The sequence below is a fragment of the Nocardioides sp. CPCC 206347 genome, assembly GCF_048654605.1.
Lineage (GTDB): Bacteria > Actinomycetota > Actinomycetes > Propionibacteriales > Nocardioidaceae > Nocardioides.
Window position 1 is genome coordinate 169618 of sequence record NZ_JBMCYZ010000006.1, and the last position, 113160, is coordinate 282777.

Genomic DNA, 113160 nt, shown 5'->3' on the forward strand with positions numbered 1-113160 from the left:
GCACGATCGGGTTGCCGACCTGTGCGGGCACGGCGGTCTCGGCGCGCTCCACGAACGGGTTCCACTCGCCGTAGCGGGCGGTGTCGGTCATGACGTCCCACACCACGGCGAGGGGGGCGTCGATCTCGATCTCTGCTGCGGGGTCCATGGCGCCATGGTGGCGGAGCCGTCAAGCCCCGGCCTTGACTCGGACAACGTATGTCGTAGTAAACTACGACAAATATTGTCTAGGTTTGGAGGACGGAATGAAGGTCGTGATCTTCGGCGCCGGCTTGATCGGCAGCCAGCTCCAGGTGCATCTCGCGGGCGCCGGTCATGACGCGGTCGCGCTCGGTCGTGAGGCAGGGATCGACACCACCACGGGCCAGGGGATCGGCGAGGCCGTCGCCGGCGCCGATGTCGTGGTCGACCTGACGAACTCGCCGTCCTGGGCCGACGACGACGTGCTGGCGTTCTTCCGCGACTCGACGCGTCACCTGCTCGCAGCGGAGGCCGAGGCCGGCGTCGGGCACCACGTGATCTTGTCGATCGTGGGCGCCGACCGGCTCACCGAGGCCGGCTACATGCGGGCCAAGCTCGCCCAGGAGGCGGGCGTCCGGGAAGGCACGGTGCCGTACACGATCGTGCGGTCCACCCAGTTCTTCGAGTTCATCGACGGCATTGCCGAAGCGGCCGTCCAGGGCGACGTGGTCCGGGCGACGCCGGGGCGCCTGCAGCCCATCGCATCGAGCGACGTCGTCGTCCGGCTGGCCGAGATCGTGACGGGAGCGCCGGTCAACGGGACCGTCGAGATCGCCGGACCGGAGGCGCTGGGCATCGACGAGCTGGTGCGGCGCCGCTTCTCGTCGACCGGTGACGCCCGGGCGGTGGTCAGCGACCCCGAGGCGGGCTACTTCGGCGCGTTGCTGGACGACGCAGCCCTCACGCCGACCCCGGGCGCGGATGCCTGGATCGCCCCGACGACGCTGGACCGGTGGCTTGCGGACCACGCCTGATCCGTCACGCGTCGCCTGCGAGGATGGTCCTGCCGTCGCCGATCGACGGCCCATGACGACAGGACCGTCCTCGAGGGGGTGACGACGTGAAGCTCTCCGCCGGTGTGGAGTGGGCGCTGCACTGCTGCGTCGTCCTCAGCCAGGCCGAACATCCCGTGCCCAGCTCGCGGCTCGCCGCGCTGCACGGTGTGTCGAAGACCTATCTCGCCAAGCACCTGCAGGCGCTCGCGCGCGCCGGGATCGCGCAGCCCACTGAGGGTCGTGACGGCGGCTACGTGCTGCTGCGTCCGGCGTCGGACATCACGCTGCTCGACGTCGTCCAGGCCATCGATGGTGACGAGCCGGCGTTCCGCTGCACCGAGATCCGCCAGCAGGGCGAGCTCGCCCTCCCGCCCGAGGAGTGCCGCACTGCCTGTGGGGTCGCGAAGGCGATGGCCACGGCGGAACGCGCCTGGCGGACGTCCCTGTCGGGGACGACCATCGCCGACCTGGCGGCGACCATCGACACCTCGGGTCTCCAGCAGGTCCTGCAGGCCTGACCTCGACCAGGCCGGGTGCATGCGGAGCGGCCCTGCGGGTAGTGCTCGAGAGTGAGGGGCGCTCAATGAGGCTGCGGACTGTTTCGTGCCAGCAGCCAGGCTGGCGCAGGACCAGGCACGGGCGTGGGTTCCGTTACCTGGATGCGCAGGGCGAGCCACTCCCAGCGGCAGACGTCGAACGGATCCGGGACCTCGTCATCCCGCCGGCGTGGACGGACGTCTGGATCTGTCCGCACCCGCGAGGCCATCTGCAGGCGGTCGGGACCGACGAGGCCGGCCGTCGTCAGTACCTCTATCACCCGAGCTGGCGCGAGCAACGCGACCTGGAGAAGTTCGAGCGGGTGCGCACCCTGGCCGTGACGTTGCCCGGACTGCGCCGGAAGCTCCGCCACCAGCTGGTCGCGCCACCGGGCGACGACGAGGTCGAGCGCCGCAGGATCCTGGCAGTCGGCGTGCGCTTGATCGACCTGGGTTGCTTCCGTCCGGGGTCCGACGGGTCGGCGGAGGAGTTCGGCAGCCACGGGCTCACCACCCTGGAACGACGTCACCTTCGTCGCGAGAAGGACCGTCTCGTGTTCCGCTTCGTGGGCAAGGCCGGCATCGACCACGAGGTGACCGTCGACGACGGCACCGTCATCACCGCACTGGACGCGGCGAGCAGGCGACCGGCCGGTGCCCGCCTCCTGGCGTCGAAGGTCGGCTCGCGGTGGCAGCCGGTCGCCGCCGACGAGCTGAACGAGCACATCCGCACGCTGACCGGCCTCGACGTGACTGCGAAGGACTTCCGTACGTGGCACGCGACGGTCGCCGCGGCCGTCGTACTCGCCCAGGAACCGCACCCCGGTTCGAGGACGGCGCGAGCCCGGCGGGTGCGCGAGGCCGTGGTGGCAGCCTCGGAATTGTTGGGGAACACGCCGACGGTTGCCCGGTCGGCGTACGTCGACCCCCGGGTCATCGACCTCTTCGACTCGGGGACCGTGCTGGACCCGGTCCCGGGCGGACCCGACGCGCTCGACCGTGCGGTTGCCCGGCTCCTTGACGATCACGCGTGACCGTGAGCCTGTGGGTTGGTTGGTGAACCCTGCGTAACTTGTTGCGTGCGGGGGAGTTGGGGGTTCGCATCCAGGTGGCCACCCCGGCCGCTCGGGCGGCGATGGAGGACTTGGATGTCTCGACGTATCTGGCTGGGCTCGATCACCTCGACGGCCGCGATCGGTCTTGTTGCGGCCATGACGTCGGGAGCCCTCGCGGCGTCCCCGGCGCAGGGTGTCGCGGTGCTCGAGGAGCCGGTGGCCACCCACACGGTGACGCTGGACCTGACGGGTGACACGTGGGTGAGCAACATCGGCCAGACCGCGAGCCAGGCGACGTCGCCGGAGCTGCGGGTGGGCTCGGCCAACCTGGGGATCACCAAGGCGCGTTCCTACCTCGACTTCGACTACTCGGCACTCGCTGACATCCCCGCGGACGCGGTGGTGCAGAGCGCGGCCCTGACACTGTCCAACTTCGAGACCGGGTCCTGTGCAGGATCGGCGATCAAGGTGTCGCGGGTCACCGGCCTGTGGACGGTCCCGGGCCTGACGTGGACCAAGCAGCCCACGGTCACCACGACGGGCGCCGCGACCTCGGTGAAGTCCTACGGCGCGACCGGCTGCCCCACGGAGGGTGTTGTCGCGTTCGACGCCACCGCGATCGTGAACTCGTGGCTGAGCGGCGGGGCCCAGCGCGGCGTCCAGGTCGCAGCGGTCCAGGAGGGCGCGAAGACCGGTTTCCGCAAGTACCGCTCCGCGGAGAACGGTGTCGCCACCAAGGCGGCGACGATCACCGTCACCTACAACTCCTACCCGGCCACGCCGGAGGAGCTGGCCATCGAGCCCGAGTCCGAGGTGGTCGGCCTCGTGCCCTCGCTGGCCCCCACGTTCTCCGCCGAGCTCTCTGACCCCGAGGGCGACGCGGTGCACGCCCTGTTCGAGGTCCGCAAGGGCAACAACGTCCTGGCGCCCCTGGTCTGGAGCGGCGCGAGTGAACCGGTCGCCTCGGGCGAGACGGCCAGCGCCACCATGCCTGCGGGCGTGCTGCTCGACGGCACCATCTACACCGTGCTGGTCCACGCCCACGACGGCACGTTGAAGAGCAAGGCCAAGATCTACAAGGTCTTCAAGGTCGACGTGACCGCCCCCGAGGTCACGATCACCTCCGACACGCTCACCAACGGGCAGTGGACCAACCCGACCCCGGCGTCGGCCAAGGTCACCCTCAACGGCTCCGCCGACACGGCCGGCTTCTACCTCACCGTGGACGGCCAGGAGGCCCCTGCTGTCGGTGCGAACGCTTCGGGTGACTACGCCACGACCATCACGCCCACCGCCGGTTGGCACACGTTCGAGGTCACGCCGGTCGACAAGGCCGGCAACCTGGGCGCGACCGTGACGTTCAGCTACGGCACCGGTGCACCGACCTTCACGGCGCCGTCGGTGTGGGAGAGCTCGACCGCGGACTTCGCCGTGTCGGTCGACGCCCCGGCCGGCGCCACGGGTGCCACCCTGCAGTGGCGGGTCTGGGGCCAGGGAGCCTGGCAGACGGCCACCAAGGTCGACAAGGGCGAGGCAGCCTGGGACGGCGCCGTCACCACCGACGGTGGCCGTGCCACCACGGGCCTGCTCACCTGGCACGCCGCGCTCGAGGCGCCCGCAACCCGCCCCCTGGCGCTCCAGGTCCGCGCCTGCTTCACCTACGCTGCCGGGCCCTCCTGCACCGCTGAGCGGTTCGTCGTCCTCGACGAAGAGGACTGACCCTCAGCCGACACGGACCGAGGAAACGCAGAACCGCCCCGAGGATCGATCCCGATCCTCGGGGCGGTCTTGCTTGCCCGGACTGCTTGTGCGCAGACGGTCAGCGGTAGTTGGTGAACTGGACCGCGAAGTCGAGGTCCTGCGACTTCACGAGCGCCTGCACGGCCTGCAGGTCGTCGCGCTTCTTGGACGAGATGCGGAGCTCGTCGCCCTGGATCTGGGCCTTGACGCCCTTGGGGCCCTCGTCGCGGATCAGCTTCGAGATCTTCTTGGCGTCCTCGGAGGTGATGCCCTCCTTGAGCACGATGTCGATCTTCGACTGCTGTCCCGACTGGCGCGGCTCGGAGGCGTCGAGGATCTTCAGCGACTGGTCACGCTTGATCAGCTTGTCCTGGAAGACGCTGAGGACGGCGCTGGCGCGGTCGTCGGCGGACGCGGTGATCTCGATCGCCTGGTCGCCCTTCCACTCGATGGTCGCGCCGGTGCCCTTGAAGTCGAACCGGGTCGCGATCTCGCGGGCGGCCTGCCCGAGGGCGTTGTCGACCTCCTGGCGGTCGATCTTGCTGACGATGTCGAAGGAGGAATCGGCCATGGTGGTCACCTGCGCTGACTGTCGGAAGGGGATGGTGCGGTTTTCTGTGGAACGCCGTGCTGCGCTATTGTTTCTCGTCGTTGCCGACCATCCAACACAGGGCTGTTCCATAGGCGTGGAACGGGGTCGGGGACAAGCCAGGCAGATTGCCCGAGTGGCCAAAGGGAGCTGACTGTAAATCAGCCGGCAACGCCTACGTAGGTTCGAATCCTGCATCTGCCACGGCAACAGAACGAAGCCCGGCCTCCTGAGAAGGGGGCCGGGTTTCGGCGTTTCCGGGATGGTCCGAACGGGTCATGTGCGATGGCGGATCCGGGGTTAGCGTGGCTCGCGGGGAGGGGTCCCACACGACCCTGGAGTGATCATGCCCGTGCTTGCCCCTTCCTTGCCGACCTCGGGATCGCGTCGATTGCCGCTCGTCGCCGGCGCACTGACCCTGTTGTTGCTTGCGTTCGGCCTGACCGGCGCGACGGCGACGTCCGGTACGACGGGCGTGGCGATCACGCCGTTGGCGCCGGTCAAGGTCATCACGGGTGCTGCGTCGGTGCAGCCCGGCAAGACGTATGTGTTCGTAGCGAGCGGTGGTACGACGACGGTGCCGACCAATGCGTTGGTGGTGGAGCTGGCGATCACGGTGAAGGGCACGAAGGCGGGGACGTTGTCGTTCGCTCCGTTGGGTGAGCCGGGCAATGGTTCGCCGACGGCGGTGGCGTGGGCTGCGGGTGGTTCGAGTGCCGGGACGGTGCGGGTCAACGTCGGCAACTCGAACAAGGTCGTGGTGACGAACTCGAGCCTGGCTGTGGCGACGGTGGGGGTGAAGATCACCGGGTACTCCACCCTGGTGTCCGCTGCCGGGATCAGCGGCGTGGGTGGCGGGAACGGTCAGGTGCTGACCAACAACGGGGACGGCACCGTTGCCTGGAAGGCGCTGCCGGCTCCGCCGGTGGTGCCCGTCGTGATGCACGCGAGCATCAGCGACCTTGCAGTGGTGAAGTCCGGTGGGGTGACGGCCACGATGAACTTCCCCGGCGACTACCAGGTCACGTTCCCGCGGAATCTCGCCGGGTGCTCGATCACCGGCTCGACCGGCGCCTACCTCTCCGGGGGCGTGGCGCTGACGGGTGTCGTCTCCGTGAGCTTCAGCAACACCCACATCGCCTATGTCCAGATCCACAGGGGGTCCGACGGCAGCTTCGTCGGCAGCAACTTCCACCTGACCGCGATCTGCTGAGACGTGCGGCGCACCCTCCTGTCGAAACCGTCCTCCTGCGGGCGGCCGGTGGTCTAGCCTGCGTCGCGGGGAGGGTTCCTCGCGACCCTTGGAGTGACCTGTGTCCGTACGTTCTCGTTCCATGCCAACTGCCGGTCCGCGCCGGGTGCCCTTGATCGTCGGTGCACTGACATTGCTGTTGCTCGCCTTCGGCCTGACCGGCGCGACGGCGACGTCCGGTACGACGGGTGTGGCGATCACGCCGTTGACGCCGACGAAGCTGGTCACGACTGCGGCGTCGGTCGCGGCGGGCAAGACGTATGTCTTCGTGGCGAGCGGTGGTACGTCGACGGTGCCCACCAACGCCCTGGTCGTCGAGCTGGCGGTCACCGCGAAGGGCACGAAGGCGGGCACCTTGTCGTTCGCTCCGCTCGGGGAGCCGGGCAACGGGTCGCCCACGACGGTGTCGTGGGCTGCTGGCGGGTCAGGTGCCGGGACGGTGAAGGTCAACGTCGGCAACTCGAACAAGGTCGTCGTGACGAACTCGAGCCTTGCCGCGGTCACGCTGGGCGTGAAGATCACCGGTTACTCGACGTTGGTCTCCGCTGCCGGGATCAGTGGCGTGGGTGGCGGTGACGGTCAGGTGCTGACCAACCAGGGCAACGGCACCGTGGCCTGGGAGGCAGTTCCCGAACCCGAGCCCGTGGTCGTGCCCGTCGTGCACAAGGTCCACGTCAAGAGCACCGGTGTCGTCGACCTCGGCACGGCGACCGCCTCGAGGCTGAGCGCCGGCCTCTACGTCCTCACCGGCATCGCGGACATCCGCAGCTGCGCGATCACCGGGTCTCCCGGAGCGATCAGTGGCGACGTGATCGTGCCGAACGCCTTGGTGTCCATCACCGTCGCCCCCAACCTTCCCCAGGCGACCGTGCAGGTGCGGCTGCCGTCCAACGCACCGGTCGACAGCGCGTTCTTCCTGACGCTGGTCTGCTGACGCTGGTTCGCCGGTCTGCTCCCTGTCACGCGTCGGGCTCCCGCGGTGTCTCGTGGGTGTTCGGGCGCCACACCGGCGCCCTTGGCAGGGAGCAGACCTGACCCGGCTGCGGCGGGGTGAGTACGGCGCCCTCGTCGGCGACCTGCTCTTCATGGCCGCATGCCTGTTCGTGGCGTGGGGTCGGTTCGGTCCCGAGCAGTGGGGCTGGTGAGCCGGAAAAGCGGTCGGGGTTTCGTCGTACCCGATGCTTGACTGGAGCCATGAGTCGCGAACTGGTCCACCCGCCCAAGGCCCGTCCGGGGGACCGGATCGCCGTCCTGTCGCCGTCGTTCGCAGCGGCTGGCGCCTTTCCGGAGATCCACGAGCAGGCGATGGTCCGGCTCGCTGAGGTGACCGGCCTGGTGCCGGTGGAGTTCCCGACCACCCGTCAGGTCGGCGCGAGTCCCGAGGCGCGGGCGGCCGACATCAATGCGGCCTTCGCGGACCCGACGATCCGGGCCATCCATGCGGTGGTCGGCGGGTTCGACCAGATCACGGTGATCCCGCACCTCGACGCCGGTCTCGCGCGCGCCGACCCGAAGCCGTTCCTCGGGTACAGCGACAACACCCACCTCCACCAGTGGCTGTGGGCCGCGGGGATCGCCAGCTTCTACGGCGGATCCACCCAGGTCCACCTGGGCCCCGGGCCTGCCGTCGACGACATCCACGCAGCCGCGCTCCGTGCCGCACTGCTGACCGGCGAACGGATCGAGCTCACCCGCCCGGACTGGTCGCAGGACATCGGCTTGGGGTGGGACGACCCCCTCGCATTGAGCGAGTACGGCGACCGGGAGCCCAGCGAGCCGTGGGAGTGGTTCGGGCCGCAGCGTGTCGTGACCGGCCCGACCTGGGGTGGTTGCTTCGAGGTGCTCCCGCAGCTGTTCACCGCCGGGCGGTTCCGCTCCGGGCCCGAGGAGCTCGACGGCGGCGTACTCCTGCTGGAAGCCTCCGAGGAGCTGCTCCCCGCCCGTGAGGTGGGCTGGATCGTGCGGGCGCTGGGGGAGCGCGGCGTGCTCGCCGCGGTCGATGCGGTGCTGGTGGCCCGCCCACCGGTCTCGGACTTCGTCGTCCAGCCCGCGCCCGAGGAGCGCGTCCAGCTACGGGCCGCGCAACGCGATGCGGTCGTCGCCGAGGTGGCCCGCTACAACCCGGACGCGGTCGTGTGCGTCGGCGTCCCGTTCGGGCACACGCGGCCGCAGTGGATCGTGCCGCACGGCGGCGAGGTGACCGTCGACGGCGTCGAGCAGCGGGTCTGGGCCGACTACGCCTGAGAGGCTCAGGCGGGGAAGGTCACGACGTGGCCGACCACGCCGACCCGGACCCGGTCCCCGGCCAGCGGCACGGAGTCGGCCGGCGTCCGCGCTGCGACGTGCTCGCCGGACTCGAGGCGGACCCGGATGGTCGCGTCGTGGCCGAAGAAGCTGACGTCGAGCACCTCGCCCGGGGTGCCGTCGCCGTCGGCGGGCCGGATCTGCAGCTGCTCGGACCGGACCGCGAACTGCGCTGCACCGCCCGACCCGACGGGGGACTGCGTGGACACGGTGCCGAGTGCGCAATGGCCGGTGCCGGACGCGTCGACGTGGCCGGGCAGCAGGGACGCGTGGCCGATGAAGGACGCGACGCGGGGATCGGCGGGCTCGAGGTAGACCGTCGTGGGCGCCGCGACCTGGAGGAACTGGCCGTCCACCATCACGGCGACCTGGTCAGCGAGCGACAATGCCTCGCCCTGGTCGTGGGTGACCAGGACGGCGGCAGCATCCGCGGCCCGCAGGGCGCGGACGACGGCCCGGCCGGTCTCTTCGCGCAACGACGCGTCGAGGGAGGAGAACGGTTCGTCGAGCAGGACCAGCTTCGGGCGCGGCGCCAGGGCGCGGGCCAGTGCCACCCGCTGCTGTTGACCGCCCGAGAGCTCGTGCGGGAACCGGCCGGCGAGCTCGGGCGCCAGCTCCACCAGCTCGAGAGCCTCGGCGACGCGACCGTGGGCGTCGCGCCGCTCGGCGCGGGGGAGGCCGAAGGCGACGTTGCGTGCGACGGTCAGGTGCGGGAACAGTGCGCCTTCCTGCGGCACGTAGCCGAGTCCGCGCTGGCGGGCGGGCACGACGCGGCGACCGCCGACCACCTCGGTGCCGGCGACGGTGATGCTGCCGCCGGAGGGCCGGACGAAGCCGGCGACGGCACGCAGCAGGGTGGTCTTGCCGCAGCCCGACGACCCGAGGATCGAGGTCACTCCGCCGGGCACGACGAGGTCGAGGCCGTGCAGGACGGGGGCGCCGCCGTACCCCGCTTCGAGGCCGCGGATCTCCAGGGCCGCGCTCATCGGGGTGGTCACGAACGGCTCCTCATGCTCAGCCGGGCCAGCAGCCAGGTGGACGGAACGGAGAGCAGGATCAAGGCCAGCGCGTACGGCGCCGCGGCACCGTAGGCGATCGAGGAGGCATCGGACCAGAACTCGGTGGCGAGCGTATCGGTGCCGATCGGGGCGAGCAGCAGGGTGGCCGTGAGTTCGGTGGAGACGGCCAGCGCGACGAGTGCCGCAGCCGCCGCCAGGCCGGGTACGACGAGGGGCAGCGTGACGCGGCGCGCGACCTCCGGCCCGGTGCAGCCCAGGCTGCGCCCGACCTCCTCGATGCCGGGGGGCACCAGTTCGAAGGTGGCCCGGACGCTGACCACGGCACGGGGCAGGAACAGGATCAGGTAACCGATCAGCAGCAGCCCGAGGGTCTGGTAGACCGACGGGACCACGCGGATCGACACGGTCACCAGCGCCAGCGCGATCACGATGCCGGGCATCGCGCTCGCGGTGTAGACGCTGCGTTCGATGCTGGTGGTCAGCAGGCTGCGGTGCCGCACGGCGAGCCACACGACCGGGATGGCCGCGGCGGTCGCGAGGGCACCGCCGAGGACGGCGAGCATCAGCGTCGACCAGAGGGCGCCGGTCAGCTCACTCATGTCGACACCGGCGGAGGTGCCGCGCGCCAGCCAGCGGGCGAGGCTGCCCAGCGGGACGCCGAGGGCCCACACGGCCAGCAGGGCGAGCGAGCCGACGACCCACGGCTTGTGCCGGCCGAGACGGATCGGGGCGAACTGGCGGTTGGTGCCGGACCCGACGCGCGCCCGCGAACCCCGGCCGCGCAGGAGCAGCTCGATGCCGAGCAGGAGCAGGCAGAAGACCACGAGGACCAGGGCCAGCAGGGTGGCTTCCGGCCCGTTGAAGACCGTGGCGTACTGCTGGAGGATCGCGGTCGTCAGGGTCGGGTAGTTGAGCAGCTGCAGGGCGCCGTACTCGGCCAGCAGGTGCAGGCCCACGAGGAGCGAACCGCCCAGCACGGCCGGGCTGATCGCCGGCAGGGTGACCCGGAAGAAGACCTGCCAAGGCCCCTTGCCGAGCGCGGTGGCGACCTCCTCGACGGCGGGGTCGAGGCGGCGCAGCGCGGCGACGGTCGGGAGGTAGACGAGCGGGAAGTACGACAGCGTCACGACCATCACCGCGCCCGGGAAGGACTGCACGTCGTGGGTCAGCGAGACCCAGCCGTAGCCGTTGACGAACGCCGGGACCGCCAGGGGCGCGCAGAGCAGGCCGTGCCACCACACCCGCGCCGGTACGTCGGTGCGCTCGACCACCCACGCCCCGGCAACGCCGACCACGACGCTCGTGAACACGCCCGCCACCAGCAGGCGCGTGGTGTTCCAGAGCAGCTCGCCGATCCGGGGCCGCCACAGGAAGTTCGTGGCCTCGTCGCGGCCGAGCTCGGCGGTGGTCCACAGGACGTACCCGAGCGGCACCAGGGTCAGCGCCGCGATCAGGAGTCCGACGACGAGGAGGGGCAAGGCAGGCGCAGCAACCCCCCGCGGCCTGCCGGCCACGGGGGGTCGCTGGGCCTGGTCCGTGCTCAGAAGAATCCGACCTCGGTCATGAGCGCGAAGGTGGCCTTCGCGTCGAGGTCGGAGACATTGATCTCCGGCGGCTGGAGCTCACTGAACGGCTTGGCCACGCCCTCGAGCTGCACGGCCGGGTTGAGCGGGTACTCCAGCGCATAGCTGTCGGCGAGCACCTGCTGGCCCTTCTCGTTCACCAGGAACTCGATGAACTGCTCGGCCTCGTCCTTCATGTCGCTGGACTTCAGGACGCCCGCACCGGAGACGCTCACGAACGCGCCGGGGTCCTGCTTGGTGAAGTAGTACTGCTCGCTGTTGTCGGAGACGTCGCCGTTCTCCTTGTGGTCGCGCTCCCAGTAGTAGTGGTAGACGATGCCGACCTCGATCTCACCGGAGTCGACGGCCTCCAGCACGAGGTTGTTGCCGTCGTAGACCTTGCCGTTCTCCTTGATGCCCTCGAGCCACGCCTTCGTGGCCTCCGCACCCTCGAGCTCGAGGACCGCGGCGACGATCGCCTGGAAGTCGGCGCCGGTCGGGGAGAAGGACAGGCGGCCCTTCCACTCGGGCTTCGCCAGGTCGAGGAGCGAGGCCGGGAGGTCGGACGGCTGGACCTTGTCGGTGTTGTAGACGAGCACCGTCGAGCGCGCCACGAAACCGGTCCACAGGCCGCTGCGGGGGCGGTACTGCGCGGGGATCGGCGCCACCAGGTCGGCGGGCAGCTTCTCGAACAGGCCGGCTGCCTCGACCTGCGACATGGCGGGGGAGTTCTCGGTGAGGAACACGTCGGCCGGCGACGCGTCGCCCTCCTGGACGAGCTGGTTGGAGAGCTCGAGGTCCTTGCCGTTGCGGAGCTCGACCTCGATGCCGGTCTCCTTCGTGAACGCCGGGGCCAGCTCCTTGAGCAGCGGCTCGTGCTGGGCGTTGTAGATGACCAGCTTGGGCTCGTCGTCGTCACCGCTGCAGGCAGCGAGCATCGGAGCGACGAGCGTGACGGCGGCGAGGCCGAGACCGGCGCGCAGCAGGCGGTTCTTCATCGGGATTCCTGTCGTTCGGTTCGATGGGGAGCGTAGTGAGAGCGCCGGGCGGCCAGCGCGGTGGCCCGGTTCACCAGGTGCCACGTGAGGACGCCGGCGGCGAGGGAGACCAGCAGTCCGGCGAGCGGCCAGCGGTGCTCCAGGTGGGGGTAGATCTGCCAGTGGGTGAGGTAGACGTAGAGCGAGGCGCTGGCGATCGTTCCGGTCAGGCCGACCAGGACCCGTGGCCACGGCACCGTCGCCACCCACACCAGCAGGAGCACGCCGCCGGCGATCATCAGGTCGCGGGCGACGTCACCGGTGAGGTCGAAGGCGCCCGCCAGCAGCAGGGTGGTGACGAGGAGTCGCTGGGGCGCATTCCGGGCGACCGACGCCGCCCACCCGCCGAGGAAGAGCCACGCGACGAAGGTCGAGGAGTGGATCACGTCGCCGTCGTACGACGACACGGTGGCCCAGAAGCGCGGGAGGAGCGCCAGGGCGGTGAGACCGGCGGCGAGTGCGAAGCGGTGCCGGCGCTCGAGCGCCATCACGCGCGGGATCGCCATCAGCAGTCCGGCACCGACCGCGAAGAGCACGATGACTTCGATGAACCAGTAGTGCCAGGCCGGCTCGGACCACGTCCGGGTGCCGAGCACGTCGTTGAGCAGGAACACGCTGCGCCACGGGTATTCGCCCGTCACCAGCGACACCGCGCCGATCCACAGGACAGCCGGTACGACGACCCGGCTGGTGGCGCGGAACACCCGGCGCACCCGGTCGCGCGGACTCTCGTCGGCGAGGTGGAAGCGGGCGAAGTTGGCGCCGGCGACGGCGAGGAGCACGTGGGCACCGCCGTAGAGCAGCCACAGGTTCGTGTGGGTGCCGACGATGAAGACGATGGCGGCGGCACGCAGCGCGATCGTCGTGTCGATGCGTGCCCAGCCCCGGCGCCGCGGGTGGTCGGCGTTGCCCAGCAGGGTGGCGAGGTCCTCGATGGAGCGACGCGGCCAGTCGGCAGGCAGTCGGCCGATCCGTCGCTCGAGACGGAGCGAGAGCTCGACGTAGGACAGGGAGTCGCCGCCGAGGCCGACGAAGGAGTCGTCGGGCCCGACCGGGCCGGCTCCGAGGATCCGCTCGTAGAGGCGGGCGATCGAGGTGGCGGCCGTGCCCTGGTCGACGACCTCGGGCACCTCGAGGCGGGCGACGGCCTGCTGGTCGACCTTGCCGTTCGGCAACCGGGGCAGGTCGTCGACCGGTACGACGCGGATCGCGTGGCCGGGCAACCGGGTGTCGGCGGCCGTCGCTGCGCGCACCTCGTCGAGGGTGAGGGCGTCGGACGGACCGGGCACCGCCACCACCAGTCCGGAGCCGTCGGCGGCTTCCGCGCAGGCCACGTCGTGGCCGCCGAGGCACAGCAGGGTCTGCACCCGGTCCAGGTCGATGCGTTCGCCGAACACCTTCGCGAAGCGTGAGCGACGCCCGACGATCTGGACGAGCCCGTCGGTGATCCGGGCGAGGTCGCCGGTGTGCAGCTCCTGGCTGCCCTGGCCCAGTGCCAGGTCGGCCGGGGACTCGGCGTAGCCCATCATCACGTTCGGACCGGAGTAGACGAGCTCGCCGACGCCGGGCTCGGTGCCGTCCACCGGATCGATCCGGAAGGCGCCGCCGGGAACCGCGACGCCGACCGCCGCCGGATGGGTCAGGTTGAGGGCCGGCGGCAGGTAGGCCATCCGTGCGGTCGCCTCGGTCTGGCCGTACATGACGAACAGGTCCCAGCCCTCGATGCGGCCCTGCTCGGCCAGTGCGGTGACCCGCTCGGGCGCCATCCGGCCGCCGGCCTGGGTGACCTGCCGCAGTGCCGGGAGCTCGGGCCAGCCGGCCGCGCCGAGCAGGTCGAAGGTGTACGGGACGCCGGCGAACGACGTCACGCCGCGGTCGCGGGCATCGGCCCACAGGCCCGGGTCGGTGACCGACCTGTCGTCGAGCATCAGGGATGCCCCGACCGCGAGGTGGCTGTGCAGGACCGACAGGCCGTAGCAGTAGTCGAGCGGCAGCGTGGTGACCGCGACGTCGTCGCTGCGCAGGCCGAGGTACGACGCGATGGCGGTCGCGTTGGCGTCGAGGTTGGCCTGCGACAGGCGCACGAGCTTGGGTGACCCGGTCGAGCCGGACGTGCTGAGCAGCAGGCGCAGGTCGGGGTGGAGGGCGGGCGCCGGAGCGCCTGTCGGACGCCACTCGCGGTCGTCGTACTCGATGGAGGAGGTGTAGGCCCGGGCGAGGCCGTCGTTGTGCGTCAGCAGGGTGGCGTGCCCGCCGGACAGCGAGGCCAGCCAGGCCACGACGAAGTCGACCGTGGGGGCCGGGCTCAACCGGACGAGCTGGCGGGTCGGGCCGGCCAGGGCGTCGAGCCCGGTGCGGGCCGCCGCGACGCGGCGAGCCAGGGTGGCGTAGCTGATGCTGCCGTCCGCCGTGTGCAGGGCGGGACGGTCGCCATGGCGCGCGAGGTCGACGGCGAACCCGGTCGCGAGGACCGGGTGCTCGACCTGTGTGACTGCGGTGCCTTCCCCCACCCGTGAAGGGTAAGGCAAGGTTGGCCTCAGTTGGGTATGCCTGTCCTCACATGGGACTGAGCAGGAAGACCGGGATCACCCGGTCGGTCCACTCGGTGTACTTCGCGTAGTTGGGCCAGACCGTCAGCATGTGGGCCCATGCCTTGTCCTTCTCGGCGTCGGTCAGCTCGCGCCAGGTACAGGTGTACTGGCGGCGCCGGTAGGCGACCTCGACCGTGTCCGCCGCGCGGAGGTTGTGTGTCCACACCGGCGCCTTGGGTGCGCCGAAGTGCGAACCGGCGATCAGCCAGCCGCCCCGCCAGGGCACGCAGAGCAGGGGTGTCGACCGCGGGATGCCCGACTTGCGGCCCACGACGGTCAGCATCAGGTTCGGCAGCCCGGCGATGTCCAGCAGGCTCAGGCGCCCGCGGGTGAGCCGCTGGAGGTGGGAGTCGGTCCAGGTGACCTGTGGCAGCAGCTTCGGCATCCACGTCTGGGAGCCGATCTTGATCGCGACTGGAGTGAGGATTCCCATGGCCGCAGCCTAGGACGCTCGGCGTGGGTACGCCGAAGGGGCGCCCTCCGGAGGGAGGACGCCCCTTGCGAGGTGCGGCAGGGTCAGCCGATCTGGAGGACCCGGGTGCCGCCGGCGAACTTGTCGTGCCAGCCCTGGTGGTTGGGCTGGTCGCTGTTGAGCGTCACCGCGATGAAGATCATCGCCGCGATCGGAGCGGCCCAGCCGAGGAAGAACCAGCCGATGAACGGGATGATGCTGAGGATGCCGAGCGCGGAGTAGGCGTTGCGCTTGGCCGCCTGCTCCATCGTCGGGTTGCTCACGCCGTCGGGGCCGTAGGTGCGCAGCTTCAGGAGCATCTTGCCGACGGTCTGGCCACGGTTCGACTCCAGCAGGGAGAAGTAGCCGAGGTAGAGAGCGGCCTGCAGGACGGCCGTCAGCGTGTAGAAGATGAAGTACTCGCCGAAGGACGTGCTGAAGCCCGAGTAGATGATCGCGCTCAGGATGAAGTAGATCGGCACGAAGACCACACCGAGGATCACGTGGTCGATCAGCCGGGCCAGGAAGCGGTTGAGGAGCTCGGCAGGACGGGGAACGCCGGCCGGGGCACCGAACTGCGGGGCACCGCCATATCCACCACCAGGCGGCGGCGGGGCTCCGGGGCCTCCCGGAGGAGGCGGCGGCTGGTTGTAGGACATGGGTCCTCCTTCAGTCAGGTGGTGCGCGACCGCACCGGGGAATGTCAGCAATCTAGGGCAAATCAGGCCTCCCGAGCAGGGGCACGCGCGTTCTTGCCCTGTTGTCGGCCCGTTCAACCCACCGTCCGACAATCGCCGCCCCGCCGACAACCGTCGTGGCTACCGTCCGATCGTGATCACGCGCGGGCTCCTGGGTGGGGTGCTGGTACTCCTCGGTGGCCTCGTCACCGCCACCCTTCCTCCGAGCACCCCCGTCCTCGATGTGGGTCCGCTCGACGTGCTGCGCGGCCTGGAGATCGGTCGGATGGCCGGCCTGGTGGTCGTTCTCGCCGGCCTCGGCCTACTGGCCAATGCCTGGCTGCGCCTGTGTCGCACGGTCGCCGTCGGAGACAGGGACACCGTCGATCCGGCCGAAGGCGTGGCCCTCGTCCGGTTCGCCACGGCCGCCTGGTGTGCCCCGCTGGTGCTGGCGCCGCCGCTGTTCTCGCGGGACGGCTGGTCGTACGCCGCCCAGGGCATGCTCGCGAGGGTCGGACTGTCGCCGTACGACTGGGGACCCGGCGCGCTCGCTCCCGCCGACTTCATCCCGTGGCCCTGGATCACCGGACCGCCGATCGTGCAGGCGGTCGACCCGCTGTGGTGGGACACCGCGACGCCGTACGGGCCGGTGCCGGTCTTCTTCGGCGCGCTGGCAGCCGGCACCACGGGCAACCCGTGGATGCTGGTGATCGCACACCGCTGCATCGCCCTGGTCGGCCTCGCGCTGCTGGCGTGGGCCGTTCCCCGCCTCGCCGGCTGGACCGGGGCCAACCCTGCGGTGGCCTCGGCGCTCGTCCTGGTCTCGCCGTTGATGATGGCCAACGGTGTCGCCGGTCTGCACAACGACCTGCTCATGGTCGGCCTGATGGCCGCTGCGCTGGTCATCGCCGTCGAACGCGGCTGGGTCTGGGGAGCGATGCTCGCCGGGGTCGCGGCTGGTGTGAAGGTGCCGGGCGGCCTGGTGGCCGTCGGCATCGTGATCGTCTCCCTCCCGGCGGGAGCAGCCCTGCTGCCCCGGGTACGACGCCTCGCGGCCGTTGCCGCGGTGTCCGTCGGAATGCTCGTGGGACTGGGCCTGGTCACCGGGCTCGGGACCGGCTGGGTACGGGCCCTCACCGTCCCCGGCGAGGTCAACACCCCCCTCTCGGCGACCACCCTGGTGGGTGGCGTCCTGGACTGGGGTGCGCTTCATCTGGGTCTGGGGACGGACCCGGCGTTGTTCCGCGACCTGGTGCGGGCCGTGGGCCTGCTGGTCGCGCTCGGTGTCGGTGCCTGGATGGTGCTGCGCGGGCGGACCGGTTCGCGAGCCGCGGCCCTCGGTGCCGTCGCGATGACGACGGCGGCCTTCGTGCTGCTGTCGCCGGTGGTGCACCTCTGGTACTTCCTGATGCTGCCGCCGTTCCTTGCGACCCAGCGCCTGCCCCGGCACGCGATGGGCGCCCTGGTGGCGGTGTCGCTGCTGCTCGGACTGGTCGCGCCGCTCGACTCGTCACTGCACGGCGCCTACTACGCGATCGTGATCGGAGCGATGACCGTCGCGCTGTTGATGCCGGTGCTGCTGCTGACCCGCGTCGCGCGGGAGCGACTGGCCCGGATCGTGGCGCCCCTGGCGCCCGCCGTCCGCCCGGATCAGCCGGCGGCCAGCGCCGGGTAGTCGGTGTAGCCCTGGGCGCCACCGCCGTAGAAGGTGGCTCCGTCGGGTTCGTTGAGCTCGGCGCCGATCCGGAACCGCTCGGGCAGGTCGGGGTTGGCGATGAAGGGCCGACCGAACGCGGCAGCGTCGATCAGCCCGGCGCCGAGCAGCCGCTCGGCCTTGTCGGTCGTGTAGTTCCCGGCGCCGACGATGACCCCGCTGAACACGGCGCGCAGCTGCTTGCGGAACTCGTCGTCGATCACCGGGCCGCCGGCCCAGTCCGGCTCGGAGAGGTGCAGGAAGGCGAGGTTGCGGCGCGAGAACTCGGCGGCGAGGTGCAGCGCCATCGGCAGGTCGTCGTCATCGAGCCCGTTGAACGAGCCCTGCGGGGAGATCCGGATGCCGACGTGCTCGGCGTCCCACGCGTCGATGGCTGCGTCGAGGGCTTCGAGCGGGAAGCGGGCGCGGTTGTCCTGGGAGCCGCCGTACTCGTCGGTGCGGTGGTTGCTCTGCTCGCTGAGGAACTGGTGGATCAGGTAGCCGTGCGCGCCGTGCAGCTCGACCAGGTCGAAGCCGGCCTCCCGGGCGTTCGCGGTCGCACGGCGGTAGTCCTCGACGGTCTCGGCGATCTCCTCGACGCTGAGGGCCCGCGGCGTCGGGCAGTCCGCGCGCAGCGGCCGGCCGTCCTCGCCCTTGATCGTGGCGCGGTTGCGGTACGGCAGTGCGGACGCCGACACCGGCAGGGCGCCGTCGTGGAACGACTCGTGCGACACCCGGCCGACGTGCCAGATCTGGGCCGCGATCCGGCCACCCTCGGCGTGCACGGCGTCGGTGACCTTGCGCCAGCCCTCGACCTGCTCCGGGCTGTAGATGCCCGGGGTGTCCATGTAGCCCTTGCCGATCGGCGAGATCTGGGTGCCCTCCGAGATGATCAGGCCCGCTCCCGCGCGCTGCCGGTAGTACTCCACGACCAGGTCGTTCGGGACGTCGATCCCGGGCGTCGCGCGCATCCGGGTCAGCGGGGCCATCAGGACGCGGTTCGCCAGCGTGGTCGTGCCGATGTTGAGCGGGTCGAAGAGTGAGGTCACTCGAACGGCAACAGGTCCCCGCCGGTGGGTATTCCGGGAGGAGCCTCAGGCGCTGAGCACGCCGGCCCGGTCGCCGGCGTGGATGGCCAGCATCCGGTCCACGGTGCTCGACCACGTGAAGGTCTCGGCGCGGAGGCGGGCTGCCCGGCGCACCCGGGCCTGCGGGCGCGCCGCGAGACCCACGACGGCATCCGCCAGGGCGCCCGCTTCGGGTGCGGCCCACGCTCCACAGGCGTCGGTGACCAGCTCCCGGGCCCCGCCCCGGTCGGCGGTGACCACGGGCGTCCCGCACGCCAGCGCCTCCAGGACTGCCAGCCCGAACGTCTCGCCCGGGCACACCGACAGGGAGATGTCGGCGGCAGCGAGCCGGTCGCGCAACGTGGCCCGCCCATCGACGTACCCGTGGAAGTGGACGGGTGAGCCCGCGGCGATCTCCTCCAGCTCGTCGCGGTGCGGCCCGTCGCCGTACACGTCGAGCCGGACCGGAACGCCGCGGCGGTGCAGCTCGACGGCGGTAGCGACGGCCAGGTGCGGGGACTTCTCCCGGGAGAGCCGACCCGCGTGCACCAGGCGGAGCTCCTGGCCGCCCCCGGCGCGCCCCACAGCGGGCCGGAAGGTCTCGAGGTCCACCCCCAGCGGGACCCGTTCCACCGGGCAGCCGGCGGAGTCCGCGACCGTGCGGAACTCGCCCTCGGCGTAGCGCGAGGTCACGACGAGGGTGTCGAAGCTGCGGACGAGCAGGCGGTTGAGCAGGCCGATGGAGACCTTGGACGTCGTGTCGAAGCCGGTCCTCATCGCGAACATGTCGCCCAGGCGTTCATGCGACAGCAGCACGCTGCGCACGTCGTTGCGCCCGGCCCACCACGCCACCGGCAACAGGGTGAGCTTGTCGCTCCACTCGACGCTGGTCGGCCTCCACTGCTCGAGGACGTCGGTGACCCGCCACGGTTCGACGATCAGGCGGTAGCCGCCGCCGACCCGGGGTGCGCGCACCTGGACGACGTCGCCCAGGTCGGTCTCGAGGATGGCGTCGACCGGGCCGGGGATCACCAGGAGGCGCTCGGCCCCGGCGGCGACGTAGCCCCGCCCGAGGTGCTCGAGCGCGGTCCGCATCCCTCCCGAGGTCGACCCGACGAAGTTGGCCAGCTGAGCGATCCGCACGTTGCCACCTTCCCCGCTCCCGGTGAACCCGGGCCCACCTGTGGTTGACGAGCGCGGAAAGATGAAGGGCATGGTCGAGTTGATGACGCCTCGGGAGGTTCCGCTGGGCGGGCCTCGGGCGATGACGGTACGACGCACGCTGCCGCAGCGGGAACGGTCGCTGATCGGCGCCTGGTGCTTCCTCGACCACTACGGCCCGGACGCGGTCAGTGAGTCCGGCGGCATGGAGGTCGCGCCGCACCCGCACACCGGACTGCAGACCGTGAGCTGGCTGTTCACCGGCGAGATCGAGCATCGCGACAGCGCCGGCAACGTGGCGATGGTCCGGCCCGGCGAGGTCAACCTGATGACCGCCGGGCAGGGGATCAGCCACTCCGAGGTGTCCACGCCGGAGACGTCGGTGCTGCACGGCGCCCAGCTCTGGGTCGCCCTGCCGGACGCCGACCGCCACACCGCCCCGGGCTTCCAGCACCACGCACCTGCCGAGATCACGGGAGCGGGCTGGCGCGCCCGCGTGTTCCTCGGCTCGGCGCTCGGGGACACGTCGCCCGTCACCACCTTCACCCCGTTGCTGGGCGCCGAGCTGGTCCTCGATCCCGGCGCCAGCCTGGACGTTCCGGTCGACGAGACCTTCGAGCACGGGGTCCTCGTCGACCTCGGATCGGTGTCCGTCGACGGCGTCGACGCGGCCCGGGCCGACCTCGCCTACCTCGCCCCCGGCGCCGCGCAGGTCCGTCTGGTCGCTGGTGCCGAGGGTGCCCGATTGCTGCTGCTCGGCGGCCCGCCGTTCGGCGAGCCCATCGTGATGTGGTGGAACTTCGTCGGCCGCACCCACGAGGAGGTCGCGGGCTTCCGGGACGACTGGCAGGCGCAGATCACCGACGCCGCCGGCGAGATCGTGGGCGACAGCCGCCTCGTCGCAGCAGGGCGCTTCGGCGTCGTACCCGACCAGCCGCTGAAGCCGATCCCCGCGCCCGTGCTGCCCAACGTGCGCCTCAAGGAACGTCGTTGATTGCCGGACTCACCTGGCTGGTCGCGTTCCAGCTCCTCGGCGAGTTCGTGGCCCGTGTCGCGGACCTGTCCGTCCCGGGGCCGGTCGTCGGCATGCTGCTGCTGTTCTGCTTCCTCCGTCTGCGTCGGTACGACGACCAGGGCTCGATCGTGCGCGCCGGCTCCGCGTTGCTGCGGCACCTGCAGCTCTTCTTCGTGCCGGCCGGTGTCGGAGTGGTCCTCTACCTCGGGCTGATCGGGCGCGAGGCGCTGCCGATCGGGGTGGCGATGCTCGGCTCGTGGCTGCTCGGCCTGGCCGCGGTCGGCTGGACCGCGGTGGCGCTGGAGCGGCTCCTCGGCCGCCCCCGCGACGACCTGGGCACCGTGTGAACGCGGCCCTCGACCAGGCCCTCGAGGTCGCGCGCTCGCCGCTCGCCCTCCTCGCCGTGACCCTCGGCGGCTACCAGCTCGGCCGGTGGCTGCAGGTCCGCTCCGGCGGGCACGCCCTGGTCCAGCCGGTACTGGTGACCATCGTGATCGTCGGCGTGGCCATCACCGCGCTGGACGTCGACTACCCCGACTACCGCCGGGCCACCGAGCTGATCGCCTTCTGGCTGGGGCCGGCGACCGTCGCCCTCGCGGTCCCGCTGCACCGCCAGGCTGCACGGCTCAAGGGCTTCGTCGTCCCGATGCTGGTGGCGATCGTGGTCGGTGCCGTCGTGTCGATCGTGTCCGCGGTGCTGCTCGCGCGTGCTCTCGGCGCCGGGGACGATCTCGAACGGACCCTGGCCACCAAGGCTGCCACGACCCCCGTGGCGATCGCCGTCACCGATGCGCTCGGTGGCATCCCGCCCCTGGCGGCGGTGTTCGCGATCATCATTGGGATCGTCGGTGCCATCGCCGGACCGGCGGTGCTCGACGTCCTCCGGATCCGCGACCGCCGGGCGCGCGGCCTCGCCGTCGGCGCGGTCTCGCACGGCGTCGGCGCCTCCCGGATGCTCCGCGAGGACGAGACGGAGGGGGCGTTCGCCGGCCTGGCGATGGGACTCTCTGCGCTCGCGATCAGCCTGCTGGTCCCGGTGCTCGCGATCTGGCTCTTCTGACCCCGTCCCTGAACTGGTCGCACCGCGACCATCCGGCGGCTACGGTCTCGACCCATGACGACGCGAGTCCACGCCTTCACCGACGACGCCCTCGGCGACCTGGACGCGGTCGGCCTCGCCGAGCACCTCGGTGCCGGCAAGGTCTCCGCCTCCGAAGCGGTCGAGGCCGCGATCAGCCGGATCGAGAAGGTCGCCGCAGAGCTGAACGCGATGGCCTTCACGGCGTACGAACGCGCGCGTGCGGAGGCCCGGAACCGGGGCTCGTCGTTCTTCGCGGGCGTGCCGACCCTGGTCAAGGACAACGTCGACGTGGCCGGCATGCCGACCATGTCGGGCACCGACGCCTGGTCGCCCCGGCCGGCGAGGAAGGACGGCGACTTCGCTGCGTCGTACCTCGCCACCGGGATGATCGCGCTGGGCAAGAGCCAGCTCTCGGAGTACGGCTTCAGCGCGTCCGCCGAGCACCCGCGACTCGGTGCGGTCCGCACCCCGTGGAACACCGACCACTCGGCCGGTGCCTCGAGCGCCGGCTCGGCCGCACTCGTCGCGGCGGGCGCCGTACCGATCGCTCACGCGAACGGCGGCGGCGGTTCCATCCGGATCCCGGCGTCGGTCAACGGGTTGGTCGGCCTCAAGCCCACCCGGGGCCGGTTGCCGCAGGACAGGCTGATGCGGGAGATGCCGATCAAGATCGTCTCCGACGGGGTGGTGACGCGGACGGTGCGCGACACGGCCGCGTTCTACCGGGAGGCCGAGCGCGTCCAGCGCAACCTCGCGCTCCCGCCGATCGGCGACCTGACCCGGCCGATCAAGCGTCGCCTGCGGATCGCGCTGAACACCAGTGGCGTGGGCCGTGGAGCGGACGCCGAGACGCGCGCGCTGACCGAGGAGACCGCGGCCCTGCTCGAGGACCTCGGGCACACGGTGACCGAGACCGATGCCCCGATCGGCCCCGGCTTCGCCGACGACTTCCTCCTCTACTGGGCGGTGCTCGCCCAGGCGATGCTGACCACCGGCCGGCCGGTCCACGGGCGCACGTGGAGCAAGGCGAAGCACGACAACCTCACCCTCGGGCTGGCCCGGCACGCACGACGAAACCTGCACCGCCTCCCCGGGACGATCACGCGCCTGAAGCGTGCCAACGCCCAGGCCGAGCTCTACTACGAGAAGTACGACGTCGCGCTGACCCCGACGCTCGGTGCGGCCACGCCCCCCGTGGGCCACCTCGATCCGACGCAGGGCTACGACGTGATCATCGACAAGCTGATGGACTGGGTGGCCTTCACGCCGTGGCAGAACGTCACGGGTGCACCGGCCATTTCGTTGCCCCTCGCGACCACCGCGACGGGCCTCCCGCAGGGCATGATGTTCGGGGCTGCACCCGGTCAGGAGACCCTCCTGATCGAGCTCGCCTACGAGCTCGAACAGGCCCGACCGTTCGCCCGGATCCACGCCTGAATTCGGCTCTGCACGGCCCGATTTCTCCTCCGCCGAAAGCGCGTGTATCGTTCTGCGGCGTTGCCCCTTTAGCTCAGACGGCAGAGCGTCTCCATGGTAAGGAGAAGGTCTACGGTTCGATTCCGTAAAGGGGCTCTGGGACAAGGGTCTGCCAATCCGGACGGTGAAAGCCGCAAGGTGCGGCAGACGCCCTGACCCCCTGGCGGGGTAGCTCAGGTGGTTAGAGCACACGGCTCATAATCGTGGTGTCGCGGGTTCGAGTCCCGCCCCCGCTACGCCAGATGACGAAGAATCACCCCGGCAGTACCCCATAGACAGCAGTAGAAGGACTTCCCGTGGCCAGCAAGAGCTCAGACGTTCGCCCCAAGATCACGCTCGCGTGCGTGGACTGCAAGGAGCGGAACTACATCACGAAGAAGAACCGCCGCAACGACCCCGACCGCATCGAGCTGTCGAAGTTCTGCCCGCGTTGCCGCACCCACACCGCGCACCGCGAGACCCGCTGACGCACTCGTTCGACCCAGCGCCCCTTCGGCGCTCCGCCAGTCCGTGGCCCCCTTCGGGGACCGCGGACTGATGTCGTTTTGCGACCTCTAGGCTGGGGCCATGCCGATCGACGCCTCCCTCGTCGGGCGTGGTTACCCCCCGACGCAGCCCTACCCGGTCACGACGGATGCCGTCGTGGCCTTCGCCACCTCGGTCGGGGGCAGCTACGACGTCGCAGCGGGCCTCCCGCCGACCTTCCCGATCGTGGTCACCTTCGCCGCCCTCCAGGACTTCCTGGATGTCGAGCAGGTCGAGCTGTCCCGGATCGTCCACGGCGACCAGCGCTTCCGCTACGAGCGCCCCGTCGTCATCGGTGACGTGCTGACCGCTGCCCTCACCGTCACCGGTGTGCGGTCCATCGGCGGCAACGACATCGTGAGCACCTCCAGCGAGATCGTCGACGCCTCCGGCTCCGTCGTGTGTACGGCGACCGCGACCATCGTCCACCGGGGAGCGGCTGCATGAGCGCCATCAGCGACCTCACCACGGGCGACGCGCTCCCCGAGGTCACCTACGAGATCACCCGCGCCGACCTGGTCGCCTACGCGGCGGCCAGCGGCGACCAGAACCCGATCCACCAGGACGAGGAGATCGCGCTCGCGGTCGGCCTGCCCGGTGTGATCGCACACGGCATGTACACCCTCGCCCTGGTCGGTCGCGCCGTCGGCGCGTGGGCTCCCGGTGCCGAGGTCGTCGAGCTGGGCGCGAAGTTCGTCGCACCGGTCGTCGTACCCGCCACGGGAGCGGCGCGGGTGACCGTCTCGGGCACGGTCGGCGCCCGGACCGACGACCTGCTCGCGCTGGCGCTCGTGGTCACCTCCGACGGGACCAAGGTGCTCGGCGCACCCAAGGCGACCATTCGTGGCTGACCCGGTCGTCGCCGACCCCGCCCTCGCGGACCTCACGACGCTGCGCCTGGGCGGCCCGGCCACCCGCTACGTCGCGGTCGACGACGCCGACGAGCTGGTCGCCGCCGTGTCGGCCGCCGACGCGGCCGGCGAGCAGGTGCTCCTGGTGGGCGGCGGCAGCAACCTGGTGGTCGCCGACGAGGGCTTTGCCGGGACGGTCGTGCACCTGACCGGTGGCGGCGTCCACGTCGACGGCGACGCGTGCGGGATCGCGTCGGTGACGGTCGCGGCCGGCGAACCCTGGGACGCCTTCGTGGCCCGGGCCGTCAGCGAGGGCTGGACGGGCGTCGAGGCCCTCTCCGGGATCCCCGGGACCGTCGGGGCCACCCCGATCCAGAACGTCGGCGCCTACGGCCAGGAGGTCGCCCAGACCATCGCCCGGGTCCGGGTCTGGGACCGGGTGCTGCGCGGACAGCGCAGCTTCGCTGCGGCCGACTGCCAGTTCGGCTACCGCCACTCGCGCTTCAAGGCCGATCCCGGCCGCCACATCGTCCTCGACGTCACGTTCGAGTTCCACCCCGGCGAGCAGTCGGCACCGGTCGGCTACGCCGAGCTGGCCCGCACCCTGGGCGTCCAGGTCGGTGACCGGGCCCCGCTGGCGGAGGTCCGGGAAGCCGTCCTCGGCCTGCGGCGCGGCAAGGGCATGGTGCTCGACGCTGCGGACCACGACACGTGGAGTGCCGGGTCGTTCTTCACCAACCCGTTCGTCGAGCCCGACCGGGTTCCGGAGGGAGCGCCGTCGTACCCCCAGGACGACGGGCGGGTGAAGACCAGCGCGGCCTGGCTGATCGAGCGGGCCGGCTTCGGCAAGGGCTTCGGGCTCGACCGGCCGGACGCCCGCGTCTCCTTGTCGACCAAGCACACCCTCGCGCTCACGAACCGTGGTGGCGCGTCGACGGTGGAGCTGCTCGACCTCGCCCGTGAGGTCCGCGACGGCGTCGAGGCGCGCTTCGGCGTCGCGCTGGTCAACGAGCCCGTGCTCGTCGGCTGCGCTCTCTGAGACAGGCCAGCTGGAAGGTCAGCCGTTCGCGGAGCTCAGCGCCGCGATGAACAGGCCCGCGATGGCCAGGATGGCCAGCAACCCGAGCACCGCGAGGACCAGGCCGATGATCCCGGTGACGAAGCCGCCCGTGGCGAGCCCCTCGCCGGTGAAGGCCTGGGGGTTGGCCCGGATCTCGCGGCGCGCCCGAAGGCCGGTCCAGATGGCGAAGGGCGAGCACAGCACGGCCAGGAAGGTCACGAAGAAGACCGGCGTGAGCAGCAGCCCGACCAGGCCGCTGATGCCGAGCACCAGCGACGTGGTCGCCATCGGGTGCGTCGGTGCGACGTGGCGGATGTACTGCGGTGCGACCTGGTACGGCGACGGCGAGCCCGGGTACGGCGCCGCCGCGTGGGGTGCCGGCGTGACGGGGTACGGCCCCGGGGCGACCGGGTACGGCGGCGCGGGCGGGACCGGGGTGGAACCCGCGGGTGCCTGCTGGGTGGGCGCATCGGGAGCGACGTCGCCGTAGGCCGGAGCCTGGTAGGGCTCGAATCCCGGCGACGGCTGCGACGGGGGAGTCAGGGGCGGCTGGTCGCTCATGGCGTCATTCTCCCAGTTCCGGGCACGCTCCAAACCGTCCGGGCGCCGTGGGTGTTCAGGCGTCCTGTTCGGGGGCGGCCAGCCACGCGTCGATGTCCGCCAGCGCGGCGTCCCTGATGTCCGACGGCGCCCGACTGGCCCGCAGCGACATCCGGCCCAGTTCGGCCATCTCGGCGTCGCTGAGGCCGTGGGCCGCGCGCATCGTGGCGTACTGCCCCGCCAGCCTCGACCCGAAGAGCAGCGGGTCGTCGGCGCCGAGCGCCACCGTCGCGCCGGCGTCGAGCAGCGTGGGGAGCGGGACCGAGGTCAGGTCGGAGTAGACGCCCAGGGCGACGTTCGACACCGGGCACACCTCCAGGGCGACCCCGGTGTCGACGATCCGCCGCAGCAGGTCGGGATCCTCCGCGGCGCGCACCCCGTGGCCGAGTCGTCCGGCGTGCAGCGAGTCGAGGCACGCGCTGATGTGTTCCGGGCCGCGGAGCTCGCCGCCGTGGGGCGCCAGCATCAGGCCGGCCCGTTCGGCGATCGCGAACGCCCCCGCGAAGTCGGAGGTCCGGCCGCGGCGCTCGTCGTTCGACAGTCCGAAGCCGACCACCCCGCGATCGACGTACTGCGCGGCCAGGCGGGCCAGGGTGCGGGCATCCAGCGGGTGACGGGTCCGGTTGGCCGCGATCACCACCGCCATGCCGAGGCCGGTGCGCTGCGTGGCGTCCCGCACCGCGTCCAGGACCAGGTCGGTGAACGCGGTGATGCCGCCGAACCGTGCGCCGTAGCCGCTCGGGTCGACCTGGATCTCCAGCCACCGGCCGCCGTCGGCGACATCGTCCTGCGCAGCCTCGAGCACCAGCCGTCGTACGTCGTCCTCGGTGCGCAGCACGGAGCGCGCGACGTCGTACAGGCGCTGGAAGCGGAACCAGCCCTTCTCGTCCGCGGCGGTGAGCTGCGGGGGCCACTCGGAGACGAGCGCGTCGGGCAGGTGGATGCCGTCGCGCTCCGCGAGCTCCAGCAGGGTGCCGTGTCGCATCGAGCCGGTGAAGTGCAGGTGGAGATGGGCCTTGGGAAGCACATGGAGGTCCCGCACGCCGCCATCGTAGGTGGGCGGGCGCTTGTAACGTCGAGGGCCCGGGGAGCCAAGAGGGGACATGACCGACAACGAGCCTGCGGACCTCGTCCGGATCGCCCGCGATCCCGACGTGTTCGAGGCCTTCTACCGAGAGCATCTCGACGCCGTCCAGCGGTTCGTGGCCCGGCGCGTGGCGGATCCGCACCTGGCAGCGGATCTCACCGCCGACGTGTTCCTCGCCGCCATCGATGCCGCCAGCAGCTACTGCCCCGACCGGGGGAGCCCGGTGGGCTGGCTGATGGGGGTGGCGCGCAACGTCGTCGCCGCCGAGTTCCGACGCCAGGGCCGCCAGCGCCAGGTGGTGCGCAAGGTCGCGGGCCGCCGGCTGCTCGACAGCGACAGCCTTGGGCGGATCGAGGAGCGCATCGACGCCGAACGGGAGACCCGTTCCCTGTACGCCGCCCTCCGTGCCCTGCGTCCTCGCGACCGGGCGCTCATGGAGCTCGTTGCCCTCGACGGATTGTCGGTCACCGAAGCGGCTGCCGTGCTGGGGGTGAAGCCGGCCACCGCGCGGGTCCGGCTGCACCGCAGCCGGCGCCTGGTCCAGTCCCACCTGCGGCCGTCACGCCCCGGCGTGGAGGCCGCGCTCACCCCGGAGGTTCCGTCATGACCATCCACCGCGCCACCGATTCCGGCTCGAAGGGCCCGCTCGACGCATTCGAGCAGTCGTTGCTCACCGAGCTCCGGCACCACGTCGCTGAACGCTCCGGAGCGAGCGCCCCACGACCGGGGCGGGTCCGTCGTCGCCTCGCTGTCCTCGCTGCCGCAGCCGTCGCCGGTGGCTCGGTCGCCCTCGGCGCAGCCGTGTTGCGACCCGACGCCGCGTTTGCGGTCGTCGAGGAAGGTGACGGCGACATCGTGGTGACCATCACGAGCCTGGAGGACGCTGACGGGCTCGAAGCGGCTCTCGCCGAGCACGGGGTCGAGGCCGACGTGGCGTACGACCCATCGGGCCCGGTGGTGGTCGACAGCCCGGAGGACCAGCCTGGCCACGGTGTCGGTGCCGGCGTCGGCGCCGAGGTCGACCAGGCGGTGTCCCCGCCCGCAGGTGAGGAGCAGGAGCCGTGCGGATTGATCGGTGTCGAGATCGATGACGACGCCATCACCTTCCGCCTTCCTGCAGAGGCCGTCGACGCGAAGTCGCCGCTCCACGTCCGCACGGCGGGTGACAGTCTCGGTCGCGGGATGGTCACCATCGCCTGGGAGTCGCCGGTCTGCTGATCACAGGCCGTCGTACTTTGGAGCGGCGTGGGTGGCGTGCGTAGACTCACCCACTGGTGGTTCTTCCACATGGTTGGTCGCGCCCTGACGCAGTTCGCCTTCGGGCATCTGTGCGCGGGCCGGATCGGCCGGACGAGCCGCGGAGGGCACTAGCTCAACTGGCAGAGCATCGGTCTCCAAAACCGAAGGTTGGGGGTTCAAGTCCCTCGTGCCCTGCAAGACAGACCATGAAGACGACAGAAGGAAAGGGTGAGCATCTTGTCGGACGCTCCAGCCGTCCACGGGGGCCGCAAGGACGCCCCGGGTGGCAAGAAGTCACCGAAGCGCACCGGCCCGGTGACCTTCTATCGCCAGATCGTCGCCGAGCTGCGCAAGGTGGTCTACCCCACCCGCGAGCAGCTCGTGACGTACTTCTTCGTGGTTCTTGCCTTCGTGCTCGTGATGATCGCGATCGTGTCGCTGCTGGACCTCGGTCTCGGCAAGCTCGCGTTCGAGATCTTCACCGGCGCAGACGACATCTGAGTTCACTCGGACCCGTTGACCCCTATTACCAACTGATGGAGCAGCAAGTGACGGAGCAGTACGACCCGGCCCTCGAGAGCGACGAGACGATCGTCGTCGAGGGCGAGGACGTCGAGACCGCCGAGGTCACCGAGGCCGCGGACGTCGAGGAGACCCTCGACGCCGAAGCGACTGACGCGCCTGAGGTCGAAGAGGGTGCCGACGAGTCCGTCGCCGAGGAGATCGTCGAGGACGAGCTCGTCGAGGAGGCGCCCGCAGAGGACGCCGACCCGCTCGAGTCCTTCCGTCGCGAGCTGTGGGCGAAGCCGGGTGACTGGTACGTCGTGCACACCTACTCCGGCATGGAGAACCGGGTGAAGCAGAACCTGGAGAACCGGATCCACTCCCTCAACATGGAGGACTACATCCACGAGATCGTGGTCCCCACCGAGGAAGTCGCCGAGATCAAGAACGGCCAGCGCAAGATGGTCAAGCGCACCGTTCTCCCCGGTTACGTCCTGGTTCGCATGGACCTCACCGACGAGTCGTGGGCCGCTGTGCGCCACACCCCGTCGGTCACCGGCTTCGTCGGTCACAGCCACCAGCCGGTGCCGCTGAGCATGGACGAGGTCGAGAAGATGCTCGCCCCCGCCGCGATGACCGTGATTGCCGCCGAGGCCGAGGCCGCCGCCAGTGCCGCGGGCTCGCCCACCACGCCGGCCAAGAAGCCGATCGAGGTCGCCGACTTCGGCGTCAACGACTCCGTACTGATCGTCGACGGCGCGTTCGCAACGCTGCACGCCACGATCACCGAGATCAACGCCGAGGCCCAGCGGGTCAAGGCGCTGGTCGAGATCTTCGGCCGGGAGACCCCGGTCGAGCTGAGCTTCAGCCAGGTCCAGAAGGTCTGAGCTCAGCGCGGTCGCGCCGGATCTCCGGTGGCGACCTGCAGTAGGTGGCAGAGGGCCAGGCAGCCCTCGTCATGACCACGAGAAGAAAGAGAACACGGAATGCCTCCCAAGAAGAAGATCGCCGCACTGGTCAAGGTGCAGCTGCAGGCTGGTTCGGCCACCCCGGCTCCGCCGGTTGGTACCGCCCTCGGCCCGCACGGCGTCAACATCATGGACTTCTGCAAGGCGTACAACGCCCAGACCGAGTCCATGCGTGGAAACGTCATCCCCGTCGAGATCACCATCTACGAGGACCGGTCCTTCGAGTTCATCACGAAGACCCCGCCGGCCGCAGAGCTGATCAAGAAGGCCGCTGGCCTCAAGAAGGGCTCGGGCGTCCCGCACAAGGAAAAGGTCGGCAAGCTGACCAAGGACCAGGTGCGCGAGATCGCGACGACCAAGCTGCCCGACCTGAACGCCAACGACATCGACGCCGCCATGAAGATCGTGGAGGGGACTGCCCGCTCCATGGGCGTCACCACCGACTGAAGCACCGTGGAAGGGCCGCGCTGGCCCGCTGACCACATCTCCTCTCTTAAGTAAGGAATCACCCATGCAGCGCAGCAAGACCTACCGCGCAGCGGAAGAGGCGTTCGACAAGAACGAGCTCTACGCGCCGCTCGCCGCGATCAAGATCGCCAAGGGCACCAGCAAGAAGAAGTTCAACGAGACCCTCGATGTCGTCATGCGTCTCGGCGTCGACCCCCGCAAGGCAGACCAGATGGTGCGCGGCACCGTCAACCTGCCCCACGGCACCGGCAAGACCGCTCGCGTCCTCGTGTTCGCGAACGGCGACAAGGCCGAGGCCGCCCGTGAGGCCGGCGCCGACTTCGTCGGTGGCGACGAGCTCATCGACAAGGTCGCCGGCGGCTGGATCGACTTCGACGCCGTGGTCGCGACCCCGGACCTGATGGGCAAGGTCGGCCGTCTCGGTCGCGTGCTCGGTCCGCGTGGCCTCATGCCGAACCCGAAGACGGGCACCGTCACCCCGGACCCGGCCAAGGCCGTGAACGACATCAAGGGCGGCAAGATCGAGTTCCGCGTCGATCGCCACGCCAACCTGCACTTCATCATCGGCAAGGCGTCGTTCTCCGAGGTCCAGCTCGCGGAGAACTACGCCGCGGCGCTTGACGAGGTCCTCCGCCTCAAGCCCTCGAGCTCGAAGGGCCGGTACCTCAAGAAGGTCACCGTCTCGACGACGATGGGCCCCGGCATCCAGGTCGACCCCAACAAGGTCAAGAACGTCGCGGAGGAGGACGAGGCCTGAGCCTCCCCCTTCGACGTCGTCGCCCGTCATCCCGCAAGGGATGGCGGGCAACGTCGTTTTCAGGTGGCGTCCGTAGGGTTGCGCGCGTGGTGAGACTTCTCGGGGCCGCAGCCGCCTGCCTTGTCGCGTTGTCCCTCAGTGCCTGCGGCACGGAGTCCTCCGACGGGAGTTCCGACCCGTCGGCAGTCGGTACGACGACCCCGGCGACTGCGCCGACGGACCAGCCGACCGAGGTCCGGCCGACTCCGGGCGTCGAGCCGACCCGGGAGACCGCGCCGGCCGGACTGGAGGAACTCCCTGCGGGCTACGACGAGTCGCCCGACGGTGCGCTGCCCGCGCCCGACGACGACCTCACCGATGCCGAGCTGACCGGCCTGCTCCGCACCCGTGCGTCGGCGCACGGGCGTTCGCACTGCGGGCCCGAGGACGTCGAGGTCAGCCTGGTGGGCTTCGACATGTCTCTCGGGCACCGGTTCACGACGATCAACGTCGTCAACGTGTCGGGCCGGACCTGCACGATCGAGGGAACGCCCGGTATCGGCGTGCGCGGCGACTGGGGCACGACCTTCGTCCCGGAGGTCGGCGCCGGGTCCACCAGCGATGTCTCGCGCCCCATCGAGCTGACTCCCGCCGCGTCCGCGACCAGCACCCTCGAGTGGACCGGCTCGCTTGCCGGAGCCGAGTCCGAACACGCCTCGCTGGTCGTCGTACAACTGGCACAGGGGCAGGTGCCTGCCTCCGTCCCGGCGCACCTGGCGGGAGACCGGTCGCAGGAACCACTCGACATCGGGGCGTTCACCAGCCTGCGCCTGACACCGTTCGTGCCGAAGCGTTGAGCGACGTCAGGATGCCGCCCGAACAGGCGGAGGTCAGGCGGAGATGAACGACTCCAGAGCAGCGAGTTCGACGCACACGGCGACCCCGGCCATCGCGGCCTCGACCTCGGACAGCACCGGGAACGTCGGCGCCAGGCGGATGTTGCGGTCGCGCGGGTCGTTGCCGTGCGGGAACGCCGAGCCGGCGGCGGTCAGCGCGATGCCGGCCTCCTTCGCCAGCGCGATCACCCGCGACGCGGTGCCGTCGACGACGTCGAGGTTCACGAAGTAGCCACCCGTCGGGACCGTCCACTCGGCGATGCCCAGCCCGGCGAGGCGCCCGGACAGCGCGGCCTCGACCGCGGCGAACTTCGGTGCGATCAGGTCACGGTGCTTGCGCATGTGGGCACGGACGCCGTCCGCGTCGCCGAAGAACTCGACGTGGCGCAGGTGGTTGAGCTTGTCCGGTCCGATGGACGCGAAGCCGAGGCGGGCGAGGTACCAGGCGAGGTTCTCGCTGGAGGCGGCGAGCGCAGCCACGCCGGCACCGGCAAAGGTGATCTTCGAGGTCGAGGCGAAGATCAGCGGCCGGTTCGGGTGACCGGACACGGCGGCGAGGCCGAGGGCGTCGGCGCTCTTGGTCTCCTCCTCCGTGAGGTGGTGGACCGCGTAGGCGTTGTCCCAGAAGATCCGGAAGTCCGGCGCCGCGGTCTCCATCGCCATCAGCTCGGCGGCCACGGCGGTCGAGCACACCGCGCCCGTCGGGTTGGCGTACGTCGGCACGATCCACATGCCCTTGATGCTCGGGTCCTCGGCGGCCAGGGCGCGTACGGCGACCACGTCGGGGCCGTCGGCGTTCATCGGCACGGTCACCATCTCGATGCCGAGCTCGGCCAGCATCGTGAAGTGGCGGTCGTAGCCGGGCACGGGGCAGATGAACTTCACGACCGGCTCCTGCGACCACGGCCGCGGGGAGTCCGGGCCGCCCTTGAGCAGCATCGCGGTGAGTGCCTGGTGCATGATCGTGAGGCTCGAGTTGCCACCGCACACGACGTTGGCGGCGTCGACACCCAGCAGGTCGGCGAAGATCTCGCGGAGCTCGACGAGTCCGTCCAGGCCGCCGTAGTTGCGCAGGTCGGTTCCGGCGCGGTCGCGGTGCCCCGTCGGGAGGCCGAGCAGCCCGTTGGACAGGTCGAGCTGGTCGGCACCGGGCTTGCCCCGCGTCAGGTCGAGCTTGAGCCCGCCCGCCTTCAACGCGTCGTACTCCGCCTGCACCGTCGTCAGGCGCGCGGCGAGGTCGTCGGCGGACAGTTCGGACAGGCGCACGGGGGTGGTGGTCACGGGGACAATGGTGCCGTATCGACTTCGGCCACGGTGATTTGGACCGGGCCCGCGTTCCGCCGTACAGTTACCCACTGAAACCTAGAGACCGCCGGTTGTCCGGGCTGCCAGCCCTGACCGAAGGTTCCGTGAAAGCGGACGGCCTGCGCAGGGGATCAGAGCAGTACGACGTTCGTCGCTTCACCTGACGAGCGGTGTCCACGCCCTGAGCGCCTGCGCTCGGGGCGTCTGTCTTTCCCAGGACATTCGCGGAGGTCCCCATCCGGAAGGAGACCCATGGCGCGGGCAGACAAGCAGGCCGCCGTCGCGGAGATCGCTGAAGCATTCAGCGCATCCGCTGGCGCTGTGCTGACCGAGTACCGCGGTCTCACCGTCAAGGAGCTGCAGGACCTTCGCCGCTCCCTTGGTGAGAACGCCAACTACGCCGTGGTCAAGAACACGCTGGCCAAGCTGGCCGCCAACGAGGCCGGCATCACCGGCTTCGACGACCTGCTGACCGGTCCGACCGCGATCGCCTTCATCAAGGGTGACGTTGTCGAGGCGGCCAAGGGTCTGCGTGACTTTGCCAAGGCAAACCCCACCCTTGTCATCAAGGGTGGCGTTCTGGACGGCAACCTCCTCGACGCGAAGGAGATCGGCAAGCTTGCCGACCTCGAGTCGCGCGAGGTCCTGCTGGGCAAGATGGCGGGCGCCATGCTCGCTTCCCTCAGCCAGGCCGTCTACCTCCTCAACGCCCCGCTCGCACAGGCTGCCCGGCTCGCCGGCGCCCTGCAGGCGAAGGCGACTGAGGACCCCTCGATCCTCGCAGGTGGTGCCGGTACGCCGGCCGCTGTCGAGGAGACCCCGGCCGCTGAGGAAGCCGCCCCCGCCGAGGAGGCCGAGGCACCTGCTGCCGACGCCGCCGAGGTCGAGGCGACCGACGAGGCGACCGAGTCCACCGAAGCCTGATCCAGGCCGACGTACACCACCTGAAACCCCGGTCGGTCGCACAGCGCGGCCCGACCACCTGAGAAAGGAACCGCCACCATGGCGAAGCTCACCACCGACGAACTGCTCGACGCGTTCAAGGAGATGACCCTCATCGAGCTCTCCGAGTTCGTGAAGCAGTTCGAGGAGACCTTCGGCGTCACCGCTGCGGCCCCCGTTGCCGTTGCTGCTGCCCCCGCCGCTGGCGGCGGCGCCGCTGAAGAGGCCGCTGCCCAGGACTCGTTCGACGTCGTTCTCGAAGCCGCTGGCGACAAGAAGATCAACGTCATCAAGGAGGTCCGCGCGCTGACCTCCCTCGGTCTGAAGGAAGCCAAGGACCTCGTCGAGGCCGCTCCCAAGGCGATCCTCGAGGGCGTTGACAAGGCTGCTGCTGACAAGGCCAAGGAGGCGCTCGAGGGCGCCGGTGCCACCGTCACCCTCAAGTGACCTGTCACTGACCTACGCCGCGAGGCCGGTGGAGCGAAAGCTCCGCCGGCCTCGTGCCGTTTTCGTCTCGACCTTCGGGTCCGCGTGACGTGTGCCACGGTTTCCGCGTAACGTGCGCCACGCGGTTGCGTTGTTCCATCGCAGCCGTTCGGTGGGCCAGCGAAAGTCGTTTTGAGGAAGAGGTCAACATGGGCGTCGATGTCGCAGTGACGAACCTGACCAAGAGCTTCGGCAAGCAACTCATCTGGAAGGGCGTCACGCTGACGCTTCCGGCTGGTGAGGTGTCCGTGATGCTTGGTCCGTCCGGTACCGGCAAGTCCGTGTTCCTGAAGGCCCTGATCGGTCTGATCAAGCCCGACGAGGGCTCGATCGTCATCGAAGGCACCGACATCGCGTCCTGCTCCGAGAAGGAGCTCTACGAGATCCGCAAGCTGTTCGGCGTGCTGTTCCAGGACGGCGCCATGTTCGGCTCGATGAACCTGTACGACAACGTTGCCTTCCCCCTGCGTGAGCACACCCGCAAGGGCGAGTCCGAGATCCGCGACATCGTCATGGAGAAGATGGACCTCGTCGGCCTGCTCGGCGCCGAGATGAAGCTCCCGGGCGAGATCTCCGGCGGTATGCGCAAGCGTGCCGGCCTGGCCCGTGCCCTCGTCCTGGACCCCGAGATCCTCCTGATCGACGAGCCCGACTCCGGCCTCGACCCGGTGCGCACCTCGTTCATCAACCAGCTCTTCATCGACCTGAACGCGCAGATCGACGCGACGTTCCTGATCGTCACGCACGACATCCACAGCGTCCGGATCGTTCCGGACAACATCGGCCTGCTGTACCACAAGCACCTCGCGATGTACGGCCCGCGCGAGATGCTCCTGTCCTCCGACGAGCCCGTGGTGCGCCAGTTCCTCAACGCGCAGACGGTCGGCCCGATCGGCATGTCCGAGGAGAAGGACGCCGACCAGCTCGCCGCGGAGAAGGACATGGACCTCCCGCCGCTGCCGCCGATCCCGCTCCAGCTCGAGCCCTCGAACGGCATCCCGCGCCGCAGCCAGCGCGAGCCCGGTGCCTGGTGCCGGGACAACGGCATCGTCCCGCCTCCGGGCTCCTTCACCAAGGAAGCCGAGCACGCCAGCGGTTCCTCCCAGCAGCACTGACGGGTCTCAATTGTCCTCGACAACTGCGCGCGCACTGAGGCCGATCGGCACAGCTGGCAAGCTGTTCGCCTTCGCCCTCGACGTGGGCCGTGGCCTTTTCCGGCGCCCGTTTCAATTGCGGGAGTTCATCCAACAGGCCTGGTTCATTGCTTCGGTGACGATCGTGCCGACGGCTCTGGTCGCCATCCCCTTCGGCGCGGTCATCGCGCTCCAGGTGGGTGGCCTCATCAAGCAGTTCGGCGCGCAGTCGTTCACCGGTTCGGCGTCGGTCCTCGCGGTCATCCAGCAGGCCGGCCCGATCGCGACCGCGCTGTTGATCGCCGGTGCCGGTGGCTCGGCCATCGCGGCCGACCTCGGCGCCCGCAAGATCCGTGAAGAGCTCGACGCGATGATGGTGCTCGGCATCGACCCGATCCAGCGCCTCGTCGTGCCGCGCGTGCTCGCCTGCATGCTCGTCGCGGTGTTCCTCAACGGCATGGTGAGCGTCGTCGGTGTCGGCGGCGGTTACGTCTTCAACGTGATCCTGCAGGACGGCACCCCCGGTGCGTACCTCGCCAGCTTCACCGCGCTCGCGCAGTTGCCCGACGTGTGGATCGGCATGGTCAAGGCACTGGTCTTCGGTCTCATCGCGGCGATCGTGGCTTCCTACAAGGGCATGAACGCTGCCGGTGGCCCGAAGGGCGTCGGCGATGCGGTCAACGAGTCCGTCGTCATCACCTTCCTGCTCCTGTTCGTCGTCAACTTCACCCTGAGCACGATCTACTTGCAGATCGTCCCGCCGAAGGGGGGCTAGCGACGCCATGGCAAATCTCAAGGCGGTCTACGACCGGCCCATGAAGGGGCTGGACACGCTCGGTCACGAGCTGTCCTTCTACATCAAGGTGCTCCTGGCGCTGCCGCGCTCGATCAAGCGCTACCCGCGCGAGATCCTGCGCATCCTGGCCGAGGTCACCCTCGGCTCCGGTGCACTCGCCGTCATCGGTGGCACCGTCGGCGTCATCATCGGCATGACCTTCTTCACCGGCGCCCAGGTCGGCCTGTCCGGCTACGCCGCGCTCAACCAGCTGGGCACGGCCGCCTTCGCCGGCTTCGTCTCGGCCTACTTCAACACCCGCGAGATCGCGCCCCTCGTCGCCGGCATCGCGCTGGCCGCAACCGTGGGCTGTGGCTTCACCGCCCAGCTCGGGGCCATGCGCATCTCCGAGGAGATCGACGCCGTCGAGGTGATGGCCATCCCGTCGATGCAGTTCCTCGTCACGACCCGGGTCGTCGGCGGCCTGATCGCCATCGTTCCGTTGTACGTCGTCGGGTTGCTGTCGTCGTACGTCGCGAGCCGGCTGGTGGTCACCCAGTTCTATGGCCAGTCCGCGGGTACCTATGACCATTACTTCAACCAGTTCCTGCCACCGGGCGACGTGCTGTGGTCCTTCGGCAAGGTGCTGGTGTTCGCCGTCGTCGTCATCCTCATCCACTGCTACCACGGCTACACCGCGTCGGGCGGTCCTGCCGGCGTGGGCGTGGCGGTCGGCAAGGCCGTCCGGACGAGCATCGTGGCGATCAACGTGATCGACCTCTTCCTGTCGATGGCCATCTGGGGCGCTTCGACCACGGTCAGGCTGGCGGGTTGATCATGGACAAGGTTCTCAGCGCTCACAAGACGCTCGGCGTCATCTTCGTTGCCCTGCTCCTGCTCGGTGTCTGGCTCACCTACGCCGTCTTCACGAAGAAGTTCACCGAGTACGACGAGGTCACCTTGCAGACCTCGACGATCGGGCTGCAGCTCCCGACCCGCGCGGACGTCAAGGTGCGCGGTGTCATCGTGGGCGAGGTGCTCGAGGCGCGGGCCGGCAACGCCGACGGTGCCGAGCTCACCCTCGGCCTCTACAGCGACAAGATCGACCTGGTTCCCGCCAACGTGACGGGCTCGATCGTGCCCAAGACGCTGTTCGGCGAGAAGTACGTCTCGCTCGAGGTGCCCGAGACCGGGCCCGCCGGGACGATGAAGGCCGGCGACGTCATCGACCGCACCAAGGTCAGCATCGAGCTCGAGGCCGTGCTGTCGGACCTCTACCCGCTGCTGCGCACGGTGCAGCCGGCCGACCTCAACCTGACCCTGACCGCGCTGGCGACGGCGTTGGAGGGCCGGGGCGAGCAGCTGGGCCAGAACCTCGAGACGGTCGACTCGTACCTCAAGCGCCTCAACCCGCAGATCCCGGCGCTGCTCGAAGACCTCAAGCTCACCGCCCAGGTGTCCGACACCTACGCCGACATCCTTCCCGAGGTGGCCAAGATCCTCGACAACACGGTCAAGACGACGGGCACCCTCGAGGAGAAGGAAGCGGCCCTGACCGCGACCCTGCGCGACATCAGGAGCTTCTCCGACACCGCGACGTCGTTCCTCGACGCCAACGCAGCCCGCCTCAAGCGGCTCGGCGAGACCAGCACGCCCATCCTGCGTGCGGTGGCGCGGTACGCACCGACCATTCCCTGCATGTCCCGGGCGATCGTGATCACCCAGGGCCGGTTGGCCGAGGCGTTCCGTGGCTACGAGCTGCACATCGTGCTGGAGACCCTCAAGGACCAGCCGCGCGCCTACACGCCGGCGGACCGGCCGATCTTCGGCACCGACACCGGCCCCGACTGCCACGGGCTCCCGAACACGCCCTACAGCCAGTTCAACCCGGCGCCGGGACAACCGGGTCTCAACGACGGCATGAACGGCAACACGGGCAAGGGCAACTTCCGCGCTGCGCCGGGAGCCTCGGCCTCGGGCTACTACGGCACGCCCGATGACGTGTCGACCCTGCGCTCCCTGCTCACCCAGGAGTACGGCGACGCCGGCACCGACTTCAACGTCCTGCTCGCAGGACCCATCGTGGCGCAGGGAGGTGCTCGCTGATGCCCACTCGCGGACTCGACCGCAGGACGACCGGCGACCTCGTTCGTCTCGTCATCTTCATGGTGACCACGGCGCTGGCAACCGGCGTCCTGGTCATCACGATCGGCAACCTGTCGTTCGGCGCCACCAAGGAGTACGCCGCCGAGTTCGTCGACGCCACCGGCGTGAACAAGGGCGACGACATCCGGATCGCGGGCGTCAAGGTCGGCACGGTGCAGAAGATCGAGGTCCTCGGGGCCGATCGCGCCAAGGTCACCTTCAACGTCGACGCCGACACGGTCCTGAACCAGGCCACGCACGCCAGCATCCGGTACCGGAACCTGATCGGGCAGCGCTACATCTCGCTGACCCAGGAGGGCAACGGGGGAGAGCGCCTGGACGAGGGCGATGCCCTTCCGGTGGCGCGCACCAAGCCGGCGCTCGACCTGACCGTGCTCTTCAACGGCTTCAAGCCGCTCTTCCAGGCGCTGTCGCCCGACGACATCAACAAGCTCTCGTTCGAGATCGTCCAGGTCTTCCAGGGCGAGGGCGGAACGGTCGAGGGCCTCCTCGGGAGCACCGCCTCGATCACCCAGACGCTCGCCGACCGCGACCAGGTGATCGGTGAGCTGCTCGACAACCTGGACTACGTCCTGGACCACGTCGCGGACCGTGACGAGCAGCTGACCCAGCTGATCGACAGCTTCCGTGGCCTGATCGGTGGTCTCAACGACGACCGCGAGGCGATCTTGTCCTCGCTCGATTCGATCTCGGAGCTCTCGGTGCAGACGGCCGCCCTCGTGACGGACATCAAGGACCCGCTCGTCAAGGACATCAAGGAGCTGCGGAAGGTGGCGACCAACCTCGACCGCAGTCGCCAGGAGATCGACCGCTCGCTGCAGGTGCTGCCCATCAAGCTCACCAAGATCGGTCGTACGGCGACGTACGGCTCGTGGTTCAACTTCTACCTGTGCCACTTCAAGGCGACCGTCAAGGTGCCGGGCGTCGCGAAGCCGATCAAGGCGACGTACGGCGTCAGCGCCAAGCGCTGCTCGCTGGCGAAGGAGGTGGCACAGTGATCCCCTTCCGCGAACGCAATCCCGTCGTCGTGGGTGCCGTCAGCATCGCGACGCTCCTCCTGCTGCTGGTGGCCGCGCTGCGTGCCCAGGACCTCCCGCTCATCGGGGGCGGCGACACCTACTACGCCTCCTTCGCCGAAGCAGGTGGGCTCAAGGTCAAGGACGAGGTCCGCATCGCCGGTGTCCGCGTCGGCCAGGTGACGTCGATGGAGCTCGACGGCAACTCGGTCAAGGTCGGGTTCCAGGTCAAGACCGATGCCGAGTTCGGCGACCAGACCCGGGCCGACATCAAGGTCAAGACGATCCTCGGATCGATGTTCATCGCGCTCACCCCGGCCGGCCAGGGCCAGCTCGCCGAGGGCGCGTTGATCCCGAAGGACCGCACCACGTCGCCGTTCGACATCGTGGAGGCGTTCTCGGGTCTCGCCGAGACGTCGGCCGACATCGACACCGACCAGCTCGCGGCGTCGCTGACGACGCTGGCCGACCTGACCCGCAACACCCCCGAGGAGTTCCGGGCTGCGCTCGACGGCGTCTCCGCCCTCTCCGAGGTCGTGGCCTCGCGCGACGACGAGATCAACTCGCTGCTGAAGAACCTGAACCGTGTCTCGACCGTGCTGGACGCCCGGGACGAGGATATCATCGCCCTGATGGCGGACTCGGACAGCCTGTTCAAGGCGCTGGTCCTGCGCAAGGCCCAGATCCACCGCCTGCTGGTGTCGACGACGACGTTGAGCACCAAGCTCACGGGCCTGATCCGCGAGACCAGGGCCGACCTCAAGCCGGCGCTGGACCACCTCGACTCCGTCCTCAAGGTGATCAAGAAGAACGAGGACAATCTCGAGTTGTCGATCAAGACGATGGCGCCCTTCTACCGGGTCTTCGCCAGCACGCTCGGCAACGGGCCCTGGTTCGACACCTACATCTTCAACCTGCCGCCTGCGCCCGGGACGGTGAGCTGAGCATGAGCACCGAAGTGAGCGCACTGCGCCGTTGGCTCCCGCTGGCCGTCATCGGACTCCTCATCGTGTCCGGTCTCGTCTGGCTGTTCGGCAGCGGAGGCGGCACGAAGACCGTGACCGCCTACTTCCCGCGCGCCGTGTCGATCTACGAGGGCAGCGACGTCCGGGTCCTCGGCGTCACGGTCGGACAGGTCACCGAGGTGGTGCCGGAGGGCACCCAGGTCAAGGTCGTCATGACGTACGACGAGGACCTGAAGCTCCCGCAGGACGCCGAGGCCGTCGTCGTACTGCCCTCCGTCGTGGGTGACCGCTACATCCAGCTGACCCCTGCCTATGAGTCGGGCACCGTGATGGCCGACAACACCGTGATCAAGGTCGACAAGACCGCGATCCCGCTCGAGCTCGACCAGGTGTTCTCCAGCATCGACCGCCTCACCGTCGCCATCGGCCCCGAGGGCGCCAACCGCGACGGCGCGCTGACCGACCTGCTGGAGCAGACCGCGAAGAACTTCGGCGGCCAGGGCGAGCAGTTCAACCAGACCATCAAGGACTTCGGCCGGTTCAGCGAGACGCTCGACAACAACAAGGACGACCTGTTCGAGTCGGCGGAGAAGCTCGAGGGCTTCATCAAGACCCTCGCCGACAACGACTCCACGGTGCGCGACTTCAACAAGTCGCTCGGCGACGTGTCGTCCCTGCTCGCCGACGAGCGCCAGGAGCTGACGACCGCACTGAGCAACCTGGGCGTCGCTCTCGACGAGGTCGGCAACTTCGTCAAGACGAACCGCGAGGTCCTGGGCCGCAACATCAAGGACGTCAACCGGGTCGCGAAGATCCTGGTCCGCCAGCGCGCGGCACTCGACGAGATCCTCCAGGCCGGTCCGCTGGCGCTGACGAACCTGTACCACACGTACAACCCGGGCAACGGCACGCTCGACACCAACGCCAACATCGGCAACCTGGTGAACGAGCTGACGTCGAACCCGGCGGACGTCCTGTGCGCCCTCCTCTCCGGGGCCGACCCGGGCGGCACGGTGTGTGACCTCGTGAGTGGGGTCCTGCCCCGCGGTGCCCCGTTCGGGACCGGGTCCTGGCACACCCAGCCGTACGACCCGACCCTCAGTGGACTCGTGGAGGTCGACCGATGACCCGCCAGAGCACCGGCTTCCGGTCCCGGCTGCGCACCGCCGCTGCGCTTGCGCTCGGCATGGTGCTGATGTCCGGCTGTGACTTCGACGTCTACCAGCTGCCGCTTCCCGGCGGCACGGACACGGGCGACAACCCGATCCAGGTGACGGTCAAGTTCGACGACGTCCTCGACCTCGTGCCGATGTCGTCGGTGAAGGTCAACGACGTCGCGGTCGGCCAGGTGAAGGACGTCGAGCTCGACGGCTATCGGGCCGTCGTCACGCTCGAGCTGCGCGATGACCTCGACCTCCCTGACAACCCGGTTGCCTCGATCCGCCAGACCAGCCTGCTGGGCGAGAAGTTCGTCTCGCTGGCGCCGCCGAGCACGGGTGCGACGGGCAAGCTCTCCGATGGCGACGTGATCGAGAAGGGCGGGCGCAACCCCGAGGTCGAAGAGGTCCTCGGTGCCCTGAGCCTGGTCCTCAACGGCGGCGGCGTCGCGCAGCTGAAGACCATCGCTGCCGAGCTCAACCTGGCCCTCGAGGGCCGGGAGGACTCGGCGAAGTCGGTCCTGACCCAGGTGTCGTCGCTCGTCGGCCAGCTCGACGAGCGCAAGGGCGACATCGTCAACGCGATCGAGGCGATCAACCGTCTCGCCGTCAGTGCCCGTACCCACCAGAAGAGCATCGACAGTGCTCTCGAGGAGCTCCCCAGCGCGCTCGACTCGCTCGACCGCCAGCGCGAGGACCTCGTGGCGATGCTGCAGGGACTCACCCGGCTCAGCGACGTCGGCGTCCGCGTCATTGAGACCACGCAGACCGCCACGGTGAACTCGCTGCGGGCGCTCGACCCGATCCTCACCCAGATCTCCAAGGCGGGCGACGACTTCGTCGACGGGTTCAGCACCTTCCTGACGTTCCCGTTCATCGACGAAGCGGTCGGCCGCGACCCCGTCGTCGCCGACAACCTCCACATGGGTGACTACGTCAACCTGTCGGTGGACCTCCAGCTCGACCTCGGGGCGCTGGAGCTTCCCGATCTCGTCTGCATCCCGATCAACGAGCTGCCCGACTCGCCGCTCGATGAGCTCATCGACCTGAAGAACCTCTGTGCCGGGGCCACCAAGGCGCTCCAGAGCTGCCTGAAGACGCCGCCCGACGTGACGGCCTGCGCCAAGCTGCCCCAGTACCTCCTCGACAACGTCTGCGACGCCGTCGACCTGTTGTGTGCCCTCACCGGGGGTGCGCGGAGTGGCGGCGCGAGCGGCGGGGGTGCGGCCAGCAACCCGATCGAGGACCTCCTCGGCAGCGTGCTCAAGGGCGGTGGCCTCGGTCGGCCCGCGCCGGGCGCGTCCAGTGACGCCAATGCCATGTGGCGCGACTTCGACCAGGCCTACGACACCGACATGGTGAGCTTGTACGCCGGGCCGATGACCACGAACGGCACGGCTCGGAGGGCTGCTCAGTGATCACCCGTCGTACCCGGATCCAGCTGATCATCTTCGCGGTGATCACCCTCGTCGGTGTGTCCTTCGTGGGAGCCCGCTACGCCAAGCTCGACCGCCTCGTCATCGACCGTGCCTACACGGTGACGGCGCACTACCCGCAGTCCGGCGGCATCTTCACCGGCGCCGAGGTCACCTACCGGGGCGTCGGCATCGGTCGGGTCGGGGACCTGGTCCTCACCGACCAGGGCGTCGACGTCGAGCTGGAGATCGAGAAGGAGTGGGACAAGATCCCCCGCGACACGCTCGCGCTGGTCGGCAACAAGTCGGCCGTCGGTGAGCAGTACGTCGAGCTGCAGCCGCAGACCGACGACGGGCCCTATCTCGTCGACGGCTCCGAGATCGACGACGTCGCGACGCCCATCGCCACCGAGGTGCTGCTGGACAACCTGTCGGCGACCGTCGGCAGCATCGACCGTGACGCACTGCGGACCACCGTCCAGGAGCTGGGCGCGGCGTTCGGCGGCACCGGCCCCGACCTGCAGAAGATCATCGACACCGGCAACTCGTTCATCGAGACGGCCAGTGACAACTTCGACGTGACGACGGCACTGATTCGCGACAGCAACACCGTGCTGCGCGGCCAGGTGGCCTCGGAGTCCTCGCTGCGCACCTTCGCGACCCAGCTCGCGGCGTTCTCGACCGCGCTGGCGGGTGCCGACGGTTCGGTGCGCAAGGTCATCGACGCGGGTTCGCTCGCCGCCACCCAGCTGCGCACCTTCCTCGAGCAGAACGGCGTGGAGCTCAGCGAGCTGCTGGCCAACGTCGTGGCGACCAATGACGTCGTGGTGCGGCACCTGCCGGCGCTCAAGCAGCTGCTCGTGGTCTACCCGACTGCGGTGCTCGGCGGCATGGTGGTCGTGGGCAAGCGGGCCGAGTCGGCGGGTGGTTCGGGCTTCTGGGACGCGCACTTCGGGCTGATCATCCAGGCGGAGCTGCCCACGCCGGGCGGGCATGCGCTGTGCCGCAAGGGCTATCTCACCGACCGTCGCAACCCCGAGTCCGATCGCGGCGACCTGCCGATGCCCAACGTGCGCTGCAACGAACCGATCACGACCAGCAACCCGCGTGGTCCGCAGAACCTGCCGCGCGTCGCGCCGGACATGACCGGCACGTCCCCGGTCGTCGCCAGCTATGACGAGGCCACGGGCGAAGTGACTTGGGGCGCTCCGGCAGACTCGGCTGCGAAGCGGGGTAACGTTGCCCCGCCGTCGCTCGGAGGAGACTCCTGGAAGTGGCTGTACCTCCAACCGATGCTCGACCACTAGGGGACTTGTCGCGTGACCGCTGAAGGAAACTCAACGGCACGCAGCACCACCCCGAATGCGCGGTTCCGTTGGGGCGTTCTCGGGTTGCTGCTGGGTGTGCTCGTCGCCGGACTCGGCATCGTGGGCTATCTCGTCCTCGACAAGGGCGCCGGCTCCAACCCCGCCAGCAAGCTGGACTCGCTGATCGACCCGGCGCCCGACCCGGCCAAGGGTCGTGAGCAGGCGCTGGCGGCCGCGCGTACGTTCGTCCAGCGCTTCAACACCTACGGCCCCGACATGCTGGAGAGCGACGGCACGATGCCGGAGTACGCCGCCGTCGGCGAGGTGATGACGTCCAAGTTCGCCAAGATCTTCAAGGACAACGCCGGCTACGCCGCGGAGGTCGTCAAGGACACCGGGATCGACCGCAAGGGCACGGTGTACGCCGTCGGGGTCGCCTCGATCGACGACGACTCCTCCGAGCTGCTGGTCGCCGGCATCGTCAACTTCTCCTACCCGGACCCGAAGGACAGCGGCGAGCGCATCGAGTTCGCGCCGCTGCGGTTCCGCTACCAGGTGTCCCTGGTGAAGACCGGCGGTGAGTGGCGCGTCGACGACCTCGACGACCTGGACGACGAGCTGCCCTCCTTCGGCGAGGCCTCCATCCCGCAGGGCCAGCCGTCGACGGACCCGTCTGCTGACCCCTCGACGGATCCGTCAGGCGATCCCAGTCCATCGGAATCCGGAGCGGGGGAGTAGCGATGAGCGTGAACAACTACGACCTGCTGAACGTCGACGAGTCGGCCACGGCTGACGAGATCCGCGCCGCCTGGAAGGTCGCGATCGCCGACCTCGACCCGAGCGACCGCCGGTTCCGTGCCTACAACGACGCGGCCGGTGTGCTGCTCGACGAGGACAAGCGGGCGTCGTACGACGCCGGGCTGGCCGAGGCCCGCCTCGAAGCCGAGGCCGAAGCCGAGGCCGAAGCCGAGGCCGGTGCGAAGGTCGACGATCCGGCCGAGCCGGCGCCTGCTGCCAAGAGCGAGAAGGCTGACGAGCCCGACAAGACCGACGAGCCCGACAAGACCGACGAGCCCGCGAAGCCGGCCGCCGAGCCGCGCGCTTCGTCGGAGGGTCCTGGCAGGTCGACGCTGATCGGTGTCGGCGTGGCGGCGGCGCTGGCCGTGCTGCTGGCCATCGGGACGTTCACCCTGCCCGGCGTCCGTGCCGACGAGTCCCCCAAGGACGTCGCCGAGCGCAGCCAGGCCCAGGACAAGGCCACCCTGGCGGTCGAGAGCGCCGCCGAGCAGATGGTCACCCCGGTGCTGTCGTACAACCACAAGACGATGGACGAGGACCTCGCGCGCCTCAAGGGCTTCCTCACGCCCCGGATGGCCGAGAAGCAGTCCGCCGCCTGGCCGGAGCTGACCAAGGAAGCCCAGGCGCAGGAGATCGTGGTCGAGGCGACCCCGACGGGCACCGCCCTGACCCGGGTGGATCCGGCCGGGAAGCGCGCCACGGTCGTCGTCTTCATCGACCAGTACGTCGAGAAGAAGGCAGCCGAGCCGTTCGTGCTGCACATGTGGGCCACGATGTCCCTGGTGCGCGAGGGTGGCGACGACGGTCGCTGGCTGCTCGACGACCTGTGCACCGACGACTCCTGCGGCTGATCCCACCTCACTTGTTTGTCCGCCTGTTGCAGGCGTACGACGGCGGGGACGCTTGACGATCGGGCGCTCGCGAAGCATGATCGGCGCACCGGTTTCCCGTGCACGCTGGCGGTGGCCGCTCCTCGACTGTGTGAAGTTGCGCAGCCGGTATTGTTGAGCGCTCCCAATTCGTGTACCGTGGGTCCTTGCGCCTGCCCTCAGATGCGCTTCGGCCTGCCCGGTGGCCGTTGTGTGGTGGGACGGCGTAATCGAAGAGTCGAACCGTCGAAGGACAACTCTTGGCCGCGCGCACCACCCCCGGTAAGTCCCGCATCTCTTTCGCGAAGATCTCGGAGCCGCTGGCACTTCCGCAGCTTCTTTCTTTGCAGACCGACAGCTTCGACTGGCTGATCGGCAACGAGGCCCACAAGGCTCGGATCGAGGCCCGCCGTGCTGGCGGCGAGGACGCCTCCGACAAGTCTGGACTCGAGGAGATCTTCGAGGAGATCTCCCCGATCGAGGACTTCTCCGAGACGATGTCCCTCTCGTTCGAGAACCCGGTCTTCTACGACCCCAAGTACACGGTCGACGAGTGCAAGGAGAAGGACCTCACCTACTCCGCCCCGCTCTACGTCTCCGCCGAGTTCACCAACAACGAAACCGGTGAGATCAAGGGCCAGACGGTCTTCATGGGCGACTTCCCGCTCATGACGCCCAAGGGCACCTTCGTGATCAACGGCACCGAGCGTGTCGTCGTCTCGCAGCTGGTCCGTTCGCCCGGTGTCTACTTCGAGCGCACGGCCGACAAGACGTCCGACAAGGACATCTACACCGCCAAGCTCATCCCGAGCCGTGGCGCCTGGCTCGAGTTCGAGATCGACAAGCGCGACATGGTCGGCGTACGCCTGGACCGCAAGCGCAAGCAGAACGTCACCGTGCTGCTCAAGGCCCTGCAGGCCGTCGCCGAGGACACCGGCGAGGAGTACGACTACGAGGCCGTCATGGCCGACCTGCGCAGCTTCGAGTCGATCCAGCTGACCGAGGAGAAGGACAACACGTCCGGACCCGACGACGCGCTGCTCGACATCTACCGCAAGCTCCGTCCCGGCGAACCGCCGACGCGTGAGGCCGCGCTGACGCTGTTGAAGAACTACTACTTCAACCCCAAGCGTTACGACCTGGCGAAGGTTGGTCGCTACAAGATCAACAAGAAGCTGGGCCAGGAGCTGGCGTTCGACCAGCAGACGATGACGATCTCCGACATGGTCGCGACGATCCGCTACATCGTGGCGCTGCACGACGGTCGCGCCGACATGGCGTCGGCCCAGGGCACGCTGGAGATCAGCTCCGACGACATCGACCACTTCGGCAACCGCCGCATGCGCACCGTGGGCGAGCTGATCCAGAACCAGCTCCGCACCGGTCTGGCGCGCATGGAGCGTGTGGTCCGTGAGCGGATGACGACCCAGGACGTCGAGGCCATCACGCCGCAGTCCCTGATCAACATCCGTCCCGTGGTCGCGGCGCTGAAGGAGTTCTTCGGAACCTCGCAGCTCTCGCAGTTCATGGACCAGACCAACCCGATCGCCGGCCTGACGCACAAGCGTCGCCTGTCCGCGCTCGGCCCGGGTGGTCTGTCCCGTGACCGCGCCGGCATGGAGGTCCGTGACGTCCACCCGTCGCACTACGGCCGCATGTGCCCGATCGAGACCCCTGAAGGCCCGAACATCGGTCTGATCGGTTCGCTCGCCTCCTACGGACGGATCAACCCGTTCGGCTTCGTGGAGACGCCGTACCGCAAGGTCGAGAACGGCAAGGTCACCGACAAGATCGACTACCTCACCGCCGACGACGAGGACCGCTACGTCATCGCGCAGGCCAACGCTGCGCTCGACAAGAACGGTCGATTCGCCGAGGAGCGCGTGCTGGTTCGCCAGCGCCGTGGTGAGGTCTCCGAGGTCCTGGCCGACGACGTCGACTACATGGACGTCTCGCCTCGCCAGATGGTGTCGGTCGCGACCGCGTTGATCCCGTTCCTCGAGCACGACGACGCCAACCGCGCGCTCATGGGCGCCAACATGCAGCGTCAGGCCGTTCCGCTGATCCGCAGCGACAGCCCGATCGTCGGAACCGGCATCGAGTTCCGTGCCGCTGTGGACGCCGGCGACGTCGTCGTCGCCACCGCTGCCGGTGTCGTGAAGTCGGTCTCGGCCGACCTCGTCGAGACCATGAACGACGACGGCTCGTACTCCTCGTACCGCCTCGCCAAGTTCAAGCGCTCCAACCAGGGCACCTGCATCAACCAGCGCCCGCTGGTCGAGGTGGGCGACCGCCTCGAGGTCGGCTCGCCGATCGCTGACGGTCCCTGCACGGACAACGCGGAGATGGCCCTCGGCACCAACCTGCTCGTGGCGTTCATGCCGTGGGAAGGCCACAACTACGAGGACGCGATCATCCTCAGCCAGCGCCTGGTGCAGGAAGACGTCCTCACCTCGATCCACATCGAGGAGCACGAGGTCGACGCCCGCGACACCAAGCTCGGGCCGGAGGAGATCACCCGCGACATCCCCAACATCAGCGAGGAAATGCTTGCTGACCTCGACGAGCGGGGCATCATCCGCATCGGCGCCGAGGTCCGCGACGGCGACCTCCTGGTCGGCAAGGTCACGCCCAAGGGCGAGACCGAGCTGACCCCGGAGGAGCGGCTGCTCCGCGCGATCTTCGGTGAGAAGGCGCGCGAGGTGCGCGACACCTCGATGAAGGTTCCGCACGGCGAGACCGGCACGGTCATCGGCGTTCGGGTCTTCGACCGCGAAGAGGGCGACGAGCTGCCGCCGGGCGTCAACCAGCTGGTTCGGGTCTACGTCGCGCAGAAGCGCAAGATCTCGGTGGGTGACAAGCTCGCCGGCCGTCACGGCAACAAGGGTGTCATCGCGAAGATCCTGCCGATCGAGGACATGCCGTTCATGGAGGACGGCACCCCGGTCGACGTCGTGCTGAACCCCCTCGGTGTCCCGCGACGGATGAACATCGGCCAGATCCTCGAGCTCCACCTCGGCTGGCTCGGCAAGCAGGGTTGGGACATCAACCTGTCCGGTGACCCGGAGAACGCCGACTGGAAGCAGCGGCTCATCTCGATCGGTGTCGACAAGACCGGCCCGAACACGAAGGTCGCCACGCCGGTCTTCGACGGTGCCCGTGAGGACGAGATCATCGGCCTCCTCGGTGCCACCACGCTCAACCGTGACGGCAAGCGCCTGATCGACGAGACGGGCAAGGCCAGCCTCTTCGACGGTCGCTCCGGCGAGCCGTACAAGGAGCCGGTGTCGGTGGGCTACATGTACATCCTCAAGCTCCACCACCTGGTCGACGACAAGATCCACGCTCGCTCCACGGGCCCCTACTCGATGATCACGCAGCAGCCCCTGGGCGGTAAGGCCCAGTTCGGTGGCCAGCGGTTCGGCGAGATGGAGGTCTGGGCAATGGAGGCGTACGGCGCCGCCTACGCCCTGCAGGAGCTGCTCACGATCAAGTCCGACGACGTGCCGGGCCGCGTGAAGGTGTACGAAGCCATCGTGAAGGGCGAGAACATCCCCGACTCCGGTATCCCCGAGTCGTTCAAGGTTCTCGTCAAGGAGATGCAGTCGCTCTGCCTCAACGTGGAGGTGCTGTCGCAGGACGGCTCCACCATCTCGTTGAAGGACGCCGAGGAAGACGTCTTCCGCGCGGCCGAAGAGCTCGGCATCGACCTTTCCCGTCGCGAGCCCAGCTCCGTCGAAGAAGTCTGAGTCATCGGTACGGCGGCCGGACCCGGCCGCCGTACCCCCTCAGTCCTCCCAGCCTCATTTGCACCAGAACTAACGAAGGACAGCAGCCATCGTGCTCGACGTGAACTTCTTCGACCAGCTCAAGATCGGCCTGGCCACCGCGGACGACATCCGTACGTGGAGCCACGGCGAGGTCAAGAAGCCGGAGACCATCAACTACCGCACGCTCAAGCCCGAGCGTGACGGCCTCTTCTGTGAAAAGATCTTCGGTCCCACCCGGGACTGGGAGTGCTACTGCGGCAAGTACAAGCGCGTGCGCTTCAAGGGCATCATCTGTGAGCGCTGCGGCGTCGAGGTGACCCGTTCCAAGGTTCGCCGCGAGCGGATGGGCCACATCGAGCTCGCCGCCCCGGTCACCCACATCTGGTACTTCAAGGGTGTGCCGAGCCGCCTGGGCTACCTGCTCGACCTGGCTCCGAAGGACCTCGAGAAGGTCATCTACTTCGCGGCCTACATGATCACCTCGGTCGACGAGGACGCGCGCCACAAGGACCTGCCTGACCTGGAGACCAAGATCGGTCTGCAGCGCCAGAACATCGAGAAGCGTCGCGACTCGGGTCTCGAGGACCGCACCAAGAAGCTCGAAGAGGACATTGCTGCCCTCGAGGCCGAGGGTGCCAAGGCCGACCAGCGCCGCAAGGTGCGTGACGGTGCCGAGCGCGAGCTCAAGCAGCTCCGTGACCGCGCCCAGCGCGAGCTGGACCGCCTCGACGAGGTCTGGAGCACGTTCAAGACCCTCAAGGTGCAGGACCTCATGGGTGACGAGGTCCTCTACCGCGAGATGAAGAACTGGTTCGGCAAGTACTTCGAGGGCCACATGGGCGCCACGGCGATCCAGAAGCGCCTGCAGAGCTTCGACATCGAGGCCGAGGTCGAGTCGCTGCGCGAGACCATCGCCACCGGCAAGGGCCAGCGCAAGGTTCGCGCGCTCAAGCGCCTCAAGGTCGTCGACGCGTTCCGCAAGACCGGCAACAAGCCTGAGGGCATGGTCCTCGACGCCGTTCCGGTCATCCCGCCGGACCTGCGCCCGATGGTGCAGCTCGACGGTGGTCGCTTCGCGACCTCCGACCTCAACGACCTCTACCGTCGCGTCATCAACCGGAACAACCGCCTCAAGCGGCTCCTGGACCTCGGCGCGCCGGAGATCATCGTCAACAACGAGAAGCGGATGCTCCAGGAGGCCGTCGACTCGCTGTTCGACAACGGTCGCCGTGGGCGTCCCGTCACCGGCCCGGGCAACCGGCCGCTGAAGTCGCTGTCCGACATGCTCAAGGGCAAGCAGGGTCGTTTCCGTCAGAACCTGCTCGGAAAGCGCGTCGACTACTCGGGCCGTTCGGTCATCGTGTCGGGTCCGCAGCTCAAGCTGCACCAGTGCGGTCTGCCCAAGCAGATGGCGCTCGAGCTCTTCAAGCCCTTCGTCATGAAGCGGCTCGTGGACCTCTCGCACGCGCAGAACATCAAGTCCGCCAAGCGGATGGTCGAGCGCGGCCGCCCGGTCGTGTGGGACGTCCTCGAAGAGGTCATCACCGAGCACCCCGTGCTGCTGAACCGTGCGCCCACGCTGCACCGTCTCGGCATCCAGGCGTTCGAGCCCCAGCTGATCGAGGGCAAGGCCATCCAGATCCACCCGCTCGTCTGCACCGCGTTCAACGCGGACTTCGACGGCGACCAGATGGCGGTGCACCTGCCGCTGTCGGCCGAGGCCCAGGCCGAGGCGCGGATCCTGATGCTCTCGACCAACAACATCCTGAAGCCGTCGGACGGCCGTCCGGTGACCATGCCTACCCAGGACATGATCATCGGCCTGTTCTTCATGACGACCGAGCGTCCCGGTTCCGTGGGCGAAGGCCGGGTGTTCTCCTCGCAGGCCGAGGCGATCATGGCCTACGACCGCAACGAGATCGCGCTGCAGAGCATGATCCGGATCCGTCTCACCGACGGTGTGGAGCCGGGCGAGCGCGTCCTGCTCGAGACCACGCTGGGCCGCACGCTCTTCAACGACACGCTGCCGGCCGACTACCCGTACGTGAACGAGGAGGTTGGCAAGAAGCGCCTCGGCTCGATCGTCAACGACCTCGCCGAGCGCTACGGCAAGGTCGAGGTGGCTGCCTCGCTGGACGCCCTGAAGGACACCGGCTTCCACTGGGCGACCCGCTCCGGAGTGACCGTCTCGATCGACGACGTCGTGACGCCGGACAACAAGATCGAGATCCTGTCGGTCTTCGAGGAGAAGGCCGCAAAGATCCAGACGCAGTTCGAGCGCGGTCTGGTGACCGACGACGAGCGTCGTCAGGAGCTCATCGAGATCTGGACCGAGGCCGGCAAGAAGGTCGGAGACGCGATGGAGGACGCCTTCAAGTCCCAGCCGTCGAACCCGATCTACATGCAGGTCTACTCGGGCGCATCCGGTAACTTCAACCAGATCCGCCAGGTCGGTGCCATGCGTGGTCTGGTGGCCAACCCGAAGGGCGAGATCATCCCGCGCCCGATCAAGGCCAACTTCCGCGAGGGCCTGTCGGTCCTGGAGTACTTCATCTCCACGCACGGTGCCCGCAAGGGTCTTGCCGACACCGCGCTGCGGACGGCCGACTCGGGTTACCTCACGCGTCGTCTGGTCGACGTGTCGCAGGACGTCATCATCCGTGAGGACGACTGTGGCACCGAGCGTGGTCTGCCGAAGACCATCGGTGTGCGCAACGAGGACGGCGTGGTCGTCAAGGACGACAACGCCGAAACCGCTGCCTACGCCCGGAGCGCGGCCACCGAGATCGCCCACCCGACCACCGGCGAGGTCCTCGCCGCGGCCGGCGACGACCTGGGTGACGTCAAGATCGCCGAGCTGATCGCGGCCGGCGTCGAGACCGTCGTGGTTCGCTCGGTCCTGACGTGTGACGCCAAGACCGGTACCTGCGCCAAGTGCTACGGCCGTTCGCTGGCCACCGGCAAGCTCGTCGACATCGGAGAGGCCGTCGGCATCATCGCGGCCCAGTCGATCGGTGAGCCCGGCACGCAGCTGACGATGCGTACCTTCCACACCGGTGGTGTGGCCTCGGCCAGCGACATCACGCAGGGTCTTCCCCGCGTCGTCGAGCTGTTCGAAGCGCGTACCCCCAAGGGTGTCACCCACATCTCCGAGGCCGCCGGCCGTGTGGAGATCGAGGACACCGACAAGACCCGCAAGGTCCTGGTCACCCCCGATGACGGCGCCGACGTCATCGAGTACGTCGTGAGCCGTCGCTCGCGCCTGCTCGTTGCCGATGGCGACCACATCGAGGTCGGCCAGCCCCTCACGGTCGGTACGCCTGACCCGAAGGAGGTGCTCCGCATCCTCGGCGTTCGCCGTACGCAGCAGCACCTCGTCGACGAGGTCCAGGAGGTCTACCGGAGCCAGGGTGTGTCGATCCACGACAAGCACATCGAGATCATCGTGCGGCAGATGCTGCGCCGGGTCACGGTGCTCGAGTCGGGCGAGACCAACCTGCTCCCCTCGGACCTGGTGGACCGCGCGAAGTTCGAGACCGAGAACCGTCGCGTCGTCTCCGAGGGCGGCAAGCCGGCCTCGGGTCGTCCGGAGCTGATGGGGATCACGAAGGCGTCGCTCGCGACCGAGTCGTGGCTGTCGGCGGCCTCCTTCCAGGAGACCACCCGGGTGCTCACCGACGCCGCGATCAACGGCCGCTCCGACAGCCTGCGTGGCCTGAAGGAGAACGTGATCATCGGAAAGCTGATCCCGGCCGGTACCGGTCTGGAGCGCTACCGCAACATCCGTGTCGAGCCGACCGAGGAGGCGCGCGCCGCGGCGTACGCCGTCACGGGCTACGAGTCGTACGACTACGAGTTCGGCAACGCCGGGGGCCAGGCTGTCGCCCTCGACGACTTCGACTTTGGTTCCTACCAGAGCTGATCGCACCAGCATCGAGGCCCTTCCGAGTTCGCTCGGGAGGGCCTCGTGCCGTTTTCCGGGGTTTCGGTTGTGCCGGGTTGGGCGCCTTCGGCGCCTGCCGACACACCGGCTCCTAAGCCGGAGACGGTGTGTCGTCCTGCGCCGAAGGCGCCCAGGTGCCCGGTTAGCATCACCTGATGCCTTTGCCCTCGGAGATCACGGACTTCACTTCGCCGCCGGCGCCGTCGGGCGCGGATCCGTGGGTGGATGGGGCGGCTCCGGAGACCGGCATCTCCCTGGCGTCGTACGACGACCGGTGGCCGGGTGACTTCGAGCGGCTCGCCGCGCTGGTCCGTGGGGCGCTCGGGTGGCGGGCGCTGCAGGTCGAGCATGTCGGGTCGACGTCCGTGGTCGGTCTTCCTGCGAAGCCGATCATCGACGTGGACCTCGTCGTGGCGGACCCGGCGCGCGAGGCGGACTACGTGCCGGCACTGGTGGCTGCGGGCTTCGTGCTGCGGGTGCGCGAGCCGTGGTCGTGGGAGCACCGGATGCTGCGGCACCAGGACCCGTTCTGCAACCTGCACGTCTTCGGTCCGGCGGCCCCCGAGCCGGTCCGGCACCGGTTGTTCCGGGACTGGTTGCGGGGCAATCCTGACGACCTCGCTCGCTATCGCGATGCCAAGACCGCGGCGGCCGCGGCGGCGAACGCTGCGGGCGAGCACACCATGCAGTACAACGCCAGGAAGCAGGACGTGATCCGCGAGATCTACGACCGTGCCTTCCGTGCGGCCGGCCTGCTGGACGCCTGACGGACCCGTGGGGCCCGGTGCCGCCGGCTCCTGAGACAATCGGGGGGTGAGCGACAACACCCCGATGAGCACCGACGTCCTCGTCGTGGGCGCCGGCCCGGCCGGATCGGCTGCGGCCGCCTGGGCCGCTCGTTCGGGTGCCGACGTCCTCCTCGCGGACGCCGCGATCTTCCCGCGCGACAAGACCTGCGGCGACGGCCTGACGCCGCGCGCGATCGGCGAGCTGGACCGGCTCGGCCTGCGCGACTGGGTGCGCTCGCACACCGTCAACCAGGGCCTGCGGGCACACGGCTTCGGCCAGACCCTGCACCTTCCGTGGCCGGGCGGCAACCTCCCCGACTGGGGGAGCGCGGTGGCCCGCACCGAGCTCGACGACCACCTGCGCACCACGGCCCTGAAGTCCGGTGCCACTGCCCTGGACGGCGCCCGCGCGGTCGACGTACGCATGGACGGGGACCGGGTTGCTGCGGTCGTGTTTCGAGGCTCGCAAGCTCGCACCTCAACAACCGACAACACCTTCGAGGTCGCCTGCAAGCGCCTCGTGGTCGCTGACGGCGTGCGCTCGCCCCTCGGCAAGGTCCTGGGCCGTGAATGGCACCGCGACACGGTCTACGGCGTCGCGGGACGCGCGTACGTGACGTCGACCCGCTCCGACGACCCGTGGATCAGCTCGCACCTGGAGCTCCGTGGCGAGCAGGACGAGATCCTGTCCGGCTACGGCTGGATCTTCCCGCTCGGCAAGGAGAGCGGCGAGGTGAACCTCGGCGCCGGCACCCTGGCCACCGCCAAGCGCCCGACCGACGTGGCGATCAAGCCGCTGATGAAGCTGTACGCCGACCGCCTCCGTCAGGAGTTCGGACTCGGCGAGGAGCTGCGCGCCCCGACGTCGGCCCTGCTGCCGATGGGTGGCGCGGTGTCGAACGTCGCCGGTCGCAACTGGGCCCTGATCGGCGACGCCGCCGCCTGCGTGAACCCGCTCAACGGTGAAGGCATCGACTACGGCCTCGAGACCGGCCGGGTGATCGCCGACCTGCTGGCCGACACGCCCGACATCGACCTCAGCCAGGCCTGGCCGGCGCTGCTGCGTGAGCACTACGGCGAGTCCTTCTCCGTCGCGCGCCGTCTCGCGGGCCTGGTGACCGTCCCACGCCTGCTCCCCGCGCTCGGCCCGATCGGGATGCGCTCGGACCTGCTGATGACCCTGGCGCTGCGCTGGATGGGCAACCTGGTGACCGACGAGGACCGCGACCGTTCCGCGCGTGTCTGGCGTTGGGCCGGCCGTCGTTCGCTCGCCCGCGACGCACGTCCCCCCTTCTCCTGAGCGCGAGTTGGGGTTTGTCACCCCCGAGTTGTGCGTTGTCGACGCCTCGGCGGTGACAAACCCCAAGTCGGCGGTGACAAACCCCAAGTCGGCGGTGGCTAGGGTGGTGGACATGGGTCAGCGGGTGCAACGGTTGGCGGCCTACGCCGTGATCGTCCGCGACGACCAGATCCTGCTCTCGCGGCTCTCGGAGAAGGTCACCACGAAGGAGCTCTGGTCGTTGCCCGGTGGCGGCGTCGACCACGGCGAGGACCCACGGGACGCAGTGGTCCGCGAGGTCTACGAGGAGACCGGGTTGCGGGCCGAGGTCGACCTCACCGCGCACGTCTTCTCCCTGCACGTCGCCGACTCCTGGCGCCGCGGTCGCCGCGTCGACGCCCACTCGGTGCGGATCGTCTACGAAGGCTGGGTGCCGGCGGACTCGCCGAAGCCCCGGGTCACCGAGGTCGACGGCTCGACCGCCGAGGCGGCATGGAAGCCGATCGCCGAGGTGCTGGACGGCACCGTGCCGACGGTCGGGCTCGTGAACGAAGCCCTGTCGTCGTACCGGATCAGGCAGCGGCAGCGCGCCGCCGCCTACGCCTACGTCGTCCGCGACGGCGCGATCCTGTTGACCCGTACGTCCGACCTCGCGCCCGATCCGGGGACCTGGCACCTGCCCGGTGGCGGGATCGACCACGGCGAGACGCCGAGCGACACCGTGCGTCGCGAGCTGTGGGAGGAGTGCGGGCTCGAGGGTGAGGCGGACGACCTGCTGACGGTGCTCGACCACCACTTCACGGGTACGGCGCCCAACGGTCGCGCCGAGGACTTCCACGCGATCGGGATCATCTACCGCGCCACGGTCGGCGCCGGGGAGCCCCGGGTCGTCGAACAGGGCGGTACGACGGACGCGGTGGCCTGGGTGCCGCTGGCCGACATCGAGGCCGGGACGTTGAAGGTCTACGGATCGGTACGTGCGGCGATCGCCGCCGCAGGCGACGCCTGACCTGCTAGCGTCGCGGCTCTCGGGTGCCCCTTGGGGAGGGGATCGGAGATCTTTGTGCGGTTCATCAGTCGGGCCCTGCTCGTCGTCGTCCTCGGTTGTGCGACCTCGTTGGCGGCCCTGGCCGGCCCAGCGACCGCTGCCCCCTCGATCACGATCGGGTCGCTGACGGTGCTCCCGCAGGCCGGCGGCGAGGTGGTCCTGTGGGGCCAGGCGCCGATCGACGCCATGCCCCAGGTGGTCCAGGGACGGCTGTCGGGCCAGGAGTGGCGACCGGTGACGGCCACCGTCACGACCGACGGGACCACCTGGTTCGCCACTGTCCCGCTGACCACTGCCCCCTACGACCGCGGCGGATATTTCTACCTGCGGGCGCTCCGGCCGGCCGCCGGGGACCGGTCGGCCGTCACCTCGGACCCGTTCGGCTTCTTCGTGCTCGGGCCGGGCAACCCGCCGTTCACGACGGTCACCCTGCCGACCGTCACGGGCAGCCACACCGTCGGCTCCGTGTTGCGGGCCAGTGTCGGTGCCTGGACGCCCACGCCGGCCAGTGTCGGGTTCCGGTGGAACCGCGACGGCGTCTGGACCGGCGCCAGCGGGTCGTCGTACACGGTCAGGGCCGAGGACCTGGGCCGTCGCCTGACGGCGACGGCCATCGGGTTCCCGCCGTCGGCGACCACACCGACCTACCGCGACAGCCGTCCCACCGGGCAGGTGGTGCCGGGCACGTTCTCGGGGCCGCCTCCGGAGATCGTCGGCCGGGCTGCCGTCGGAGCGGAGCTGCACGTCGAGTTCGCGGGCTGGAGCCCGGCGCCCACCTCGACGACCTACCAGTGGCGCCGCAACGGCCAGCCCATCACCGGTGCCACCGCGAGCACGTACGTCGTCGCGGGGGACGACGCGGCGCGGGCGCTGACGGTCGCCGTCCACGCCGAGGCGCCCGGCGTCGCGGCTGCTGACGTGGTCAGTGCGGCGCTGCCCGTGCCGGCCGTGACGCAACCCCGGACCACGTTCGCCGAACTGATGGTGCCTGCCTCCGACAGCCCGTGGCCGACGACACAGGTCCGGCACACCGCGGGGCTCGTCGCGCCCGCCTGGGGCACCACGGTCCGGACCCGTTGGGACGCGCCGGGCGCGTTCACCCACTCCCTGACGCCCAAGCCGGCCTTCACCGTGGCCAGCATCGCCTACTCACAGGACTGGGCCAGGGCGAGCACCGGGGCGGAGTATCCCGGTACGAACGCGTCGGTCAAGAACGCCGACGTCAGCTTCACCGTCACCGCCAAGCGCTTCGCGATCGCCTACCAGGGCACCCGCACGATGGACGCGATGGTGTGGATCGACGGGCGACCCGTCGCCGCGCAGCCGATCCCCAGCCAGAGCCCGACCACGGGGTACGCACCCAACTGGATCACCATCGAGCTGCCCGAGCGGAAGACCGTCACCGTCCGCTTCGCCGGTCCCTTGGTCTTCACCGGCGTCGATGCTCCCGCCGCCGACAACGTGGTGGTCAGGGCAGCCACGCCGCCCCTGACCGTGGGGGTGCTGTCGGACTCCTTCTTCGACCTCTGCGCCGAGGCTCTCTGCCACAGCCGGGCCGCCGCGCCGATGCTGGGCACCCGGACCGGCTTCCGGGTGTGGAACCTGGCCGAGGCCGGCACCGGCTACCTGTCGCCCTCCTCCAGTCCGACGTACGGGGAGTACCAACCCGGCGTCTTCGGTTCGGCGCGACGGCTGGACGCGATCGCGCGGGCGCCCATCGACGTGCTGCTGGTGAACGGGTCGATCAACGACGCGTCCGCGCCGTCGTACTCGGCGACGGCACACGCGGAGGCCGTCAACAGGTTCCTCACCGATGTCGCACGGATCCGCCCGGACCTCCCGGTCGTGCTCGTGGGCATCGAGCCGCTGGGGATCTGGCAGACGCCCTACTGGGATGCCCGGGCCCGCGCGATGACGGCGAACCTCGCCGCCACGGTGGGCCGCCACCAGAACGTCGTCGGGTTCATCGATCCCTACACCGACCGGTGGTTCACCGGCACGGGTTCGATCGTGAACCCGAAGGGTGACGGCAACCAGGACCGCTACATCGGTACCGACGGCGTGCACCCCGCTGCGGCCGGCGTCGCCTACTTCGTCGACCGGATCGTCGCGGAGCTGGGGCCGATGTCGTTCCCGCGCCCGGGCTGAGATGCCCTACCGTGCACAGGTGAACTTCGAGAACCTCCACCACCGCGAAGAGATCTTCACCTACGCCGCGCCGGCGCTGAAGTTCGGCCGCGGCGCCGCCGCCGAGATCGGGTACGACGTCCGCGGCTGGGGCGCGAAGCGGGTCCTGCTGGTGACGGATCCGGGGGTGGCCGCTGCCGGACACCCCGACACCGTGGCCGAGTCGCTGCGTGGCCACGGCCTCGAAGTCGTCATCTTCGACGGGGCCCGGGTGGAGCCGACCGACGTGTCGCTCGAGGAGGCCGTGGCGTTCGCCCGCTCCGAGGGGCCGTTCGACGCGGTCGTGGCGGTGGGCGGCGGGTCCGCGATCGACACGGCGAAGGCGGTCGCGCTTCTCGTCACGAACCCCGGCGAGCTGATGGACTACGTCAACGCCCCCGTCGGCAAGGCCCGCGCGCCCGAGCAGCCGGTGCTGCCGCTGGTGGCCGTGCCCACGACGACCGGCACCGGCAGCGAGTCCACCACGATCTGCGTGATGGACGTGCTGGCGCTGAAGGTGAAGACCGGGATCAGCCATGCGGCGCTGCGCCCGAAGCTCGCGGTCGTCGACCCGACGTTCTCCGCCACGCAGCCGGCCGGCGTCGTCGCGGCGGCAGGGATGGACATCCTGTGCCACGCGCTCGAGAGCTACACCGCCCGCTGGTACGGCGACTTCGAGGCCAAGCGGCCCGAGCTGCGGGTGCCCTACTGCGGGTCCAACCCGATCGCGGACCTGTGGTCCGAACGGGCGCTGGGCTTGTTGGCCACGGCGTTCCGGGCCGCCGTACGACGGGACCTGGAAGGTGCGGACGCGGCCGGTGCCGCCGACCAGATGGCCCTCGCCGCGACCTTCGCAGGCCTGGGGTTCGGCAACGCCGGAGTCCACATCCCGCACGCCAACGCCTACCCGATCGCTGGTCGGGTGCGGGACTTCCGGCCGGCGGACTACCCGGACCACGAGCCGATGGTGCCGCACGGGATGGCCGTCTCGCTGACCGCTCCCGAGGCCTTCCGCTTCACGTTCGACGCGGCGCCGGAGCGTCACCTGCGGGCGGCGCGGCTGCTCGACCCGGCCGCCGAGGGCAACGGCCCCGAGGTGCTCCCGGCCGTCCTCGCCCGCCTGATGCAGGACATCGGGATCCCCAACGGACTGGCCGAGGTGGGCTACGGGGAGGGCGACGTCGACAACCTGGTGGACGGTGCCCTGCAGCAGCAGCGCCTGCTCGCGACCGCCCCCAAGGACGTCACCGGCGAGGACTTGGCCGGCATCATCCGGTCCTCCCTGTCGCACTGGTGAGGCTCTGAGGGGCTCGCCCCTCTACGATCGGTGGGTGAACCCGCGCCACCGTCGACTCATCATTCCGGCCGCGCTGGTGATCCTGTTGCTGATCGTGGTGCTGGCGGCGTTGTGAGCAGCACGACCGAGTCCCTCGAGAGCGGGCTGGCCCGGGTCGCGGAGGACCTGCTGTCCGAGCGCCTGATCCGGGCGGTCGGTTCGGGACGCCGTCGTACGGCGGTGCCGCCGTGGCGCCGCGTCGAGCTGCGCTGGGTGGACCTCAAGGCCGGCCGCAGCCTCCAGATCGTGCGGTACGACGCCACGCAGGCCCACACCGCGAACCACCTCGCCGGCGAGGCCGCCCGCTCCGCGGTGATCACCCTGCTGGCGGAGCCCTTCGGCAACTGGACCGTCGAGACCACCGAGCACGAGCTGACCCTGCGCGTCACGAAGAAGGGCGACGCCGCCCTGCACGAGCGGGCCTCGACCGCCGACACGGTGGACCACAGCCACGACCGCGCCAAGGAGCGGATGCTCCCGGCCGACGACCCGGTCTTCGCGGCGCTCGGGATGACCGACGGGCAGGGCCGGATCAAGCCCAGCCGGATGGCGAAGTACCGCCAGGTCGAGGACTTCCTGCGGATCCTGGATCGCTCGGTCGCCGATGCCCGCGCGAAGGGGCACCTCCGCAAGCCGAACGAGGAGAAGCCGCTGCACGTCGTCGACCTCGGCTGCGGCAACGGCTACCTCACCTTCGCCGCGCACCGCATGCTGTCGGGCCGCAGCGGCCTGCCGGTCCGGTTGACCGGCGTCGACGTGAAGGAACAGTCCCGCGACCACAACGCGTCGGTCGCCGCCAGGCTCGGCATCGACGCGGAGTTCGTCGCCGGCACCATCGGGGACGTGGAGCTCATGACGCCGCCCGATGTCGTGCTCGCGCTGCATGCCTGCGACAACGCCACCGACGACGCCCTCGCGCGGGCCGTCGCCTGGCAGGCGCCGCTCGTGCTCGCCGCACCCTGCTGCCACCACGACATCGCGGCCCAGCTCCGTCGTACGCCCGCCCCGGCGCCGTACTCCGCCTTGGTCCGCGACGGCATCCTGCGCGAACGGTTCGCCGACACCCTCACCGACGCGCTGCGGTCGCTGCTGCTGCGCCAGCACGGCTACCGGGTCGACGTGATGGAGTTCGTCGACAGCCAGCACACCCCGCGCAACACCCTGCTGCGGGCGATCCGCACGGGCGATGCGAAGAGCAAGGGCTCCGCCGTCGAGGAGTACGACGACCTGGTGGCCACCTGGGCGATCCAGCCGCGCCTCGGCGAGCTGCTCGGGCACGGCCCCGCGCACGAGGGCTGACCCGCATGGAGAAGTTGCTGCTCCTCCTGCTGCCCGTGCCCTTCGGCATCGGCTTCCTGACGCCGGGCGCGGCGAGCGAGCCCGTGCCGGGGACCGTCGTGTTCAGCTACACCGATCCCGCCATCGTCGAGTCGAGCGGACTGGTCGCGCGTGACGACCTGGTGGTGACCGTCAACGACTCGGGCGACAGCAACCGGATCTTCACGGTCGACCCCGCCACGGGCGACACCGTCGGTGTCACGCGCTGGCAGGGTGATGCCCGCGACATCGAGGCGCTGGCCCCCGTCGGCGACGGCGAGGTCTACGTCGGCGACATCGGTGACAACGAGGCCAAGCGCGACGAGATCGAGATCGCCCGGGTGCCGTTCGGCCGCGGCGACCAGGAGGTCGACGCGGCGACGTACGACCTGGTCTATCCCGACGGCCCGCACGACGCGGAGTCGTTGCTGGTGCACCCGAGGACCGGGCAGGTGTTCGTGGTGGCCAAGGAGTTCATCGGCCGCCTCTATGCCGCTCCGGAGGACCTGGCGGAGAAGGGTCGCAACGAGCTGACCGCGGTCGACGAGGTCCTCGGCATCGCCACCGACGGGGCGTTCTTCCCCGACGGCGAGCACCTGGTGCTCCGCAACTACGGGCAGGCCGCGGTCTACACGTGGCCCGACCTCGACCGGGTCGCCATGGTCGACCTGCCGCCGCAACAGCAGGGCGAGGGGATCGCCGTCACCGAGTCCGGCGAGGTGCTGATCGGCTCGGAGGGTGCGCACTCCGAGGTGCTCCGGGTGGAGGTGCCGATCGAGGAGTCGACCGAGGAGCCGACCGACGGATCGCCTGCGCCCACCCCGTCACCTGACTCGGGTGAAGCCGTTCCGGTGACGGCCGCCGAGGACCGCTCGCTGTGGCCGTGGGCGCTCGGCGGCGTTGCTGGGGTGGCGATCATCGCGGTCCTGCTCCGGTCCCTGCGGCCACGGTCATGAGCGAGTACACCTTCACCGCCGTCCTGTGGCGCTGGGCCGCGAAGGACGAGGAGAAGAGCGGTGCCTGGTTCTTCGTCAGCCTGCCGTTCGACGCCTCCGATGCGATCGAGGCAGAGACCGTGCCGGGCAAGGGTTTCGGGAGCGTGAAGGTCGAGGTGACCATCGGTTCGACCACGTGGCGGACCTCGGTGTTCCCGAGCGCGGAGGAGAAGACGTACGTGCTGCCGATCAAGAAGGCGGTACGGGTGGCCGAGGGCCTCGATGAGGGCGGTCCGTGCCGCGTGTCGCTGCGGATGGCCTGACCGAGGTCGCGAAGGTGTGAGCTCCCATCGGCTCGACCGACCGTTGAGTGTGAATTCGGGTGATCGGCGCGATTCGCGTCAACCAGGTTGACGCAAACCGCGCCGATCACTCAATACAGACACCTCGGCGCGGCGCGATCCCATGCACGGCGACATGTCCGCGGCGCCTCATTGGGGAATTCTCGATCAACCAGGTTCATCAGATGTTCCCCAATCACGTGAAGCGCGCTCCGCCGAGCACTGTCAGCAGCGGGACGCGCGGCACGCAGTTGCGTGGCCGATCTGCGGCAACATCCTCGCCACGCCGATCCCTGCCGGAAATGCACGCTCCTCGACCTGCGACGCGGGCGTGGTGGTCGGGCCTGCGTGGCACCCTGACGTCATGGAGATCGAGGTCGTCGAGGGTGACATCGCCCAGCAGCAGGTCGATGCGGTCGTCAACGCCGCCAACCGAGCGATGCGCGGGGGCGGCGGGGTGGACGGCGCGATCCACCGAGCGGCTGGGCCTGAGCTTCTCGAGGACTGCAAGCGTCGTTTCCCGAAGGGCCTGGCCACCGGCGATGCCGGCTGGACGACGGCGGGGCGGATGCCGGCCCGGTGGGTGATCCACGTCGTCGGGCCGAACCGCAACGCGGGGCAGACCGACCGGTCGCTGCTCACGTCCTGCTACCGCCGGGCACTCGAGGTCGCCGACGAGCTGGGAGCCCGGTCGATCGCGTTCCCGCTGATCAGCGCAGGCGTCTACGGCTGGCCCAAGGAGGACGCCGTCGACGCCGCACTGGAGACGCTGCGTGGCACGCCCGCGCAGGTGGAGAGGGCGACGCTCGTGGCGTTCGGGCGGGCGTCGTACGACCTGATCGTCAGTCGGCTCTGAGGCACGACCGGGACCAAGGTCCCGATTCTGGTGACCGATCGTCACTCCTGAGTGGCCGGCGTCGTTGTCCAGCTACCGAACCCCCGGTACCGCTGAAAGGAGACGACCATGCCGTTCGAGCTCACCTCCGCGTTCCTCCTGATGGTCCTCGCGTGCTTCTGCGCCGTCTCCTTGCTGCGGTCGGGCACGCGGGTCCAGGTCGTCGGCCCGGATGTCGAGGAGTGGCGCTCCGCCGCCCTCGAGCACTTCCACCAGCACAAGGACCTCGAGCGCACCGTCGCCCAGGTCCTGGCCACCCCGGGTGCCGTCTCCGGACGGGCCCGTTCCGAGCTCGTCGCCGCGGTGGGACTGCGCGTCGACACCTTCGCCTGAGGCCGCAAAAGAGGCTGCGACAGGCTCGGCCAGCTGAAAAACGAACTTCGGGTCATCTCCGCGTGGGGGAGATGACCCGAAGCTCGGTTTTCAGTCGTTCGTCAGAGCTGGCCCACGACGTAGTCGATGGACGCGGTGAGCAGCTCGATGTCCGAGGCGTCGATCGCGGGGTACATCGCGATGCGGAGCTGGTTGCGGCCCAGCTTGCGGTAGGGCTCGGTGTCGACGATGCCGTTGGCGCGCAGCGCCTTGGCGATCGCGGAGGCGTCGATGGTGTCGTCGAAGTCGATCGTGCCGATCACGAGCGAACGGTCCTCGGCGTTGGGGACGTAAGGCGTCGTGTACGACGTCTTCTCGGCCCAGCCGTAGAGCGCGTCCGAGGACGCCGTGGTCCGCTCGACCATGCCCTTGAGGCTGCCGTTGGCGTTCATCCAGTCCAGCTGCTCGGCCATCAGGAAGAAGGTCGCGATGGACGGGGTGTTGTAGGTCTGGTTGAGGCGCGAGTTCTCGACCGCGGTCTGCAGGTCGAAGAACGCCGGGATGAACCGGTCGGAGGCCTTGATCTCCTCGACGCGCGCCAGCGCCTTCGGCGACATGATCGCGAACCAGATGCCGCCGTCCGAGGCGAAGCACTTCTGCGGCGCGAAGTAGTAGACGTCGACCTCGTTCAGGTCGACCGGCAGGCCACCGGCGCCCGACGTGGCGTCGATCAGGACCAGCGCGTCGTCGGCGATGCCTGCGGGGCGGATGACCGGCGCCATCACGGCGGTCGAGGTCTCGTTGTGCGCCCAGCCGTAGACGTCGATGCCGTCCTCGGCCACCGCGACGGGACGCGAGCCCGGGTCGGCCTTGATGAGCGAGGGGGCCTGGAGCCAGGGTGCGTCGGCAGCCGCCTTGGCGAACTTCGAGGAGAACTCGCCGAAGGTCAGGTGCTGCGACTTCTCGCGGATCAGGCCGAAGGTGGCGATGTCCCAGAACGCGGTCGCGCCGCCGTTGCCGAAGACGACCTCGTAGCCCTCGGGCAGGTCGAAGAAGGTGCCGAGGCCGTCGCGCACGCGGCCGACGGTGTCCTTCACGGCTGCCTGGCGGTGCGAGGTGCCCATCAGGGAGGTGCCGGTCGCCGCAAGGGCGTCGAGGGCCGCGGGGGCGACCTTCGAGGGGCCGGCGCCGAAGCGGCCGTCCACGGGCTTGATGTCGGCGGGGATCACGATCGCGTCAGTCACGGGTTCAACCTTCTCATCGGAGTGAGCGGAGGGGCAGGCTGACGACGCTGTCAGAGATGCCTCCAGTGTGACAGCCGCATCACATCGGTGATAAATCGTTGTCCCTCATGGACCTCGAACTGCGCGCCGTCGGCTACGACCATCCCGATGCGGTCGCACTCGTCGCGCGGGTCCAGCTGGAGTACACCGAGCGCTACGGCTCACCGGACGGCGGACACGCCGACCCGCGGGAGTTCGACGCCCCGGACGGCCTCTTCCTCGTCGGGTACGACGACCGCCGGACGCCGGTCGTCACCGGCGCCTGGCGGCGGTCCCCCGAGCAGGCCCTCGGCGGGACCAGCGCGGTGGAGCTGAAGCGGATGTACGTGGTGCCCGAGGCCCGCGGCCGCGGCTTCGCCCGGGCGATCCTCGCGGAGCTCGAGCGGACCGCCTCTGAGGCGGGTGCCGATCTCGTCGTCCTCGGGACCGGGCTGATGCAGCCCGAGGCGATCGCGCTCTACCTCAGCGCGGGCTACCAGGAGATCCCGGTGTTCGGGTTCTACGCAGGCCACGAGCTGGCCCGCTCCTACGGCAAGCGGATCTGACCCGGTCCGGACTCAGGTGACGTCGCGGCGTCGTACCAGCGCGAGGCTGAGGACCGCGGCGAGCACGATGTAGATCACCACCGTGATCGCTGCCTGGCCGGCAGGGACGGTGTCGAGGACACCGGGCGTGCCGTCGCCGGACCCGACGCCGACGATCGAACCGATCAGGGATCCGGCGGACGTGCCCGGCATGAACCCGGTCAGGGTCTCGACCCAGCCCAGCAGCTGCCCGACGCCGCGCAACAGGTTCTCGATGACCAGCGCCCACACCAGGCCGAGGCCGACCGAGAGGGCCGGTCCGCGGGCCACGGTGCCGAGCGCGAAGCCGAGCACGGCCCACATCTCCAGGACCAGGAAGCCGGCGCCGAACGCCTCGGCGACCGAGCCGAACGACGGCATCACGACGTCCTGCGACTCGCTGGCCGTGATCACCAGCGAGATCCCCAGGTCGAAGCCGAGGGTGACCACGAGGGTGCCCAGGACGATGGCGGTCAGCGCGGTGACCGAGCCGATCACGGCCGGACCGCGTCGCACGCCCTGGGAGAACAGGGTCTTCCAGGTGCCCCAGCCGTAGCCGTTGCCGGCCACGAGCGCACCGAGCACCATCATCAGCGCACCGCCGAACATGGGCATGCCCTGGAGGAACACGTCGGGTACGGCGTCCGGCAGCATCCGCGCGAGCTGCTCGGCCTGCGTGGTGCCCTCGTCGGCGAAGCCGGCGTCGCCGCTCGTGTACGAGAGGTACGTGAACAGGTAGCCGAACATCATGCTCAGGGCGAGCCAGGCGCCCAGCGTGATCCACACGGCCGGCCACGCACGCAGCCGCATCAGCTCCGCGCGGGTGCTGTGCAGGGTCGCCGCCAGCAGGCCCGTCGCTGCGGGCCGGGTGGTTGTCGTCGTACTCATGACACGTGCTCCTTGCTGGTGTGGCCGCGGGTGGTCATCTCGAAGAAGACCTCTTCGAGGCTGCGCTCGGCGGCGGTGATCTCGTGGACGTCGGCGCCCGCCTGGACCAGCGCCCGCGTCACTGCGGGGGCCTGGTCGGGGGAGAGGGTGAGCAGCAGGGCGCCGTCGTCGGTACGACGCACGCCGTCGTCACCGGCGAGCCGCATCGCGACCGCCAGCGCGTCCGCCTCCGGGGTCGCCCGGACCCGCAGCGAGATGCCGCCGCGGAGGTCGGCGACGGTGGACTCGCGCAGCAGGCAGCCCCCGTTGATGACACCGACGCGGTGGCAGATCTCCTGCACCTCGGCCAGCAGGTGGCTGGAGAGGAGCACCGTCTGGCCGCCGCGGGCGAGCTCGACGATGAGGGCCCGCATGTCGGCCATGCCGGCCGGGTCGAGGCCGTTGGTCGGCTCGTCGAGGATGATCAGCTCGGGGTCGCCCATCAGCGCGGAGGCGACGCCGAGGCGCTGCTTCATGCCGAGCGAGTAGCCCTTGAACCTGTCCTCGCCGCGGTCGACCAGGTCGACCCGCTCGAGCACGCGCTCGACCTCGATGTCGTCCAGGCCGCGCTGGCGGGCGAGCACCCGCAGGTTGGCGCGGCCGGAGAGGTACGGGTAGAAGCCGGGGCCCTCGATCAGCGCACCCACGGAGGTCGCGGCATGCGGCTTGTCGGAGGGGCGGCCCAGGATGGTGGCCGATCCGGACGTGGGCCGGATCAGGCCGAGCATCATCCGCAGCGTGGTCGTCTTGCCGGCCCCGTTCGGGCCGAGGAAGCCGTAGACCTCGCCGCGCTGCACGGTCATGCTGACCCCGTCGACGGCAAGACGGTCGCCGTACCGCTTGGTCAGCGCGTCGGTGGTGACCACCGGGTTCTGGTTCTCGGTCGTTGTTGGCATGGCTCCACCCTGCGGCGCGGAAACCGTTCGCGCGTCCGCTGGCAGGCGGTCGCTGCGTACGCAGTTCTGCGTACGACGACGCTGCCTGTCGTCGTACGACGCCCGGGGCCGATCCCTCTAGCCTCGGAGCATGACCACCGCACCATCGGGGCCCACTCCTGCCCTCACCGCGAGCCTGCGCGTGTGGCCGTGGGTCCTCACCGCACTGCTGGTGGTGGGGACGGCCGCGGCGAACCATGCCGTCGGCTCTCCCTCGCCCGCGATCCTCGGTGTCCTGCTGGCCACGGCCGCGATGCTGCCGACGGTGTTGCCGGGGTTCGGGAGTCGGTGGGGCGTGCCGGTCGGAGCGCTGCTGCTGACGGCGGGTGCGTTCACCGGCGCCTACTTCGCGTGCGGCTACGCCGACGGCCCGATCTTCCTGGCCCTGCCGGCCGTCACGTTCGTGGTCGCGATCAGCACGCCGGTGGCGCAGTGGATCCGGTGGGCGGTTCCCGCGCTGGTGTTCGTCGCGCTCGGTCTCGCCGCTCGCTACGCGTGGTGGGAACAGGATGCCGGCCACCAGCACTTCTGGCAGGCCGTGGGTGCGGTGGCCATCGTGGCGGCAACCGGTGCGATCGCGACCGCGGCCCGCAGCCGGATGGACGCGCACGCCGAGCGCGTGGGCCGCGCCGCGTCCGAGGAACGGCTCCGGATGGCCCAGGACCTGCACGACGGCGTCGGCCACGGACTGGCCGTGATCGCGATGCAGGCCGGGGTCGCGCTGCACGTGCTCGACCGCGACCCGGCTGCTGCGCGGGAGAGCCTGGAAGCGATCCGGACGACGAGCAAGGAAGCCCTGGACGCGTTGCGGTCCGAGCTGGCGACCATCGCGGGAGAGCCGGCACCGCGACGACCGACGGCCGGCGTCGAAGCGATCCCGGCGCTGGTCGAACGGGTGCGGTCGGCGGGCCTGGCCGTCGAGGTCATCGGGGAGCCGGGCGACCTCTCGCCCGACACCGGGGCCGCGGCCTACGGCGTCGTGCAGGAAGCGCTGACCAACGTGCTGCGCCACTCCGGGGCGAGTGCGGCACAGGTCCGGTGGGAGCGCCGGGCGGACCGGGTGGTTCTCGCCGTGACGGACGACGGTCGCGGGGGAGCGGTGCAGGATGACGGCATGGGCATCGGTGGCATGCGGAGTCGCGTCGAGGGGATCGGCGGGACGTTCCGTGCCGGTCCCGGCGCGCGCGGCTTCGAGGTCCTCGCGGAGATGCCGCGGTGAGTGACGTGGTCCGGGTTGCCCTGGTGGACGACCAGCCGCTGGTGCGGATGGGCCTCGCGACCCTCATCGACGCCGAGGCCGACCTCGCGCTCGCGGGGGAGGCGGCCGACGGTCGCGAGGGCCTGGCCCTGGTGCGTCGCACGCTTCCGGACGTCGTGCTCTGCGACATCCGGATGCCGGTTCTCGACGGCCTCGCCCTGCTGGCAGAGGTCTCCGCGGATCCCTCCCTGGCCGAGGTCAAGATGGTCATGCTGACCACCTTCGAGCTCGACGAGTACGTCTTCGAGGCGCTGCGCAACGGTGCCAGCGGCTTCCTGCTCAAGGACGCCGAACCGGTCGCCCTGCTCGACGCGATCCGGGTCGTCGCCGAGGGCGGCTCACTGCTGGCCCCGTCGGTCACCCGCCGGGTGATCGAGCACTTCGGCGCGAGCCGGCCCGAACGCGTGCATCCGCGCCTCGGTGACCTGACCGAGCGCGAGCGCGAGATCCTCGGCTGGGTCGCCACCGGGCGCTCCAACGCCGAGATCGCGGCCGAGCTCGTGGTCAGCCCGGACACCGTCCGGACCCACGTCAGCCGCGCGATGGTGAAGCTGCAGGCCCGTGACCGCGCGCAGCTCGTGGTGTTCGCGATCGAGTCGGGACTACGCCGGAACTGACGCCCGTTCGTGGTGGCTCAGTCGCCGCAGGGTGGGGAGCTCAGCGGGGAGCCGGTGTCGAGGACACCGCCGATGGCGAGGGTTCGCAACAGGCCTGGTCCTCCCGGTCGGCCCCACCAGTTGTGGCGGGCGGTGACGTCGTACCGCAGCACGTCCGCGGCCAGCAGCCCGCCGGCCAGGCAGTTCTGGCCCACGCTGCCGAGCAGTCCGCCCCCGATGTCGATCACGTGCGTCCGCGTCGTACCCAGGTCCTCGGCGGAGAAGTCGGCGATGCCCGAACCCAGGCCGCCGGCGCGCGACAGGTCGGTGTGCTGCACCTTGACCGACAACCTGTCGAGCGCCGTGAAGTTGCGGACTCCGATGTTCTCGCCGCGGTTGTCGGTGATCGTCGAACCGTCGATCGTGGCGATGATCTCCGCGGTCGGCCCCTTGCCGTTGACCACGTTGCTGCCCAGCGAGAGTCCGTTGTTCGCGCAGTGCCGCAGCACGCTGTCGCGGACAGCCAGCCGGATGGTGTTGCGTGCCCCGAGGCTGCCCGCGAGCACGCAGTCCCCGTTGTTGAACGGGAGCAGGAGGGTGTTGCCGATGCCCGTCGAACGCTCGGCGGTCACCCGTTCGAGTGTCATCGTCATCACGGCGTCGGTGCCGAGGCCGCCGTGCTCGATGACGTCGCCGGGCGACCCGGAGAACGAGCTGTCCTGCACCAGTACGTCGAGCCGTGCACCCGAGCCCATGGTCACTGCTTCGAGGCCGTTGGCCGAGAAGCCGCCCCACCCGTGCTCGTTGGTGTACGTGTTGTGGGTGATCGTCGCCGTCAGCTGGGCGGGTCCGGCGGCGTTGAGGAAGACGCCCTCGGAGTCGGCGCCCTCGACCGCGAGATTGAGGTCGTCGGGGTTGCCGAGCAGGGCCTGCGTGTTGCGGTGCAGGAGACCCCGCAGCCGGGCCGAGTCGCGCGCCTGGAGCCCGATGGCGAGGACCGACTGGAAGTCCTTGCCCTGGCGCAGCGAGTGGATCCTGTTGTCGGTGATGGTCGCCGTACCCGTGGCCGTGCCGGAAAGGCGTACGTCGATGCCGTCGCCACACGTCGCGTCGTGCACGAGGTTCCCGGTGATGCTCACGGCCAGGTCCTGCCGGACGGAGGCGTCGATCATGATGCCGGCCCAACCGTTCTGGAGCCCGTTCGCGATGGGGATCCCGACGCCGGGCAGGTTGGTGGGGGCCATGAACGGCGGGATCAGGTACCCGTCGGTGCAGCCGGTGTTCTGGCCGGAGACGTCGTTCCCGGAGATGCGCACGCCCGTCACGTCGACGCCGTGGACGGCGCCGCGGCGGGCGCCGGTGATGCGCACGTTGGTGACCGTGGTCCCGTCGGCGACCCGGACCGCGTCCCCTGACAGGCGGGTGGTCGTGTTCGTGAGGCGCGGGGCCGTCGTACCGGCCGTCCACACGGAGGGGCCGGAGCCCCGGAGGGTCTGGCCGGGCTTGAGCTGGATGCCGCCGTCCAGGACCCCCGTGGCCGGCAGGACCACGATGGTGTCGCCGGCTCGTGAGGCGCTCTCCACCTGGGCGAGCGAGCCGAACGGATGGCTTGCTGTGCCGACGGAGGTCGTGGCACCCGCCTGCACGTACCAGGTGGACACTTCGGCCTCGGCCGGGCCGGCGGTGAACCAACCCGTGACGAGGAGGCCCGTTGCCAAGGCGCCGGCTGCCGCGGTTGCGACGGCTGCCCGTACCTTTCGCCTGTTCACCGGAGCAGCCCGGCGCAGTTGCTCGGAGCAGGCTTCCCGGCGAACCGCGCGCGGAGGTAGGCGATCGCGCCCGGCGCGCCGAGGACGATCTCGGTGAGGTGCTCGCCGAGCAGCTTGACGTCGTGCTGGACGGCGACGCCACCCCGGCAGTAGCTGCGGAGCGTGTCCTTGGCGGGCCCGATCGGAGCGAACTCGTCGAGCAGCGTGTGGTACTCATACACCGGCGCGGTGGGGGTCCCGCTGCGGTGGCGCGGGCTGTTCTCGCGCAGCATCGCGGCCACGGCGGGGGTGTCGAGGGCGTTCGGGACGCTCTCGATGTCGCGCATCCGAAGGAACGGACGCCGTGGAGCGGCGTCGAAGAGGCAGTCGTCGCGCATGGTCTCGAAGAGCTGCCTGCCGAGCGGGTTGAGGTACTGGACGATGCCGACCTCGGGATAGGCCCGGTCGAAGCCGTGCATGCCCATCGGGATGGCGCCGCCGGCGATGCTGCCGTCGAAGGCGTCGATCGTGGCGCGGACGTCGCCGAGCAGTCCGCCGAGGGCCACGCCCCGCATCGGCAGCTCCGGGGCGTAGGCCCCCTGCAGCTGCGCGGCGTTGGCCGTCGCGAAGGCGCCGCCGGAGTAGCCCCAGATCGCGACCGGCGAGTCCTGGAGGCCGGCGGCGGTGAGCTGTCGCGCCGCGCGAAGACCGTCGAGGACCGCCTTCGCGGCAACGTCGGCGACGAGGAACTGCGACTCCATGCCCTCGTAGTCCGGCACGGAGACGGCCCAGCCCTGGAGCAGGGCAGCGACGACGATCGGGGTCTCCGAGTACGACCCGGTGAAGCCGCCCGAGGCGCCGGCCGTCAGTGCGTACGACGGTGCGCAGCGGGTCGAGACGCCGTCCTCCGCGGTCTGGTACGAGACCAGGGGGCGTGGCCCGGGTCCGGTCCAGGGGGCCGTCGGCACGATGACGGTGGTGACGGTCACGGTCGGTGTCATGGTGCGGTCCGAGGTGCGGTAGAGCAACTGCCAGGCAGCGGCAGGGATCGGCAGCTCGAAGGACCTGACCTGGACCCGACGTGACGCGATCACCTGCCCCGGTTGGTACGACGCCAGGTCGGCCGGTGCGGCGAAGAACGGATCGTCCTCCGGGAGCGGCAACGGCTCGTCCGCAGAGGCCGGGGAGGCAGAGGAGGCAGGGACAGCAGGGGTGAGCAGCACGACCGCGATGAGAACCGCGAGCAGCCCACAAAGCGAAATGATGGTCTTTCGCATGAGCGGAGCGTAGAGGGCGTCGGAGCGGCCAGCCAGATGCCTTTTCAGATACCTTCAGAGGCCCGTTCAGAGGGGAGTCGCGTCGCCCGTCAGCAGGTGGATCGCGAGTGCGGACAACTGGTCCTCGAGTCGCCGTGCCGACGCCCGTTTGCGCTGGAGCATCCAGTCGTGGACCACGACGTTGATGGCACCGCTGAGGGAGAGGGCGAGGAAGCGGAAGTCCCGTGGTGCGATCTCCTTGCGGGCGACGGCCCGACGCCCCTCGTCCTCGACGAGCGCCACGATGGTCGCCCGGAAGTCGAGCCGCTGCTGCTCGACCCGCGGGCTGACGCCGACGATCTCGACGAAGGCGATCCGGGCGGTCCGGGGGTCGGCCAGCACCGGTCGGAGATAGGCGCGGACGGCGGCGTCCAGCCGCCGGCGGAAGTCGTCCTCCTGGCTCGCGGCCAGCGAGACGGCGACGGCTTCGTAGGCGTCGGCCGTGATCGCGCCGTAGAGGTCGAGGAGGAGGTCCTCCTTGCAGCTGAACTGCAGGTAGAAGTGGCGCGTGGAGACCGATGCCGTCGAGCAGAGTCGGTCGATCGACGTGGCCTGGTAGCCGTGGGTGCCGAACAGGTCGAGGGCGGCGGCGCGCAGTCGCAGGAGCCGGCTGCGGTCCCGTTCCTCGGCCGACTGGCCGCCGTACTGTCGTGCGGTCGTGGTCTCCATCGGGCGCCTCCTTCGACTGGAGGCACGCTATCCGAAAAGTTGCCTTGTCGGAAAGGAGGTCAGCGGGCGCCGATCCGGACCGGGCGCCCGGCGAGGTAGCCGGTGCTGATCTGGACCACGCCGAGGCCGGCGAGCAGCAGGCAGGGAAGGGTCCAGCTGCCGGTGGCGTGGTGCATGACGCCCACGACGAACGGGCCGCTGGCCGCCAGCAGGTAGCCGATGCTCTGCGCCATCGTCGACAGCGCGGCGGTGTCGACGGACGACGTCGTCCGCATCGCGAAGAAGGACAGGACGACCGGGAAGACCGATCCGCCGACGCCGAGCAGGGCGGCCCACAGCCAGGCGCCGCCGGCGGGGGCCAGCCACAGGCCGAGCCAGCCGAGCACCGTCAAGGCCGTGAGTACGGCGACCAGGTGGCCCTGGTGGCGCATCCGGCCGGCGATGGTCGGGACGATGAAGAAGCACGGGACCCCGATGAGGATGCTCACCGCCAGCAGCAGGCCGGCCGTCTCGTCGCTGAAGCCGGCGTCGACGTACACGCTCGGGAGCCAGCTCATCATCACGTAGGCGAACAGCGACTGGGTGCCGAAGAGGACGGTGACGGCCCACGCGGTGGGGTTGCGCCACATCGAGGTGCCGCGGGCGGTCGAGCGCTGGCGGTTGCGGCCCCGGCAGTACGGCGCCCACGCGACCGCAGCGATGAGGGCGAGCGCCGCCCAGACGCCGAGGCCCACGCGCCAGCTGCCGGTCGCGTTCGCGATCGGGACGGTGAGCGCGGCGCCGAACGCCGAGCCGAGCGAGAGGACCGCGCTGTAGGCGCCGGTCATGGCGCCGACGCGAGTGGGGAAGTGCTCCTTGACGATCGCCGGGATCAGCACGTTCGCGAGCGCGATGCCGGCGCAGGCGACCAGGGTTCCGGCGATGAGGGCGGGGGTGCCGTCGACGACGCGCAGCACCAGGCCGGCGGCGAGCAGGACCAGTGCGCCCTCGAGGCCGCGGTCCACGCCGACGCGGCGGGTGACGATCATGGCGGTCGCGCCGACCGCGGCGAAGCACAGCACGGGCAGGGACGTCAGGACGCCCTGCGTGGTGGCGGAGAGGCCCATCGAGCCGAGCCGATCGAGCATCGCGCCGAGGCTGGTGACCGCGATCCGCAGGTTGAACGCGACAAGCAGGACGGCAACGACCAGACTGATGGTCGCCCGACGCCGCGTCTGCGCGCTCACCTCGGCCCCTTCGGAGAGATGTCCCCGGAGGAGGTGCGAGAGGCGCGACGGCTGCGCGGTGGGCGGCATGAGGACTAGTGTAGACAGACGTAGGATGATTGGACGAAAGGACGACGATGCCGCTCGCCCCCGCACACACCGCCTCCCTGGTCGACCAGGCCATCGAGGGGATGCGCGCGCTGCTCGCCAGCGGTGAGTGGACCGTCGGCACCCGGATCCCGCCCGAGCCGGTGCTCGGAGCGTCCCTGGGCGTCAGCCGCAACACCGTCCGTGAGGCGGTCAAGGCGCTCGCCCACGTCGGCCTGCTGGAGGTACGCCGCGGCGACGGCACGTACGTCGCAGCGGCCACCGAGATGCAGGCGCTGATGCGTCGCCAGGTCGATCGTGTCGAGCTGGCCCACCTGCTCGAGGTGCGGCACGCCATCGAGGTGCGGGCAGCGGCGCTCGCTGCCGAACGTCGTACCGACGACGACCTGGCGGTGCTCGACGCGGCCGTGGCCCGCAAGCGCGCCGCCCTCGCGGAAGGCGACGCCGCCGGCTTCGTGACCGCCGACGTCGCGTTCCACGTCGGCGTCGTGGCGGCCGCGCACAACCCGCTGCTCGTCGAGCTCTACGACGGACTCGTCGAGACCCTCACCGCGAGCATCGAGACCCCCGCCGGCCCGGACGAGCTGGAGGCCGAGCACGACGACGTCCTCGCGGCCATCAGGGCCGGGGACGTGGAGGCCGCGGCGTCAGCGAGCGCGGTCCTGCTCGACCACGTCGCCGGCTGACGTCCTACTTCGCCCAGGCGGCGTCCCAGCCCTCGATCTCGCTCGCGGGGCGGGTGGCCGGACCGGTGTAGATGGCCGACGGGCGGATCAGGCGGCCCGTGGTCTTCTGCTCCAGGATGTGTGCCGACCAGCCGCCGGTGCGGGCGCAGGTGAACATCGACGTGAACATGTGTGCCGGGACCTCGGCGAAGTCCAGCACGATGGCCGCCCAGAACTCCACGTTCGTCTCGAGCACGCGGTCGGGACGGCGCTCACGCAGCTCGGCCAGCGCGGCCTGCTCGAGCGCCTCGGCGACGGCGTAGCGGGGGGCGTCGAGCTCCTTGGCCGTACGACGCAGCACGCGCGCCCGCGGGTCCTCGGCGCGGTAGACGCGGTGACCGAAGCCCATCAGGCGCTCGCCCGAGTCGAGCAGGTTCTTGACGTAGGCGCGGGCGTCGCCGGACTTCTCGACGTCCTCGATCATGCCGAGGACGCGCGAGGGCGCGCCGCCGTGCAGCGGGCCGCTCATCGCGCCGATGGCGCCGGAGAAGGCCGCCGCCACGTCGGCACCGGTCGAGGTGATGACGCGCGCGGTGAACGTCGAGGCGTTCATGCCGTGCTCGGCAGCCGAGGACCAGTAGGCGTCGATGGCGTGCGCGTGCTTCGGGTCGGCCTCGCCGCGCCAGCGGATCAGGAACTTCTCGGCGAGCGTCTGGCCCTCATCGACCAGGCGCTGCGGGACGACGGGCAGGTGCAGGTCGCGGGCCGACTGGCCGGCGTACGACAGGACCATGACCGCGACGCGGGCGAGGTCCTCACGGGCCTGCTCGTCGGAGATGTCGTAGGTCTGGCCGAAGCCGAAGGCCGGCGCGAGCATCGCGATCGCGGCCTGGACGTCCACGCGGACGTCGCCGGTGTGCACCGGGAGGCTGAACGCCTCGGCCGGCGGCAGGCCGGGCGTGAAGGATCCGTCGATCAACAGGCCCCAGACGTTCTCGAACGGCACTCGGCCGGCGAGGTCCTCGATGTCGACTCCGCGATACCGCAGTGCCGAGCCTTCCTTGTCAGGCTCTGCGATCTGGGTTTCGAAGGCGACGACGCCCTCAAGTCCGTGGTGTACCTCAGGCATCGACAGCTCCTTCGTCCGTGGGGCACGCCGTCCGGGTTGCGAACGGCACGCAGGCCACCCGGCATTCTGCCGCACTCGCTAGTTTGGGCACATGCCCGGGGACCCAACCACGCCCGACCTTGCCATGCTGCGCAAGGAGTACGGCGCTGCCGGGCTCGACGAGTCCGAGGTCGATCCGGATCCGTGGGTCCAGTGGCAGCGTTGGTACGACGACGCGACCGCCGCCGGGATCCATGAGCCGAACGCGATGATCCTGGCGACCGTCGACCCCGACGGCGTGCCGTCGTCGCGGACCGTGCTGCTCAAGGGTGTCGCTCCGGAGCGACCCGACGACGGCTTCTCGTTCTTCACCAACACCGCGTCCCGCAAGGCTCGGGCGCTGGCGCACGAGTCGCAGTGCGCACTGCTGTTCCCGTGGCATCCGCTGGAGCGGCAGGTCCGGGTCGAGGGCCTCGCGATCCCGCTCGATGACGCCGCGGTGCAGGCCTACTGGGCCTCCCGCCCGCGCGGTTCGCAGCTCGGCGCCTGGGCCTCGCCCCAGTCGCGCGTGGTCAGCGGCCGCGACGAGCTCGAACAGGCCTACCGCGACGCGGAGGCACGGTTCGACGGCCAGGATGTGCCCGTGCCGCCGACCTGGGGTGGCTACCTCGTTCGTCCCGCGACCTTCGAGTTCTGGCAGGGCCGGCAGGGCCGCCTGCACGACCGGGTGCGCTACGGGCGGGTGTCGACCGGCTGGGACGTCGCGCGGCTCGCACCCTGAGGAGTGGCCGGGTCGTTCGCCTGCTCCTTGGTGCTCTTCGTGGCGAGGTAGACGACGGCGAGCAGGGCGATCACGACGAGCACCGCGATCAGGAGCATCAGCTGGTTCTTGTCGCGCCTGCCCTTGGAAGGTGAGCTGCGGGTGCTGCGGCGGCGTCCGCTGGTGCGCGAGCGCGGGTCCTCGGCCAATGCCTCGAAGCCCTCAGGGTTGGGCAGGCTCTCGAAGCGGGGCACCTCGAAGGACGCCGGCACGAGGTTGCGGAACTCGGAGTGCATGCCGCCCTCGGCAGGCGGTTCGACGCCCCGGATGTCCGGGCGTGCGGGTGCCGGGAGTGGCTCGGGCGTCGGCTCGGGCTCGGGCTCGACCTCGGGCTCGACCTCGGGCTCGACCTCGGGTTCCGGTTCGGGCTCCGGTTCGGGCTCGGGCTCCGGTTCCGGCGTGGCCTGGACCTCGGGCTCCGGCTCCCACGGGTCGGACAGCGGGTCGAATCGCGGGACCGGGCGCACGGGCGCGATCAGGTTGCGGAACTCCTGGTCGCGGCCGAGGGCGTCATCGACGACTGCCGGCTGTGGCTCCGGCTGTGGCTCCGGTTCGCTGACCGGCTCGGGTTCCGGGTCGACGTACGACTCGACCGGCGTCTCGACCGGTGCGGCATCCAGCGCCACGTGAGGTCCGCCGGACGTCGGCCACGACGACGCGGGCACGGTGTCGAGCACGATCAGGACGGCCTGCGCGGTCGGTCGGCGGTGATCCGGGCCGCAGATGGCGCGCATCAGCACCTCGGCCGCGAACGGCGGGAAGCTGGGCAGGATCTCGTTCGGCGCGGCCGGCTCGGCCTCGCCGGGGTCCACGCCGGTCAGTGCGTGATAGGCGAGTCGTCCCAGCGACTCCGGGTCCAGGTCCGTGACGCCCCTCAGGAGCGCGAGCGCCTGGTCGGCCGGCAACGGCTCCGGTGCGGCAGCGTCGATGAGCGCGCGCAGCGTGGCGCGCTCGCCAGACGGAAGCCCCATGTCCATGGCCGCATCCTCCCTTGCGCCGAGCCACTGCGTGGCGGAATTCGCGAGACCGGTCACAACGATCCGGTTCTGCCCGGAGGTGGTACAGGGCGATTGTCATAGCCCTCACCAACTCCTGTCGTTGAGCACGCATGGGCACCCGACTCGGAGCACTCACCCTTGCCGTCGTCACGGTTGCCGCGGGCATCACGGCCGCGCCCGGTCGGGCGGGAGCCGAGGACACCCCCGCACCGGTCGTCGTCGACCAGTGGTTCACGACCTCCGACGGCATTGAGCTGCAGACGACCCTGACGAGCACGGGGCCCGTGGAGGCGAAGCCGACGGTGGTCGAGTTCTCGCCGTACGGAAACAACAGCCAGACGCTGGAGGTTGGCCCGGACTACAACTACCTGCTCGTCCAGATCCGCGGCACCGGCGGCAGCGACGGGTCCTTCGATGCGCTCGGTCCGAAGAGCCAGAGCGACGTCGTCGAGGTGCTCGAGTGGGCATGCACGCAGCCGTTCAGTGACGGGCGCCTGGCGCTCAACGGGTTCTCGGCCAGCGCGATCGTGCTCTACAACTCCTGGCACCAGGAACTGCCATGCGTGAAGGCCGCGATCCTCAAGTCCGGCACCCACGAGCTGTACCGCGACCTGCTCGTGCCCGGCGGCCTGATGAACCTCGTCCCCGGCGCCGGCGTCATCACGCTGATCGGTGCCCCCGCCCTGCTGCAGGGTGTCGAACGACTCCAGCGCAATCCCGGCTCGGCGCTCGACGTGATCGGCGGACTCTTCACCTCGGGAGTCAATGCCGGCCTGGCCCACCCCAGCCTCGACGCCTGGTGGACCGAGCGTGGCTGGCGCGGCGACGCCAACGACATCCCGGTGCTGATGATCAACGGGTTCTACGACGTCGAGTCGCGCGGCGCGTTCCAGGGCTATCAGGCGCTGCGGGCCGATGGTGCCCACCTCGTGATGGAGGGCGGCCACGACGGCGTGCCGGCAGGCACGGACGGGGGAGCGGCCGAGGCAGCCGCCTGGCTCGACCACTTCGTACGGGGCGAGGCCAACGGCATCGAGAGCCAGCCGCGGGTCAGCCTCACGCTGGCGAAGGGTGACCGGCCGTCGTACCTCAAGGGCGAGCACGTCACCGTCCAGGGGGCCGACTGGCCGCTGCCCGGCACCGAGTGGACCGAGCTGGCCTTCGCGCCGGGCCGGTCGCTCGCGCTGGCGCCGCCGACCGCGACGGGTACGGCGTCGTACGTCACCGTCCCGTCCCTGCCGACGATGACCGACGTCCCGAACATCGCACTGATCGACGCAGGTGCCGCCGGTGCGTTCTCGGGTGCGCTGCCGCTGCTCAGCCAGACCACGCTCGCCAGCATCGATGGCGTGACGGGGCTGACGTACACGACGGGGACGCTCGACGCGGACGTCGACCTCGCCGGTCCGGTCGCGCTGGACGTGAACCTGTCGACGACGACGCCGGGCTCCGGCATCTGGGCCGTGCTGTCCGACGTCGCGCCCGACGGGACGTCCAACCCCTTGACGGTCGGCCGGCTGAGCACGAGCTACCCGGCCGTCGTACCCGCGAAGTCGATGACCGACGGCCAGGGCCGGATCGTCCAGCCGTACGGCGACTACTCCCACGCCTCGCCGGCCACGCCGCTCCAGTTCCGCCGCTACCAGGTGGAGTTGTGGCCGGTCGGCAACCGCTTCGAGAAGGGGCACCGGATCCGGATCCAGATCGTCGGTACGTCGCTCGCGTCCCCGCTGGCGCTGCCCGCGATCCACAACCTGCGCATCGGTGGCGCGGACGGCGCCCGGCTGCGGGTGCCCGTGTTGCCGGGGAGTGACTTGAGCGCTGCACTTGGGCCTTGACCGGCGCTGCGGCTGAGGGCTCTGGGACGATCCTCGGCGTGGCCAAGAGATTCAAACGCATGAGGAAATGGGCGGACCGTTGGATGCCGGCCATTTTCGCCCTTTGTTGTGTTGGACTCGCCGTGGTCGCCTCGCCAGATGTGCTTGCTGCCGCACGGAATGATGGCCGACCAGGAACCTTCACTGCGGCGGCGGAGGACTGCTCCGGCCGCGGCGGATGCAGTTGGCGCGGGTCGTTCGTGAGCGATGACGGCTCCGTTCGCTCGGATGAGGTCAGCTACGACGGTCCTGGAGTCGAGGAGGCCGGAGACGAGACGGTTGCACAGGCAACTCGGAACGAGCCGGGCGAGGTCTATCCGCCGAATGACCGGACGTGGGTGTTGATGCTCGCGCTCGGGGGCGGCGGTGTGGGGTATCTGGTGTGGTGGGTCGTGCGAGGGAGTTGGCGCCGCCGGTAGGTGGCCGGATAATCGTTTGTGAGTGAGCGCTCACTCATCTAATCTGGTGAGATGCCACCACGCGCCGCACCACTCTCGCCCGAGGACCGGCGCGAGGCGTTGATCCGGGCCACCCGGCCGCTGCTCTACGACCACGGCCGCGCAGTCACCACCAAGCTGATCGCCGAGGCGGCCGGTGTCGCGGAGGGCACGATCTTCCGGGTCTTCGCCTCCAAGGAGGAGCTGATCGACGCCACGGTCACCCGGGCGTTCGAGCCGGGCGACGTGCTGCGCCGTCTCGACGAGATCGACGTGGGGCTGCCGTTGCGTGAGCGGATGCTCGCGATGACGTCGATCCTCCAGCAACGGTTCCTCGCGATCTTCGGTCTGATGCGCGCGATGGGGACCGTCGGTCCGCCGCAGCACCTGCACGACCGGCCCGAGCTGAAGAAGGGCCTGGAGGACGTGCGCGCCCGGTTGCTCGCGCTGATCGAGCCGGACGCCGACCACCTGACGCTGCCGCCCGAGCAGGTGCTCCACGTGTGGCGGCTGCTGACCTTTGCCGGCTCCCACCAGGAGATCGCCGACAACGACCTGCTGACCCCCGCCCAGATCGTCGACACCGTGCTGAACGGCGTCGAGAGGAGGGACGCCTGATGCTTCCCCGCTTGCTCCGCGCCTACCTGTCGCCGTACAAGGGCTGGCTCACGGCGATCGTGCTGCTGCAGTTCACGGCGACCGCCGCGATGCTGTACCTGCCCAGCCTGAACGCCGACATCATCGACAAGGGCATCGCCCAGGGTGACACCGGCTACGTCCTCAGGATCGGCGCCGTCATGCTCGCCGTCTCGCTCGTCCAGGCCGCGTGCTCGATGTCGTCGGCCTGGTTCGGCGGGCAGGCAGCGATGGCCTTCGGCCGCGACCTGCGCAAGGCGGTCTTCGCGCGCGTCGGCGAGTTCTCCGCCCGCGAGGTCTCCACGTTCGGCGCACCCTCGCTGATCACCCGCGCGACCAACGACGTCCAGCAGGTCCAGATGCTCGCCATGATGGTCTGCCTGATGGGCGTGATGATCCCCATCATGATGATCGGCGGGATCGTCATGGCGATGCGCGAGGACCTCGGCCTGTCCTGGCTGGTCTTCGCCGTCGTACCGGTCCTGTTCGTCTGCATCGGGTTCGTCGTGTCCCGGATGGTGCCGGCGTTCCAGACCGTCCAGGCCCGCATCGACGACGTCAACCGGATCCTGCGTGAGCAGATCACCGGCATCCGCGTGGTCCGCGCGTTCGTCCGCGAACCGCAGGAGACCGCCCGTTTCGCCCGCTCCAACGACGACCTCACCGAGGTGTCGCTCCGCGCCGGACGCTGGATGGCGCTGATGTTCCCGCTCGTCATGGGCGTCACGAACGTCGCGATGGTCGGCGTGATCTGGTTCGGCGGGCACCGCGTCGACAACGGCCAGATGGAGGTCGGCGCCCTGACCGCGTTCCTGTCCTACCTGATGCAGATCCTGATGTCGGTGATGATGGGCACGTTCATGCTGATGATGATCCCGCGCGCCTCGGTCGGCGCAGTCCGGATCGCCGAGGTGCTCGACACCGACTCCAGCGTCGTCCCGGCGGCCCACCCGGTCACCTCGGTCGACGTCGCCGGTCACCTCGACGTCGAGGGCGTCGGACTTACCTACCCGGGTGCCGAGGCACCCGTGCTGCGCGACGTGTCCTTCAGTGCCCGCCCCGGGCAGACGATCGCGCTGATCGGCTCCACCGGCGCCGGGAAGACCACGCTGGTCAACCTGGTCCCGCGACTGCTGGACGCCACCGAGGGAGTCGTGCGGGTCGACGGCGTCGATGTCCGCGACCTCGACCCCGAGCTGCTCTGGTCGAAGATCGGGCTGGTGCCGCAGCGGGCCTTCCTGTTCTCCGGCACCGTCGCCACCAACCTGCGCTACGGCCGCGAGGACGCCACCGACGAAGAACTCTGGGAGGCGCTCGAGATCGCACAGGCCGCGGGCTTCGTCCGCGAGATGCCCGACGGTCTCGACACCGCCGTCGCGCAAGGCGGTACGACGGTCTCCGGTGGCCAGCGTCAGCGGCTGGCCATCGCCCGCGCGCTGGTACGACGACCGGAGATCTATCTCTTCGACGACGCCTTCTCCGCGCTCGATGTCGCGACCGATGCCCGCCTGCGCGCGGCCCTCGGCCCGATCACCCGCGACGCCACGGTCGTGATCGTCGGGCAACGGATCGCGACGATCCGCGACGCCGACCTGATCCTCGTGCTCGAGGACGGCGAAGTGGTCGGCCGCGGCACCCACGACGAGTTGATGGCGGACGATCCGACGTACCAGGAGATCGCGGCCTCGCAAGGCATCCACCGAGAGGAGGTCGTGGCATGAGCGACGCGAAGACGATGAAGTCGACCGAGCGGATCGTCCAGCAGGGCGGACCCGGTCGCGGCCCGATGGGCGGCATGGTCGGGCAGAAGGCCGACAACTTCCGCGCCTCGGCGAAGCGCCTGGTCGGGCTCCTGCGTCCCGCACGGGGCCGGGCGTTCGCCGTACTCCTCCTCGGCATCGGTTCGGTCGCCTCGGTCGCGATCGGCCCGTGGCTGCTGGGCAAGGCGACCGATGCGGTCTTCACCGGCTACATCGGCAAGGAGGTCGGCCAGCAGTTGCCGGAGGGCGCCACCAAGTCCGACGCCATCGCAGCGGCCGAGTCCCGCGGCGACGGCCAGTTCGCCGACTTCCTGCGGGGCCTCGACCTCATCCCCGGGCAGGGCGTCGACTTCGGCAAGGTCGGCCAGCTGCTGCTGGTCACGCTGCTGATCTACATCGGTGGCCAGGTGCTCGGCTGGCTGCAGGGCTACTACATCAACGACGTCGTGCAGGAGACCGTGCGGCAGATGCGGTCCGACGTCGAGGACAAGGTGCACCGGTTGCCCCTGTCGTACTTCGACAAGCAGCCGCGCGGCGAACTGCTCAGCCGCGTCACCAACGACATCGACAACGTCGCACAGAACCTCCAGCAGACGATGAGCCAGCTGCTCACGTCGCTGCTGATGGTCGTCGGTGTCCTCGGCATGATGTTCTGGATCTCGCCGCTGCTGGCGTTGATCGCACTGGTCTCGGTACCGATCGCGATGTTCGCGAGCGGCCGGATCATGAAGCGCTCCCAGAGCCAGTTCATCAACCAGTGGCGCCAGACCGGCAAGCTCAACGGCCAGGTCGAGGAAGCCATCTCCGGCCACGCCCTGGTGTCGGTGTTCGGTCGCCGCGAGAGCGTCGAGGCGGCATTCGACGAGGCCAACGAGGCGCTGTACCAGTCGTCGTTCAAGGCACAGTTCATCAGTGGCCTCGTGATGCCGGTGATGATGCTGGTCGGCAACATCAACTACGTGATCATCGCCGTCGTCGGTGGGCTCCGGGTGACGTCGGGGTCGATGAGCATCGGTGACGTCCAGGCGTTCATCCAGTACTCACGGATGTTCTCGCAGCCGATCACCCAGATCGCCTCGATGGCGAACCTGCTGCAGTCGGGGGTGGCGTCGGCGGAACGGGTCTTCGAGCTGCTGGACGCCGAGGAGGAAGTGGATCCGTCGGCAGTTGCGACCGTGGACGCCGCTCGCGTCTCGGACGCGGCCCGCGAGGACACCCGCGGCGAAGTGGCGTTCGAGGAGGTGTCGTTCTCCTACGACCCCGACGAGCCGCTGATCGAGGACCTGTCGCTGATCGCGCACCCCGGCCAGATGGTCGCCATCGTCGGGCCGACCGGCGCGGGCAAGACCACGCTGGTCAACCTGATCATGCGCTTCTACGAGCTCAGCGCCGGTCGGATCACCCTCGACGGCACGGACATCACCGCGCTCTCGCGGGCCGAGCTGCGCAGCCGGATCGGGATGGTGCTGCAGGACACGTGGCTGTTCGAGGGCACCATCCGCGACAACATCGCGTACGGCCGCCCCGACGCGACCGAGGACGAGATCCGCGCGGCAGCCAGGGCGACGTACGTCGACCGGTTCGTGCACTCGCTGCCCGACGGCTACGACACCCGGGTCGACGACGAGGGCTCGAACCTGTCGGCAGGCGAGCGGCAGCTGATCACCATCGCCCGGGCCTTCCTTGCCCAGCCGGCGCTGCTGATCCTCGACGAGGCGACGTCGTCGGTCGACACCCGTACGGAGCTGTTGTTGCAGCACGCGATGGCCGCGCTGCGGACCGACCGGACGTCGTTCGTGATCGCGCACCGGCTCTCCACGATCCGCGACGCCGACCTCATCCTGGTGATGGAGGACGGCCGGATCGTGGAGCAGGGGTCTCATGCCGAGCTGCTCGAGGCGGACGGTCCCTTCGCCCACCTCCACGCGGCGCAGTTCGCCGCTGCATCGATCTAGCAGTCGTACTGGAAGTAGGGCTTCTCGCCGCCGGTCACCGCGATCTTCGCGATCGTGGTGTCGTCGGTGACCTTGCCGGCGGGGGAGTCGAGCAGGAAACTGAGGTAGGCCAGGCCGTCCTCCTCGCCGGGCGGGTAGACCGACGCCTGGTCGAACCCGTCGTCGACCGGCTGGGTGAGGGTGGGGAACGCCCGCTTGAGCTCGCCGTACGTCGACCCGACCTCGAGGTCGCCGTGCTCCGTGTGCGGGCCGGGTGCGCTCACGGACAGCTGCGTGATGGTGGCGTCCTCGTCGGTCAGGACGAAGAGCTTCTTCGCAGCCGGATCGGCTGCCCAGTGGATCAGCTCGCCTTCGCACAGCACGGCGCCGTCCTCGAACAGGCCGGTGGGCGTCCACTGCGCACGGGTCATGCCGACGCGTGCCTCACCGATCGAGCCGGGCAGGATCACCAGGTCCTCGGTCGGGTTCGTTGTGGTGTCGGTCGTCGGTTCGTTCGTGGCGGTCGAGGTGACCTCGTCGTTCGCCTCAGCGGGGCCGTCGTCGTTGCAGCCGGCGAACAGGGCGGTGCTGGCGAGGAGCAGGGCAAGGACCGTCGGCGTACGGCGCGCGTGCAGGTTCATGCTTCGTGTGATGCCGGTTCCTGCTGATTTGTTGCGTGCTGACCTGCCGTCGGAGACGGTCCTGGGTCAGCGCCGCAGCACCTTGCGGGCCAGCAGGTTCCCGGACACCTGGATCACCATCACGATCGCGACAAGGACGAGGATCGAACCCCAGGTGACGATCTCGTCGAACTGCCGGAAGCCGTAGACCTGGGCGAACGAGCCCAGTCCGCCGCCCGCGATCACGCCCGCGATGGCCGTCATGTCGATGATCGCCACGAACGCGAACGTGAAGCCGAGGATCAGCGGACCGAGCGCCTCGGGCACCAGGACGGTGAACGTGATCCGAGTGCGGCTCGCGCCCATGGCGCGCGCGGCCTCGATCACGCCGGGGTTCACCGTCACGAGGTTCTGCTCGACGATCCGGCTGATCCCGAAGATCGCGGCGATGGTGATGGCGAACGTCGCTGCCCAGATCCCGATGCCGGTGCCGATCACGAGGCGCGCGAGCGGCTGCAGGGCCGCCACGAAGATCACGAACGGGATCGGCCGGAAGAAGTTCACCAGCACGTTGAGCACCACGAACACGGGGCGGTTGGCGAAGAGCCCGCCCTTGCGCGTGAGGAAGAGTCCAAGGCCGAGCCCGAGGCCGAGCAGGCCACCGATCACCAAGGCGATGGAGCCCATGACCAGGGTGCCGCCGGTGGCCGACCAGAACTCCGACTGCAGCTCGCCGAGACGGGTGTCGATCGCGAACGCGTCCATCTCAGGCCACCTCCGTCCAGGCGACGAGCCCGCTGACGTCGGTCAGCGCGTCCTCGATCGCGGCGTCCTCGCCGGTGAGGGCGAGGGTGAGGTTCCCGAAGGTGTGGCCCTGGATCTCCTCGATCCCGCCGAAGACGAGCTCGAACTCGACCCCGTGGCGCAGGAGTACGGCGAACACCTCGGACTGGCGCGCGGTTCCCTCACGGAACGCGATCCGGATGAAGCGGCCGGGGTGCCGTGCGCGGAGGGCGTCGAGCGCGACGGGCGACGGGACGTCGTCGACGACCGAGCCCACGAAGCGGCGGGTCACCGGATGCCGGGGCTCCGCGAACAGCTCGGCGGTCACGCCCTCCTCCACGACCTTGCCGTTCTCCATCACCGCGACGCGGTGGGCGATTCGTCGTACGGCGTCCATCTCGTGGGTGATGAGCAGGATGGTGATGCCGAGCTCCCGGTTGACCTTCGCGAGCAGGTCGAGGACGTCGCGGGTCGTGTCGGGGTCGAGCGCGCTGGTGGCCTCGTCGGCCAGCAGCAGCTGCGGGTTGGTGGCCAGTGCACGGGCGATGCCGACGCGCTGCTTCTGTCCGCCCGAGAGCTCATCGATGCGGGCATGCGCCTTGTCGCCGAGGCCGACGAAGTGCAGCAGCTCCGAGATCCGCTTCTGCTGATCCCGTCGCGGCGTTCCCGCCACGGTGAGCGGGAACGCCAGGTTGCCCCAGACGGTGCGCGAGTCGAGCAGGTTGAACTGCTGGAACACCATGCCGATGTCGAGCCGCACCTTGCGCAGCTCGCGCTCGGAGAGCGTGGTGATGTCGACGCCGTCGACCACCACGCTCCCCAAGGTGGCAGGCTCCAGTGCGTTGACCAGCCGGACGAGGGTCGACTTCCCGGCGCCGGAGTACCCGACGATCGCGAAGATCTCGCCCTGCTCGACGGTCAGGTCGACACCGTCCACGGCACGGATCGGGGTGTCGCCACGTCGTACCGGAGCGAACTCCTTGACGACACCCCGCAGTTCCACGAGTCCCATCAGAGTGGCGCCTACTTCTTCTCGCGGATCTGGGCCTCGACCTGGTGCAGGCTCTTCTCGAGGTCGGCCTGGCTGATCGTGAGGAACTCGGCGGTGTTGCCCGATGCTTCGTCGGCGCCGTCGAGCACGGCCTGCGTCTGCTGGTAGATCTCGACGAGCTTCAGCAGGACCGGGTTGTCCTTGTCCTCGGCACGGACCGCGAAGATGTTGACGTAGGGCAGCGCCTTCTCCGACGAGGGGTCGTCCTGGGCGATGGCGTCGTCGAACTCCAGGCCGGCGTCGGCGACGAAGTCGTTGTTGATGATCGCGGCCGCCACGTCGGGCAGCGACGTGACCGTCAGGTCCGCCTGGACGGCCTTCACCTTGACCCGCGAAGCCGACTCGTCGACGTCGGCCACGGTCGAGAAGATCGAGCCGCCGTCCTTGAGCGTGACCAGACCGGCCGACTGGAGCACGAGCAGGCCGCGCGCCTGGTTGGAGTCGTCATCGGGGACCACGACCGTGTCGCCGTCCTTGATGTCGGCAACGTCGTCGTACTTCGTCGAGTAGAGGCCGAGCGGGTAGATCGCGGTGGAGCCGATCGGGACCAGGTCGTCGTTGTTCGCGACGTTGTGCTCGGCGAGGTAGACGATGTGCTGGAACTGGTTGGCGTCCAGCTCGCCCTCGCTCAGTGCGGGATTGGGCAGCGGGTAGCTGGCGAAGTCCTTGACCTCCAGGTCGATGCCGGCCTCCTTGGCCGCGTCGGTGAGGGTCTTCCAGTACGCGTCGGAAGCGCCGACGGTGCCGAGCACGACCTTCACCGGACGGTCCTTGTCCAGCTCGGTGGTGGCGTCCTTGCCGGTGGCGCGGGGGATGTCGTCGCCGCGGGTGGCGAAGAAGATCACGGCGCCGATGAGTGCGAGCACCACGACACCGATGCCGAGCAGGAGGGGCAGGCGGGACTTCGGGGCCTCGATGAGGGGAATGTCGTCGGACATCGTCTTCCTTCTCGTTGCGGGCACGACTCGTGATCGCGCCGGGGAGCAGCCGGGTGGGCCGCAGGAGTCGCTCACTCTAAGACAAGTAACTTGAGTAAGTTAATCGGGGTTGATGGACCCGATGGTGGTGACAAGGAAGGCAGGCGCGAGGTCATTCCCTGATGTGACCGGGCAGACATTCGAGCTCTCGAAGTCCCGGCCCGAAAATCCCGTTGTGTCAGAACGGGAGCCGACCTACCGTTGTCGCACACGGGAAAGGAGGTGGTCCGAAGAATGATTTCTTTGAGGACGCGTGAGGTGGCTGCCCGCTAGCAGCCCACAGCAGAACCGTTTGGGCTGCTGGTGAAAACAACGCAGCCACCCGACCCGCAGGTGCACCGGGACGTCCCCCGGTCAGGTCCACCGGACCACGCCTGCGGGTCGCTGCGTTTTTGCCACGAGCCCGACGTTTCCGTTGCTCGCGGCCCTCCGGAGCGACGGAAACGTCGGGCTCGGCGACTCAGTGCTCCCGTTGCCAGCGGAGGAACCGGGCGCGCTGCCACGGAGTGAGGGCCCGGCGCCGTGCCACGGTGTGGGTCGACACCCAGCCGTCCGGTGGTGTCGCTGTCCATCTGCGTACGCCCGGGATCGCGCGGGCGCGCTGGCGAGCGTCGACGGTGCGCTGGATGAAGTCCGTCGTGTCCCCGAGATCGGCCGCGACCATCTCGACGTACTCCAGCCCGGCCCTCCGGAACACTCCTTCACGCCGGATGTCCTTGGCCCGCTGCTGACCCGCAAGGTGCAGCGGGCCGTCGTACTCGCCCGCGACGCCCAGCTCGAGGTCGAGAAGGTCGGGTGTGCCGAGGAAGCGTCCTTCGAGATCGAACACGGGTCGGTTGCAGACGATCGTCCTGATGCCGATGTCGAGCCAGCACAGACGCATGGCGGTCTCGGCCGGTGACCAGCAGTTCTCGTCGGCAAGGGCGATGGTCGTCCGCAATCGAGTCACCCAGCGGGCACCGGCCAGACGCTCGGTCCAGGCCTCCATCTCGGCGAGGGAGACCAGGTCCGCGGCGCAGGCGCGGTCGACGACGGCGACGGCGTCCACCAGTGATGGTGCGTGGAGCACTTCGAATGCCGTGGATGCGCATGGCGTCGTCAGGGTCAGGCCGTCGACCTCGACCAGCGCCCTGCGCAAGTACGCCGCCTCGGTGAGCCTGACGCCGCGGCGGGGGCGGAGTGAGGAGGGTGGAACCGCCAGGGGCACGGGTAGGTCGACCCGGCCACGCATCCCGTCGAGGTGGCGCGCGCCCGACCAGCGCAGCGCGGCCCAACCGGTGAGCGCCCCGCCCGGCGGCAGCAGGGCGGCCGCCGTGACGATCCGTTGATCGGTGGCGAGCGTCGGGTCGAGGTCCGCGGGCAGGTACAGGCCGCGGGTTGCCCTGACCCACCCGCGGCCCCTGGCCTGGGCCTCGGTCGGACCGTCGCGCCCGCTCGGGTCGAGCGCGACCGGCCAGACCAGTCCGGGTCGGCCGGGGCCCACCGCCGGGGGCCTCATGTGACGAGTGCGGAGCGTCATGGCTCCCAGCCTGTGCGACATCGCGGGCCCCTGCGGAGCTCGTCCACAGGGCGCGTCGGCGTCGCGGGATCGAGCCCGACCTTTCCGTTGCTCGTGGCCCTCCGGAGCGACGGAAACGTCGGGCCCGGGCTTCGAGGGCTTGGTCTCTCGAGGCACAGAAAGTTGCCACCGACAACCATTCTGGATTATGGTTGACGAATGGCAACCAATCACACCGCTACCGCGGAACCGGGCCAGATGACCCACCGCGAGATCATGGAGGCCCTGACCGGGCTCCTGCTCGCCATGTTCGTGGCGATGCTCTCCAGCACCGTGGTGAGCAACGCCCTCCCCGCGATCGTCACCGACCTCCACGGCAGCCAGACCGGCTACACGTGGATCGTCGTCGCGACGCTGCTCACCATGACCGCGACCACCCCGATCTGGGGCAAGCTGGCGGACCTGTTCAGCAAGAAGCTCCTCGTCCAGGTCGCCCTGGTCATCTTCTCCATCGGCTCGGTGATCGCCGCCCTCGCGCCCAGCATGGGCGTGCTGATCGGCGCCCGCGCGATCCAGGGCCTCGGCATCGGCGGCCTGACCGCGCTCGTCCAGGTCGTCATCGCCTCGATGGTCTCCCCGCGTGAGCGGGGCCGCTACAGCGGCTACATCGGCGCCGTCTTCGCGACCGCCACCGTGAGCGGCCCGCTGCTCGGCGGCCTCGTCGTCGACAGCCCCCTCGGCTGGCGCGGCTGCTTCATGATCGGCCTTCCCGTGGCGGCGCTCGCATTCGTCGTACTGCAGAAGACGCTGCACCTGCCGGTGGTCAAGCGCGAGGTCAAGATCGACTACGCCGGCGCGACCCTGATCATGGGCGGCATCAGCCTGATCCTCGTCTGGGTCAGCCTGGCCGGCACCAACTTCGACTGGGTCTCGGGTACGTCGGCCGCACTCGTCGCGGGCAGCGTGGCCCTCGTCGCGGCGGCCCTGTGGGTCGAGTCCCGCGTGGCCACCGAACCGGTGATCCCGCTGCGCCTGTTCCGCGACCGCACCACCGCGCTCGCCACCGCGGCGTCCGTGATGATCGGCGTCGCCATGTTCGGTGCGACGGTCTACCTCAGCCAGTACTTCCAGCTCGCCCGTGGCATGAGCCCCACCGAGGCCGGCCTGATGTCGATCGCGATGGTCGGCGGCCTGCTGGTGTCGAGCATCGTCAGCGGCCGGGTCATCTCCGAGACCGGTCTGTGGAAGCGGTGGCTCGTCGGCGGCATGGTGCTGGTCGTGGTCGGGATGGCACTGCTCGGCACGATCGACGCGCACACGGGCCTGTGGGTCGTCGCCGGCTACATGGCGGTCATCGGTGTCGGCCTCGGCGCCACCATGCAGAACCTGGTGCTCGCCGTGCAGAACAACACTGCGCCGGCCGACCTCGGCGCGGCCAGCTCGCTCGTCGCGATGTTCCGTTCGATCGGTGGCTCCGTCGGTGTCGCCGCGCTCGGCGCGGTGCTCGCCCACCAGGTCACGGGCGGTGTGAAGGACGGCCTCCTCGCCCTGGTCAAGTCCGGCAAGGTGACCCCCGAACAGCTCGCCACGATGGAACACTCCACCGGCGACATCCCCGACCTCGCCAGCCTGCCGCTGCCGATCCGCGCGCTCTACGAGAACTCGTTCGGCGACGCCGTCGGGCACCTCTTCTGGGTGTCGGTACCGTTCACGATCGTGGCGTTCCTCTGCATCCTGTTCATCAAGGAGGTGCCGTTGCGCACCACCACCGGGGCGGTCGAAGAGTCCGAGCTGGAGGTCGCGCGATGACCACCAGGCTGGGCAGCGAGCGCGTCGAGGCGCTGAGCGAGCTCGAGACCGAGGTCGGTGTGCTGATCCGCAGGATCCGCCGCGTCATCGGCGAACGGGCTCGCGCCGTGCACCCCGACCTGCTGCCGGCGTCGTACCTGATGCTCTCCTACGTCCGCGAGCACGGACCGCTGCGGGCCTCCGCGATGTGTGCGGTGTTCGACATCGACAAGGGCGCCATCAGCCGGCAGGTGCAGCACCTGATCGACCTGGGGCTGGTCGACCGCCAGCCCGACCCGGAGGACGGCCGGGCGACATTGCTGACCATCAGCGACGAGGGCGAGTCCCGCCTCGAGGGCGTCGCGTCCGAACGCCGCGAGCTCCTCGCCGAGCGCCTCGGCGACTGGTCGGCCGACGAGGTGAGGGCGTTCTCCGCGTCGCTTCGTCGCTACAACGACGCCCTCGGGATCCCGGCCGACCGCTGAGTCAGGTCGCGTGGTTCAACGCAGCCAGACCGCCGTGTCCGGTGGCAGCAGGCCGTCGATGAGCGGTCCGCTGCTGATCAGCACCTCGCCCTCGGGCAGCGCCTTGGGGTACGTGCTGGTGTTGAGCAGCACGGTCACGCCCGCCCGTCGTACGACGAGCATCTTGCCCTCCGTGGTGGCCTCCGTGGTCTCGTCCGCGCCAGCGAAGACCTCGCGGCGTGCGGCCAGCGCGCGGCGGTAGAACGCCAGAGTCGAGCCGTCGTCGTCCTGCTGGGCCGCGACGGTCAGGTGCGCCCAGTCGGGGGGCTGGGGGATCCACGGCTGGGAGCCCTCCGCACCCCCGAAGCCGTACGGCGGCGCGGACCCGGACCACGGCAACGGGACCCGGCAGCCGTCGCGCCCGGGCTCACCGGTGCGGAACCAGGAGGGGTCCTGGCGCGCCTCGGGCGGCACGTCGACCTGCTCGAGTCCGAGCTCCTCGCCCTGGTACAGGTAGGCCGAGCCGGGCAGGGCGAGCATCGCGAGCGTGGCCGCGCGGCCACGGGCGAGACCGACCGGCCCGCCGCCGTACCGCGTGGGATGGCGGATCACGTCGTGGTTCGACAGCACCCAGGTGGGGGCGGACGCGGCGGCGCCGACCGCCGCGATCGAGTTGTTCACGACCTCGGCGAAGTCCTTCGCCTTCCACGGCGTGCCGAGCCAGCCGAAGTTGAAGGCCTGGTGGAGCTCGTCGGGGCGGATGAAGAGCGCCATGGACTCGGCGGTCTGGGTCCAGGCCTCGGCGACGGCCATCCGTTCGCCGGGGTAGGAGTCGAGGACCTTGCGCCAGCGGCGGTAGACCTCGTGCACCTCGGGCTGCTCCCACATCGGCTCGTCCCGCAGGACGCGCTCGACCATCGACTCGGCGGCCTTCTTCTTCCCCTTGTTCGCCTTCTCCTGCGTTGGCTCCGGGCGCACCTGGTCGCGAAGCGACGCCTCCTTGTAGAGGCCGTGCGCAACGTCGACCCGGAAGCCGTCGACCCCGCGGTCGAGCCAGAACCGCAGCACGCCCTCGAACATGTCGCCGACCTCGGGGTTGCGCCAGTCGAGGTCGGGCTGGGAGGTGTCGAAGAGGTGGAGGTACCAGCTGCCATCAGGAACGCGCGTCCACGCGGGTCCGCCGAAGATCGAGTTCCAGTTGTTCGGCGGCTCGCTCCCGTCGGCGCCCCGGCCCTCGCGGAACAGGTAGCGCGCCCGCTCGGGCGAGCCCGGCGCGGCGGCGAGGGCTGCCTGGAACCACGCGTGCTGGTCCGAGGTGTGGTTCGGGACCAGGTCGACGATCACCCGCAGCCCGAGCTCGTGCGCGGTCTCGAGCAGTACGTCGGCATCGGCCAGGCTGCCGAAGAGTGGATCGACGTCCATGTAGTCGGCGACGTCGTACCCGTGGTCCTTCTGGGGCGAGGTGTAGAACGGCGTGATCCACAGGGCGTCGACGCCGAGGTCGCGCAGGTACGGCAGCCGCGACGTGATGCCCGGGAGGTCGCCGATCCCGTCGGCGTCTCCGTCATGACTCAGCTCGTCGGCGAAGCTGCGGACGTAGACCTGGTAGACGACGGCGTCGCGCCACCAGGGGACGGGCGTCGATGTCATCGGAACTCCTCGGGGTCGACGGCGATCCAGACGTGTTCGGCCGTGGCGACGACGTCGCCGATCTCGCCGTAGATCGTGGCGGCCGTGAAGGTCTTGCGCCCGTCGACCCGGAGCTGCTCTCCGACGATGACGTAGCGCTCGGAGGTGCGCGGCAGGCGGCGGACCTCGGCGGTGATCCGGCCGAGCACCGACGGCCGTCCCTCGAGGTCGCTGGACCAGCCGCCGGGGCAGTCGAGCGCTGCCCAGGTCAGCGCCACGTTGCTCTCGTACGGCGACCAGGTGCTCGCCACGCGACCGTCCTCGGGGGAGGTCCGGGCCACGGCGGGCAGCGGGCCGGCGAAGATCCGCAGCCCGTCGCCGGGGCGGCGATCGGTGCCGCAGACGAAGCAGCGCCGGAACGGGTGCTGTCCGTGGCCGCGGAATGCCGCCTCCGCCACGGCGGCGACCCCGACCGGGACCGGTGCGACCGTGGCCGGGGTGAGGTCGGCGTAGATGGCATCGGCGACCGGGCGACCGTCATGGGTCAGCGTCGCTCCGGCGGCCGTCGCGGTGAGCTGCATCGGCGTCTCGAGCGGCGGCGGTTGCCGCAGGGTCACAGTGACGGGGCGACCGATCCCCTGGCCGGGGAGCGTGGCCGCGAGCGCGCCGGCGACCCAGCCTCCGTTGCCGGAGCGGGGCGGACCGTTGAAGCGGCGGGGGACAGCGAGCGTGGTCACGCGCCAAGCCTGCCACCCCCCTATAGGACACCGGCAGCGTGGCGGGAGACGTCGGCGGCAGCTTGCTGCCCCCCTGCGCCGGAGACATGCTCGGTCAATAGGACAGAATGGTTTCGTGAGCGATCTCATCGACACCACCGAGATGTACCTCCGCACGATCTACGAATTGATCGAGGAGGGCATCACGCCGCTGCGCGCCCGTATCGCCGAGCGCCTGCACCAGAGCGGACCGACGGTCTCGCAGACGGTCGCCCGCATGGAGCGCGACGGCCTGCTCACGGTGGAGGGCGACCGCCACCTCGAGCTCACCGAGGACGGCCAGCGCCTCGCGACCCGCGTCATGCGCAAGCACCGCCTCGCCGAACGCCTCCTCGTCGACGTCATCGGCCTGGACTGGGAGCTCGTCCACGAGGAGGCGTGCCGCTGGGAGCACGTCATGTCCGAGACCGTGGAGCGCCGCCTGCTGAAGCTCCTCAACCACCCGACCGAGTCGCCGTACGGCAACCCGATCCCCGGCCTTGCGGAGCTGGGTGAGGAAAAGGTCGGCGAGACCTTCATGGCCGGCGTCGAGCCGCTCTCCAAGGCCGCCGGCCCGGAGGTCTCCCGCGCTCTGGTCCGCCGCATCTCCGAGGAGATGCAGAAGGACGAGGCGCTGATGAGCGCCATGCGTCGCGTCGGCGCGCTGCCCGACAAGACGATCACGATCCAGGCCACCGCCGACGGCGTGCTGGTGGGTTCCGGTGGCGAGACCGCCGAGATCTTCCCCGAGGCCGCCGACCACATCTTCGTGAAGCGGCTCTGACCCTCAGGTCGTCCTGACGGCTGCCAGCCGCCCCAGCCACTCACTGGTGCCCTCGGCAACCAGGTGGGTGGCCAGTGCGTCGCCGCGGGTCGGCCCGCGGTTGACGATCACCACGGGTACGTCGCGCTGCGCGGCACGCCGCACGAACCGCAGCCCGCTCATCACGGTCAGGCTGGATCCGGCAACCAGCAGCGTGCCGCCCGCCTCGGCGAGGGCCTCGACCGCCGCGTAGCAGCGTTCGACCCGGTCCTTCGGCACGTTCTCGCCGAAGAACACGACATCGGGCTTCAGCAGGCCGCCGCACTCCTCGCACGGGGGTACGACGAACCCGGCCGTCTCCTCGAGGGCGACATCGCCGTCCGGGCGGTTCGCCACCTCCGCATGCCGGGCGGCCCAGCCGGGGTTGGCGCGCTCGAGTCGTTCCTGCAGCGCGATCCGTGACGTCGTACTCCTGCAGGAGAGGCAGACGACGTCGGCGACGCGGCCGTGCAGGGCAATCAGGTGCGGGGTGCCGGCGGCCTCGTGGAGGCCGTCGACGTTCTGGGTGATGACCAGGTCGGCGCCGAGCGCTGCGACGGCAACGTGGCCGGGGTTGGGGGTGGCGTGGCCCATCCGGGCCCAGCCGAGGTGGCTGCGCGCCCAGTACCGCTGGTGGGCGGTCGGGCTGGCGACGAACTCCTGGAAGGTCATCGGCATCCGCGCCGGCGCGTCCGGGCCGCGGTAGTCAGGTATGCCCGAGTCGGTCGAGAGCCCCGCGCCGGTGAGAACCACCAGTCGTCCGCGCGCACACTGCTCGAGGGCGGCCTCAGCCGTAACGGAGCTTGGCACGTTCGCGGGCCTTCGCGGCCTCGACCTCGCGGTCCTTCGGAGGCGCCGCGCTGACGAGGTCCTCCAGCAGGTGCTGGGTGATGTGGGCGATCTCGGCGACGGCCTTGTCGAACGCGGCCTGGTTGGCCTGGCTCGGCCTGGTCGATCCGCTGACCTTGCGGACGTACTGCAGGGCAGCGGCCGTCACCTCGTCGTTGGTCGCCGGCGGCTCGAAGTTGTGGAGTGTCCGGATGTTGCGGCACATGTTCCGAGCCTACGCCGAGCCGGGGGCGCACAATGACCCGATGAGATCTCGGATCGGGACGGTGTCGGCCATCCTCGCGGCGAGCCTGCTGCTCGGTGGCTGCGGGGGAGAGGACGACCCGGAGGGCGGGCGCGATGCGGCCAGCCGGCCGACGACCACGACGGGGACGACGAGCGCCGCGCCCAGCCAGGAACCCTGGCAGTCCCTCGACGGCCCCCTGAGTCGCTGCGGACCCCAGCCCGCCGACGTGGCCGACGCGGGGTTCACGCCGACGGTGCTGCAGGACGAGCGGATCGGGAAGGTCAGTGCCGTGAGGGCCGGGACCGGGCCGACGGTCGCGATCCTGCTCCACCAGACCGACGGCAACGGCCTGTGCGGCTGGTTGCCGTACGCCGCCGACCTCCTTGCCGAGCCGGGCGTCCAGGTGCTGGCGATCGACCTGTGCGGGTACGGCGAATCGACCTGCAACGGTGGCCGGCGGTCGGGGCCGGGGCAGGCCGACGCGGTCGGCGTGGCCGTGCGCGAGGCGCGGACCGGACTGGGGGCGACCCGGGTGGTCGTGGTCGGCGCATCGATGGGCGGCAGCGTTGCCCTGATGGCGGCGGCGAGTGACGCGAAGATCGATGCGGCCGTCGACCTGTCCGGCCCGGTGGACTGGGCCGGCATCGAGGTCATCGACGGTGGGCGCGCGCTCCGGGTCCCGGTCCTGGTGTCGATGGCCGACGACGAAGGCGAGGAGGCGGTTGCCGGGTCGCAGTCGATCGCCGACCAGGCACCGGCGGGCAGCCGGTTCGAGCCGGCCGAGTCCGGCCACGGCTACCGGCTGCTCCTCGACGGCGACGCCCTGCCCGCCGCGCTCCACGAGGCGGTCGCCGCCTGGATCCGCGGCCAGCCCACCTCCTAGAGCTCGAAGAACTGCGCGTCCTCGCCGGTCACCACCACCACCCGGCCGTCGGGCATGGGCAGCGCGCGGACGTCGTCCACGTCGTCGCCGTACTCCACCTGCTGGAGGCGCTCGTGGAGCTTGCCGTCCTTGACCTTGACGACGGAGACGTAGCCGATGCGACGGCTCGTGTACTTCTCGAGCACCGTCAGCGCCGTGCGCTCGTCAGGCAGCCAGGTGAAGGCGCGCGGGTCGAGGCCGGCGCGGGCGGTCGTGTCGGGGCCGTAGTTGTGGATGTCCATCCGCCGCACGTGGGTGACGTCGCGGACGTTGAACAGGCCGATCTGGGCACCCCAGCCACCCTTGCCGTCAGGGCCTTCACCGACCCCGATCATCCGGTTCGGGCCGAGCGGGTGCAGGTACGACGAGAAGCCCGGGATCTTCAGCTTGCCGAGCAGCCTGGGCTTCGCGGTGTCGGTGAGGTCGACGGCGTACAGCGGGTCGACCTGCCGGAACGTCACCATGATCGCCAGGTCGTCGAACCAGCGCATGGACTGGATGTCCTCGTTGCGGCCGAGGTTGTCGAGGCGGCCGTGCTCCACGAGCTCGTCGCCGTCGCGCTCGAAGGTGACGATCGAGTTGAAGTTGCCCGTCTCCTCCGTCGGCCCGACGGCCACCCGCAGCACGCCGTCGGCCTCGTCGATCGACCAGCGGTCGCGGATCGCGCCCTCGACCTCGCCGGACGCGACGTGCGTGGCCTGCTTGCCGTCGAGCTCGAAGTCGAAGAGGTACGACGACCCGCCGCCCGTCGGCTGGATGCGCAGGTCGCACACGTCGCAGCGCGGCAGGCCGCCCCAGCCGCCGCTCGTGGCGAGGTAGAGGTGGTCCGCGGACTCGTAGGCGATGCCGGTCTGGCCGGCCAGGCCGATCGCGTCGACCTTGTCCGGGGACCCGGCGTCGAAGCCGACGACGCTGGTGGTGTCGAGGGCGAGCTCGTCCGAGGGGATGGCGACATTGGTGCAGTCGAGCAGCTGCTGGGTCTTCGCGTCGTCACCGTCGCCCGAGGTGATCGTGGGCAGCCAGTCCTCGATCTTGGAGTCCTCGACCAGCTTGCGGTTGTGCTTGAGCGCCTCGTTGTCGCTGCGCTTGCCGCGCGGCTCGACGAAGTCGAGGTCCGGCAGCCCCGAGGACAGCACCATTCGGATGGTCGAGCCGTGCTGGCGGGCCGAGGACAGGGCTGAGTCGTAGGTGACGTCGTGGGTGATCTCCGGTTCGGCCGGTTCGGCGAGCGAGATGGTCAGCACGCGCGTGCCGGTCGGCTGGGCGTACCCGTAGCCGTACTTGTCGCTCGGACGCACGTCGGCGTCGTCGTCGGCACCGATCGCGACGACGGTGTCGCCGCTCAGCAAGATCTCGGCATCCTCCAGGCCGGGGAGGCCGATCCGGCCGAGCTTCTTCGTGGAGGAGCCGGTGACGTCGTACACGAACAGGGCGTCGTCGCGGACCAGGGTGAGGACCTTGCCGTCGGTCTTGGCGGTGTCCGGCTCGTCGACCGCCATCTCCTGGACGTTGGTGCCCGTCTCGCTGCTCTCCTGGCGGGAGGTTTGGGGGGTGGTTTCCCGGTTGAGGCTCTTGTACGACTGGCTCGCGGCGCCGCTGACACTGTCCTTGACCACGTCGCCGAGCTCACGCAGGCCGTTGCCGTAGTAGACGGGACCGCCGCCACCCCAGCCGTACGGACCGACCAGGTCGAGCGCCCGGTCGATGTAGGCCTGCAGCAGGTCGTCGCAGTCCTTCGCCGGCTCGAGGTCGGCCTGGAACGCCACATGGCTGGGCAACGCCTCGGTGCCCGGCGGGTTGCCGCCACCACCGGAGCCGTCGTCGACGAGGGTGCCGGTCAGGAACGCCCCGGCCAGGCCGGTCACGGCAGCCGCCGTCAGCAACGGGCGTACGACGATCCGCCGGCGGTGCTGCTGGTCCTTCGTCGCCGCGGCGAGGATCGCTCCGGTCGGTGCCTTGCCGGTGGGGTAGTCGTCCCAGAGGTTCTCGAGGTCGGTCATTTCTTCGTCCCTCCGGACAGGTCGAGGAGGTGGTCGTTGGAGGCCAGGTGGGCGAGCGCGCGGGACAACCGGCTCTTCACGGTGCCGGGCGGCACGCCGAGGGCTTCGGCGGTCTGCTTCTCGGTCAGCTGCACGAAGTACCGCAGCACCACCACGTCGCGGTTGGGCTTGGTCAGGGTCCCGAGCGCACGGTGTACGGCGTCCGCGACGGCCACCCGCTCGGCGGCATCGCCCCCGAGGGGGCGGTCGCTGCGTTCCAGGGAGCGCGGGTCGTCGTACTGCCGGTCCTTCCACCATCGCGTGCGGCGGGTGTCGCGCAGGCAGTTGAGGAGCATCCGGTAGACGTAGGCCTCGCGGTTGTCGGCGGAGCTGACCCGGTCCCAGCCGGTGTAGCAGCGGACCAGGGTGGTCTGCGCGAGGTCCTCGGCCTCGTGCGGCCGCGCGCCGAGGAAGATGGCCGCCCGCACCAGGGTCGGCCAGCTCTGCTCGACATAGTCGGCGTAGACCGCTTCGGTCTCGGGATCCACATGTGCTCCGTCGTTCTGCCCAACCTGGGTGCTGGTGCTGAACCTATGACGGCATCACCCCGGTGCGAGGTTCCATCGGGAGTGGAAGACTCCCGACATGGCTTCCTCCACACGCCCTTACGACATCGTCCTGTTCGGAGCAACCGGCTTCACCGGCGGCCTGACCGCCGACTACCTCGCCGAGCACGCGCCCAAGGACCTGCGCTGGGCGCTCGCCGGCCGCAACGAGAAGAAGCTCGAGGCGGTCCGGTCCCGGCTGGCAGGGGTGAATCCCGCGCTGGCCGACCTCCCGCTGCTCGTCGCCGACGCGGCGGATGCCGCGGCCCTGGCCGAGGTCGTCGCCACCACCCAGGTCGTCGCTACGACCGTGGGCCCCTACATCGAGTACGGCGGCCCGCTGGTCGCTGCGTGCGCGGCCGCCGGCACCGACTACGTCGACCTGACCGGTGAGCCGGAGTTCGTCGACCGCACCTACGTCGAGCACAATGCCGCGGCCGAGGGCTCCGGCGCACGGATCGTGCACTGCTGCGGCTTCGACTCGATCCCGCACGACCTCGGTGCGTACTTCACGATCAAGGAGCTCGCCAAGGAGGTCGGCGGCGAGCTGACCGCACCGGTCGAGATGCGCGGTGTGGTGCGCTCGAAGGCCGGATTCTCCGGCGGCACCTTCCACTCGGCGCTCACGGCGTTCTCCCGCGCGCGGCAGATGAAGGAGGCCTCCGGCGCCCGTCGCAAGATGGAGCCGCGGCCCGAGGGTCGCCGTTCGCGTGCGAGTGCCGGACGGCCCCGCCGCGACAGCGAGCTCGGCTACTGGCTGCTGCCCCTGCCGACCATCGACCCGTTCGTGGTGGCGCGCAGCGGGGCAGCCCTGCCGTCGTACGGCCCTGCGTTCACGTACTCCCACTTCGCGGGCACCAAGACCCTTCGCTATGCCGCAGGCGGCGCCGTCGGCGCGAGCGGACTGGCCGTGGCCTCGCAGGTGCCGCCGCTGCGCAACGCGCTGCTCAAGCGGGTGCCGCAGGGTGAGGGTCCGTCGGCCAGCCGTCGCGAGAAGTCCTGGTTCACCGTCGACTTCGTGGCCGAGAGCGCCGGAACGTCGGTGCGGACCCGCGTCTCCGGCGGCGACCCCGGCTACACCGAGACGGCGAAGATGCTGGCCGAGGCCGCCCTGTGCCTGGCCCTGGACGACAACCCGAACGTGTCGGGCCAGGTCACCACGGCCACGGCGATGGGCGACAAGCTGCTCGGCCGTCTCGAGCGGGCCGGGATCAGCTTCGAGCGCCGCTGACGCTTCCGTACGACCCACGAAAATCGACAACGGCCGACCGGGTGATCCGGTCGGCCGTTGCCGTCGTGTGCTGTGTCCCCACTTCTCAGCAGACGATCATCGGGTGGCGCCACCCATCCGACGGCGGGCGAGCAGTGAGCCCGCCGCGGTCACCACGCCGCCACCGGCGAGGACCCACGCGAGGTTGAGGCCCTCGTCGTCGGTCGAGCCGGTTCCGGCGTCGATCCGGTTCGGGAGCTGGACGTCCTCGGTGCCGCCCACCTCGTCGGCCGGGTCGTTCTGGTCGGCCGGGTCGTTCTGGTCGGCCGGGACGTCGTCTCCGGGCACGTCCTCCGGGTTGTCGCCCGGCTCCGGGTTGGTCAGGTCGTCCGGGCCCTCGGGGCGGGGCTCGTCGTCGTCCTCGGGGTTGGTGATGTCGCCGGGGCCTTCGGGCTTCGGGTCGTCGTCGTCCTCCGGGTTGGCGAGGTCACCGGGGCCCTGCGGCTTCGGGTCCTCGTCGTCCTCCGGGTTCGCGATGTCGCCCGGGCCCTGCGGCTTCGGGTCCTCGTCGGGCGTCGGGTTGGCGATCTCGCCGGGGCCCTGCGGCTTCGGGTCCTCGTCGTCATGGGGCTGGGCGATGATGACCGGGCCGGGCTCGAAGCCGTCGGCGTGAGCGGTTCCGGCGAAGCCGCCGAAGGCGATGGCGCTGGCGGCGAGCGGGGTGGCGATCAGGACGCGGAGCGCGGTGCGGGTGGTGGTGTTCATGGTGTTCTCCTCAGGTTGGCTGGGCCCTTGCGGAGCCCGGTGGCTTGGTGTTCTTGGTGGTAGGAGCACGCCGGCCTGAGGACCTTGCAGATTTTCTGGAGAACTTTCCGGACTTCTTCTTCCGGGGCATCCGGGCCCCCGCACCACTGCCGCAACCGCTACAGGAACTGCACCGGGTCGAACTCCTCGATCGGGATGATCCGCACGCGCGGCAGCCGTTCGTTGAAGGCCTGCACGTCGTACTCGAGGTCGTAGAAGGCGAGTCCCTGGTTGGCGAGCTGCAGGAAGGCGTTGTTGCGGAACTCCGCGAACCCGACGACACCGACCCGGCGGCTTCCGTCCAGCAGGTCGCGGATCTGGTCGACGAAGTCGCCGTCGTTGCTGACCAGGAGTACGTCGGCGTCGCGGTTCTTCAGCTCGACCAGCGTGCGCTGGATGGCGATGTCCACGACCTTCTCGCCGGCGTCACCGGACAGCGGGATCGGGCGGTACCCGATCGCGATCAGCGCCTGCACGAACGACATCGGGAGCTCGTTGTTGGCGGCCAGGAAGAACAGCCCGTTCGCCGGCTTGTCGGCGCCCTCGCTCGCGAACTGCAGCAACCGCTCCCAGCGCGGGCGCTCGTCCGGGCGCGGTCGCCGTCCGAGGATCGACTGGCCGAGTGTGGCGTCGATGTTCTCGCCGTCGACCAGGACGTACGTCGTGCGCGGGGAGTCGTCCATGTCCTGAGACTAGGGCGTGGCCTCGACCTCGGTTCCTGAAAACGCTGATCGGCGCGATTCGCATCAACCAGGTTGATGCGAATCGCGCCGTTGTTCGTCCGTCGTGTCAGCTCAGCGCTTCGGTCGAGGCCAGGTGCGCGTAGACGACCGTGTTGTCGGGGTAGCCGGATGCGGTCCGCTTGCCGCCGCAGGTGATCAGGCGAAGCAGCGGCTCGTCCGTGTCCGGCCAGATCTTGTCGTAGGGCAGGTGCTCCTTCGGTACGTCGTCGACCTCGTCGACCACGAACGTCGCCACCCCGTCGGCGCGGTGGATGCGGATCACGTCGCCGGGCTGCAGCTTCGCCAGGTCCCAGAACACATCGGGGCCGTCGGGGCCGTGGACGTGGGCGACCACGACGGCACCACCGGGCTCGCCCGGCCGCGGGCCGGGGCGGTACCAGCCGGCCTTGCCGAAGTCCGGGGTGTCGAGCGACCCGTCGGCCTTGAGGCCGCGGCCGGTCAGCTTCTCGTCCACGTCGATGGCGGGCACCTCGAGCCGGGTCGGTACGGCGACCCGCACCGCCGGCGCCGGAGCCGCGGGTACGACGGGCGCGGGTGCGTCGTCGGCGAAGACCGCCGTCACGGGCGGTGGGGTGGCGGGCTGCGGCTGGGTGAGCTCGACGATGCCGAACGTGCCGGCGGTCAGTCCGGCGAGCATGCCGATCACTGCCACGATCCGGGTCAGTCGTGCCTTGATGCCCATGACCTGTCCTCCTGCGTTGAGTGCGTACGCAGGTAGGAGCAGGTCGTGGGGCGAACCTTGCAGGTTTTCGCAGATCAGCCCGGGCAGGGGTTGAACGTGAAGGTCCGGGACCTCGTGCTGCGGAGGCCGGCGCTGTCGGTCGCGGTGAAGGTGACCTTCACGTTGCCACCGACGGGGACGGGGATGATTGCCTTCCAGCGCCCGTTGTCGGGTGTGGCCGATGCCTGGCCGCTGGTCGCCCCGGACCAGGACACCTTCACCGAGCGAACGCCCGAGCCGTCGGTGACCGTGGCCGAGACCGGGACACTGCAGTCGGTCGCGGACGCAGTGATCGTCCCGATCACGGGCGGCCGGTTCACGGTCAGGCTGACCGTGACCAGCACGGTGCCCCCACTCCAGGTGATCGCGACCTGCCCGCTGTGCGCGCCCTCCGAGAGCCCGGACCGGCTGGCCCGGATCCGCAGCGTCGTCTCCGCACCGGGGTCCAGGGACCCGGAGCCGGTCGAGACCGACAGCCACTTCACGCGCGGCTGCGCGGTGAAGTCCAGCGCGGTGCCGCCGACGTTGCTCAACCGGGTCGTTCCCGACGTGCCGCTGGTGCCCAGGCGGATGGACCGGGTCGAGACCTGGAGGTCCGCGGGGGCCGCGATCGTGGGTGCCTCGCTGGTGGCGGAGCTGGACGGCTCCGTCGGTGAAGGAGCGAACTTGGTCGGCATGCCCGAGGCGGTCACCGTGGGAGTGGGCGTGGCCGGTTCGGTGGCAGGCGTCGTCGGTGCCGCGCTGGTGGGGCTGTCGACACCGACCAGGTCGCCGTCGCCGTCGGGCCACAGGACCAGGGCCGCCGTACCGCCGAGGGCGAGCAGCAGCACGATCAGGCCGACCAGCAGGGCGCGGCGCCTGTCGCCCGAGTCGTCCTGCGGCGGGACGACCGGAGCCACAGGAGCGGCCGGTGCGTCGACGTAGTAGGAGACGAGGCGCTCGTCGTCGAGCACCCGGTCCTTGAGGGCCGCCGGGGCGGCGAAGGCCGGGACGCCGGCCAGCAGGGCCAACGGGCTGACCATCAGCTTGCGGCGGCTCTCGCACACGTCGCAGCCGTCGATGTGGCGGGCGACGCGCTTGCGGATCAGCGGCGAGAACCCGCCGTCCCAGTCCTTCAGCAGCTCGGCGAGGTCGTCGCACTCGTCGCTCCCGCGGCGGGCGATCAGCAGTGCGCCCAGCGAGCGCTCGACCTGGTCGCGGACCCGGCTCAGCATCACGTAGGCGTTGGCGGGGGTCACGTCCATGGCCGCGGCGAGCTCGGTACCGTCGAGGCCCTGGCGCAGGTGCAGGTCGAGGAGCGCGCGGTCGCGGTCGTTGAGGCCCTCGGCCGCTGCCCAGACGAGCTCGCTGAGCTCGGCCTGGACGTCGTCCTGCACGACCTGCTGTTCGGGTCCGTTCGTCTCGTCAGGCATGGCTTCCAGCCATTCGTCGTCGTGGGCCAGTCGCCCGCGGCCGCGCAGCGTGCGCAGGCATTCGTTGCGTACGACGGAGTAGAGCCACGGTCGCAACCGACTCGCGTCGCGCAGCTGCCCGAGCTTCTCCGCCATCACCACGAACGAGTCCGCCACGCAGTCGGAGGCTTCCTCGCGGTTGCGGAGCATCGAGAACGCGAAGTCGTAGAGCCGGTCGGCGTACTTCTCGTAGACGCCGGCGAACGCAGCCCGGTCCCCGGCGAGGACGCCGGCGACGAGGTCCACGTCGTCCGTCGACGCACCCGAGGAGTTCATGGCGCGATCCTAGGGAAAACGGACGCGCTGCGGCTCGATTGCACATCGGTCCCCTCGGGTTCTCGTGCGGCATGGACACCTGTGAGAGCGTCGGGCGGCCGCGATCTTGCAGTTTTTTGCCGACCGCCTGTCTGTCATTCAGCCCTGCCAACAAGAATCGCGCCCGAATCCTGTGGGATCTCGACTGTCACGGAGGCCTCGCGAGATGGCAGCGTCGGAACCGTGCCACAGGTCTCGCGAATCGCCATCGTCAACCGCGGAGAAGCCGCCATGCGGCTCATCCACGCCGTCCGCGACCTCAACGCCCGGGACACGTCCCGCAGCGAGGTGATCCGGACGATCGCGCTCCACACCGACGTCGACGCCGGGTCGGCGTTCGTCCGTGAGGCCGACGAGGTCCACCTGCTCGGAGCGGCGGCCGACCGCCCGTACCTCGACCTCGAGGTCCTGGAGCGCGCCCTGGTCGCGACCGGGGCCGACGCGGCCTGGGTCGGCTGGGGCTTCGTGGCCGAGGACCCGGCCTTCGCCGAGCTGTGCGACCGGCTGGGCGTGACCTTCATCGGGCCGAGCGCCGACGCGATGCGCAAGCTCGGCGACAAGATCGGCTCCAAGCTGATCGCGGAGGAGGTCGGCGTCCCGGTCGCGCCGTGGAGCCGTCGCGGTGTCGACAACCTCGAGGACGCGCTGGCCAGCGCCGACGAGATCGGCTACCCGCTGATGCTGAAGGCCACCGCCGGCGGCGGCGGACGCGGCATCCGCAAGGTGACCTCCCGCGAGGAGCTCACCGACGCCTACCAGCGGACCCGGGACGAGGCCGAGCGCGCGTTCGGCAGCGGCGTGGTGTTCCTCGAGAAGCTGGTGACCGACGCCCGCCACGTCGAGGTCCAGGTCATCGCCGACGGCCAGGGCACCGCGTGGGCGATCGGCGTGCGGGACTGCTCGGTGCAGCGCCGCAACCAGAAGGTCATCGAGGAGTCCGCCTCCCCGCTCCTGAGCGAGACCCAGACCGCGGAGGTCAAGGCGTCCGCGGAGCGACTGGCCAACGCTGTCGGGTACGCCGGTGCCGGCACCGTCGAGTTCCTGTACCACCCGGGCGAGCAGGCCTTCGCGTTCCTGGAGGTCAACACCCGCCTGCAGGTCGAGCACCCGATCACCGAGGAGGTGACCGGTACCGACCTGGTCGCCCTGCAGATCCAGGTGGCGCGGGGCATCCCGCTCACGGGTGAGCGGCCGGCCGAGCGCGGCCACGCCGTCGAGGCCCGGCTCAACGCCGAGGACCCCGACCGCGACTTCGCTCCCGCCCCCGGCCGGATCAGCCGCCTCGAGTTCCCCACCGGCCCCGGCATCCGCGTCGACACCGGTGTGGGCGAGGGTGACACGATTCCCGCCGACTTCGACTCGATGATCGCCAAGGTGATCGCGTGGGGCGCCGACCGCGAGCAGGCCCTCGCCCGGCTGCGCCGTGCGATGGGCGAGACCACGGTCGTCATCGACGGCGGCGCCACCAACAAGAGCTTCATCCTGGACCTCCTCGACCAGCCCGAGGTCACCACCGGTTCGCCGACGTGGGCCGACACGGGCTGGATCGACCGGGTGCGTGCCGAAGGTCGCTTGCAGGCCGCCCGCCACTCCGGCGTGGCCCTGGTCGCCGCCGCCATCGAGGTGTACGTCGAGGAGGAGAACGCCGAGATCACGCGCTTCCTGCAGGTCGCCCACGGTGGTCGACCGCACGTCCAGCGTGACCCCTCGCGCACGATCGAGCTGAAGCTGCGTGGGTCGACGTACGGCCTCACGGTCCACCAGACCGGCCCGACGCAGTATCGCGTCACGGTCGCCGGCGGCGGTGTCGTGCGGACGGTGTCCGCGGTCCTGGACCGCATCGACGACGTGCACGGCCGGCTCACCGTCGACGGCTCCCGGTTCCGCCTGGTGACGGCCACGCACGGACCGGTGCAGATGGTCGAGGTCAACGACGTGATGCATCGGGTGAGCCGCGACGAGGGTGGCGTCGTGCGTTCGCCCGCGCCCGCCCTCGTGGTCGCCACGCCCCTGGCCATCGGCGACGAGGTCGCTGCCGGACAGCCGGTGATGGTGCTGGAGTCGATGAAGATGGAGACGGCCCTGTACGCGCCGTTCAACGGCCGGGTCAAGGAGCTGCTGGTCCGCGTCGGCAGCCAGGTCGAGACGGGCATGCCGCTGGTGCGCCTGGAGCCGACCGGGGACGCGGACGCCGAAGCGGCGAACGCAGCGCCGGCCGCCGAGCTCGACCTGCCGGAGCCGGTCTCCGCCAGCGAGCCGGACTGCATCGCCGTCCTCTCCGGCCAGCTCCTCGGGTACGACGTCGCGCCGGACCAGCGCGGAAGGTTGCTCGCCGACTACCTCTCCTCGGCCCAGCCCACGACGCTGCGCGCCGAGATGGACCTGCTCGCCCTCTTCGCCGACTTCGCCGAGCTCAGCCGCAACCGGCCCGCCGGCGACGAACCGCACACCGAGCTGCGGGTGCACAGCTCGCGCGAGTACTTCCACACCTACCTGAGCAGCCTCGACCCCGACCGCGGAGCGCTGCCGGACCACTTCCGCGACAAGCTGCAGCGGGTCCTGGCCCACTACGGCGTCACCGACCTGGAGCGGACTCCCGAGCTCGAGCGCGCGGTGTTCCGGATCTTCCTCGCCCAGCAGCACCCCTCCGACGTCGACATCGCGGTCGGTGTCCTGCAGCGCTGGCTCGGCAACCCGCCGCCCGCGGCGGAGGACGCCGTGGCCGCGCGGGCACTGCTCGACCGCCTGGTGCGCGCCACCCAGCTGCGTTTCGCCGTGGTCGGCGACCTCGCTCGGTCGATCCGGTTCGCGTGGTTCGACCAGCCGCTGGTCGATGACGAGCGCCGTACCGTCCTCGAGGGCGTGGCCGCCGAGGTCACGGCACTCACCGACCCGGCGGCCGCCGAGCGGGTCGCCCGGATCGATGCGCTCACCGAGATTCCCGAGCCGTTGGTCGGATTCCTGCGCGACCGGATGGTCGACGGGCTGCCCGAGCGGGAGCCGCTGCTGGAGGTGCTGATCCGTCGGCACTACCTGGAGTACGACCTGCACGACCTGACCGTCAGCGGACCGGGGGAGCACGCCGGCCGTCCGGTCGTGCACGCCGAGTACGCCACCGACGAGAAGGGCGCGACCCGGGTCGTCTCGACGATCGCCGACGTGACCGAGCTCGCCGATCCCGAGGGCCCGCTGGGCGCCGCGATCCGGTCGGTCCTCACCGAGGACCACGACGACGTCGTGGAGATCTACCTGCGGTGGCCGGACGCCCCCGCGGACCCGGATGCCGCGTCGGCCGAGGCCGCCAAGCTGCTGGCCGCGCACGACTTCGCCACCCGCGTCCGCCGCGTCTCGGTCGTCGTCTGCCCGGCGGCCCCGCAGCAGGTCGGCTACCACACCTTCCGTGCCGAGGGCGGTCAGCTGGTCGAGGACACCCTGATCCGCGGCATGCACCCGATGGTCGGACGCCGGCTCAACCTGTCGCGACTGCAGGAGTTCGACGTCACCCGTCTCGACGCCCCCGACGACGTCCTGCTCTACGAGTGCGTCGCCCGGTCCAACCCGGCCGACCGCCGCCTGGTCGCCGCCGCGCAGGTCCGCCAGCTCGCCGTGGTCCGCGACGAAGAGGGCCGCGTCATCGCCGTACCGCATGCCGAGCGCGCGATCGAGAACTGCCTCGAGGCCATCCGACGGGTGCGTACGGCGCGTGGTCGCGAGGGCGCCAAGCTCGACGTGAACCACGTGTGGGTCACGGTGTGGCCGGTGATCGAGGCCGACCTCGACCAGCTCACCGCTCTGCAGGGCAAGATCACGCCGCTCAGTGAGGGCGCCGGGATCGAGGAGGTCCTCGCCGAGGGTCGCGTCGCCGGTCCGGACGGCACGCCCGTGCCGCTGGCGATCCGGTTCCACGCCAAGCCGGGCGCGGGAGTGGTCGCCGATGTGATCCCCCCGCCGACCGAGCCGCTGGCACCGCTGGACGACTACACCGGCAAGGTGTTGCGGGCGCGCCGCCGCGGACTCGTCTACCCCTACGAGCTGGCCTCCGTGCTGGCCGGTGGTGGCTCGCTGGTCGAGTATGACTTCGACGCCAACGGACTGCTGTCCCCGGTCGACCGGCCGTACGGAAAGAACTCCGCTGCCCTCCTCGTCGCCGTCGTCACCACCCCGACGCCGCTCTACCCCGAGGGCATCAAGCGGGTCGTGCTCTGTGGCGACCCGATCAAGTCCCTCGGTGCGCTCTCGGAGCCCGAGTGCGCCCGCGTGATCGCGGCGATCGACCTGGCCGAGGAGCTGGACGTCCCGCTGGAGTGGTTCGCCGTGTCCGCCGGCGCCCGGATCTCCATGGAGAGCGGCACGGAGAACATGGACTGGGTGGCCGACGCGCTGCGCCGGATCGTGGAGTTCACCCAGGGCGGCGGCGAGATCAACATCGTCGTGGCCGGGATCAACGTCGGCGCGCAGCCCTACTGGAACGCGGAAGCCACGATGCTGATGCACACCAAGGGCATCCTGGTGATGACGCCGGACAGCGCGATGGTGCTGACCGGCAAGCAGTCGCTGGACTTCTCCGGTGGCGTGTCGGCCGAGGACAACTTCGGCATCGGCGGCTACGACCGGGTGATGGGCCCGAACGGCCAGGCGCAGTACTGGGTGCCCGACCTGGCCGGTGCCTTCGGCGTGCTGATGTCGCACTACGAGCACACCTACGTCCTGCCCGGTGAGGCCGGACCGCGGCGCGCGCCGTCGACCGACCCGGTCGACCGCGACATCACCACCCACCCCCACGAGGGTGACTTCAGCACCGTCGGCGAGATCTTCTCCGCGGTGCACAACCCCGACCGCAAGCGACCGTTCGACATCCGCACGGTGATGCGGGCGCTGGCCGACGCCGACCACGAGATGCTCGAGCGGTGGGCCGGCATGGCCGACGCCGACACCGCAGTGGTCGTCGGCACCCGCATCGGCGGCTACCCGGTCAGCCTGATCGGGATCGAGTCCAAGCCCGTGCCGCGCGCCGGCTTCCCTCCCACCGACGGCCCGGACACCTACACCGCGGGCACGCTGTTCCCGCGGTCGTCGAAGAAGGTCGCCCGCGCGATCAACGCCGCGTCGGGCAACCGGCCGGTCGTCGTCCTCGCGAACCTGTCCGGGTTCGACGGGTCACCGGAGTCGATGCGGAACCTGCAGCTGGAGTACGGCGCCGAGATCGGCCGCGCGATCGTCAACTTCCGCGGCCCGATCGTGTTCTGCGTGATCTCGCGCTACCACGGCGGCGCGTTCGTGGTCTTCTCCAAGCGACTCAACCCGTCGATGACCGTGCTGGCCATCGAGGGCTCCTTCGCCTCCGTGCTCGGCGGTGCCCCGGCGGCCGCCGTGGTCTTCGCAGCCGAGGTCGCCAAGCGGGCTGCCGCCGACCCGAGGGTCGCGGCGCTGGAGGAGCGGATCGACGCCGCCGAGGACGGCGAGCGTGGCCTCCTGGTGGTCGAGCTCGCCGAGCTGCGGGCCCAGTTGCGCGCGGACAAGATCGCCGAGGTCGCCGCCGAGTTCGACGGCGTCCACAACATCCACCGTGCCGTCGAGGTCGGTTCGGTGGACGAGGTGATCGCGGCCAGCGACCTGCGCCCGAAGGTGATCGAGTCGATCGAGCGCGGCCTCACACAGGGGTGATCGGGAGCGAGCGCCGGGGCTCGAACGCGAACGTGGCCCCGGTGCTGAACCGGGTCACGGCCACTTCGTCCGCCTCGGGCGTCGCCTCGTCCCGTCGTACGACGGTGAGGCGCCAGCCCGCGTCCGCGGAACCCAGCGGCTCGACCTCGACGTCCAGGTGCGGGTCGATCGCCCGCACGATCGCCTGCAACGGAGTCGTCCGGCCGGGGCCGCACAGCGAGATCCAGGCGGCGTCCTGGTGGGCGGGTGACGGGCGCACGGTGACGGTGCCGTCGGTGACGTCTGCCGTCACGTAGGCGGCCGGGTTGAGCAACGGGTGGATGGCCAGCAGCCTGGCGGCGTCCTTCACGCCCAGCGCCCGGGACAACCGGTCCGCGCCGATCCCGGCGACGCCGATGAGCTGCTTGGTGCGGATCTTCGCCAGCTCGGCCTCGGTCTCGACGCGTTCCGCGACGGCCAGTGCGAAGGCGCGGTCGAGCAGGTGCATCTGCAGGCAGACCTCGTCGGCGATCCGGACCAGCGCCGACTTCGAGAACGCGGCGAAGTCGATGTCGGACAGCAACGGGCCGCTGTAGTCGGCCAGTCCGTCGTCGGAGGCATCGATCGGGTCGAGGACCAGCGTCGCGGCCAGCGAGCGCTCGTTGACCTCGAGCGCCGGGATCGGCTGGGCCTCGGCGTGTGACTCGTCGATGATGACGCTCCACGCGCAGTGCGGGCTGGCTCCGCCGGCGATGGCCGCAGGGGAGCGGGGCGGCCGGTGGATCGGCCGGATCTGGGCCTTCGGGTGCGAGGCGACCGCGGTCGCGTCGAAGGTCGGGTCCTCGATGTCGTGGCACATGGAGCGGACGTAGTCCTCGCCCATCGGCTCGACGTCCATCAACGCACCACAGTGGTCGAGGTGGAACTCGCCGTGCCACGGGTCGTGCACCGTGTAGCGGAAGTCCATGAACTGCGGGGGAGCGCCGATGTCGAGCTGCAGCCCCTTGAAGATCGTCACGACGTCGCCCAGGCCGGGCACCTCGGGCGCGTAGCCGAGCGCCGCCTGCATCCGGCGCGTGTAGATCGGGCTCGACGCCGCCCACTCCTCGATCGCGACCTGCGCCATCTCCTCACGACCGAACGCCGCGATGCACCACGCCATGCCGGAACGGTCGATCAGCTGCCCCATGAGGAGCAGCTCGGGCACGAGGACGGCGAGCTCGGCCCGGCTCAGGTCGGCGTACCGGCTCGCCATCAGGAGCCCGACAGGTTGAGGCGCGTGGCCAGCTTGTCGAGGTACGTCATCACGGCCGTCTCGTCGGAGTCCGGGACACCCCAGATCAGCTCGGAGGCGCCGGCGGCCATCCAGTCGGCGAAGTCCTCGGCCTCGGGCCGCTTCGCCACCAGGATCCGCACGTCCGGCTGGCCGTCGCGGCCCGCGTCGGCCCACGCCTTGCGGAGCTTGTCGGCGTTGGCCGCCACGTCGCTGGTCGTGGGCGTGGTCATCCAGCCGTCCGCGTGTGCGGCGATCCAGGCGAAGGTCTTCGGGCCGGCACCGGCGCCGATGATCACCGGGATCTGGCCCTGCGGCGGCTTGGGGTAGGCCCAGCTCGGCCCGAACGAGACGAACTCGCCGTCGTACGACGCCTCTTCCTGGGTCCAGAGCGCGCGCATCGCCTCGAGGTACTCCTTGAGGACGGTACGACGCTTCTCGGCAGGCACGTGGTGGTCGGTCAGCTCGTCGGTGTTCCAGCCGAAGCCG

102 protein-coding genes and 4 tRNA genes (2 of these 106 cut by a window edge) are annotated in these 113160 nt (G+C 70.1%); 67 read left to right on the forward strand and 39 right to left on the reverse strand.

Annotation, left to right across the window (positions count from 1 at the left end):
- A protein-coding gene (locus ACOACQ_RS20135; protein WP_378597601.1) for an SRPBCC domain-containing protein crosses the window boundary here: on the reverse strand, positions 1 to 148 show its beginning. 350 nt of this gene lie to the left of the window's left edge; only the first 148 of its 498 coding nucleotides appear in the window; it begins with the start codon at positions 146 to 148; the stop codon falls past the left edge of the window.
- A gap of 97 nt (positions 149 to 245) precedes the next feature.
- On the opposite strand from ACOACQ_RS20135, the gene ACOACQ_RS20140 reads away from it, so the two are divergent.
- From ACOACQ_RS20140 to ACOACQ_RS20155, 4 genes are all read left to right on the forward strand, one after another.
- Entirely contained in the window at positions 246 to 995 is a 750-nt protein-coding gene (locus ACOACQ_RS20140; RefSeq protein WP_378597600.1) for an SDR family oxidoreductase, read from the forward strand.
- Positions 996 to 1081: 86 nt separating this feature from the next.
- Positions 1082 to 1534, forward strand: coding sequence for an RrF2 family transcriptional regulator (locus tag ACOACQ_RS20145; RefSeq protein ID WP_378597599.1), 453 nt, complete (start codon positions 1082 to 1084; stop codon positions 1532 to 1534).
- A 65-nt stretch (positions 1535 to 1599) separates the two neighbouring features.
- The gene (locus tag ACOACQ_RS20150; protein WP_378597598.1) at positions 1600 to 2586 is read left to right on the forward strand and encodes a DNA topoisomerase IB; all 987 of its coding nucleotides are present in this window, start codon (positions 1600 to 1602) and stop codon (positions 2584 to 2586) included.
- 114 nt (positions 2587 to 2700) lie between these two features.
- Positions 2701 to 4326 (forward strand): DNRLRE domain-containing protein, encoded by a 1626-nt coding sequence (locus ACOACQ_RS20155; protein WP_378597597.1) that lies wholly within the window; start codon positions 2701 to 2703, stop codon positions 4324 to 4326.
- 100 nt (positions 4327 to 4426) lie between these two features.
- On the opposite strand, the gene ACOACQ_RS20160 is transcribed toward ACOACQ_RS20155, so the two are convergent.
- Complete coding sequence (locus tag ACOACQ_RS20160; RefSeq protein ID WP_378597596.1) at positions 4427 to 4918, reverse strand: YajQ family cyclic di-GMP-binding protein; 492 nt, start codon at positions 4916 to 4918, stop codon at positions 4427 to 4429.
- Positions 4919 to 5058: 140 nt separating this feature from the next.
- On the opposite strand from ACOACQ_RS20160, the gene ACOACQ_RS20165 reads away from it, so the two are divergent.
- The 4 genes from ACOACQ_RS20165 (at position 5059) to ACOACQ_RS20180 (ending at position 8432) form a co-directional block, all read left to right on the forward strand.
- A tRNA-Tyr gene (locus ACOACQ_RS20165) sits at positions 5059 to 5140 on the forward strand.
- A 142-nt stretch (positions 5141 to 5282) separates the two neighbouring features.
- Complete coding sequence (locus ACOACQ_RS20170) at positions 5283 to 6149, forward strand: hypothetical protein (RefSeq protein ID WP_420289144.1); 867 nt, start codon at positions 5283 to 5285, stop codon at positions 6147 to 6149.
- A gap of 121 nt (positions 6150 to 6270) precedes the next feature.
- Positions 6271 to 7122 carry a hypothetical protein gene (locus ACOACQ_RS20175; protein WP_420289145.1) on the forward strand — a complete coding sequence of 284 codons (852 nt, stop codon included), beginning with the start codon at positions 6271 to 6273 and terminating at the stop codon, positions 7120 to 7122.
- 260 nt (positions 7123 to 7382) lie between these two features.
- Positions 7383 to 8432: an LD-carboxypeptidase gene (locus ACOACQ_RS20180; protein WP_420289146.1), complete on the forward strand. Its 1050-nt coding sequence runs from the start codon at positions 7383 to 7385 to the stop codon at positions 8430 to 8432.
- Between the two features lie 5 nt (positions 8433 to 8437).
- Here the strand turns inward: ACOACQ_RS20180 and ACOACQ_RS20185 are convergent, their stop codons facing one another.
- The 6 genes from ACOACQ_RS20185 to ACOACQ_RS20210 all read right to left on the reverse strand — a co-directional run bounded on the left by ACOACQ_RS20185 (position 8438) and on the right by ACOACQ_RS20210 (position 15811).
- On the reverse strand, positions 8438 to 9490 hold the full coding sequence (locus tag ACOACQ_RS20185; RefSeq protein WP_378603467.1) for an ABC transporter ATP-binding protein: 1053 nt from the start codon (positions 9488 to 9490) through the stop codon (positions 8438 to 8440).
- Positions 9487 to 10989 (reverse strand): ABC transporter permease, encoded by a 1503-nt coding sequence (locus ACOACQ_RS20190; protein WP_378603470.1) that lies wholly within the window; start codon positions 10987 to 10989, stop codon positions 9487 to 9489. The genes ACOACQ_RS20185 and ACOACQ_RS20190 overlap by 4 nt, the downstream gene beginning before the upstream one ends.
- 62 nt (positions 10990 to 11051) lie before the next feature.
- Positions 11052 to 12071 carry an iron ABC transporter substrate-binding protein gene (locus ACOACQ_RS20195; RefSeq protein ID WP_378603473.1) on the reverse strand — a complete coding sequence of 340 codons (1020 nt, stop codon included), beginning with the start codon at positions 12069 to 12071 and terminating at the stop codon, positions 11052 to 11054.
- Positions 12068 to 14620, reverse strand: a complete 2553-nt coding sequence (locus ACOACQ_RS20200; protein ID WP_420289147.1) for an AMP-binding protein — start codon at positions 14618 to 14620, stop codon at positions 12068 to 12070. Before ACOACQ_RS20200 ends, ACOACQ_RS20195 begins: the two co-directional genes overlap by 4 nt.
- A gap of 46 nt (positions 14621 to 14666) precedes the next feature.
- Positions 14667 to 15134: a nitroreductase family deazaflavin-dependent oxidoreductase gene (locus tag ACOACQ_RS20205; protein WP_378603480.1), complete on the reverse strand. Its 468-nt coding sequence runs from the start codon at positions 15132 to 15134 to the stop codon at positions 14667 to 14669.
- A gap of 83 nt (positions 15135 to 15217) precedes the next feature.
- Complete coding sequence (locus tag ACOACQ_RS20210; RefSeq protein ID WP_378603483.1) at positions 15218 to 15811, reverse strand: RDD family protein; 594 nt, start codon at positions 15809 to 15811, stop codon at positions 15218 to 15220.
- Positions 15812 to 15983: 172 nt separating this feature from the next.
- Here ACOACQ_RS20210 and mptB point away from each other — a divergent pair, with 172 nt between their 5' ends.
- On the forward strand, positions 15984 to 17504 hold the full coding sequence (gene mptB / locus ACOACQ_RS20215; RefSeq protein ID WP_420289148.1) for a polyprenol phosphomannose-dependent alpha 1,6 mannosyltransferase MptB: 1521 nt from the start codon (positions 15984 to 15986) through the stop codon (positions 17502 to 17504).
- Here mptB and nemA read toward each other — a convergent pair.
- The gene (gene nemA / locus ACOACQ_RS20220; protein WP_420289149.1) at positions 17480 to 18571 is read right to left on the reverse strand and encodes an N-ethylmaleimide reductase; all 1092 of its coding nucleotides are present in this window, start codon (positions 18569 to 18571) and stop codon (positions 17480 to 17482) included. The two genes, mptB and nemA, sit on opposite strands and share 25 nt — an antisense overlap.
- A gap of 45 nt (positions 18572 to 18616) precedes the next feature.
- Positions 18617 to 19684, reverse strand: a complete 1068-nt coding sequence (locus ACOACQ_RS20225; RefSeq protein WP_420289212.1) for a glycosyltransferase — start codon at positions 19682 to 19684, stop codon at positions 18617 to 18619.
- Between the two features lie 118 nt (positions 19685 to 19802).
- Here ACOACQ_RS20225 and ACOACQ_RS20230 point away from each other — a divergent pair, with 118 nt between their 5' ends.
- The 10 genes from ACOACQ_RS20230 to ACOACQ_RS20275 all read left to right on the forward strand — a co-directional run bounded on the left by ACOACQ_RS20230 (position 19803) and on the right by ACOACQ_RS20275 (position 25737).
- On the forward strand, positions 19803 to 20744 hold the full coding sequence (locus ACOACQ_RS20230) for a pirin family protein (RefSeq protein WP_378603495.1): 942 nt from the start codon (positions 19803 to 19805) through the stop codon (positions 20742 to 20744).
- Complete coding sequence (locus ACOACQ_RS20235) at positions 20741 to 21112, forward strand: CidA/LrgA family protein (protein WP_378603498.1); 372 nt, start codon at positions 20741 to 20743, stop codon at positions 21110 to 21112. The genes ACOACQ_RS20230 and ACOACQ_RS20235 overlap by 4 nt, the downstream gene beginning before the upstream one ends.
- A complete protein-coding gene (locus ACOACQ_RS20240; protein WP_378603501.1) occupies positions 21109 to 21825 on the forward strand; it encodes an LrgB family protein in 717 nt (238 codons plus the stop codon). The genes ACOACQ_RS20235 and ACOACQ_RS20240 overlap by 4 nt, the downstream gene beginning before the upstream one ends.
- A gap of 54 nt (positions 21826 to 21879) precedes the next feature.
- Positions 21880 to 23283 (forward strand): amidase, encoded by a 1404-nt coding sequence (locus ACOACQ_RS20245; RefSeq protein ID WP_420289150.1) that lies wholly within the window; start codon positions 21880 to 21882, stop codon positions 23281 to 23283.
- A gap of 62 nt (positions 23284 to 23345) precedes the next feature.
- A tRNA-Thr gene (locus tag ACOACQ_RS20250) sits at positions 23346 to 23418 on the forward strand.
- 66 nt (positions 23419 to 23484) lie between these two features.
- A tRNA-Met gene (locus ACOACQ_RS20255) sits at positions 23485 to 23558 on the forward strand.
- A gap of 60 nt (positions 23559 to 23618) precedes the next feature.
- Positions 23619 to 23789: a 50S ribosomal protein L33 gene (rpmG, locus tag ACOACQ_RS20260; protein ID WP_036490026.1), complete on the forward strand. Its 171-nt coding sequence runs from the start codon at positions 23619 to 23621 to the stop codon at positions 23787 to 23789.
- A 100-nt stretch (positions 23790 to 23889) separates the two neighbouring features.
- A complete protein-coding gene (locus ACOACQ_RS20265) occupies positions 23890 to 24294 on the forward strand; it encodes an FAS1-like dehydratase domain-containing protein (RefSeq protein ID WP_420289151.1) in 405 nt (134 codons plus the stop codon).
- Positions 24291 to 24698: a MaoC/PaaZ C-terminal domain-containing protein gene (locus tag ACOACQ_RS20270; RefSeq protein WP_420289152.1), complete on the forward strand. Its 408-nt coding sequence runs from the start codon at positions 24291 to 24293 to the stop codon at positions 24696 to 24698. The genes ACOACQ_RS20265 and ACOACQ_RS20270 overlap by 4 nt, the downstream gene beginning before the upstream one ends.
- Positions 24691 to 25737 (forward strand): UDP-N-acetylmuramate dehydrogenase, encoded by a 1047-nt coding sequence (locus tag ACOACQ_RS20275; RefSeq protein ID WP_420289153.1) that lies wholly within the window; start codon positions 24691 to 24693, stop codon positions 25735 to 25737. The genes ACOACQ_RS20270 and ACOACQ_RS20275 overlap by 8 nt, the downstream gene beginning before the upstream one ends.
- A gap of 18 nt (positions 25738 to 25755) precedes the next feature.
- Here the strand turns inward: ACOACQ_RS20275 and ACOACQ_RS20280 are convergent, their stop codons facing one another.
- Positions 25756 to 26319, reverse strand: a complete 564-nt coding sequence (locus ACOACQ_RS20280; RefSeq protein WP_420289154.1) for a DUF4190 domain-containing protein — start codon at positions 26317 to 26319, stop codon at positions 25756 to 25758.
- Between the two features lie 55 nt (positions 26320 to 26374).
- The gene (locus tag ACOACQ_RS20285) at positions 26375 to 27400 is read right to left on the reverse strand and encodes an adenosine deaminase (protein ID WP_420289155.1); all 1026 of its coding nucleotides are present in this window, start codon (positions 27398 to 27400) and stop codon (positions 26375 to 26377) included.
- Between the two features lie 61 nt (positions 27401 to 27461).
- Here ACOACQ_RS20285 and ACOACQ_RS20290 point away from each other — a divergent pair, with 61 nt between their 5' ends.
- The 8 genes from ACOACQ_RS20290 (at position 27462) to ACOACQ_RS20325 (ending at position 32217) form a co-directional block, all read left to right on the forward strand.
- Complete coding sequence (locus tag ACOACQ_RS20290) at positions 27462 to 28052, forward strand: RNA polymerase sigma factor (protein ID WP_420289156.1); 591 nt, start codon at positions 27462 to 27464, stop codon at positions 28050 to 28052.
- Positions 28049 to 28663 (forward strand): hypothetical protein, encoded by a 615-nt coding sequence (locus ACOACQ_RS20295; protein WP_420289157.1) that lies wholly within the window; start codon positions 28049 to 28051, stop codon positions 28661 to 28663. Before ACOACQ_RS20290 ends, ACOACQ_RS20295 begins: the two co-directional genes overlap by 4 nt.
- 143 nt (positions 28664 to 28806) lie before the next feature.
- Positions 28807 to 28879, forward strand: a tRNA-Trp gene (locus ACOACQ_RS20300).
- A gap of 33 nt (positions 28880 to 28912) precedes the next feature.
- A complete protein-coding gene (gene secE, locus ACOACQ_RS20305) occupies positions 28913 to 29185 on the forward strand; it encodes a preprotein translocase subunit SecE (RefSeq protein WP_378603525.1) in 273 nt (90 codons plus the stop codon).
- Between the two features lie 35 nt (positions 29186 to 29220).
- Complete coding sequence (gene nusG, locus ACOACQ_RS20310) at positions 29221 to 30075, forward strand: transcription termination/antitermination protein NusG (RefSeq protein ID WP_378603528.1); 855 nt, start codon at positions 29221 to 29223, stop codon at positions 30073 to 30075.
- A 99-nt stretch (positions 30076 to 30174) separates the two neighbouring features.
- Positions 30175 to 30603 (forward strand): 50S ribosomal protein L11, encoded by a 429-nt coding sequence (gene rplK / locus ACOACQ_RS20315; protein WP_056712441.1) that lies wholly within the window; start codon positions 30175 to 30177, stop codon positions 30601 to 30603.
- A 64-nt stretch (positions 30604 to 30667) separates the two neighbouring features.
- Positions 30668 to 31381: a 50S ribosomal protein L1 gene (gene rplA, locus ACOACQ_RS20320; RefSeq protein WP_378603531.1), complete on the forward strand. Its 714-nt coding sequence runs from the start codon at positions 30668 to 30670 to the stop codon at positions 31379 to 31381.
- A gap of 86 nt (positions 31382 to 31467) precedes the next feature.
- On the forward strand, positions 31468 to 32217 hold the full coding sequence (locus ACOACQ_RS20325) for a DUF4232 domain-containing protein (protein ID WP_420289158.1): 750 nt from the start codon (positions 31468 to 31470) through the stop codon (positions 32215 to 32217).
- Positions 32218 to 32250: 33 nt separating this feature from the next.
- On the opposite strand, the gene ACOACQ_RS20330 is transcribed toward ACOACQ_RS20325, so the two are convergent.
- On the reverse strand, positions 32251 to 33537 hold the full coding sequence (locus tag ACOACQ_RS20330; RefSeq protein WP_378603537.1) for an aminotransferase class I/II-fold pyridoxal phosphate-dependent enzyme: 1287 nt from the start codon (positions 33535 to 33537) through the stop codon (positions 32251 to 32253).
- A gap of 276 nt (positions 33538 to 33813) precedes the next feature.
- Here ACOACQ_RS20330 and rplJ point away from each other — a divergent pair, with 276 nt between their 5' ends.
- The 25 genes from rplJ (at position 33814) to ACOACQ_RS20455 (ending at position 64741) form a co-directional block, all read left to right on the forward strand.
- Positions 33814 to 34485, forward strand: a complete 672-nt coding sequence (gene rplJ / locus ACOACQ_RS20335; protein WP_378603540.1) for a 50S ribosomal protein L10 — start codon at positions 33814 to 33816, stop codon at positions 34483 to 34485.
- A gap of 78 nt (positions 34486 to 34563) precedes the next feature.
- Positions 34564 to 34950, forward strand: coding sequence for a 50S ribosomal protein L7/L12 (gene rplL, locus ACOACQ_RS20340; protein WP_378603543.1), 387 nt, complete (start codon positions 34564 to 34566; stop codon positions 34948 to 34950).
- A 188-nt stretch (positions 34951 to 35138) separates the two neighbouring features.
- A complete protein-coding gene (locus ACOACQ_RS20345; RefSeq protein ID WP_378603546.1) occupies positions 35139 to 36104 on the forward strand; it encodes an ABC transporter ATP-binding protein in 966 nt (321 codons plus the stop codon).
- Between the two features lie 10 nt (positions 36105 to 36114).
- Positions 36115 to 36897, forward strand: a complete 783-nt coding sequence (locus ACOACQ_RS20350; protein ID WP_378603549.1) for an MlaE family ABC transporter permease — start codon at positions 36115 to 36117, stop codon at positions 36895 to 36897.
- Positions 36898 to 36904: 7 nt separating this feature from the next.
- Entirely contained in the window at positions 36905 to 37732 is an 828-nt protein-coding gene (locus ACOACQ_RS20355; protein WP_378603552.1) for an MlaE family ABC transporter permease, read from the forward strand.
- Between the two features lie 2 nt (positions 37733 to 37734).
- Positions 37735 to 39003 (forward strand): MCE family protein, encoded by a 1269-nt coding sequence (locus tag ACOACQ_RS20360; protein ID WP_378603555.1) that lies wholly within the window; start codon positions 37735 to 37737, stop codon positions 39001 to 39003.
- Positions 39003 to 40061 carry an MCE family protein gene (locus ACOACQ_RS20365; protein ID WP_420289159.1) on the forward strand — a complete coding sequence of 353 codons (1059 nt, stop codon included), beginning with the start codon at positions 39003 to 39005 and terminating at the stop codon, positions 40059 to 40061. The genes ACOACQ_RS20360 and ACOACQ_RS20365 overlap by 1 nt, the downstream gene beginning before the upstream one ends.
- Positions 40058 to 41023 carry an MCE family protein gene (locus tag ACOACQ_RS20370; RefSeq protein WP_420289160.1) on the forward strand — a complete coding sequence of 322 codons (966 nt, stop codon included), beginning with the start codon at positions 40058 to 40060 and terminating at the stop codon, positions 41021 to 41023. Before ACOACQ_RS20365 ends, ACOACQ_RS20370 begins: the two co-directional genes overlap by 4 nt.
- Before the next feature lie 2 nt (positions 41024 to 41025).
- A complete protein-coding gene (locus ACOACQ_RS20375) occupies positions 41026 to 42171 on the forward strand; it encodes an MCE family protein (RefSeq protein ID WP_378603564.1) in 1146 nt (381 codons plus the stop codon).
- A complete protein-coding gene (locus tag ACOACQ_RS20380; protein ID WP_420289161.1) occupies positions 42168 to 43619 on the forward strand; it encodes an MCE family protein in 1452 nt (483 codons plus the stop codon). The genes ACOACQ_RS20375 and ACOACQ_RS20380 overlap by 4 nt, the downstream gene beginning before the upstream one ends.
- The gene (locus ACOACQ_RS20385) at positions 43616 to 44923 is read left to right on the forward strand and encodes an MCE family protein (protein ID WP_420289162.1); all 1308 of its coding nucleotides are present in this window, start codon (positions 43616 to 43618) and stop codon (positions 44921 to 44923) included. Before ACOACQ_RS20380 ends, ACOACQ_RS20385 begins: the two co-directional genes overlap by 4 nt.
- 12 nt (positions 44924 to 44935) lie before the next feature.
- On the forward strand, positions 44936 to 45661 hold the full coding sequence (locus tag ACOACQ_RS20390) for a hypothetical protein (RefSeq protein ID WP_378603573.1): 726 nt from the start codon (positions 44936 to 44938) through the stop codon (positions 45659 to 45661).
- A 2-nt stretch (positions 45662 to 45663) separates the two neighbouring features.
- Positions 45664 to 46572, forward strand: a complete 909-nt coding sequence (locus ACOACQ_RS20395; protein WP_420289163.1) for a hypothetical protein — start codon at positions 45664 to 45666, stop codon at positions 46570 to 46572.
- A gap of 278 nt (positions 46573 to 46850) precedes the next feature.
- A complete protein-coding gene (rpoB, locus tag ACOACQ_RS20400; protein ID WP_378603582.1) occupies positions 46851 to 50339 on the forward strand; it encodes a DNA-directed RNA polymerase subunit beta in 3489 nt (1162 codons plus the stop codon).
- 91 nt (positions 50340 to 50430) lie between these two features.
- On the forward strand, positions 50431 to 54282 hold the full coding sequence (locus ACOACQ_RS20405) for a DNA-directed RNA polymerase subunit beta' (RefSeq protein WP_378603585.1): 3852 nt from the start codon (positions 50431 to 50433) through the stop codon (positions 54280 to 54282).
- A 176-nt stretch (positions 54283 to 54458) separates the two neighbouring features.
- Positions 54459 to 55070 carry a GrpB family protein gene (locus tag ACOACQ_RS20410; protein WP_378603588.1) on the forward strand — a complete coding sequence of 204 codons (612 nt, stop codon included), beginning with the start codon at positions 54459 to 54461 and terminating at the stop codon, positions 55068 to 55070.
- Positions 55071 to 55116: 46 nt separating this feature from the next.
- Entirely contained in the window at positions 55117 to 56391 is a 1275-nt protein-coding gene (locus ACOACQ_RS20415; RefSeq protein ID WP_378603591.1) for a geranylgeranyl reductase family protein, read from the forward strand.
- Between the two features lie 112 nt (positions 56392 to 56503).
- On the forward strand, positions 56504 to 57379 hold the full coding sequence (locus ACOACQ_RS20420; protein ID WP_420289164.1) for an NUDIX domain-containing protein: 876 nt from the start codon (positions 56504 to 56506) through the stop codon (positions 57377 to 57379).
- A gap of 54 nt (positions 57380 to 57433) precedes the next feature.
- Positions 57434 to 59566, forward strand: a complete 2133-nt coding sequence (locus ACOACQ_RS20425; RefSeq protein WP_420289165.1) for a hypothetical protein — start codon at positions 57434 to 57436, stop codon at positions 59564 to 59566.
- 19 nt (positions 59567 to 59585) lie between these two features.
- Positions 59586 to 60881, forward strand: a complete 1296-nt coding sequence (locus tag ACOACQ_RS20430; RefSeq protein WP_420289166.1) for a hydroxyacid-oxoacid transhydrogenase — start codon at positions 59586 to 59588, stop codon at positions 60879 to 60881.
- 111 nt (positions 60882 to 60992) lie between these two features.
- Positions 60993 to 62219, forward strand: coding sequence for a class I SAM-dependent methyltransferase (locus ACOACQ_RS20435; protein WP_420289167.1), 1227 nt, complete (start codon positions 60993 to 60995; stop codon positions 62217 to 62219).
- Between the two features lie 5 nt (positions 62220 to 62224).
- Positions 62225 to 63193 (forward strand): hypothetical protein, encoded by a 969-nt coding sequence (locus ACOACQ_RS20440; RefSeq protein ID WP_420289168.1) that lies wholly within the window; start codon positions 62225 to 62227, stop codon positions 63191 to 63193.
- On the forward strand, positions 63190 to 63495 hold the full coding sequence (locus tag ACOACQ_RS20445) for a DUF1905 domain-containing protein (protein ID WP_420289169.1): 306 nt from the start codon (positions 63190 to 63192) through the stop codon (positions 63493 to 63495). Before ACOACQ_RS20440 ends, ACOACQ_RS20445 begins: the two co-directional genes overlap by 4 nt.
- A gap of 382 nt (positions 63496 to 63877) precedes the next feature.
- Complete coding sequence (locus ACOACQ_RS20450) at positions 63878 to 64369, forward strand: O-acetyl-ADP-ribose deacetylase (protein WP_420289170.1); 492 nt, start codon at positions 63878 to 63880, stop codon at positions 64367 to 64369.
- Positions 64370 to 64477: 108 nt separating this feature from the next.
- Positions 64478 to 64741, forward strand: coding sequence for a hypothetical protein (locus ACOACQ_RS20455; RefSeq protein WP_420289171.1), 264 nt, complete (start codon positions 64478 to 64480; stop codon positions 64739 to 64741).
- A 101-nt stretch (positions 64742 to 64842) separates the two neighbouring features.
- Here the strand turns inward: ACOACQ_RS20455 and serC are convergent, their stop codons facing one another.
- Positions 64843 to 65964, reverse strand: a complete 1122-nt coding sequence (gene serC, locus ACOACQ_RS20460) for a phosphoserine transaminase (protein ID WP_378599547.1) — start codon at positions 65962 to 65964, stop codon at positions 64843 to 64845.
- A 107-nt stretch (positions 65965 to 66071) separates the two neighbouring features.
- On the opposite strand from serC, the gene ACOACQ_RS20465 reads away from it, so the two are divergent.
- On the forward strand, positions 66072 to 66548 hold the full coding sequence (locus ACOACQ_RS20465) for a GNAT family N-acetyltransferase (protein WP_378599549.1): 477 nt from the start codon (positions 66072 to 66074) through the stop codon (positions 66546 to 66548).
- Between the two features lie 12 nt (positions 66549 to 66560).
- Here ACOACQ_RS20465 and ACOACQ_RS20470 read toward each other — a convergent pair whose 3' ends face one another.
- Together ACOACQ_RS20470 and ACOACQ_RS20475 are read right to left on the reverse strand one after the other, a co-directional pair.
- Complete coding sequence (locus ACOACQ_RS20470) at positions 66561 to 67454, reverse strand: ABC transporter permease subunit (RefSeq protein WP_420289172.1); 894 nt, start codon at positions 67452 to 67454, stop codon at positions 66561 to 66563.
- Positions 67451 to 68389 carry an ABC transporter ATP-binding protein gene (locus ACOACQ_RS20475; RefSeq protein ID WP_378599555.1) on the reverse strand — a complete coding sequence of 313 codons (939 nt, stop codon included), beginning with the start codon at positions 68387 to 68389 and terminating at the stop codon, positions 67451 to 67453. Before ACOACQ_RS20475 ends, ACOACQ_RS20470 begins: the two co-directional genes overlap by 4 nt.
- Positions 68390 to 68519: 130 nt before the next feature.
- Between ACOACQ_RS20475 and ACOACQ_RS20480 the strand changes: the two genes are divergently transcribed.
- Together ACOACQ_RS20480 and ACOACQ_RS20485 are read left to right on the forward strand one after the other, a co-directional pair.
- On the forward strand, positions 68520 to 69647 hold the full coding sequence (locus ACOACQ_RS20480) for a sensor histidine kinase (RefSeq protein ID WP_420289173.1): 1128 nt from the start codon (positions 68520 to 68522) through the stop codon (positions 69645 to 69647).
- A gap of 5 nt (positions 69648 to 69652) precedes the next feature.
- Positions 69653 to 70303, forward strand: a complete 651-nt coding sequence (locus tag ACOACQ_RS20485) for a response regulator (RefSeq protein ID WP_420289213.1) — start codon at positions 69653 to 69655, stop codon at positions 70301 to 70303.
- A 17-nt stretch (positions 70304 to 70320) separates the two neighbouring features.
- On the opposite strand, the gene ACOACQ_RS20490 is transcribed toward ACOACQ_RS20485, so the two are convergent.
- The 4 genes from ACOACQ_RS20490 to ACOACQ_RS20505 form a co-directional block, all read right to left on the reverse strand.
- Positions 70321 to 72051, reverse strand: a complete 1731-nt coding sequence (locus ACOACQ_RS20490) for a hypothetical protein (protein ID WP_420289174.1) — start codon at positions 72049 to 72051, stop codon at positions 70321 to 70323.
- Positions 72048 to 73307, reverse strand: coding sequence for a lipase family protein (locus ACOACQ_RS20495; RefSeq protein ID WP_420289175.1), 1260 nt, complete (start codon positions 73305 to 73307; stop codon positions 72048 to 72050). Before ACOACQ_RS20495 ends, ACOACQ_RS20490 begins: the two co-directional genes overlap by 4 nt.
- A gap of 66 nt (positions 73308 to 73373) precedes the next feature.
- Entirely contained in the window at positions 73374 to 74015 is a 642-nt protein-coding gene (locus ACOACQ_RS20500) for a TetR/AcrR family transcriptional regulator (RefSeq protein ID WP_420289176.1), read from the reverse strand.
- Between the two features lie 59 nt (positions 74016 to 74074).
- The gene (locus ACOACQ_RS20505; protein WP_420289177.1) at positions 74075 to 75310 is read right to left on the reverse strand and encodes a CynX/NimT family MFS transporter; all 1236 of its coding nucleotides are present in this window, start codon (positions 75308 to 75310) and stop codon (positions 74075 to 74077) included.
- A gap of 47 nt (positions 75311 to 75357) precedes the next feature.
- On the opposite strand from ACOACQ_RS20505, the gene ACOACQ_RS20510 reads away from it, so the two are divergent.
- Positions 75358 to 76014, forward strand: a complete 657-nt coding sequence (locus ACOACQ_RS20510) for a FadR/GntR family transcriptional regulator (protein WP_420289178.1) — start codon at positions 75358 to 75360, stop codon at positions 76012 to 76014.
- A gap of 4 nt (positions 76015 to 76018) precedes the next feature.
- Here ACOACQ_RS20510 and ACOACQ_RS20515 read toward each other — a convergent pair whose 3' ends face one another.
- Positions 76019 to 77122, reverse strand: coding sequence for a citrate synthase 2 (locus ACOACQ_RS20515; protein ID WP_420289179.1), 1104 nt, complete (start codon positions 77120 to 77122; stop codon positions 76019 to 76021).
- Between the two features lie 91 nt (positions 77123 to 77213).
- Between ACOACQ_RS20515 and pdxH the strand changes: the two genes are divergently transcribed.
- The gene (gene pdxH, locus ACOACQ_RS20520) at positions 77214 to 77882 is read left to right on the forward strand and encodes a pyridoxamine 5'-phosphate oxidase (RefSeq protein WP_420289180.1); all 669 of its coding nucleotides are present in this window, start codon (positions 77214 to 77216) and stop codon (positions 77880 to 77882) included.
- On the opposite strand, the gene ACOACQ_RS20525 is transcribed toward pdxH, so the two are convergent.
- Entirely contained in the window at positions 77834 to 78898 is a 1065-nt protein-coding gene (locus ACOACQ_RS20525) for a hypothetical protein (protein ID WP_420289181.1), read from the reverse strand. The genes pdxH and ACOACQ_RS20525 overlap by 49 nt on opposite strands.
- A gap of 131 nt (positions 78899 to 79029) precedes the next feature.
- Here ACOACQ_RS20525 and ACOACQ_RS20530 point away from each other — a divergent pair, with 131 nt between their 5' ends.
- From ACOACQ_RS20530 to ACOACQ_RS20545, 4 genes are all read left to right on the forward strand, one after another.
- On the forward strand, positions 79030 to 80757 hold the full coding sequence (locus ACOACQ_RS20530; protein ID WP_420289182.1) for a CocE/NonD family hydrolase: 1728 nt from the start codon (positions 79030 to 79032) through the stop codon (positions 80755 to 80757).
- 509 nt (positions 80758 to 81266) lie between these two features.
- Entirely contained in the window at positions 81267 to 81851 is a 585-nt protein-coding gene (locus ACOACQ_RS20535; protein ID WP_420289183.1) for a TetR/AcrR family transcriptional regulator, read from the forward strand.
- Positions 81851 to 83590 (forward strand): ABC transporter ATP-binding protein, encoded by a 1740-nt coding sequence (locus ACOACQ_RS20540; RefSeq protein ID WP_420289184.1) that lies wholly within the window; start codon positions 81851 to 81853, stop codon positions 83588 to 83590. The genes ACOACQ_RS20535 and ACOACQ_RS20540 overlap by 1 nt, the downstream gene beginning before the upstream one ends.
- Entirely contained in the window at positions 83587 to 85584 is a 1998-nt protein-coding gene (locus ACOACQ_RS20545; protein ID WP_420289185.1) for an ABC transporter ATP-binding protein, read from the forward strand. Before ACOACQ_RS20540 ends, ACOACQ_RS20545 begins: the two co-directional genes overlap by 4 nt.
- Here ACOACQ_RS20545 and ACOACQ_RS20550 read toward each other — a convergent pair.
- The 5 genes from ACOACQ_RS20550 to ACOACQ_RS20570 all read right to left on the reverse strand — a co-directional run bounded on the left by ACOACQ_RS20550 (position 85581) and on the right by ACOACQ_RS20570 (position 90513).
- Complete coding sequence (locus tag ACOACQ_RS20550; protein ID WP_420289186.1) at positions 85581 to 86204, reverse strand: hypothetical protein; 624 nt, start codon at positions 86202 to 86204, stop codon at positions 85581 to 85583. The two genes, ACOACQ_RS20545 and ACOACQ_RS20550, sit on opposite strands and share 4 nt — an antisense overlap.
- Positions 86205 to 86270: 66 nt before the next feature.
- Positions 86271 to 86870: a methionine ABC transporter permease gene (locus tag ACOACQ_RS20555; protein WP_420289214.1), complete on the reverse strand. Its 600-nt coding sequence runs from the start codon at positions 86868 to 86870 to the stop codon at positions 86271 to 86273.
- Between the two features lie 79 nt (positions 86871 to 86949).
- Positions 86950 to 87978, reverse strand: a complete 1029-nt coding sequence (locus ACOACQ_RS20560) for a methionine ABC transporter ATP-binding protein (RefSeq protein ID WP_420289187.1) — start codon at positions 87976 to 87978, stop codon at positions 86950 to 86952.
- A gap of 11 nt (positions 87979 to 87989) precedes the next feature.
- Positions 87990 to 88955 carry a MetQ/NlpA family ABC transporter substrate-binding protein gene (locus tag ACOACQ_RS20565; protein WP_420289188.1) on the reverse strand — a complete coding sequence of 322 codons (966 nt, stop codon included), beginning with the start codon at positions 88953 to 88955 and terminating at the stop codon, positions 87990 to 87992.
- A 499-nt stretch (positions 88956 to 89454) separates the two neighbouring features.
- The gene (locus ACOACQ_RS20570; protein ID WP_420289189.1) at positions 89455 to 90513 is read right to left on the reverse strand and encodes a hypothetical protein; all 1059 of its coding nucleotides are present in this window, start codon (positions 90511 to 90513) and stop codon (positions 89455 to 89457) included.
- A gap of 198 nt (positions 90514 to 90711) precedes the next feature.
- Between ACOACQ_RS20570 and ACOACQ_RS20575 the strand changes: the two genes are divergently transcribed.
- Both ACOACQ_RS20575 and ACOACQ_RS20580 read left to right on the forward strand, forming a co-directional pair.
- Positions 90712 to 92301, forward strand: a complete 1590-nt coding sequence (locus tag ACOACQ_RS20575; protein ID WP_378602624.1) for an MDR family MFS transporter — start codon at positions 90712 to 90714, stop codon at positions 92299 to 92301.
- Positions 92298 to 92765: a MarR family winged helix-turn-helix transcriptional regulator gene (locus ACOACQ_RS20580; RefSeq protein WP_420289190.1), complete on the forward strand. Its 468-nt coding sequence runs from the start codon at positions 92298 to 92300 to the stop codon at positions 92763 to 92765. The genes ACOACQ_RS20575 and ACOACQ_RS20580 overlap by 4 nt, the downstream gene beginning before the upstream one ends.
- A 15-nt stretch (positions 92766 to 92780) precedes the next feature.
- On the opposite strand, the gene ACOACQ_RS20585 is transcribed toward ACOACQ_RS20580, so the two are convergent.
- The gene (locus tag ACOACQ_RS20585; protein WP_420289191.1) at positions 92781 to 94394 is read right to left on the reverse strand and encodes an alpha-amylase family glycosyl hydrolase; all 1614 of its coding nucleotides are present in this window, start codon (positions 94392 to 94394) and stop codon (positions 92781 to 92783) included.
- On the reverse strand, positions 94391 to 95110 hold the full coding sequence (locus tag ACOACQ_RS20590; protein WP_420289192.1) for a hypothetical protein: 720 nt from the start codon (positions 95108 to 95110) through the stop codon (positions 94391 to 94393). Before ACOACQ_RS20590 ends, ACOACQ_RS20585 begins: the two co-directional genes overlap by 4 nt.
- A 115-nt stretch (positions 95111 to 95225) precedes the next feature.
- On the opposite strand from ACOACQ_RS20590, the gene ACOACQ_RS20595 reads away from it, so the two are divergent.
- Positions 95226 to 95912, forward strand: a complete 687-nt coding sequence (locus ACOACQ_RS20595) for a metal-dependent transcriptional regulator (protein ID WP_378602615.1) — start codon at positions 95226 to 95228, stop codon at positions 95910 to 95912.
- Positions 95913 to 95915: 3 nt separating this feature from the next.
- On the opposite strand, the gene ACOACQ_RS20600 is transcribed toward ACOACQ_RS20595, so the two are convergent.
- Both ACOACQ_RS20600 and ACOACQ_RS20605 read right to left on the reverse strand, forming a co-directional pair.
- Positions 95916 to 96740, reverse strand: a complete 825-nt coding sequence (locus tag ACOACQ_RS20600; protein ID WP_420289193.1) for a Sir2 family NAD-dependent protein deacetylase — start codon at positions 96738 to 96740, stop codon at positions 95916 to 95918.
- Entirely contained in the window at positions 96718 to 96984 is a 267-nt protein-coding gene (locus tag ACOACQ_RS20605) for a DUF2277 domain-containing protein (RefSeq protein WP_420289194.1), read from the reverse strand. The genes ACOACQ_RS20600 and ACOACQ_RS20605 overlap by 23 nt, the downstream gene beginning before the upstream one ends.
- 40 nt (positions 96985 to 97024) lie before the next feature.
- Here ACOACQ_RS20605 and ACOACQ_RS20610 point away from each other — a divergent pair, with 40 nt between their 5' ends.
- Positions 97025 to 97888: an alpha/beta hydrolase gene (locus tag ACOACQ_RS20610; protein WP_420289195.1), complete on the forward strand. Its 864-nt coding sequence runs from the start codon at positions 97025 to 97027 to the stop codon at positions 97886 to 97888.
- Here ACOACQ_RS20610 and ACOACQ_RS20615 read toward each other — a convergent pair.
- Complete coding sequence (locus ACOACQ_RS20615; RefSeq protein WP_420289196.1) at positions 97885 to 99927, reverse strand: beta-propeller domain-containing protein; 2043 nt, start codon at positions 99925 to 99927, stop codon at positions 97885 to 97887. The two genes, ACOACQ_RS20610 and ACOACQ_RS20615, sit on opposite strands and share 4 nt — an antisense overlap.
- Positions 99924 to 100454 (reverse strand): SigE family RNA polymerase sigma factor, encoded by a 531-nt coding sequence (locus ACOACQ_RS20620; RefSeq protein ID WP_378602598.1) that lies wholly within the window; start codon positions 100452 to 100454, stop codon positions 99924 to 99926. Before ACOACQ_RS20620 ends, ACOACQ_RS20615 begins: the two co-directional genes overlap by 4 nt.
- Before the next feature lie 97 nt (positions 100455 to 100551).
- On the opposite strand from ACOACQ_RS20620, the gene ACOACQ_RS20625 reads away from it, so the two are divergent.
- Positions 100552 to 101742 (forward strand): saccharopine dehydrogenase family protein, encoded by a 1191-nt coding sequence (locus ACOACQ_RS20625; RefSeq protein WP_420289197.1) that lies wholly within the window; start codon positions 100552 to 100554, stop codon positions 101740 to 101742.
- Positions 101743 to 101838: 96 nt separating this feature from the next.
- On the opposite strand, the gene ACOACQ_RS20630 is transcribed toward ACOACQ_RS20625, so the two are convergent.
- From ACOACQ_RS20630 to ACOACQ_RS20645, 4 genes are all read right to left on the reverse strand, one after another.
- Positions 101839 to 102486: a hypothetical protein gene (locus ACOACQ_RS20630; RefSeq protein ID WP_420289198.1), complete on the reverse strand. Its 648-nt coding sequence runs from the start codon at positions 102484 to 102486 to the stop codon at positions 101839 to 101841.
- Between the two features lie 158 nt (positions 102487 to 102644).
- On the reverse strand, positions 102645 to 103208 hold the full coding sequence (locus ACOACQ_RS20635) for an NYN domain-containing protein (protein WP_378602586.1): 564 nt from the start codon (positions 103206 to 103208) through the stop codon (positions 102645 to 102647).
- Between the two features lie 106 nt (positions 103209 to 103314).
- On the reverse strand, positions 103315 to 103950 hold the full coding sequence (locus tag ACOACQ_RS20640; RefSeq protein WP_420289199.1) for a sortase domain-bontaining protein: 636 nt from the start codon (positions 103948 to 103950) through the stop codon (positions 103315 to 103317).
- A 74-nt stretch (positions 103951 to 104024) separates the two neighbouring features.
- Positions 104025 to 105716, reverse strand: coding sequence for a sigma-70 family RNA polymerase sigma factor (locus tag ACOACQ_RS20645; RefSeq protein WP_420289200.1), 1692 nt, complete (start codon positions 105714 to 105716; stop codon positions 104025 to 104027).
- A 222-nt stretch (positions 105717 to 105938) separates the two neighbouring features.
- Here ACOACQ_RS20645 and ACOACQ_RS20650 point away from each other — a divergent pair, with 222 nt between their 5' ends.
- Positions 105939 to 111419: a carboxyl transferase domain-containing protein gene (locus tag ACOACQ_RS20650; RefSeq protein ID WP_420289201.1), complete on the forward strand. Its 5481-nt coding sequence runs from the start codon at positions 105939 to 105941 to the stop codon at positions 111417 to 111419.
- Here ACOACQ_RS20650 and ACOACQ_RS20655 read toward each other — a convergent pair.
- Positions 111406 to 112653 carry a hypothetical protein gene (locus ACOACQ_RS20655; RefSeq protein ID WP_420289202.1) on the reverse strand — a complete coding sequence of 416 codons (1248 nt, stop codon included), beginning with the start codon at positions 112651 to 112653 and terminating at the stop codon, positions 111406 to 111408. The two genes, ACOACQ_RS20650 and ACOACQ_RS20655, sit on opposite strands and share 14 nt — an antisense overlap.
- Positions 112653 to 113160, reverse strand: partial view of an LLM class F420-dependent oxidoreductase gene (locus ACOACQ_RS20660; RefSeq protein WP_378597248.1) — the 3' portion only. Its footprint extends 344 nt past the window's final position; 508 of the gene's 852 nt are visible here — the last part of the coding sequence; the start codon falls outside the window, past its right edge; its stop codon occupies positions 112653 to 112655. The genes ACOACQ_RS20655 and ACOACQ_RS20660 overlap by 1 nt, the downstream gene beginning before the upstream one ends.

What these genes read in the sequence shown, in the direction of transcription:
- ACOACQ_RS20355 (WP_378603552.1), top strand. Translation starts at nt 36,905, where the DNA reads ATGGCAAATCTCAAGGCGGTCTACGACCGGCCCATGAAGGGGCTGGAC.
- ACOACQ_RS20445 (WP_420289169.1), top strand. Translation starts at nt 63,190, where the DNA reads ATGAGCGAGTACACCTTCACCGCCGTCCTGTGGCGCTGGGCCGCGAAG.
- rplL (WP_378603543.1), top strand. Translation starts at nt 34,564, where the DNA reads ATGGCGAAGCTCACCACCGACGAACTGCTCGACGCGTTCAAGGAGATG.
- rplK (WP_056712441.1), top strand. Translation starts at nt 30,175, where the DNA reads ATGCCTCCCAAGAAGAAGATCGCCGCACTGGTCAAGGTGCAGCTGCAG.
- ACOACQ_RS20265 (WP_420289151.1), top strand. Translation starts at nt 23,890, where the DNA reads ATGCCGATCGACGCCTCCCTCGTCGGGCGTGGTTACCCCCCGACGCAG.
- ACOACQ_RS20395 (WP_420289163.1), top strand. Translation starts at nt 45,664, where the DNA reads ATGAGCGTGAACAACTACGACCTGCTGAACGTCGACGAGTCGGCCACG.
- ACOACQ_RS20655 (WP_420289202.1), bottom strand. Translation starts at nt 112,653, where the DNA reads ATGGCGAGCCGGTACGCCGACCTGAGCCGGGCCGAGCTCGCCGTCCTC.
- ACOACQ_RS20635 (WP_378602586.1), bottom strand. Translation starts at nt 103,208, where the DNA reads ATGGACGACTCCCCGCGCACGACGTACGTCCTGGTCGACGGCGAGAAC.
- ACOACQ_RS20360 (WP_378603555.1), top strand. Translation starts at nt 37,735, where the DNA reads ATGGACAAGGTTCTCAGCGCTCACAAGACGCTCGGCGTCATCTTCGTT.
- ACOACQ_RS20160 (WP_378597596.1), bottom strand. Translation starts at nt 4,918, where the DNA reads ATGGCCGATTCCTCCTTCGACATCGTCAGCAAGATCGACCGCCAGGAG.
- ACOACQ_RS20530 (WP_420289182.1), top strand. Translation starts at nt 79,030, where the DNA reads ATGGGCACCCGACTCGGAGCACTCACCCTTGCCGTCGTCACGGTTGCC.
- ACOACQ_RS20575 (WP_378602624.1), top strand. Translation starts at nt 90,712, where the DNA reads ATGGCAACCAATCACACCGCTACCGCGGAACCGGGCCAGATGACCCAC.
- ACOACQ_RS20605 (WP_420289194.1), bottom strand. Translation starts at nt 96,984, where the DNA reads ATGTGCCGCAACATCCGGACACTCCACAACTTCGAGCCGCCGGCGACC.
- ACOACQ_RS20175 (WP_420289145.1), top strand. Translation starts at nt 6,271, where the DNA reads ATGCCAACTGCCGGTCCGCGCCGGGTGCCCTTGATCGTCGGTGCACTG.
- ACOACQ_RS20270 (WP_420289152.1), top strand. Translation starts at nt 24,291, where the DNA reads ATGAGCGCCATCAGCGACCTCACCACGGGCGACGCGCTCCCCGAGGTC.
- ACOACQ_RS20195 (WP_378603473.1), bottom strand. Translation starts at nt 12,071, where the DNA reads ATGAAGAACCGCCTGCTGCGCGCCGGTCTCGGCCTCGCCGCCGTCACG.
- ACOACQ_RS20540 (WP_420289184.1), top strand. Translation starts at nt 81,851, where the DNA reads ATGCTTCCCCGCTTGCTCCGCGCCTACCTGTCGCCGTACAAGGGCTGG.
- ACOACQ_RS20470 (WP_420289172.1), bottom strand. Translation starts at nt 67,454, where the DNA reads ATGAGTACGACGACAACCACCCGGCCCGCAGCGACGGGCCTGCTGGCG.
- ACOACQ_RS20645 (WP_420289200.1), bottom strand. Translation starts at nt 105,716, where the DNA reads ATGAACTCCTCGGGTGCGTCGACGGACGACGTGGACCTCGTCGCCGGC.
- ACOACQ_RS20280 (WP_420289154.1), bottom strand. Translation starts at nt 26,319, where the DNA reads ATGAGCGACCAGCCGCCCCTGACTCCCCCGTCGCAGCCGTCGCCGGGA.
- ACOACQ_RS20560 (WP_420289187.1), bottom strand. Translation starts at nt 87,978, where the DNA reads ATGGGACTCGTGGAACTGCGGGGTGTCGTCAAGGAGTTCGCTCCGGTA.
- ACOACQ_RS20495 (WP_420289175.1), bottom strand. Translation starts at nt 73,307, where the DNA reads ATGCGAAAGACCATCATTTCGCTTTGTGGGCTGCTCGCGGTTCTCATC.
- ACOACQ_RS20450 (WP_420289170.1), top strand. Translation starts at nt 63,878, where the DNA reads ATGGAGATCGAGGTCGTCGAGGGTGACATCGCCCAGCAGCAGGTCGAT.
- rplJ (WP_378603540.1), top strand. Translation starts at nt 33,814, where the DNA reads ATGGCGCGGGCAGACAAGCAGGCCGCCGTCGCGGAGATCGCTGAAGCA.
- ACOACQ_RS20170 (WP_420289144.1), top strand. Translation starts at nt 5,283, where the DNA reads ATGCCCGTGCTTGCCCCTTCCTTGCCGACCTCGGGATCGCGTCGATTG.
- ACOACQ_RS20230 (WP_378603495.1), top strand. Translation starts at nt 19,803, where the DNA reads ATGGTCGAGTTGATGACGCCTCGGGAGGTTCCGCTGGGCGGGCCTCGG.
- ACOACQ_RS20155 (WP_378597597.1), top strand. Translation starts at nt 2,701, where the DNA reads ATGTCTCGACGTATCTGGCTGGGCTCGATCACCTCGACGGCCGCGATC.
- ACOACQ_RS20210 (WP_378603483.1), bottom strand. Translation starts at nt 15,811, where the DNA reads ATGTCCTACAACCAGCCGCCGCCTCCTCCGGGAGGCCCCGGAGCCCCG.
- ACOACQ_RS20625 (WP_420289197.1), top strand. Translation starts at nt 100,552, where the DNA reads ATGGCTTCCTCCACACGCCCTTACGACATCGTCCTGTTCGGAGCAACC.
- ACOACQ_RS20375 (WP_378603564.1), top strand. Translation starts at nt 41,026, where the DNA reads ATGAGCACCGAAGTGAGCGCACTGCGCCGTTGGCTCCCGCTGGCCGTC.
- ACOACQ_RS20295 (WP_420289157.1), top strand. Translation starts at nt 28,049, where the DNA reads ATGACCATCCACCGCGCCACCGATTCCGGCTCGAAGGGCCCGCTCGAC.
- ACOACQ_RS20225 (WP_420289212.1), bottom strand. Translation starts at nt 19,684, where the DNA reads ATGCGGACCGCGCTCGAGCACCTCGGGCGGGGCTACGTCGCCGCCGGG.
- ACOACQ_RS20550 (WP_420289186.1), bottom strand. Translation starts at nt 86,204, where the DNA reads ATGAACCTGCACGCGCGCCGTACGCCGACGGTCCTTGCCCTGCTCCTC.
- ACOACQ_RS20505 (WP_420289177.1), bottom strand. Translation starts at nt 75,310, where the DNA reads ATGCCGCCCACCGCGCAGCCGTCGCGCCTCTCGCACCTCCTCCGGGGA.
- ACOACQ_RS20640 (WP_420289199.1), bottom strand. Translation starts at nt 103,950, where the DNA reads ATGGGCATCAAGGCACGACTGACCCGGATCGTGGCAGTGATCGGCATG.
- ACOACQ_RS20630 (WP_420289198.1), bottom strand. Translation starts at nt 102,486, where the DNA reads ATGAACACCACCACCCGCACCGCGCTCCGCGTCCTGATCGCCACCCCG.
- rplA (WP_378603531.1), top strand. Translation starts at nt 30,668, where the DNA reads ATGCAGCGCAGCAAGACCTACCGCGCAGCGGAAGAGGCGTTCGACAAG.
- ACOACQ_RS20515 (WP_420289179.1), bottom strand. Translation starts at nt 77,122, where the DNA reads ATGCCTGAGGTACACCACGGACTTGAGGGCGTCGTCGCCTTCGAAACC.
- ACOACQ_RS20525 (WP_420289181.1), bottom strand. Translation starts at nt 78,898, where the DNA reads ATGGACATGGGGCTTCCGTCTGGCGAGCGCGCCACGCTGCGCGCGCTC.
- ACOACQ_RS20420 (WP_420289164.1), top strand. Translation starts at nt 56,504, where the DNA reads ATGGGTCAGCGGGTGCAACGGTTGGCGGCCTACGCCGTGATCGTCCGC.
- ACOACQ_RS20245 (WP_420289150.1), top strand. Translation starts at nt 21,880, where the DNA reads ATGACGACGCGAGTCCACGCCTTCACCGACGACGCCCTCGGCGACCTG.
- ACOACQ_RS20585 (WP_420289191.1), bottom strand. Translation starts at nt 94,394, where the DNA reads ATGACATCGACGCCCGTCCCCTGGTGGCGCGACGCCGTCGTCTACCAG.
- ACOACQ_RS20615 (WP_420289196.1), bottom strand. Translation starts at nt 99,927, where the DNA reads ATGACCGACCTCGAGAACCTCTGGGACGACTACCCCACCGGCAAGGCA.
- ACOACQ_RS20150 (WP_378597598.1), top strand. Translation starts at nt 1,600, where the DNA reads ATGAGGCTGCGGACTGTTTCGTGCCAGCAGCCAGGCTGGCGCAGGACC.
- ACOACQ_RS20345 (WP_378603546.1), top strand. Translation starts at nt 35,139, where the DNA reads ATGGGCGTCGATGTCGCAGTGACGAACCTGACCAAGAGCTTCGGCAAG.
- ACOACQ_RS20140 (WP_378597600.1), top strand. Translation starts at nt 246, where the DNA reads ATGAAGGTCGTGATCTTCGGCGCCGGCTTGATCGGCAGCCAGCTCCAG.
- ACOACQ_RS20580 (WP_420289190.1), top strand. Translation starts at nt 92,298, where the DNA reads ATGACCACCAGGCTGGGCAGCGAGCGCGTCGAGGCGCTGAGCGAGCTC.
- pdxH (WP_420289180.1), top strand. Translation starts at nt 77,214, where the DNA reads ATGCCCGGGGACCCAACCACGCCCGACCTTGCCATGCTGCGCAAGGAG.
- ACOACQ_RS20180 (WP_420289146.1), top strand. Translation starts at nt 7,383, where the DNA reads ATGAGTCGCGAACTGGTCCACCCGCCCAAGGCCCGTCCGGGGGACCGG.
- ACOACQ_RS20440 (WP_420289168.1), top strand. Translation starts at nt 62,225, where the DNA reads ATGGAGAAGTTGCTGCTCCTCCTGCTGCCCGTGCCCTTCGGCATCGGC.
- ACOACQ_RS20545 (WP_420289185.1), top strand. Translation starts at nt 83,587, where the DNA reads ATGAGCGACGCGAAGACGATGAAGTCGACCGAGCGGATCGTCCAGCAG.
- ACOACQ_RS20410 (WP_378603588.1), top strand. Translation starts at nt 54,459, where the DNA reads ATGCCTTTGCCCTCGGAGATCACGGACTTCACTTCGCCGCCGGCGCCG.
- ACOACQ_RS20455 (WP_420289171.1), top strand. Translation starts at nt 64,478, where the DNA reads ATGCCGTTCGAGCTCACCTCCGCGTTCCTCCTGATGGTCCTCGCGTGC.
- ACOACQ_RS20510 (WP_420289178.1), top strand. Translation starts at nt 75,358, where the DNA reads ATGCCGCTCGCCCCCGCACACACCGCCTCCCTGGTCGACCAGGCCATC.
- ACOACQ_RS20500 (WP_420289176.1), bottom strand. Translation starts at nt 74,015, where the DNA reads ATGGAGACCACGACCGCACGACAGTACGGCGGCCAGTCGGCCGAGGAA.
- ACOACQ_RS20475 (WP_378599555.1), bottom strand. Translation starts at nt 68,389, where the DNA reads ATGCCAACAACGACCGAGAACCAGAACCCGGTGGTCACCACCGACGCG.
- ACOACQ_RS20555 (WP_420289214.1), bottom strand. Translation starts at nt 86,870, where the DNA reads ATGGGCTCCATCGCCTTGGTGATCGGTGGCCTGCTCGGCCTCGGGCTC.
- nusG (WP_378603528.1), top strand. Translation starts at nt 29,221, where the DNA reads ATGGAGCAGCAAGTGACGGAGCAGTACGACCCGGCCCTCGAGAGCGAC.
- ACOACQ_RS20535 (WP_420289183.1), top strand. Translation starts at nt 81,267, where the DNA reads ATGCCACCACGCGCCGCACCACTCTCGCCCGAGGACCGGCGCGAGGCG.
- ACOACQ_RS20465 (WP_378599549.1), top strand. Translation starts at nt 66,072, where the DNA reads ATGGACCTCGAACTGCGCGCCGTCGGCTACGACCATCCCGATGCGGTC.
- ACOACQ_RS20570 (WP_420289189.1), bottom strand. Translation starts at nt 90,513, where the DNA reads ATGACGCTCCGCACTCGTCACATGAGGCCCCCGGCGGTGGGCCCCGGC.
- ACOACQ_RS20205 (WP_378603480.1), bottom strand. Translation starts at nt 15,134, where the DNA reads ATGGGAATCCTCACTCCAGTCGCGATCAAGATCGGCTCCCAGACGTGG.
- ACOACQ_RS20365 (WP_420289159.1), top strand. Translation starts at nt 39,003, where the DNA reads ATGCCCACTCGCGGACTCGACCGCAGGACGACCGGCGACCTCGTTCGT.
- ACOACQ_RS20565 (WP_420289188.1), bottom strand. Translation starts at nt 88,955, where the DNA reads ATGTCCGACGACATTCCCCTCATCGAGGCCCCGAAGTCCCGCCTGCCC.
- ACOACQ_RS20290 (WP_420289156.1), top strand. Translation starts at nt 27,462, where the DNA reads ATGACCGACAACGAGCCTGCGGACCTCGTCCGGATCGCCCGCGATCCC.
- ACOACQ_RS20380 (WP_420289161.1), top strand. Translation starts at nt 42,168, where the DNA reads ATGACCCGCCAGAGCACCGGCTTCCGGTCCCGGCTGCGCACCGCCGCT.
- ACOACQ_RS20610 (WP_420289195.1), top strand. Translation starts at nt 97,025, where the DNA reads ATGAGATCTCGGATCGGGACGGTGTCGGCCATCCTCGCGGCGAGCCTG.
- ACOACQ_RS20480 (WP_420289173.1), top strand. Translation starts at nt 68,520, where the DNA reads ATGACCACCGCACCATCGGGGCCCACTCCTGCCCTCACCGCGAGCCTG.